Genomic DNA, 115,343 nt, shown 5'->3' on the forward strand with positions numbered 1-115,343 from the left:
AGGCTACTTCCGAAGAAGTATCCTATTTCATTATTTCTTGTGAACATTTGATATTTTAAGTTAGACGCCAATCCTAAGATTGGCGCTGCACTTGCATCAAATGCCCACACTTATCGACTGTTAATTGTTAAAGAACTGTATTCGGTGCTACTTTCGCGCTATCGACAAAGCGTTGTGTTTGTCAGCTGCGAAGAAGGAAGAGTATGAAGCATTTGCAGCATTTCGTCAACCTTCTTTTTCACCCTGCTTCACTCGGCATTTGCATGCGTCGTTCAGCGAGGGGGCGAATTATAGCCCTGCACCGCGCGCGCCGCAAGCGCTATTTTGCCGCCCTCACCGCCCAGCAAGCCTGGTCTTCACTTCAAGCGCCTTTTTGTGCAGCCTGTCGCAATCGGCTGGCGTAGTGCGTGGTCTTTAGGCACAGTGGCAACATCAGACTCTGACGCTACTCAACAAGGGTTAAACTTGCCCGCTGCGTCGATTAACTCTTGTACTTGAAAGTGCCCCCCATGCTTCCGATTTCCAACCTGCCCCAATTGTTGAAAACCATCCTCGCTTGGTTGCAACGGGCATTCGATGCGACGACGACTTGGGTCACCCAACTGTCCTGGTGGAAATTTTTCCTGTTCGCTGCGCTGGCCCTGATCGCCGGCTCCATTTTGCAAGATGAACTGTTCTCGTCCAGCCCGGACGAGGAAGTTGTCATCAAGTCGCATAAACGCAGCAACAAGGGTTCGGGTGAAACCAATATCCTGATCGACGATACAGGCATCCATTTCAATCCCCGCAACAGCAAAAACCGGCGTAGCAGCGCCGCCGATGCGACCAGCGAGCCGGCCGAGGCCGCCGAGGCGGACGCCCAAGCCAGCGCCGTGCCACCAGTGCCACCCGCGCCACCCGCCACCCCCGCCAAGCCCAGCTACCCGGTGACCACGAATGCCTCGGGGGAAGAAGTGCATATCGAATTGCCGCCGCAAATCGGTGAAGAGTTGTCGAATGCCATCGAGGAAGCGGTCGATGATGCTGCAGAACAAAAAGTGTCGCGCTACCACCAGCAAGCCTCGACCTGGTTCAAGAGCTTTGTCTCCTTGCTGGTATTGGCCCTGTTCGCCATGAAAGCCCTGGTGGGCGGCAAGAAACGCGCGGAAGCGGAAACCGTCACGGCGAATGAGGCAGCCGAACGGGAATCCATGCAGCGCCAGCTCAGCGAAGCGAAGATGCAGATGATGCAGGCGCAAGTCGAGCCGCACTTCCTGTTCAACACGCTGGCCTCCGTCGAGCACCTGATCCAGGTCGATCCGCCGCGTGCCGCCAAGATGCAGCGCAGCCTGATCCAGTATCTGCGCGCCGTGTTGCCGCAAATGCGCGACAACGCCCTGATCACCAACCTGGGACGTGAAGCGGACATGGTGCAAGCGTACTTGAACCTGCTGAAAATGCGCATGGAAGAACGCCTGACCGTCGACTTCCAGATTCCCGACGGCCTGCGCAGCGCCGCCTTCCCGCCCATGATGCTGCAATCGATGGTGGAAAATGCCATCAAGCACGGCCTGGAAGTCAAGCCGGAAGGAGGCACCCTGCGCATCGTCGCCGAAGTGGCGCACAGCAAGCTGCGCGTCACCGTCACCGATGACGGCCTGGGCTTTGGCGTGGTGCCCAGCGATGGCACGGGACTGGGCTTGCCCACTATCCGGGAGCGCCTGAAGCTGCTGCATGGCGATCAGGGCAGCCTGACCATTACGCCAAATCAACCGTCCGGCGTGTGCGCCGTGATCGAAGTGCCATATCAATTGTCCAAATAAGACAGAGTAGTTGATAAAAACGCTAAATCATTGAATAATCAATCTTCACCTGTTCACACTTGAGACCTATGCCTACCGCTATTATTGCCGACGACGAAAGACTGATGCGCGACCAGTTGCGCCTGCGCCTGGGCCAGGCCTGGCCCGAACTGGAAATCATCGGCGAAGCCAAGAATGGCGACGAAGCGATCGAACTGGTGGAACAACTCAAACCCGATTTTGCTTTCCTCGATATCCGCATGCCGGGCAAGACGGGCATGGAAGCGGCGCAAGTGATAGGCGGCAAGACGCATATCGTCTTCGTCACGGCCTATGATACGCACGCCGTCGAAGCCTTCGAACGGGGCGCCGTCGACTACGTGCTCAAGCCGCCCGAGCATGAACGCTTGCTGGTCACGGTGGAGCGCCTGAAAACGCACTTGAACAAGCCGGCCCTGGACGTCAACAGCAGCGTCACGGCCATGCTGTCGCAGCTGGCGGAAAAAATCACGGCCAAGCCCACTTACCTGCAATGGATACAGGCCAGCATCGGCCAGGACTTGCGCATGATCCCCGTGGAAGAAATCCTGTTCTTCCGTTCTGACGAGAAATACACCTGCGTACAGACCGCCAAGTATGAGGCGCTGATCCGCAAGCCCGTGCGCGACCTGGCCGAAGAACTCGATCCTTCGCTGTTCTGGCAAATCCACCGCGCCACCCTGGTCAACGTGAATGCCATCGAAGGCGTGACGCGCGACATCCGCGGCCGCCACCTGGTACTCATCAAAGGCAAGTCCGACAAGCTCGAAGTGAGCCGCAGCTTCTTGCACCTGTTCAAGCAAATGTAAGCGGCTCGCCGCCGCCCGGCCCAGGCCGGCGCGGCGCCCCCCCCCCCTCTTCTTTCCCCTTCCTGCGCCACATCAAGCCATGCCGCGCCAACAGGCATAGGCTATGACAAGTCCTGTCCGCCATTCCTGTCTTGCCTGCCTTCGTTCATGTTCGCAAGGAGAACCCCATGCCTGACCGAGGCAGTTCGACACTGCTGCGCATCCTGCCGCTGGGCATGGCGGCGGCGCTTTTGCTGTGCTTGTTTCCTCCACTTAAAGCCCGCCGGCAACGACAGGCGCGCGGCCAGGCCATCATCGACAGCGCCAGCGACGCCATCATCAGCATCGACAGCGGGCAAATCATCCTGCATGCGAACGCGGCGGCAGCCAGATTGTTCGACGATACGCCGGCCGGCATGCGCGGCATGCGCCTGGGCCACTACATCCTGCGCGACTTGCGCACCTTGGGCGGCTTGGGCAAGCACGCTGGCGATCCGCCCTTTGGCGACATCAGCCAGGAGCTGCGCCTGACGGGCCGGCGCGCCACCGATTACACCTTGACGGGACGGCGCAGCGACGGCGCCATGTTTCCGCTCGAAGGTTCGCTCTCGGCCATGCAGGAAGACGGCCACAGCGTGTTTACCATCATCGTGCGCGACATCACTGCGCGCCAGCAGATGCATGAGCAGTTGGCCCGTTCCTTTTCGCAACTGCGCGAATTGTCGAGCGCGCTGCAAACCATCCGCGAAGAAGAACGCAAGCATATCGCGCGCGAACTGCATGATGACCTAGGGCAATTGCTTGCCACCTTGCGCGTCGACCTGACTCTGGTGCGCCAGCACACGGACACCACCGCGCCCCTGCAAGCGCTGCTGCACAGCATGGACGGCTTGCTGGTGACGGCCATCACCTCGCTGCGGCGCATCGCCAGCAACCTGCGCCCGCGCGCGCTCGATGAAGGGGGATTGTATTTTGCCCTACAAAAACTACGCCACGACTTCCTGCTGCGCCGCGCCATCCATTTCGACTTGCTGGCCGACGAAGCCGACCTCGTGCTCGACGATGCGCGCAGCACGGCCATCTACCGCATCGTGCAGGAAGCGCTGACGAATATCTCGCGCCATGCCGAGGCCAGCCACATCACCATTGCCCTGCACCGCATCGACTCCTCACTGGCGATCACCATCCAGGATGACGGCCGCGGCATCGCCGAACAGGACCTGGAAAAAGCCACGGCCCTGGGCTTGCTGGGCATGCGCGAGCGGGTCTGGGGCTTGAATGGCAGCATCCATATCGGCGCCGATAGCGACCTGGGCGGCACGCGCATCGACATCTCGCTACCCATGCATGCCGAGAAGGCGGCAGCGGCGATGCAATAAAAAAAAGGCGCCCGCAGGCGCCTTCCACTTCGTCACATCACATGATGCTTAGAATTTGTGTGCCAGGCCGATCTGGTACGAGGTCAGCGACTTGACGCGCTCGCGGCCAGCATAAGCGTACACATCGGTGCGCTTCGACAGGTGGTAGTCGTAACCGACGCCAAATTCCTTGATGGTGTCCCGATCCTTGAACTTGTTGTTGCTTTGCTCTTGTTTGCCATACGACACTTTGGCATCGCCGCCGCCAACCGTGTAGTTCAGGCCGATCAGGTAGGATTTGTATTCACCGGTGCTTGCCACCTTGGTGTCGCCTTTCGAGTAGGCGGCCGTGATCTTGGCCGGGCCGAATTTATAGCCGCCACCGATGGACCACAGGTCAGGCTTGGCGGCCGTTGCCGTTGCTTGCACGGCTTTTTCGTAGCCGGCGTGCAAGCTGATCGGGCCGTTGTCGTAGGTTGCCAGGCCGATCACGCCCGCGTCAGCGCTGTTGACTTCGCTCAGCACGTATTGCAGGCTGCCCACGAAACCTTCAAAGCTTGGGCTGTTGTAGGTCACGGCATTGTTGACGCGCGACGTGCCGACGCCCGAACGCAGCAGGGTTTCATTGTTCTTGCCGACCACGCCGTAGGTATTGAAGGGATCGACGCGGGCGATGGTGCCATCGACCAGGTTCTTGGTGCGGCCCAGGATGGCGGTACCAAACGCGCCTTTCAAGCCCACGTAGGCTTGACGGTCGAACAACACGCCTTTTTGCGCGCCGGTGTCAGCCAGGAATTCACTTTCCAGGTTGAAAATTGCGGACAGGCCGCCACCCAGATCTTCCGTCCCCTTGAAACCGAGGCGCGACGCATTGTTTTCGCGTTGTACCGTCGGCTGGCCAGTGGTCTTGGCGATACCAAGGTCAACCAGGCCATACACGGTGACGTTCGATTGTGCTTGCGCCGTGGCCGCTGCGAAGGTAGCGATGATCAATGCTGCCAGAGTAATTTTTTTCACTTGAGATTCTCTACTTTAGGTTGGACAAGATGTGGTGCTGCTTAGCTGCTGAACCGAATCATGCCCACCAAATACTTCAACAATATGACATCGACAAGATGTTGTTTTTTAGCACAACATCTTGTCAGATAAAAACAACAGGCGAAAAAAAACCGCCCGCAGGCGGTTTGTCTTGCCGTGCCAGCCTTACTTCAGGCGGCAGCTCAGCAGCCAGTAGTATTCGAGGCGCTTCATGCGGATTTCTCGGGCCGAGTGGGCAAACTTCTTGCGCAGGTGGCTATCCGATGGGAAATTTTTCAGCACTTCATAGCGCTCCCCGCCATCCGTCGTGCGGAACTGGTGGGTATTGCCTTCCAGGTCGGTGCGCGCGATAACCGTGCTGCTGCCATCGACATAGGAATTATCGATCAACACCAGCAGGATGTCCTTGCCCAGCTTGCTACGCAATTGCTTCAGGTATTTGTCCTGGTCTTCGCGCTTGACGTGCGACCACCAGAAACCGGCGAACACGGCCGTGAACTTGCCCAGCAAGTCATCGGGCAAATTGAACGCATCCAACTTGGCGAAGCTGACATTGTCGGGCAAGCCGCGTGCCTGGGCCAGCGCCAGCATTTCATCGTTGATGTCGGTGGCCAGCACGGACTCGGCCGACTCGGCGACCACTTCCGTCCAATAACCGGTGCCGCAAGCCAGTTCCAGCACGGTATGGCCTTCCAGCACGTCGGCGACCTTGTCGCGCAACACTTCCAGGTCCTCCTGGCGTTCGGGCTTGTCATAGACGCGCTCGTACTGCTGCGCGATGGTGGCGTAATACTTGGCAAGCTGATCGGTAATCATTGTTTCTTCTCTTCTTAAATAATCTTGGCCAGGCACCTCGCCCGGCCGACTTCATGCATTGTTATAGTTCGTAGTGCTCTTTATCACCACTCATCGCCTGCTCGATGAGCTTGCGGTTCAGGGTTGGCGTCAGCAACTCGATAAAGGTATAGATATAGCTGCGCAAATATGCGCCTTGCTTGACGGCCACGCGCGACACATTCATGCCGAACAGGTGGCCGGCAGGGATGGCGCGCAAGCCTTTGTCGCGCTCGGCATCGAAGGCCATACCCGCTATGATACCAATCCCCATGCCCAACTCGACATAAGTCTTGATGACGTCCGCATCGATGGCTTCCAGCAAGATGTCCGGCTTCAGGCCGCGCAGCACGAAAGCATGGTCGATCTTGTTGCGTCCGGCGAACGCGCTGTCATAGGTAATCAGGGGGAAAGCGGCGATCTCTTCCAGGGTCACGGACTTCGACTTGAGCAGCGGATGGTCGACCGGTACCACCACCACATGCTCCCATTGATAGCAGGGCAAGGTAATCAGGCCGTCGATGGCGGCGATCGATTCCGTGGCGATGGCCAGGTCGGCCTGGTCGCGCTGCACCATCTCGGCGATCTGGCGCGGATTGCCTTGCAATAAAGATAATCTTACCTTCGGGAACTTCAGCATGAACGCCTGCACCACCTTGGGCAAGGTGTAGCGCGCCTGCGTATGCGTGGTGGCAATGGTAAAGCTGCCGCTGTCCTGCGCCGCGAACTCCTTGCCGATGCGCTTCATGCTGTCGATTTCCTGCATGATCAGCTCGACGGACTCCAGCACCAGACGGCCCGGCTCCGTCAAGCCACGGATACGCTTGCCGTGGCGTGTAAAAATATCCACGCCCAGCTCTTCCTCCAGCTCGATGATGGCTTTCGATACGCCCGGTTGCGACGTAAACAAGGCCTTGGCGGCGTCCGTCAGGTTGTAATTCTGCCGGACCGCTTCGCGCACGAAGCGCAGTTGATGGAGATTCATTGCTGGTTTGCCCTAGATTGCCGTGATTTACCGAGTTTCCGCCCCACCCATGATTTTGCGTTCATGCATATACGCATATCGCATATAAGCAAATGCGTACTAAGTAGTTTGGAATAAACACTAAGTTTATTACTATTGCGAGTACTTTGGGGGTGCAAGCATGACTTTGTCTTATATAGTCTCAGGATTTGCCGTAGGATTACTCGTAGGAATGACCGGCGTGGGCGGCGGCTCGCTGATGACGCCGCTGTTAACCTTGCTGTTTGGCGTGCCGCCCTCCGTGGCGGTGGGCACCGACCTGGCCTTCGCCTCGATCACCAAGAGCGCCGGCACCCTGACGCACCGCCTGCGCGGCACCATCCGCTGGGATATCGTCAAGCGCCTGTGCATCGGCGCCCTGCCGGCCGCCGTCATCGCGACCCTGGCGCTGAAATCGTTCGGCACCCTGTCGCCGGAAATCGGCCAGATCATCCGTTACTCGATCGCCGGCTCCGTGCTGCTGACCGTCGTGGCCCTGATCTTCAAGGCGCGCATGCTGGCCTGGATCAACGCGCACCCGGAGAAACAATTACACGGCAACAAGCTTGCCGCCGCCACCATCATCGCCGGCGCCGTGCTGGGCGTGCTGGTGACGGTGTCGTCCATCGGCGCCGGCGCCATCGGCGCGACCCTGCTGGTGATGCTGTATCCACGCATGAGCTCGGCCGAAGTGGCGGGCACCGACATCGCCTACGCCGTGCCCCTGACGGCCATCGCCGCCCTGGGCCACTGGTGGCTCGGCTCCATCCACTGGGAATTGCTGGCCTCCTTGCTGGTCGGCTCCCTGCCCGGCATCACGCTCGGTTCCTGGGTCGCCCGCTCCGTGCCGGAAAAGTTTTTAAGAGTACTGCTGGCGATGACCTTGACCGGCGTGGCAGTAAAGCTAATCTACTAAATAACACGAGCAGCATCAAGAACATCATCCCAGGCAGTCTTCCAGCATCCCGGCTTTTTTAGGAATTGATATGTACCATTACGATCAGTACGACCACCTCATCATCAAAGAACGCATCGCCCAGTACCGAGACCAGGTTGCGCGCCGTATCGCCAATGAACTGACGGAAGAGGAATTCATTCCACTGCGCCTGCAAAACGGCCTGTACATGCAACGCCACGCCTACATGCTGCGCATCGCCGTGCCCTACGGCTTGCTGTCGTCCAAGCAGATGCGCATGTTCGCACACATCGCGCGCAAGTATGACCGCGGCTATGGCCACTTCACGACGCGCCAGAACATCCAGTTCAACTGGATCGAACTGGAGCAGACACCCGACATCCTGACGGACCTGGCTTCCGTGGAAATGCACGCCATCCAGACTTCCGGCAACTGTATCCGTAATACAACATCGGACCCGTTCGCCGGCGTCGCCGCCGATGAAATCATCGATCCGCGCCCGTACGCGGAAGTGTTGCGCCAGTGGAGCACCTTCCACCCCGAGTTCATCGCCCTGCCGCGTAAATTCAAGGTCGCCATCAATGGCGCCGAGGAAGACCGCGCCGCCATCGCCGTGCACGACATCGGCTTGACGGCCGTGCGCAATGCCGCTGGCGAAGTGGGCTTCAAGGTGATGGCGGGCGGCGGCATGGGCCGCACGCCGATCCTGGGCAGCGTCGTGCGCGACTTCCTGCCATGGCAGCACTTGCTCACCTATATCCAGGCCATCATGCGTGTGTACAACCTGCACGGCCGCCGCGACAACAAATACAAGGCGCGCATCAAGATCTTGCTGAAAGCCATCGGCGTGGAAGAATTCACGCGCCAGGTGGAAGCGGAATGGGTCGACCTGAAGGACGGTCCGGAAACCTTGACCGTCGAGGAAATGCAGCGCGTGGCGGACTTCTTCAATCCGCCCGCCTACCTGGCCCTGCCGGAATTCGATTACCAGGCCGAACACGCGGACAACAAGGCCTATGTGAACTGGCTGGCGCGCAACGTCAAGCCGCACCAGCGCCCCGGCTACGTGGCCGTGGTGCTGTCCCTGAAGAAAACGGGCGTGCCGCCGGGCGACGCGACGGCCGAGCAGATCGACTTCGTGGCCGACCTGGCCGACCGCTACAGCTTTGGCGAACTGCGCGTGACGCATGAGCAAAACCTGGTGCTGGCCGACGTGGAACAGTCGAAACTGTTCAAACTGTGGCAGGAAGCCAAGGCGCACGGCCTGGCCACGCCGAACATCGGCTTGCTGACGGACATGATCTGCTGCCCCGGCGGCGACTTCTGCTCGCTGGCCAACGCCAAGTCGCTGCCGATCGCGGCCGCCATCGCGGAACGCTTCGACAGCATCGACTTCCAGCACGACATCGGCGAGATCGAACTGAATATTTCCGGTTGCATCAATGCCTGCGGCCACCATCACGTGGGCAGCATCGGCATCCTCGGCGTCGACAAGGATGGCAGCGAATGGTATCAAGTGTCGATCGGCGGCGCGCAGGGCAACAACGCGGCCATCGGCAAGATCATCGGACCATCGTTCTCTTCCCTGCAAATGCCTGAAGTCATCGGCCGCCTGCTGCACGTCTACGTGCGCGACCGCATTGACGGCGAGCGCTTCGTCGACACGGCGCAGCGCCTGGGCCTGGCGCCGTTCAAGGAACACGTATATGCAACGCCGATCACGGTCGGCAACCTGGTGGGAGAAGACGAATATGTTTGAAGTACGCGAAGAAATCATCAAGAACGCCGCCGTGGTGCCAAATACCTGGGGCTTGCTGCGCCTCGATGACAACGACACGCCGGAAACGGTGATCGTTCCCGCCGGCAAGGTCATCGTGCCCCTGCCCGTATGGCAAGCCCAGCGCGAAACGCTGCTGGCGCGCCTGCCCGACATCGGCGTCTGGCTGGCCAGCGACGAGCGCCCGGAAGAACTGGCCGCCGACGTGGCGCAACTGCCCGTCATCGGCGTGGATTTCCCGAAATTCACCGATGGCCGCGGCTATTCCATCGCCTTCAACCTGCGCGCCCGCCTGGGTTTCCAGGGTGAATTGCGCGCCATCGGCGACGTGCTGCGCGACCAGCTGTTTTCCATGCACAGGGTCGGCTTCGACGCGTATGCGACGCGTCCGGACCGCAGCATCCATGACGCCCTGAAAGGCTTGTCCGTCTTTTCGGAAACCTACCAGGCGTCGTGGGATCAGAAGTCGCCGCTGTTCCGCCGCCACCACCGCGAAGGCCAGAATCCCGACCTCGACAACGCGGCCGGCATCTGAGGACCCATCATGAGCGATCTGACTTCTTTGATACACGCCACCGAGCAAACGCTGACACGCGTCGCCGCGGAGTTTTCGCCGGCCGTGTTCGCGTCCAGCCTGGCAGCCGAAGACATGGTGCTGACCGACATGATTCTCAAGGCGAAGCTGCCCATCGGCATCTTTTCCCTGGAAACTGGCCGGCTGCACCAGGAAACCCTGGCCGTGCTCGACAAGGTCAAGGCCCGCTACGACCACGACATCACCCTGTACCGCCCGCAGCCGGAAGCGGTGGCTGCCTACGTGGAACAAAACGGTCTGAACGCGTTCTACAATAGTGTCGAGATGCGCCGCGAGTGCTGCCGCATCCGCAAGGTCGAACCGCTGGGCCGCGCCCTGGCCGGCAACAAGGCGTGGGTGACGGGACAACGCCGCGCCCAATCCACCACGCGCGCCGAACTGCACGTGCAGGAAGAGGACGCCGCGCATGGCATGACGAAATTCAATCCGCTGGCCGACTGGTCGGAAGACGACGTGTGGGCGTACATCCGCGCCAACGACGTGCCCTACAATGCGCTGCACGACCAGGGCTACCCGTCGATCGGCTGCGAACCGTGTACGCGGGCCGTCCAGCCGGGCGAAGATGTACGGGCCGGGCGTTGGTGGTGGGAAAATCCGGACTCCAAGGAATGCGGCCTGCACATGGTGGACGGCAAGTTAATCCGCATCAAGTCCGTGGCAGCCTGAACAGAAACAATAGACTCAGCAGAACAAGAAAGCACCCATATGAGCAATATTTTGAACCAGCGTCACCTCGACAGCCTTGAATCGGAAGCCATTCACATCATGCGCGAAGTGGCGGCCGAATCGGCCAACCCTGCGCTGCTGTTTTCCGGCGGCAAGGATTCCGTCGTCCTGCTGCGCCTGGCCGAGAAAGCCTTCCGTCCAGGCAAGTTCCCCTTTCCCCTCGTGCACATCGACACGGGCCACAACTTCCCGGAAGTCATCACTTTCCGCGACAAGAAAGTGGCCGAACTGGGCGAACGCCTGATCGTCGGCTCCGTGGAAGATTCCATCAAGCGGGGCACGGTGCGCCTGCGCAACCCGGCCACGGATTCGCGCAATGCGGCGCAAGCCGTGACCTTGCTGGAAACCATCGCCGAACATCAATTTGACGCCTGCATCGGCGGCGCGCGCCGCGACGAGGAAAAAGCCCGCGCCAAGGAACGCATCTTTTCCTTCCGCGACGAATTCGGCGCCTGGGACCCGAAGGCCCAGCGTCCCGAGCTGTGGGACCTGTATAACACGCGCGTGCATCCGGGCGAAAACATGCGCGTCTTCCCCATCTCGAACTGGACGGAGCTGGATGTGTGGCAATACATCGCCCGCGAGCAACTGGAATTGCCGCCGATCTACTTCGCCCACGAGCGCCAGGTGATCCCGCGCAATGGGCTGCTGGTGCCGCTGACGGATCTGACGCCGCCGCGCGAAGGCGAAACGGTGGAAACGCAAGTCGTGCGCTTCCGCACGGTGGGCGATATCTCGTGCACCTGCCCTGTCTCGTCAGACGCGGCGACGGTCGACGCCATCATCGCCGAGACGGCAATCACGCAAATCACGGAACGGGGCGCCACCCGCATGGATGACCAGACGTCCGAAGCCTCGATGGAAAAACGCAAGAAAGCAGGGTATTTCTAATGAACGCAGCAATCTCCAACACCACACCAACCGACAGCCTGGAACGCGGCATGTTGCGCTTCATCACGGCCGGTTCCGTCGATGACGGCAAGAGCACGCTGATCGGCCGTTTGCTGTTCGACAGCAAGGGCATCTTCGCCGACCAGCTCGACGCCATGTCGCGCTCCAAGCACAAGCGCACGGTGGGCGACACGGTCGACCTGTCCTTGCTGACGGACGGCCTGGAAGCGGAACGCGAGCAAGGCATCACCATCGACGTGGCCTACCGTTACTTTGCCACGCCGAAACGCAAATTCATCATCGCCGACACGCCGGGCCACGAGCAATACACGCGCAACATGGTGACCGGTGCATCGACCGCCGACGCCGTCATCATCCTGATCGACGTGTCGAAAGTCAAACTCGGTGACGATGGCAGCGTGGAATTGCTGATCCAGACCAAGCGCCATTCCACAATCGCGCACTTGCTGCAGATCGAACACGTGGTCGTGGCCGTCAACAAGATGGACCTCGTCGACTACGATGAAACCGTGTACAAGCGCATCGTCGCCGCCTACCGCACATTCGCCCAGTCGCTGGGCTTGAAGGACATCACGCCGATCCCGCTGTCGGCCCTCACCGGCGACAACGTCGTCGAGCGCGGCGACAAGCTGGGCTGGTACACGGGCCCGACCCTGATCGAGCTGCTCGAATCCTTGTCCGTCTACGACGAATCGCACGACACGCCCTTCCGCTTCCCGGTGCAGCTGGTGGCGCGCCACAACGGCCACGAAGCGAACGACTTCCGTGGCTACATGGGCCGCATCGAAGCGGGCAAGGTCAGCATCGGCGACACCCTGGTGGTGCAGCCCTCGGGCCAGACGGCAACAGTGAAAGATATCGTCACCCTGGACGGCTCGCTGCCGACGGCCGTGGTGGGCCAGTCCGTCACCCTGCTGCTCAATGAATACCTCGATATCTCGCGCGGCGACTTGCTGGCCAGCAGCGAGCGCCCTGCCACCCTGCTGAAAACAGTGGTGGCCGACGTGTGCTGGCTGTCGGAAGACGCGCTGGACTTGCGCCGCAAGTACTGGATCAAGCATGGCACGAAACAGACGGCGGCCAAGGTGACGGCGATCGACTCGATCCTCGACATCAATACGCAGCAGCGCCATCCGGCCGACGGCTTGAAGCTGAACGACATCGCCCGCATCAGCCTGAACGTGCAGCAGGCGCTGGCGGCCGACGCGTATGCCGATATCCGCGCCACCGGTGCATTTATCCTGATCGATGAAGTGACCCACCAGACCGTCGCGGCGGGAATGATTCGTCTCGACTAAGGAAAGCAAATACCATGAACAACTCCGCATCTCTTCCCGGCAAGGTCTACCTGATCGGCGCCGGCCCCGGCGCGCAAGACCTGATGACCTTGCGCGGCGCGCGCCTGCTGGCGCAAGCGGACGTCGTGCTGCACGACGCGCTGGTCACCGAGGAGATGCTGGAGCTGTGCCCCCAGGCGCACAAGATTCTGGTCGGCAAGCGCTGCGGCCAGTTGTCGACGGCGCAGGCCTTCATCAACAAGCAACTGGTCGACCATGCGCGCAAGCACGCCGTCGTCGTGCGCCTGAAAGGGGGCGACCCCATGCTGTTCGGCCGCGCCGACGAGGAATTGCGCGCGCTGGAAGAGGCGGGCATCGCCGTCGAAGTGGTGCCCGGCATTACCACGGCCCTGGCGGCCGCCGCCGCCACGCAGCAGCCGCTGACCAAGCGCGGCGTGTCGCGCAGCGTGGCTTTTTTCACGTCCAGCACGGCGCCGGGCGAGCCGGACCAGACGCGCATTCCCGACTGCGACACCCTGGTGCAATACATGGGCGGGCGCGAAGCCATCGCCACGGCCCAGCGCCTGCTGGCGCAAGGCCGCCGTGCCGACACGCCCGTGGTGGTGATTGAAAACTGCAGCCGCCCAGACCAGCGCATCGTGCGCCTGACGCTGAGCGCGCTGGCGCATGGCCTGGGCGACACCCACGGCCCCGTGCTGGTGATGCTGGGCGACGCCATGGCCGTGCGCGCGCACCAGGCCACCGCCGCAGCGGCCACCGTTCTGGCGCGCCATGCCTGAATAAACACACCGTATTTTACCGACTTTAAAGTCAGTAACCGACGTCTTCCGGGGAAACATGATACGATGCACCCGCATCTTTTCTCGAGAAGTTGTTGCGTGATAGCAATAAATTCACGCTTCGCCCCGCCATAGTGCTTGCCATGCGGTCTCCCTGCTGACGGACCGCCAGGCAATCTCCCCGAAAAAAGCTGCGCCGCAGGCTGCAATACCGCGCCGCGCAACTTGATCCGCTACACCCCATACATGAATTTCACTTCCATGCGCGAAGCCCTGACTTCGCTCAGCCGCAGCAATGCCGGCGTCGCCAGCGCCGTGCTCCTCAGCATGCTCGCCTCCATCGCACTGTGGACGGTGTTCCCGAATATCGACGATGAAAACCATTTGCTGGAATGGCTGCAGGCGCTGTTCCTGGCCCTCGCCTGCAGCGTGCATGGCGTGCGCGCCTGGCAGGAGACCGACCGCCAGTCCTTGCGCTTCCTGATGCATGCCGGCTTGTCCGCCCTGCTGTTCGGCTTCCTGCTGCGCGAACTCGATATCGACCAGTTCGGCACGGCGCCCGCCTGGGCGCAGCTGGAAAAAGCCCTGCGCGTGGTGGAATTGCTGATCCTGATACGCGTGCTGATCTTTTTCGCGCCGCGCGCCCGCAAGGTGTTTGCCCTTGCGCCGCGGATTTTCAGCATGCGCATCACCATCCTGACGGCCATCGGCGGCTTGCTGATGGTCGCCGGCTGGCCTTTCGACAAGAAAGTCTTCCATGGCATGCCGGACGCCTACGCGCTGCTGGGCGAGGAAGTCTTCGAGCTGGGCGCCTATCTGCTGCTGTTCCTCGCTTCGCTGTCCGACAGTTCGGCCGCCGCGCGCATCAGCCTGGCGCCGAAGAAGGCCTAGGCATCTTCGAATGATGACGGCAACGGCAGCAGCCGCTGCAAGGTAGCGGCCACGCGCAGCAGGCGCGGGTCGTCGTCCTCGGCCTCGTCGCAGGTATCGTTGATACAGAAAAACGGCAAGCTGCCGAAACGCGCCGCCAGCTCCTCGAGCTGCCGCGGCGCCTGCGCATCGCCGCTGGCGATATGCAGCGGATCGAGTACATGCGAACGCGCCAGTCCCTGATGCACCATCCAGCGCGGCACCAGGTCGGGCAGCAATGCCGGCACCTGCCAGGAACGGAACACCGTCGCGCGCACCCCGGCAAACAAGGCGGGCGCCAGCGCCTCGAGCGTGTGCAGCGCGCTTTTCAGCATGGGCCGCGGCGCATGCGCATACAGGCGCGCTTCATGCCGGTAATCGGCGTACTGCGCCGTCAGCCATTGCCGCGACAAGGTCGCGCAATTGACGGGCGCCGCCACGTCGGCGCGCAAGCCCTGCACCTCATCGTGCAGCGCGCTCTCCGTAAACACCCTCAAACGCCGGTCGTCCTCCCCGCCGAACCAGAACGCGGGTTCGAACGGCGCGCCGAAAAATACGTCGTCGTTCAAATACAGGAAGCGCTCGGACAGGCCCGGAATATGGTGCAGGTACGATTCGATATGGCCGGAGTCGAACACCGGCAGGGATGCATCGGGCATCAGGCTGGCATGCTCGATCACCGTCAGGCCCTTTGATGCGCGCAGCCAGCGGGGCACTTGCCGGTCCGTCAGCAGGTAGACGTGGCCGTGGGAGGGAAAGAAACGTTCGAGCGCGCGCAGGTTGTAGCGCAGTTCGCCGTTGTCGCGGTAGCGCCCCGCCACGTTGCCGTGCAGGGCCAGCTGGCCGGGATGCGCCTGCGCCCAGGCGGCATACGCCTGCTGCCGGCGCGCGCACCAAGCGGGATCGGCGCCGTCCACCCACAGGTAGACGATGTCGATTGCGCTCAAGGGGGAGTGCTGGCACCTGGCGCAGCCACGCAGTAATCGGCGATGGCGGCCAGCACGCTGGCGTTCTCGCCCACCGCCTCGACCACCTTCAGGCGCAGTACCGGATGCTGCTGGCGCAGCTCTTCCAGCAGCAGCGGCAAGTCGCGCAGCACATGCCCGCCCTGTCCCAGGAACACGGGCACCACGGTGACATCCAGCGTGGCGCCGGCGGGCAGTTCGCCCACCAGGGTCGCCACCAGCTCGGGCAGGCGTGGCGTCATCAGTTCCAGGAAGGCCAGGTGCACGCTGGCGCCGGGCATGCGCGCCTGGGTCAGGTCGCGCAGTCGCTCGAAGGGCGCGGCCCACGATGCGGCGCGCGCGCCATGGGCAAACAAGATCAGTGCCTGTTTCACGTTCGTCTCCATCAGTGCCGCTCCACCCACCACAGGGCGCCCAGCGCCAGCAGCAGGTACAGGGCGCTCGGCGCCACGGCCGTCAGGAAGGCCGGCCAGGTGCTGAGCAGTCCAAGATGCGAAAACAGGGTATTGACCAGCATGAAGCTCACGCCGATCATGATGCCGATGAAGATCTTCAGGCTGATGCCGCCGCTGCGCGTATGCATGTAGGCGAACGGCAGCGCCAGCGCCATCAGCACGAAAATGGCCAGCGGATCGATCAACTTTTTCCAGAAGGCGATGCGGAAACGCTCGGTCTCCTGCTTGTTCTCGGCCAGGTGGCGCGTGTACACGGCCAGTTCGCTGGCCGACATGCGCTCGGGATCGGACGCCGACACCGTCAGGATCTTCGGCGTCACTTCCGACATCATGTCCTTGCTGGCGCTTTGCACCGTGCGCACCAGGCTCGTTTCCTGCCCGTAGTAGTTCGCCAGCTTCGGCTCGAAGCCGGGTGAAGTCGCCGCGCTGTTCGAGAACGAGGTTTCCGTCACATCGGTCAGGCGCCAGATATTGTTGCCCTGGTAGGTCGCGCCCTTGGCCACGGTCAGGGTGCGCAAACGCATATCGGTGTCGAATTCATACAGCTTGACGTTTTTCAGCTGGCCGTCCGGACGCGCTTCGCCGACATTGAAAAAACGCGAGCCGGTGACGGCGCCCGTCAGTCCGTCGCTCTTGACCATGTCCTTGGTCCACAGGCCCGAGCGAAACTCGCTCGACACGGCCGCGCCGCGCGAGGTCAGCTTGAGGCGTTCGGCCAGCGGCTCCGTGCGCGGCGTGATCAACTCGCCAAAGATGAAGGTGATGACGACGAAGACGATACCGATGCGGAACAGGAAACCGGCCGCCATCGCCGTCGACATGCTCGATGCGCGCATGATGGTAAATTCGGAGCTGGCGGCAAACTGCGCCATCGTATAAATGGTGCCGATCAGCGCCGCGATCGGCATCACTTCGTACACGTGTCCCGGCACCAGCACCAGCACGTACAGGAAGGCATACTGGATGGTGTAGCCGTTGCGGCCCACCTTGGGCAGCTCGCCCGTCAGGTCGATGAAGGCTTGCAGTGCCAGGAAGGCCAGCAGCACGAACAGCACCGCCTGGAATATCGAGACCGCAAAATAGCGCTGTAAAATCTTCATTTCGATGCCGCTTTACTTGTATGGCCGGCGCGGCGCGCGCGCTTGAAGGCCGCCAGCAGGACCAACGGATGGTAGCGGTGGTTCACATTCAGGCGCCACGCAAACAGCGCCACCACGGCCAGCGCCGCCAGCAGGTGCAGCGGCCACCAGGCCAGCCCGAAGGTCAGGCGGCCCTGTTTCACGCTCGCCTCGACGACCTTGATCAGATTGCTGTACGTAAAGAAAATCAGCAAGGCGATGATCAGGTTGGTCGAACTGCCGGCGCGCGGGTTGACGAAGCCCAGCGGAATGGCCAGCAGGATCAGCATCAGGCCGATCAGGGGCGCGCTGACCCGCCACAGCAATTCGGCCATGGTGTAGGGATTCGGATTGGCGACCAGCGCCATGGTGCTCATGGCGCGCACGCCCAGTTCCGCGCCCAGCTCCTGCTGTTTGCTCTCGATGCGCATGATGTACTGTTCGAATTCCATGGTCTGGAAGTCCGCTTGCGTCGGCACGCCCTGGTAGCGGCGGCCGCTCTTGAGCACCAGGAAGCGTTCGCCCTTGGCGTCGGTATTGATCACGCCTTCCTTGGCGACGACGACGACGGCGCTGCCTTTTTCATCGACGGTATTGACGAAGACGTTTTGCACCACGGTCTTCTCGCCGCTGACGCCCTCGACGAAGAAGATGCGGTTGCTGCCGGCCGATTCGCGGAACTGGCCAGGCGTGACTTTCTGCAGGTCTTCGCGCTTCTCGAAGCGCGCCACGTATTCATCGCTTTTCTTTTGCGCCCACGGCGTGGCGTACAGGCTCAGGATGCCGGTGGCCAGCACCAGCGGCAGGCCGAAGCTGAGCACGGGCCAGATCCAGCGCGACAGGCTCAGGCCGGAGGCGAACCACACCACCATCTCCGACTCCTTGTAGCTGCGGGTGACGACCATCAGCACCGAGATGAAACCGGTGAGAATGAGGATGGTAGGCAGCTGCATCAGGGCGGAAAAAACCATCAGCGACATGACGTCGGACGACGCGATCTTGCCGCCCGCCGCCTTGCCGAGAATACCGATCAGCATCCAGGTGAGTAGGATGCTGAACAAAACAGTGAAGGTGGCCCCGGCGGCACTAGCCAATTCACGTCGAAGGGCGCGTTGAAAGATCATTCGGAGTTTATAATTCGGGTCAGTTAGTTGAGTAACACGTTACTAGTAAATGAAAACGGAGAACCAAATGGACTTTAGCATAAAAGCATTCGATACCAAGAGCACCCTCGGCACGGCCAAAAGCGGATGCATCGCGGTTGCGGTATTCGAAAACAAAAAACTGTCGCCAGCGGCAAAATCGCTGGACAGCAAGGGTGCGATTTCGGCTGCGCTGAAGTCCGGCGACATCAGCGGCAAGCCTGGCAGCACCTTGCTGCTGCGCGCAGTCGATGGCGTCGCCGCCGAACGTGTTCTGCTGGTAGGCATGGGCAGCGATGACATTGTCAGCGAAAAAAGCTTCACGACCGGCGTACAAGCCGCACTGAAGGCCTTCGGCTCGCTGGGCGCTGCGGACGCCATTATCGCATTACCGCTGGCGGAAGTGAAAGAGCGCGACGTAAATTGGGCAATCCGTTGCGTGGTGCAAGCGGCCCATGACAGCGAATACCGCTGCGACTCGCAAAAAAGCAAAAAAGATCCGGCGCCGGCAGGCGTGCGCAAGATCGTCCTGGCGGCACCGGCTACGGCAGCGACGCGCGGCGCGCTGGCGCAAGCCATCGCCATCGCCAACGGCTCCGACCTGACGCGCAAGCTGGGCGACCTGCCGGCGAACATCGCCAATCCGACCTACCTGGCCAACACCGCCAAGCAGCTGGCCAAGGATTACAAGTTCGAAGTCGAAGTACTGGACCGCAAACAGCTCGAAGCGCTGAAAATGGGCAGCTTCCTGTCCGTCACCAACGGCAGCGAGCAGCCGCCGAAGTTCATCGTCCTGAAACACATGGGCGGCAAGGCCAAGGATGCGCCGGTGGTCCTGGTCGGCAAGGGCATCACCTTCGACACGGGCGGCATTTCGATCAAGGCCGGTCCTGGCATGGATGAAATGAAGTACGACATGTGCGGCGCCGCCTCGGTGCTGGGCACCTTCCGCGCCATCGGCGAAATGAACCTGAAGCTGAACGTCATCGGCGTCATCGCCGCATGTGAAAACATGCCGTCGGGCCGCGCCACCAAGCCGGGCGACATCGTCACCTCCATGAACGGCCTGACCATCGAAGTGCTGAACACGGACGCCGAGGGCCGTTTGGTGCTGTGCGACGCGCTGACCTACGCCGAACGCTTCAAGCCGGCCGCCGTGGTCGATATCGCCACCCTGACGGGCGCTTGCGTCGTCGCCCTGGGCCACCACAACAGCGGCCTGTTTACGCGCAGCGACGCGGCGCATGACCAGCTGGCCAATGAGCTGCTGGCAGCGGGCAAGCAATCGAGCGACACGGCATGGCGCATGCCGATCGAAGAGGCGTACAACGAGCAGCTGAAGTCGAACTTCGCCGACCTGGCCAACATCGGCACGCCGGGCGGCGGCTCGGTCACGGCAGCGGCCTTCCTGGAAAACTTCACCAAGAAGTACACCTGGGCGCATCTGGACATCGCCGGCACGGCATGGAAATCGGGCGGATCGAAGGGTGCGACCGGCCGTCCGGTTCCTCTGCTGACGACGTTCCTGATCAACCGCGTGTAAGAGAACGCCAGACCAAACCTGCTGCGCGGGGCTATTGGCGGCCGGCGATGCTCGCTGTACATAGAGTACAGCTGCGCTTCTCGGCCGCCACTAGCTCCCGCTCGCGACGGTTTTGTCAGGCGTCGTGACACCGTAAAAAAAAACCGCCAGGTCTAGCGACCATGGCGGTTTTTTTATGCGCAGCGCATGAATCAGTAGACGACGGGATCGGGAATCGGCAGCGGCGCCACCTTCGGCTGCACCACCGTTTCAGGCACGGCGGCCGCTGGCGGCGGCGCGGGCATGGGCGCAGGCGGCGCCAGGCGCGCGGGATCCTGCATGACGATGGTCAGGATGGACGGGTAGTCGAAGCCGGCGCCCGTGTTGCGGTCGACGAAATAGCCGACGCCCAGGGTCAGGATGACGTTGCCCCAGACGCTGCCATTGAGCTTGGGGTCGATATGATCGTCCGTCGCGACGGCGGGCGAGCCGTGCTTGCGGCAGTCGACTTTCAGCGGTTCCTGGCTCTTGCGGATGGTGATGCGTCCGGGCGTGGTGACGAACCACTTGCCCACGTCGTTACTGAGGATGCAGCCAGCGCCCGTCAATTCGCGGTTGTCCTGGATGGTTTGCACCAGCACCATCTGCTCGGTGTTGCCCGTCAGCGTGGCGCAGCCGCCCAGGCCAAACAGCAGCAGCGTCCTGGCGGCAAAGGCGGCACGGGGAGCAGACAGCGGCAAGCGCATGGGAAGCTCGCTTAACGGACGGGAATCGGCTGGTCGCCTGGCACGGCGACGGCGGTGACGCTGTTTTTCGGACTGCCCTCGATCAGGCGGTCGGAATACACGAGGTAGACCAGCGCATTGCGCTTGCTGTCGACCATGCGCACGACGCGCACATGCTTGAAGAAGATCGAGGCACGCTCGGTAAACACTTCTTCCTGGCGCGGCAGCTTGCCCTTGAATTGCAGCGGCCCCACCTGGCGGCAAGCGACGGCCGCATCGGCCTTGTCTTCGGCCAGGCCGACGGCGCCCTTGATGCCGCCCGTCTTGGCGCGCGACAGATAGCAGCTGACGCCAGCGACGCGCGGGTCGTCATACGCTTCGACGACGATCTTGTGGTCAGGGCCGATCAGTTTGAACACCGTGTCGACCGAACCGATGGTTTCGGCCTGCGCCGCGGCGCAGGCAAAGCCCAGCACCAAGGCGGCTGGCAGCAATTTACGCATGAAAGAATCCCGGGCACGCACGCAGGCGGCCATCAGTTGATGGGAGCGAATCGCTGGACCATGACGCCTTCGACTTCGATCAGTTGAAAGAACACGTCTTTCGGCCGGGTCCAGATGGAACCGTCGGCGGCGCGATACACGATCATCGGCGTCAGATCCGCTTCCAGCGTGGCTTCGCACACCAGTTCATAAATGCCGCCCTTATAGTGCCGATAACGCATCGCCGTCCCCTCAAGCCGTTGAATCTTCGCTCTTGTCGTCGGCCAGTGCCTTCTGCTTCATCTTCAGGCCCTGGATCACTTTCAGTATGCCTTCCATGCCGGCCGCGCCATCGGCGCCGCTGAAGGCGTCGAGCACCTCATTGAGCACCTTGTTGCGCACCGTCGCTTCGTCGGAGGACATTTCCAGCGCGCGCTGGGCTTTCGCCGCCTTTTCGGCCGCGCTCACGCGCGGCTTGGCAGCCGTCTTGCCATGCGTCAGAGCAGCCTGCCAGATAACCCAGCGGCGCTGGGTCTCGAAAATCAGGTACTCGTCCGGTTTGTCTTCTCTTCGCCGCACAATGTGGCCGTCACGCTGCGCCCACGCTTCAAATGCAGTTCGCATTTTCTTCCTTTGCAAATGCTACGCGCAAGTCTCACTATTAAAACTGCAACATTTCAAAATAGTACCATCTATTGATGTCGCAAAACAGTCTCATAGATATAGTACTGCAATTTATATAACAAGTCTGGCGGCGCCAGGGACGGAATTGACGCTCCGTCCCCGGCACAGTGGTCATGTAATCGGAATAGCAATTACAACGAATTACAACTGCTTCCTGTTCGGTTCTAACTTGGCTGTAACAAAGCCGTATGACACAGTTGTTACACGGTGCCATTTTAGTAGTTTTTATCGCGTTTTAGCGAGAAACTTTACACCTTTGTCGCGTTAAACGGCGGGACGCAGCCTGCCGCACCAGCCACTTATGCCAAATCAAACAAAGGGATTGATCAATCATACACAAAAACATAATATTCATGCGCCACGATTGGTTAAATGCAAATACTTTATTACCACCCCTTTTGCCTTCCAGTAAAAAAGCACCGCCCCGGCAAGCGGCGCAGGACGCCGTCGACACGCATGCGGTAAGATTCGCGCCTATCGACACCTATTCAAGCAAGGATTTTTCCCATGAAACTCGCCACCTGGAACGTCAACTCGCTCAAAGTGCGCCTGCCGCAAGTGCTGCAGTGGCTGACAGACAACCCGGTCGACATACTCTGCCTGCAAGAGACCAAGCTCACGGATGACAAGTTCCCCGTCGCCGAGATCGAGGCGGCCGGCTACCAGGTGGTCTTCAGCGGCCAGAAGACCTACAACGGCGTGGCCATCCTGTCGAAGCTGCCGATCACCGACGTGGTAAAGAACAACCCGCGCTATGAAGATGCGCAGCAGCGCATCCTGGCCGCCACCATCGGTGGCGTGCGCATCGTCTGCGCCTACGTGCCGAACGGCCAGAGCGTCGACTCGGACAAGTACGAATACAAACTGGGCTGGCTGGCCGCCCTGCACGACTGGCTGGCCGAGGAAGCGCGGCAGCATCCGCAACTGGCCGTCGTCGGCGACTACAATATCGCGCCCGACGACCGCGACGTGCACGACCCCGTCGCCTGGGCCGGCCAGGTGCTGGTCTCGGACAAGGAACGCGCCGCCCTGCAGCGCCTGTTCGACATCGGCCTGACGGACGCCTTCCGCCTGTTCGAGCAGGCGGAAAAATCGTTCAGCTGGTGGGATTACCGCCAGTTGGGCTTCCGCCTGAACAAGGGCCTGCGCATCGACCATATCCTGCTCTCGCCCGCCCTCGCCGCCCGCTGCACGGCCTGCGTGATCGACCGCGTGCCCCGCAAGTGGGAACAGCCTTCCGATCACGCGCCGGTGGTGGCGACGATTGATTAACTAACGGCGATCCGCTCCAACAGGGCCTGCGCATTGACCGCCGGGACCGGCGCGGAAAACAGATAGCCCTGCGCATAGCGGCAGCCGTTCGCCTGCAGCAGGGCGAACTGTTCTTCCGTTTCCACGCCCTCGGCCACGGCCGACAATTGCAGGCTGTCGGCCAGCGCGATGATGGCCGACACGATGGCGCGGTCTTCCGCGCTGTGCTCGAGGTCCTTGATGAAGGCGCGGTCGATCTTGACCTTCTTCACGGGGAAGCGCTTCAGGTAGGCCAGGCTCGAATAGCCGGTGCCGAAATCGTCGATCGACAGGCGCAAGCCCATGCCATTGATCTGCCGCAGAATCTCCAGCGTATGCTCGCCGTGCTGCATCAGCGCCGTCTCGGTGATCTCGAATTCCAGCAGCGCCGGATCGACGCCCGTTTCCCGCACCACGGCGCCGATGGCCGCCACCAGCCCCTTGTGCATGAACTGGCGCGGCGACAGATTCACCGCCAGCGGCACCGGCTGCAAGCCCTGGCGCCGCCAGGCCATGCTTTGCTCGCAGGCCTGGCGCATCACCCATTCGCCCACCGGCACGATCAAGCCGTTTTCCTCCATGATGGGAATGAAGCGGTCCGGCAGCACCAGGCCGTGGCCCGGGCGGCGCCAGCGCAACAGCACTTCCATGCCATGCAGGCGGCGCGTGGCGATATCGATGACGGGCTGGTAAAACAGTTCGAACTGCTGCAGCGCCAGCGCCGTGCGCAAGCTGCTTTCCAGGTCGAAGTGCAGGGCCGCCGCCTGGTTCATCGTCTGCGTGAAGAACTGGTAGTTGTTGCGGCCATTGCCCTTGGCGTGGTACATGGCCGCATCGGCGTGGCGCATCAGGGCGTCGACGTCGCCGCCGTCGTCCGGATACAGGCAGATGCCGATCGACGGCGTCACGTGCAGCACATGGCCGTCGAGCGGAAAGGCGGGCGTCAGCGCCTCGATGATCTTCTCGGCCACGCGGGCCGCTTCGTCGCCGCCGCGGATGCCCGGCACCAGCACGACGAATTCGTCGCCGCCCAGGCGCGCCACCGTGTCGCTGGCGCGCACCGCGCCGCACAGCCGGGCGGCCACTTCCTTGAGCAGCGCGTCGCCCGTCATGTGGCCCAGCGAATCGTTGATGGTCTTGAATCGATCCAGGTCGATGAACATCACGGCCAGCTTGCGCCCGGAGCGCTGCGCGGCCAGCATGGCCCGTTCCAGCCGGTCCGACAGCAGCGCGCGGTTCGGCAAGCCCGTCAGGTTGTCGTGGTAAGCCATGTGGTGCACACGCGCCTCGGCCTGGCGCCGCTCGACGATCTCGCCCTGCAGCAGCAGGTTGGCGCCGGCCAGTTCGGCCGTGCGTTCCTGCACGCGCAATTCCAGCTCATCGCGCGCGCGGCGCACCGCCTCGGCCGCCTCGCGGCGCGCCGTCACGTCGTCGACCAGCCACACGGAGCGGCCATGCGCATGCGCCAGGTCGAACGGCCGGCCGGACAGGCGCGCCCAGAAGCGGCTGCCGTCCTTGCGCACCAGCTGGTATTCCGACATGTGCACCCTGCCCGCTTCGAAATCGCGCGCCGTCTCGCCGCGCGCCGCCCTCCACGCGGCCACGTCCGGATACAGCGCCTGCACCGACAGGCCGTTGATCTCGCCGGGCGCATAACCGAACAGCTCCTCCATCTTGCTGTTGGCGCGCAAATTGTGGCCGCCCTCCACCACCGAGATGCCCAGCACGGCGCTGTCGAGGATGGCCTGGTTTTCCAGCAGCGCGTTGCGCAGCGATTCTTCGGCGCGCTTGGCTTCCGTGCGGTCCTCGATGATCCAGATGGTGCCGGCGGCCGGATCGTCCGGATTGACGACATAGGCGATCAGCTGCGCCCACAAGGTCGTGCCGTCGCGGCGCATCATCTCCACTTCCGTCTGGAAGGGCTTGGCCACCGACAGGAAGGGGAAGGCCGCCGCGCCCAGCAAGTCGTACGATTGCTGCGACACGTACAGCGCGCGCCCGGGCAAGCCCAGTGCCTCGTCGCCGCTGTAGCCGAACATCGCGGCAAAGCCCAGGTTGTAGCGCGTGATCTGGCGGTTCTTGGTGTACAGGATGCTCACCGAGGCATTCGTCATGATGGCCGCCACCTCCATCTGCGCCTGGCGGCTGGCGGTGACGTCCTCGAGGATCCAGATGGCGCCCTGCTCGCTGTGCGCCTGGTCGACGGCCTTGGCGCGGATGCGGCACCAGAACAGGCTGCCGTCGCGGCGGCGGAACTGCGATTCGTCCTGCTCGTACGGCAAGCCCTGTCCCAGCAGCGGCGTGGCTTGCACGCCAAACGCCTCGTAGGCGGCGGGCGAAGGAAACAGCTCGGCGGCGGGCAAACCCGTCATCGCCTCCTGCGCGTAGCCGAACATTTCGGCGAAGCGGGGATTGCAGCGCAGGATCAGGCGCGAACGGGAAAACAGGATGCCGACGGAGGCATTGTCCAGGATGGCCTGCTGCTCGAGCATCAGCTGGCGCGTCGCCTCCTCGGCCGCCTTCTGCGCGCTGCGGTCGTCGAACAGCCAGATCGTGTCGCGTAAACCGCGCTCAGTCTGGCTTTCCGGGTTCAGGACATAGCCATACGCCAGCGCCCAGAACGTGGAACCGTCGCGGCGGCGCATCTCCATCTCGCCCTGGAACGGCAGGCCGCGCCGCAGCAGCGGCGCGGCCTGCCGCACGACGTTATCGTAGGCCGCGCGCGACGGGTACAGGTCGGCGACGGCCAGGCCCACGCCGCTGTCGCCGTCAAAGCCGAAGCATTCGGCAAAGCGCCGGTTGTAGCGCAGCACACCCTTGTCGCGCTGAAAACCGATGGCCAGCGGCGCGTTGTCCATCACGGCCTGCATTTCCAGCATGGCGCGGCGCAGCTGGTCCTCATCGCGCCGGTGGTCGCTGATATCTTCGATGATCCAGACCGTGCCGTCACGCGTATTGAGGGGATCGACGGCGCGCCCGTGCAAGCGGCTCCAGAACAGGGTGCCATCCTGGCGCCGCAATTCCAGTTCGGTGCGGTATGGCTTGCCCTTCGAGAGCAGCGGCGCCGCTTCCAGTCCGAGTGCGCGGCAATGCTCGGCGGAGCGGTACAGCACCGCGCCCGGCATGCCCGTCAGCTGGTGGCGCGCATAGCCGAACATTTCGGCGGCGCGGATATTGCACTCTTCGATGAAGCCGCCCTTGGAAAAGACGATGCCGACGGCCGCGCTTTCCAGGATGGCCTGCTGCTCGAGCAAGGTCTTGCGCAAGGCTTGCTGGTCGCGCTGCTGCACGCGGATATCGGCAAACACCAGGGTCGCCCCGGGCAAGCCATCGTCCACCTGCAAGGGCCTGGACCAGACCTGCACGGCGATGGCGCCCGCCTCCCCTTCCAGGCTGCTGTCCCAGTGCCGCTCGCGCCCGGCCGCACCGAGCGCGCCGCGCAGCATGCTGGTGCTCGACGCGCGGTAGGCATCCGTAAAACAGTCCGCCAGCAGCCGGCCCGACACGTCCCGCCCCAGCAAGGCTTGCAAGGCGCCGTTCGCCGCCACCACCATGCCGCAGGCATCGCAGGCGCAGGCCGGCAAGGCGATCAGTTGCAAGGCATCGGCGATGAAATCGGGACTGGTCGGTACGCGGCTCATGGACACCATGGGATGGTTAAGAACAAGATAGACATGCGCCTGGGAAAAAGATTCTTACAAGCATCATGGTGCTGCCAGATCATAAACCAGTTTCCGGCGGTTTTTTCATATTCCTTATTGGCAATATCTGAAACGCCACAGACCAGCTGCAACACGCCCGTTGCAACGTCGTTGCATGGCAAAAAATTGAAACAAATCGTTTAGAATAAAGCATGCGCCGCCCTCCCCAACCTCCGCTCGACCACCGCGACAAACCCGTCATCTGGACCGTCTCCGTCTCGCGGCTGTTCGACCTGTTCCGCGACATCACGCTCGAATACGACGACCTGGCGACGATCGAACCGATCAACCTGGGTTTCGACGACGCCGTGCGCCACATCCGCGAACGCATGGCCACCGAGCGCTGCGACGCGGTCATCGCGGCCGGCTCGAACGGCGCCTACCTGAAGGGACGCCTGTCGGTGCCCGTCATCATCGCCAAGGCCAGCGGCTACGACGTGATGCAGGCGCTGGCGCGCGCGCGGCGCATCTCGCCGCACATCGGCGTCGTCACCTACCAGGACCCGATGCCGGAACTGGCCGAATTCGCCGCCACCTTCGGCTTCCAGATCGCGCAGCGCACCTACGCCACGGAGGAAGACGCGCGCGCGCAGATCAATGAACTGAAGGCGGCCGGCGTCAAGGCCGTCGTCGGCGCGGGGCTCGTCACCGACCTGGCCGAGGAAGCGGGACTGGCCGCCGTCTTCGTCTATTCGGCCACGGCCATCCGGCGCGCCTTCGACGACGCGCTGGAACTGGCGCGCCTGACCCAGCTCGAATCAGGCAAGGGACGGCGCGCGGTGGTGGCCGACACCCTGCGCGCGCGCCACGGCCTGCACGACCTGCGCGGCGAATCGGAAGCGATGGAAGCGCTGCGCCAGTCGGTGGTGCTGTTCGCCCGTTCGCCGGCGACGGTGCTGATCCAGGGCGAGACGGGCAGCGGCAAGGAACTGGTGGCGCAGGCCATCCACCGCGAAAGTCCGCGCAGCCTGGGCGCGAACCGGCCCTTCATCGCCATCAATTGCGGCGCCATCGCCGAGTCCTTGCTGGAATCGGAACTGTTCGGCCATGAGGATGGCGCCTTCACGGGCGCGCGCCGCGGGGGCCATGCGGGCCTGTTCGAGGCGGCCAACCACGGCACCCTGTTCCTCGACGAAATCGGCGAAATGCCGCTGGCACTGCAAACGCGATTGCTGCGCGTGCTGGAAGAGCGCGAAGTGGTGCGCGTGGGCGGCACGCGCCCCATCGCCATCAATGTGCGCATCGTCAGCGCCACCCACTGCGACCTGGAACAACGCATCCGCGAAGGACGCTTCCGCGCCGACCTGTTCTACCGCCTGGCCGTGCTGCGCCTGCATTTGCCCGCCTTGCGCGAACGCGCCGGCGACATTCCCGGCCTGGCCGAATGGTCGCTGAAAAACGCCCTGGCCGCGCTGGGCGCCCGTCCGCACCCCAACCTGCACGCCGAGATCCAGGCTTGCGCGCCGCTGCTGCGCCGCTACGCCTGGCCCGGCAACGTGCGCGAGCTGCGCAACCTGGCCGAGCGCCTGGCGCTGTTCCTGGCCGCCGAACCGCTGCAGGCGCTCACTCCCGCCTTCGTGCTGGGCGTGGCGCCGGAACTGGGCAACGCCGCCGGCACGGCGGCGCTGCCGCCTGCGCCGGCCGCCGCCATCGCGCCGCGCCTGGAAGATGAAAGCGCCAGCGCCGTGCTGGCGCGCTTCGGCGGGCGCCGCGACGCCGCCGCCCAATACCTTGGCGTCAGCCGCACCACCCTGTGGCGCCGTCTGCGCGCCGGCTGATTTTTTCAACCCTACCCAAAACACCATGGACGACTGGCCTCACCTGCACGATTTATGGCAACGCTGCACGGGACACGGCGGCGCGCGCGGCAACCAGGGACTGGCGCGCGACCACAGCGACATCAAGGCGCTGTACGCACGCGGCATTTCGATGGAAGACGCACTGCACTTCCTGTACCAGCAGCGGCCCGGCCTGGACGCCTACATCGCCTGGATCGCCGCGCGCACGCGGCCCCGCCCGGACCATGCCCGCAGCCCGCACCAGGACGTGTTGTCCGCCGCCCAGCTGCGCCATTTCGAGGAACACGGCTACCTGGTGCTGCGCGGCGCCGTGCCGCGCGCGCAGTGCGACGCCGCCCGGACGGCCATCTGGGACTACCTGGGCGCCAGTCCCGATGACGCGGCATCGTGGTACCAGGCGCACCCGGGCAAGCGCGGCCTGATGCTGCAATTTTCCGACCATCCGGCCCTTGAGGAAAACCGCCACAACGCATACATACGCCACGCCTATCAGCAGCTGTACGGCGCCGGCGCCGGCATCTACGCCAGCATCGACAAGGTGAGTTTCAATCCCCCTGAAACGCCGCGGTACCGCTTCCTCGGCAGCGCCCTGCACTGGGACGTCAGCCTGCAACAGCCGGTTCCCTTCAAGCTGCAAGGCATGCTGTACCTGAGCGACTGTGCCGCGCAGCACGGCGCCTTCCACTGCGTGCCCGGCTTCCAGCACCGCCTGGCCGGCTGGCTGCGGCAAGTGCCGGCGGGGCGCCAGCCGCGCGAATGGGCCGTCGAGGATTTGCGGCCCGTGCCCGTCGACGGCATGGCCGGCGATTTCATCATCTGGCACCAGGCCCTGCCCCATTGCGCCACGCCCAACCGCGGCCCGGCGCCGCGCATGGTGCAGTACCTGACCTACCTTCCGGACCACTGCCAGGATCAGGATGTGTGGATCTGAACCGCTCATCCGGCCCTGGCGCCGTTAGCCGGACTACTTCAGCGCAGGGATGGGCTGCGCCCGGAAGGCGGGGAGCGGCTGCTCCCTGAGCTTTTTCGCCAGCATGTCGAGCGCCACTTCCAGCTGGCGGTCGGCGCCATCGAAGGTGGCGTGCGGCGGGTTCTCCACCTCCACGTCCGGCACCACGCCCACGCCTTCGATCAACCACTGGCCGTCGATGCCGAACTGGCCGTTCTCCGCCACGCGCGCCATGCCATTGTCGGCCAGGCGCGTATTGTCGCTGAGCCAGACCCCGGCGCCGGCCGTGCGCTTGCCCACCAGCGGCGCCAGGCCCAGGGCCTTGATGCCGGCGGCGAAGGTCTCGCCGTCCGAATACGTGAGTTCATCGACCAGCACGACCAGGTGGCCGCGGAAGGTGTTCTGCATGTTCGACGACGGCTGCACGCCCGGCGGCGCCCAGTAGGCCCAGGCCTTGCGCAGCAGTTTTTCGATGATCCAGCTGTCGATATTGCCGCCGTTATTGCGCCGCACGTCGATGATCAAGCCTTCGCGGTTGATGTTGGCGTAAAAATCGCGCGCGAACGAGGCGATGTCGTTGGGCCCCATGGCGCGCAGGTGCAGATAGCCGATGCGTCCCTGCGAAGCGGCCGCCACCTGCTCGGCGCGGCTCAGTTCCCAATCGCCATAGCGCAGCGCCGTCTGTTTCGCCATGTTGACGGGCGTGACGATGACGGCGCGCGGCGCCCCCTTGCCACGCTTGACCTGCAACAGCACCTGCTTGTCGGCCTGGTTCAGCAGCAGGTCGCTGATGTCGCGCGCGCCCAAGACGTCCTTGCCGTTGACGGCCGTGATCACGTCGCCCGCCATCACGTCCACCTCGGGCCGCGACAGCGGTGCGCGCGCCGAGGGCAGCTCCGCTTCGCTGCGGTAGACATGCTCGACCAGGTAACCCTCGTTTGTCCGCGCCAGCACGGCGCCCAGGCCGGCCGGCGTGCCTTCCTGTTCCGTGCGGCGCAATTCGCCGGGACGGATCTGCGAATGCAGGGCGCCCACTTCGGCCACCATCATGCCCAGCACGTCATTGAGTTCGGCGCGGTCCGTGACCCGCTCGACCAGCGGCGCATATTTGTCGCGCGCCGCCTTCCAGTCCACGCCGCGCATCTTCGCGTCGTACAGGAAATCGCGGTGCAAGCGCCAGGCGTCGTTGAACATCTGCTTCCATTCCAGGCGCGGGTTCGACACGAACGTCCAGTCGTCGACCTTGACCTTGGCCTTCGACAGGTCGGACGGCAGCTTGGCGCCCGCCTCGATCACCAGCATCTCGCCCGGGCCGGTGGCCGCCGCGGTGCGGTAGTACAGGTGCTTCTTGTCCTGCGCCAGGTCGAATTCGCGCACATTGGCCACCAGCAGTTCCGGCTTGGAGCCGGTATTGCCAATCGCCAGTGTCTTCAGGCTGGACTTGTTCTCGCCGCTGTCGCGCTCGAGGAAATACAGGCGCTTGTCGTCCATGGCCAGCGCGCTGTAGTTGCCCGCCGCCAGCGGCACCTCATACAGGCGTTCGGCCAGGCCCTGGCTGACGATGGCCGGCAAGGCGGCTGGCGCCTTTTTCACGGCAGCCTTGCCGCCCGCCTTCTCCAGCGCTTTTTCCGCCGCCAGTTCGGCCGCCTTTTCATCGTCCGTCTCGGCCGGCTTCACGCCAGGGCGGCTCAGCTCATCGTCGGGCTGGAACGGAAAACGGTTGCCCGGCTGCAGCGCCAGCGCATATACGCCGATGCGCTTGTCGAACACGGGCCCCATGTTGCGGTCGCCCCATGGCGACCCGTTGGCCAGCTGGAAATTGCGCGCCGACAGGAAATACAGCCAGCGCCCGTCCGGCGAAAACACGGGCGAACCGGACGTGTAGCGGTCGCTCGTGACGAATTGCAGCTGTTTCGACGCCAGGTTGTACAGGCCGATCTGCTCGCGCTGCTCGTTGCTGGCCACGCGCACGATGGCGAGGTTGCCGCTGTCGGGCGACCATTGCACTTCGTCGTGCTTGTCCACGCCCGCCTTGCCCGCGTCGTCGATCAATTGATTGCCCCTGGTCGCCAGGTCCAGCAGCCAGAAACGGCCCTTCTTGTCCGTATGCGCCAGCCAGCGCCCATCCGGCGACGGGTACAGCTTCCAGCGGTGATTATCGCCCTGCGTCGTCAGCTGCTCGCCCTTGCCCGAGCCATCGGCGGCGTACTTCCAGATTTCGTTCTCGCCGCTCGTGTCGACGATGGCGTACACGGATTTCTCGTCGCTGCTGAAAACAGCATCGCGCGCCCTTGCCCCTTCCGGTATGGCGATGTCGACGCGGCGCAGGCTGCCCGTGCCGGCGATGCTGACGCGCCCGCGGGCGGTGAGGATGATGCGCTCATCCTTGCCCGACAGCTGCACATTGGAGAGGGTGTCCAGCGGCGAGCGGATCTGGCGCGCGCGCTGCTGGTCGAAATCGGACACGAGGCTGATGGCCAGCGCCTGCGACTCGCTGGCGCCGGGCGCGTTCAGGTCGAGCACGTACAAATCGGCGCCCAGCTGGTAGACGATCTTGCCATCGCCCAGCGAAGCGTTGCGCACGTCCCACTGCGTGTGGCTGGTCAATGCGCGGCGGTCCGAGCCGTCGGGCAGCATGCTCCACAGATTGTCGCTGCCGCCTTCATCGCTGATGTAGTAGACGCGGCCCTGCCACCACATGGGGCGCTTGTTGTTGCCAGCCAGCACGGCAGCTTCCGCGTGCATGCGCACGGCCTCGCCCTTGCCGTCCAGCGCGTAACGCCACAGGGTGGCATGCGCGCCACCCCGGTAATTGCGCACGTTGTCGTTGGTCATGGCCAGGCCGAAACGCGTGAAGAACAAGGTCTTGCCCGCATCGTCGAGCACGGCGTCGTTGGCGTCGGCCACGGGAAACACGCGGCGCGTCTGTTTCACGGGATCGATGGCGGCGACGATGCGGCGCGATGCGGGTCCGTCCGTATTTTGCGTGCTGACCAGCACCTCGCCCTGCGCCGTCCAGCCCAGCACCAGCACGCCGCCATTGTCGAAGGAAATGCGGCGCGGCAAGCCGCCCGCCAGCGGCATCACATACGCTTCCTGCGCCCCCTCATAGGCGGCGGAAAAGGCCAGCCACTGGCCGTCGCGCGATATCGCCGCGTTCGTTTCATAGCCGGGATGCGTGGTCAGGCGCTGCGCGGCGCCGCCGCGCACGCTGCTTTTCCACAGGTCGCCTTCGGCGGTAAACACGACGGTATCGCCGCGCACGGCGGGGAAGCGGAAATAGCTGCCGGCCGGCGCGGCGGCGGCGCTACCCAGCAAGCCGGCGGACAACAGGAGCAAGGTAAGATTGTGGGAAATTTTCATGAGAGCATCCAGATAGCGGTCAAGTGGCATGGACACGATGTCGATACCGGACAGCAATTCTGGCATAACTGCGACCAAAGAAAATCTTCTTAAAACCTTCTTTATTGCCCACAAAAACGTAAAAAAACCCGCGCCACTTGCGTGGGCGGGTTTCTTGATCGCACGTGGCGATGGAGTCGATTACTCCACTTCCACCGTTTCCGGCGCAGCCGTCGGCGCCGCGTCTGGCGGTTCCGGGAATTCCAGCAATACCTGATCCTTGTCGTCGAGGTCGACCGTGACCCGTCCGCCGGTGACCAGGCGGCCGAACAGCAGTTCGTCGGCCAGCGCCTTGCGGATCATATCCTGGATCAGGCGCGCCATCGGCCGCGCGCCCATCAGCGGATCGAAGCCTTTCTTGCCGAGGAAAGCGCGCAGCTTCTCGGTAAACACGGCTTCGACCTTTTTCTCGTGCAACTGCTCTTCCAGCTGCATGAGGAACTTGTCGACCACGCGCAGGATGATTTCCTGGTCCAGCGCGCGGAAGCTGATGGTCGCGTCGATGCGGTTGCGGAACTCCGGCGTGAACATGCGCTTGATGTCGGCCATCTCGTCGCCCGCCTGCTTCGAGTTGGTGAAGCCGATCGACGTCTTTTGCAAGCTTTCCGCGCCCGCATTGGTCGTCATGATGATGATCACGTTGCGGAAATCGGCTTTGCGGCCATTGTTGTCCGTCAAGGTACCGTGATCCATCACTTGCAGCAGGATATTGAAAATGTCCGGATGGGCTTTTTCAATTTCATCGAGCAGCAAGACCGCGTGCGGCTTCTTGGTGATCGCTTCCGTCAACAAACCGCCCTGGTCGAAGCCGACATAGCCCGGCGGCGCGCCGATCAGACGGCTGACGGCGTGGCGTTCCATATATTCCGACATGTCGAAACGGATCAGCTCGATACCGAGGATGAACGCCAGTTGCTTGGCCACCTCGGTCTTGCCGACACCGGTCGGACCGGAGAACAGGAAGGAGCCGATCGGCTTGTCCGTCTTGCCCAGGCCGGCACGCGCCATCTTGATGGCCGAGGCCAGCGCGTCGATGGCAGGATCTTGCCCGAACACGACATTGCGCAAGTCGCGGTCGATCGTCTGCAGCTTGCTGCGGTCGTCCTGGTTGACCGTTTGCGGCGGAATGCGCGCGATCTTGGCGATGATGTCCTCGATCTCGGCCTTGCCGATGGTTTTCTTTTGCTTCGACTTCGGCAAGATGCGCTGCGCCGCGCCCGCTTCATCGATGACGTCGATCGCCTTGTCGGGCAGATGGCGGTCGTTGATGAAGCGCGCCGCCAGTTCGGCCGCCGTCGACAGGGCCGAGGCCGAGTATTTCACGCCATGGTGCTCTTCGAAGCGCGATTTCAAGCCGCGCAGGATTTGCACGGTTTGCTCGACGGTTGGCTCGTTGACGTCCACTTTCTGGAAGCGGCGCGACAAGGCATGGTCTTTTTCGAACACGCCGCGGAATTCCGTGTACGTGGTCGCGCCGATGCATTTCAATTGGCCGTTGGCCAGGGCCGGTTTCAGCAGGTTCGACGCGTCCAGCGTGCCGCCCGACGCCGAGCCGGCGCCGATGATGGTGTGGATCTCGTCGATGAACAGGATGCCGTTCGGATTGTCCTTCAACTGTTTCAACACGGCTTTCAGGCGCTGTTCGAAGTCGCCGCGGTATTTGGTACCGGCCAGCAAGGCGCCCATGTCGAGCGAATACACGACGGCATTCTGCAGGATTTCCGGCACGTCGCTTTGCGTGATGCGGTAGGCCAGGCCTTCGGCGATGGCCGTCTTGCCCACGCCCGCCTCGCCGACCAGCAGCGGATTGTTCTTGCGGCGGCGGCACAGGATCTGGATCACGCGGTCGACCTCTTCCTCGCGGCCGATCAGCGGATCGATCCTGCCTTCGGCAGCGGCCTTGTTCAGGTTTTGCGTGAACTGGTCGAGCGGGCTTTCCTTCGGCTGGCCGTCGACGGGCGCTTCTTCCACGCCTTCGGAGGCTTTCGCGCTTTCCGTCGACTGGTCCTTGCGCACGCCGTGCGAGATGAAATTGACCACGTCCAGGCGCGTCACGCCCTGCTGGTGCAGGTAGTAGACCGCATGCGAATCCTTTTCGCCGAAGATGGCCACCAGCACATTGGCGCCCGTGACTTCCTTCTTGCCGTTCGAGGCGGACTGGACGTGCATGATGGCGCGCTGGATCACGCGCTGGAAACCAAGCGTCGGCTGGGTGTCGACTTCGCCCGTGCCAGGCACGGTCGGCGTGTTATCGCCGATGAAATTGGTGAGGGTCTTGCGCAGGTCTTCAATATTGACCGCGCAGGCACGCAACACCTCGGCAGCGGAGGGGTTGTCCAGCAGTGCCAGCAGTAAATGCTCAACCGTGATGAATTCGTGCCGTGCCTGCCGAGCTTCGACAAACGCCATGTGCAAACTTACTTCTAATTCCTGCGCAATCATACTTCCTCCATCACGCACTGCAGGGGATGCCCCGCCTTGCGCGCATGCGTTAAAACGAACTCCACTTTGGTACACGCTATATCTTTAGAGAACACGCCGCACACTCCTTTGCCGTAGCGATGAACACTGAGCATGATTTGCGTCGCCGTTTCACGGTCCTTGTTGAAATACTCCTGAATGATGGCCACCACAAATTCCATCGGGGTGTAGTCGTCATTGAGCAAGGCTACCTGATAGAGCGGCGGCGGCTTCAGCACTTGCCGCTCCAGCAGGGTTTCTGAGTCGTGCTTGGTTGCCATACGCTTATTCTAATGCTTTCACAGTGGTTGTCATGCGCAATATCTACGCCTTTCCAATTGTTCTCAATCTTACGCGTTTTCTTAATAGTGCGCAGATGGCGACCTTGCTGTCAAAATCAAGAGTTGCTTTTTTGGTCGCCGTGAAGAATTTGGCAATATCGATGGAAAAGCGCTTGACTTCATTATTTATTCCGCCAACAATGCTGTATCGACTGTTGCAGTAATGTACAGCTTGATAAGAAGTGAGACGTCGAGGAGGGGGCAAGAAGCTTCTTGCTTTTATGGCTCGTGTGATTTGTTTTAATTTTGAAAGTTCTTTTTATGGCAACAGGTACAGTTAAGTGGTTCAATGATTCCAAAGGTTTTGGCTTCATCACCCCAGATGACGGCGGCGAAGATTTGTTTGCTCACTTCTCCGCAATCAACATGAACGGTTTCAAGACCCTCAAAGAAGGTCAAAAAGTTCAATTCGAAGTCACGCAAGGCCCTAAAGGCAAGCAAGCTTCCAACATCCAGGCAGCCTAAGCATCGCCGGCCCTCAGATGTGAAAAACCCCGTTGTCAAACGGGGTTTTTTTTCGTCCGCGGGGTGCGCGGCACCCCGCCCCGCCCTCGTGTCACATGTGTTCGATCATCACCTGGCCGAAACCGGAGCACGACACTTGCGTCGCGCCCTCCATCAGACGGGCGAAATCATAGGTGACGCGCTTCGAGGCGATCGATTTTTGCATCGAAGCAATCACCAGGTCGGCCGCTTCCAGCCAGCCCATGTGGCGCAACATCATTTCCGCTGACAAAATCAGCGAACCGGGATTGACGTAATCCTTGCCCGCGTACTTAGGCGCCGTGCCATGCGTCGCTTCGAACATGGCGACGGAATCGGACAGGTTGGCGCCCGGCGCGATGCCGATGCCGCCCACTTGCGCCGCCAGCGCGTCGGAAATATAGTCGCCATTCAAATTCAGGGTGGCGATGACGCTGTATTCGGCCGGACGCAGCAAAATCTGTTGCAGGAACGCGTCAGCGATGGAATCCTTGACGATGATGTCGCGGCCCGTCTTCGGATTCTTGAACTTGCACCACGGACCGCCGTCGATCAGTTCGGCGCCGAATTCCTTTTGCGCCAGCGCATACGCCCAGTCGCGGAAGCCGCCTTCCGTGTACTTCATGATATTGCCTTTGTGCACGATCGTCACGGATGGCTTGTCATTGTCGATCGCATACTGGATGGCCTTGCGCACCAGGCGCTCGGTGCCTTCGATGGAGACGGGCTTGATGCCCAGGCCGGACGTGGCCGGGAAGCGGATCTTCGTCACGCCCATTTCATTGATGAGGAAATCCATCAGTTTCTTGGCGTCGGCCGAGCCTTGCTGGTATTCGATGCCGGCGTAGATGTCTTCCGAGTTTTCGCGGAAAATCACCATGTCGGTCTTTTCCGGCTCTTTCACGGGCGATGGCACGCCCGTGAAATAGCGCACGGGACGCAGGCAGACATACAGATCGAGCTGCTGGCGCAGGGCCACGTTCAGCGAGCGGATGCCGCCGCCGACGGGCGTGGTCAGCGGGCCCTTGATGGAGACCACGTAGTCTTTCAGCACTTGCAAGGTTTCTTCCGGCAGCCACACGTCGGGGCCATACACATTCGTCGATTTTTCGCCCGCATAGATTTCCATCCAGCTGATCTTGCGCGCACCGCCGTAGGCCTTGGCCACGGCGGCGTCGATCACCTTGATCATGACCGGGCTGATATCGATGCCCGTGCCATCGCCTTCAATGAAGGGAACGATGGGATTATCTGGTACATTCAGCGAAAAATCGGCGTTGACGGTGATTTTTTGGCCGTCAGCAGGTACAGTGATATGTTGATACATCGTGATCTCCGAAGTGGGACACACCGCTGGCGGCAACACAGGCCGGCGACGCGCTCTGCGGTTGCAGAGTTTACAAAAACAAGTCCGAACAGGGCGGCAACGAGGCACTTTAGCAGGGAAAGTACAGCGGGACCATCCACGGGGCCAAAGAACATTCGCCACACCGCACAAGTCTTCTATAAGACATAAGACTATAATTTCACATTATGCACCAGTATCTTACAGGGCGCCACGCTTTTGCGGCGCCGACCAGCAGCCACCATCGTTTGCCTCAATTCCACTACCAGCATGCCACTCATCCTCTTCAATAAACCATTCCAGGTCCTGTGCCAGTTTTCGCCGCAGGAAGGCCGCGCCACCCTGGCCGACCATTTGACCATCCCCGGCATCTACCCGGCCGGCCGGCTCGACGCCGACAGCGAAGGCTTGCTGCTGCTGACGGACGACGGCCGCCTGCAGCACGAGATCAGCCACCCGGACCGCAAGGAAGCGAAAACCTATCTGGTGCAGGTCGACGGCGTGCCCGATGCGGCCAGCCTGGCGCGCCTGCAGGCGCCGCTGGACCTGGGCGACTTCGTCACCAAGCCGTGCAAGGCCGTGCGCATTGCCGAGCCGGACTGGCTGTGGCCGCGCAATCCGCCCATCCGCGCGCGCGCCGACAAACCGACCGCATGGCTGGCGATCACTTTGAAAGAAGGAAAGAACCGGCAAGTGCGGCGCATGACGGCGGCCGTCGGCCTGCCCACCCTGCGCCTGGTGCGCAGCGCCATCGGCCCGTTCTCGCTGGCCAGCCACCCCTTGCTGCCTGGCGAATGGTGCGAAGTGCCGGCCGAGAACATCGGAAAAACGTGAACCGCACAAGAAAAATGGATTTCCTTGCAGAAATTTTCCAAAATGCACTATTTATTTTTAGATAATGCATTAAAATCATCTGACCTTAACATGACTGAAAAGGAAAGATGATGACAAAAGTAATACTGGCCCTGGCCGCCTCCCTGCTTGCTGGCGCCGCCTTGGCGCAATCGGGCGCCACGGTGCACGCTTCCGCCGCTACCGATGCCGTCAAACCACCACCCGCATCGGCGGCCAGCCATGCCTCGGCCGCCACCGACGCCGTCAAGCCCGTGCCGCCGGCGTCGGCCACCGTCAACGCTTCGGCCGCGACGGATGCGGCACGGTCCGGCGCATCGTCCAAGGCCTCGGCCGCCACCGATGCGCCGCGCCTGATTCCCCAGGCGCGCAAGACCAGGCAGCCGGCCACCGAGGCAGGCAAGCCCGTGAAGTAAGTGTCGTTCCCGGGGTTACGGCGGCAAGCCTGTTGCTGTAACCCCACGCTTTCGGCGCGGCCGGGCGGCACGCTTGACCAGGCAGGCGCCAGCATGGCTTAATCGCCGCTTCGCAGCCATGATCCCGCCCCATGAAAAATTCCCTGCGCCGTCTCAGCCTGTCCATCGCCCTGCTGTCTTGCGCCAGCATGGCCCAGGCGCAAACCAAGAGCTTGCAACTGTCGGCTGGCATGCATTTGATCCAGGCGGAAGTGGCCGCCACGGAAGAGCAGCGCGAACAGGGGTTGATGTACCGTGAAAAGATGCCGGCCAATGCGGGCATGCTGTTCGTCTTTGGCAAGCCATCGACGCAATGCATGTGGATGAAGAACACGCCGCTGCCCCTGTCGGTGGCCTTTATCGACGCCAGCGGCAAGATCGTCAACATCGAAGACATGCAGCCGCACACGCTCGACAGCCATTGCTCGACCAGGACCGTGCCCGTGCGCTATGCGCTGGAAATGCACCTGGGCTGGTTCAAGCAAAGGAACATCAAGCCGGGCATGAGCATCGGCAATCTGCCGGCGGCGCGCTAGGCCCTGGCCGCCGTCCGCTGCGGACACGGCCGCAAAAACGCGAAAAGAACGCGAAAAAACCCGCCAGAATGAATCTGCGGGTTTTTGCTTTTCAACCAGTGCCAGCGTACCGGCACAGGCAAGGCCACCGTGGCGGCTTGCCTGCTGGCGAATATTAAGCGGACAGTGCTTTCAAAGCAGCTGCCAGACGGCTCTTATGGCGAGCTGCCTTGTTTTTGTGGATGATCTTCTTGTCAGCGATACGGTCGATGGTCGACACGGATGCCTGGAAGATTGCAGCAGCAGCTGCCTTGTCGCCGCCCTGGATCGCTTTGCGAGCAGCTTTGATAGCCGTGCGCAAGGTCGAACGTTGGGACGAATTGTGTGCGTTTTGCTTAACTGCTTGACGAGCGCGTTTGCGCGCTTGTGCGGTATTTGCCATGGAATTTCCTAAAACAGGGTCAAAGTGCGTTTGCAAACATTAGTGTTTGCCAACCGGTGCGTTCTGTGCGTCTGCCGAACCATGTGTGCCAAACCAGTGCCTGTCAAACATTAGTGTCTGCGTAACAGAATTCTGTACAGCCTTCGATTATAGCGATATTTTCAAGCGGGAGCAAATCAAAAAACCGTGTGTGATGCCAAAAACACCTGAAAATGGGGCTGGCAAGGGCGAATCGGCCGCGCTTGTTACCCGCTTGTTACCATATTTTAAGCGTTTAACGGTAGCGCGCCCGGCTATAATCTGCCCCCATGAACTTGCTTAAAACCCTCGCCGCCATTTCCAGCATGACCATGCTGTCCCGTGTAACCGGATTATTGCGCGAAAGCCTGTTCGCGCGCGCCTTTGGCGCCGGCGCCTACACGGACGCCTTCATTGTTGCCTTCCGCATCCCCAATCTGCTGCGCCGATTGTTTGCCGAGGGTGCGTTCTCGCAAGCCTTCGTGCCGATCTTGTCTGAATACAAGAACCAGCATGGCCAGGAAGCGAGCAAGCAATTGGCCGACCATGTGGCCACCACCCTCGTCTGGGCCACTTTGCTCGTGTCCGCCATCGGCATCCTCGGCGCGCCCTGGTTCGTGTATGCGATCGCCACGGGCCTGTCCAAGGACCCGGGCGCTTTTGACGCGGCCGTGTGGATGACGCGCTTGATGTTCCCTTATATTACTTGCATGTCCTTCGTGGCTCTGGCCGGCGGCATCTTGAATACCTGGCGCGAATTCAAGATTCCCGCGTTCACGCCAGTGCTGCTGAACCTGTCGTTCATCGCCGCCTCGCTCTTCCTCGCGCCCTACTTGAAGCAGCCGATCTACGCCATGGCCATCGCCGTGTTCGCCGGCGGCCTGCTGCAGGTGGCGATCCAGATTCCCGCGCTGATCAAGATCGGCATGCTGCCGCGCCTGTCGATCAATCCCGCCATCGGCCTGTCCGACGGCGGCGTGCGCCGCGTGCTGAAGAAGATGGGACCGGCCGTGTTCGCCGTCTCGGCCGCCCAGATCAGCTTGATGATCAATACCAGCATCGCCTCGCGCCTGGCCGAAGGCAGCATATCCTGGCTGTCGTATGCGGACCGACTGATGGAGTTCCCCACCGCCATGCTGGGCGTGGCCCTGGGCACCATTTTGCTGCCCAGCCTGTCGAAAGCGAACGTGGATGGCGACAAGACGGAATACTCGGCCTTGCTCGACTGGGGCTTGCGTCTGACTTTCCTGCTGGCCTTGCCCGCCGCCGTCGGCATGGCGACCCTGGCCACGCCGCTGATCGCCACCCTCTTCCATTATGGCAAGTTCACGGCCGAATCCGTCACCATGTCGACGCAGCCGCTGGTGGCCTACAGCCTGGGCCTGATCGGCATCATTCTGGTGAAAACCCTGGCGCCCGCCTTCTATGCGCGCCAGGACATCCGCACGCCCGTGAAAATCGCCATCGGCGTGCTGATCGCCACGCAGCTGATGAATCTGCTGTTCGTGCCGTACATCGCCGTGGCCGGCCTGGCCCTGTCGATCGGCCTGGGCGCCTGCCTGAACGCCAGCTTCCTGTACTGGGGCTTGCGCAAGCGCGGCATCTACCAGCCGAAACCGGGCTGGGCCAAGTTCTTCCTGCGCCTGCTGCCGGCGCTCATCGTGATGGGTGGCGTGGCCTGTCTTGGCGCCATGCGCATCGACTGGATCGCTATGCAAGCCCATCCGCTGTTGCGGGCCGGCGCGCTGGCCCTGGTGGTGGCCGTGTGCGGCGTGGCGTATTTTGCGACCTTATTTGCGGTTGGCTTCCGCTTGCGCGACTTCAAGCGCCACGCTTGACAAGCTGTGCAGGACGTTGTTGCCGGCGTCTCGCCGTACTGGCGTACTGTCTTCGACTTGGCGCCTAGTCCTGCGCAGCTTGTCCGGATTGTGCCGGACCGTGCTGCCGGCGTCTCGCCGTACTGGCGAAAGACGAAAAAAAACCCGCCGAAGCGGGTTTTTTTTCGTTGCGGCACAAGCTTAGGCAGCTTTTTGGGCGCGACGACGGGCGGCGAAACCGACCAGCGCCAGGCCGCCGAGCAGCATGCCATAGGTTTCTGGCTCTGGCACTGGCAAGGCCGAGACGGAACCCAGGTAAGCGGCGTTTTTCAGACCCGTCAGGCCCGTGACGTGCACGGTATACGAACCGGCGGCCAGTTGGCCATCCCAGCTCAGGCTCTGGATGCCAGAAGCCGCAGTGTAGGTCAGGTTGCCGTAACCCAGCAAGGTGGCCGAGAAGTCCTTGATCGCGCCTTCGACGACGGAGAACGTTTGCAGTGCGCCAAACGAGGTCGACGATGGCGTGATCAGCTTGAACGTCCAGAAGTCATCAACCACGCTGTTCGCGGCAAACTTGGTGGTGATGGCCGACAGGGTATCGGAACCCGTTGGGTCCAGGATACCCAGGTCGTACGTCGCTGCCGATGCGCTGAACGATGCTGCTGCCAGAATGCCTGCAGCGATAAATTTCAATTTCATAGTTGATCCTCAAAAGTAATTTATGGCTGCAATACGCAGGCCACCAATAGTTTTAAGTAATCCTCGGGAAATTATTGTGAATTTATGAAGAACAGAACCGGATGCTGTGCAAGGCGGCTGCAGCGACGCAGTGCGAGCACTGCTAGCTGCGGGCAACACCGCACAGCGCCGGTTGTGGAAGTCAGAAAGCGCAATAATTTATTGGGGGTTACTTAGTACCGGAAGTACTGATGAGGATGGTAGCATAATTACATTAATTTTATTATAAATATTTTATCTTAGTTTCGCCTGTGATAACTATTTTTGAGGTGCAATAGTTACCTGCGCCGAGTACTTTCCCGGCAAAAACAGTTCACATGGGATCGATGGCTTTTTACCTTACTTTTCAGGAGAAACTGCCTGTTCCGGGGCTGGCGCGGGCAATTCGGCCTCTTCCGGCGCAGGCACAGGCTCGGTTTCTTGCGTAGGTGAAATAGGACGAGAAAACAACGCCGGCATCGGCATGTCCGGCGCGGCGGACGCACCATCGCTGCCAGGCGCCTGTGCCGCACTGGATGGCGGTGCTGGCTGGGCAGGCAACATGAACTGCCACTCCGACAGGTGCGCCTTGCCTTCAAAACCGGCGAAGCGGGCCTCGAAGTTGCCAACCTTTAATGGCGCCGCCTGCGACAGGCTGTGCACGCCAATGATGCCCTGGCTGCCCGGCTGGTACAGCAAACCCCACTCGGCACGCCCCGTGACGGGGTCGACAAACAGCTTGCGCAAATGGCGGCGCACTTGCGGGAAGCGGGGATCGCGCAGCAAGGCGGCCAGGGTCGGCGGCTGTTGCGGCTGGCCCGGCGGCGTGGCGGCCGCATAGCTGTACAAGGCGTCGGAAAACTGCGCGCCGATATCGAGCAATTCCTGCTCGGCCGCCTGGCGCTGCAGCAGGGAGCCCATCTTCAGCCCGGCCGCCCCCACCAGGCCCAGGATGGCCACCAGGATGATCAGGCCCAGATAGGTAACACCGCGCTGGCGGCGCGCAGGACGGTGCATGGCCGCTACCAGTCGGCGAACGGCGTGCCGCTGCGGTCCTTGCCGGGCGCGCCGCTTTTCACGTCATACACCTGGCCCGGCGTGTCGTCGGGCGGCGGCACGGTGATCCAGCTGGCGTCGCTATCGGTGATGGGATCGATGGGCATGGCGCGCAGGTATTTCTTTTCCACCAGTTGTTCCAGAGAGTCGGGATAGCGTCCCGTATCGCCGTGGAACTGGTCGATGGTCGCGCGCAGGTTGCGCAAGTTATCCGCCAACACGGTTTCCTTCGCCTTGTCGAGGCTGGGAAAATAGCGGGGCACGGCCAGGGTCAGCAGCAGCGCCACGATGCCCAGCACCACCAGCAATTCGATCAGGGTGAAGCCGCGCTCGCGGGCAGGAAGGAGGTCAGCAGCCATGGTTCACCATAGACGGTAAGGCACGTTGTTCAAGCCGGTCTTGCTGGAAGTCGAGTACACGTCGTACACGTCGTCGCCTTCGCGCGGCTCGGTCGCTTCGCTGGCATAGCTGCGCTTGCCCCACGTTTGCGCATCGCCCAGGCCCGCGTCCGCATTGAACGGGTCGCGCGGCACGCGGCGCAGGAAAAACAGCTTGCTGCGCTTCGGGTTGCGCTGGTCCGGCACGCCCTCGACCAGCAGTTCCAGGCTTTTCGGGTAGCCGCTGGCGTCGGGCGCGCGCAGGATGCGGCCCTCGTCGCCGGCCCGTTTATAGGCGTCGAGCCCCTGGCGGATCTCGCGCAGCGCGCGCCGCAATTCCTGCTCCTGGCGCCGCTGCACCGTCACCTGCGTGACGGGGATCACCAGGGTCGCCAGCACGCCCAGGATGGCCAGGGTCACCAGCAACTCGATCAGGGTGAAGCCCCCCTGCGCATGCGCCAGTCTCATTTGGCGGGCGGCGGCGCCACCGGCACCGGCTGGCTCGACGACAGCGGCAAGGGCGCCGCCTGCAGCGGCACGGGCTGGCCCGCCGATATCGGCAAGGGCGAGGCGGGCGGTTCGGGCGACGGCGCCACTGCCGGCGCGGGCACGCTTTGCGGCAAGGCCGACGGCACCTGGGCCGGCTCCATCAGCGGCTGCGCCGGCGCCGGCTGCATGCCGACGGCGGACGGACCGGAGCGCACGATCACCGTGCCCGGCATCTGCGTGGGCGCCTTGGCCGCCATGTCGGGACGGCGGCGGAAGCTGCCTTCCGTTCCCGCCGAGAATTCCGATTCCTTCGCTTCCGGGCGCTGCACCGTGCGCACCAGGTGCGGCGTGACCGACAGCACGATTTCCGTCTTCTGGCTGTCGTCCTTGCTGCTGCCGAACAGACGTCCCAGCACGGGGATGTCGCCCAGGCCCGGCACCTTGTTGCCCGAGCTGCGCTCCTCATTGTTGATCAGGCCCGCCAGCACCTGGTTTTCGCCATCCTTCAGCTGCAGCATGGTCGACGCCTGGCGCGTGCCGATCTGGTACAGCGTCGAGCCGCTCCGGGTGGTGGTGGCCGCGCCCAGGTTGCTCACTTCGAGCGAGATGCGGATGCCCACTTCATTGTTCAAATAGATGGTCGGCTCGGCGTTCACCGTCAGGCCCACGTCCAGGTAGCTGATCGACTCGGAAGCGAAGCCGCCCGTGCCCGGCGAAATGGTGGTGGTCACCACGGGCACCCTGTCGCCGATGACGAACTTCGCCTTTTCCCGGTTGCGCACGCGGATGCGCGGATTGGCCAGGATATTCGCGTCGCCGTCCGTCTTGTTGGCGTTCGCCGTCACGGCCAGGTTGCTCACGCCGATAGTCCGCTGGTTCAGATTATTCAGGTCGTTGACGGTCAGCCCGATCCCGCCCGAGGTGGAAAGCGGCGTCAGGGTCAGGCTCGATGGCCAGGCCACGCCCAGCTCCAGCAGGCGGCTGCGCTTGACTTCGAGGATTTCCAGCTCCAGCACCACTTCCGCCTCCGGCACGTCCTGCAGCGCGATCAGGCGCTCGGCCAGGCGGATCGCCTCGGGCGTGTCGCGCACGATGACGAGATTGAGCTTTTCATCGGCCACCACGTCGCGCGTCTTCAAGATGGTCTTGAGCGTGTTGGCCACCTGCTTGGCGTCCGCGTTCGCCAGGAAGAAGGTTTTCACCAGCACTTCCTGGTACTCCTTCAGTTTCGCCGCCACGTTGGGATAGATCAAAATGGTGTTCGCATCCATCACCTGCTGTTCCAGCTGGTTGGTCACCAGCAGGAAGTACACGGCCGACTCCACCGTGCTGTTTTTCAGGAAGATCGACGTCTTCGCGTCCGCCTTGACGTCCTTGTCGAAGACGAAATTGAGGCCGGAGCGGCGGGCGATCAGCTCGAACACCTGCTTTAACGGCGCGTCACGAAACTCGATCGTGATCGGCTGCTTGTACGATTTCGCCAGGCCCGATTCGACGAGCGGCGGCGCCGTCTTTTCATCGACGTCGCGCAGCAGCGCGCGTGCGCCGGCGTGACCTGGCTGCTCCGTCAGGATGGCGTTCAGGCGCTGGCGCGCCGGGTCGTATTGTTTGGCATCGAACGCCGTGCGCGCATCGGCCAGCAATTTCCCCTGGCGCTGCTCGCGTTCGAGCGCGCGCAAGCCGCTGTTGGCGCGCTCGTTCTGCGCGTCGATTTCCAGCACGCCCAGAAAGCCCGCGCGCGCAAGCTCGCCCTGCCCCGCTTGCGCCTGGCGCTCGGCCTGCTGCAGACGGCTGCCGGTGGCCCGTTCGCGCGCCTGCAGATACGCGCTGCGGTATTGCGCGTTGCCGGGGTCTTGCCGCAGCGCTTGCTGCAGCTTTTGCAGGCCGGCCGGCACCTGGTCTTGCGCAATCAGCTCGCGCCCCTCGCGGTAGGCTTGCTGCCCTGCACAGCCGGACAGCAGCACCAGCAGCGCCAGCAACGGCGCCGGTGAATAGGAACGGGACATCAGTCGAGTACTCCAATGTTGAGCTGCTGAACCTGGTTCAACGGCAGATAAGTGAGCGTCATGACGGGCGGCGCGATCGTCACGACCTTGTAGGCGCCGTCGATGACGGTATTGGCGCGCACGATATACGTCTTGTCGGCGCGCGACAGGAACACTTCCCACGCGCCGTCGGCGGCCGCCTTGCCCAGGTAGACGAAGGGCAGCGGCGGCGCCGTCGGCGCGGGTGGCGGCGGCGCGGCCGCGACCACCGTTTTCGGCGGCGGGGTCCAGTCCTGGCTCTGGAAGACGCCATCGGCGCCGCCAAAGGTCTCGCCTTCCTCGCCCGCCACTTCGCTGCGCGGCAGCAGCGCCAGGATGGCCGGCTGCGCCCCCTCCGCCTTGCCGGCAGGCTGACGCGCGGGCGCGACGGCCCGCTCGACGGCTTCGGCCACGTCGGCCACGGGCTGGCGCTCGCCGAACAGCAGCAAGGCGCCCGCGCCCAGCACGCCGGCCAGCAGCAGATAGTGACGCGGCGTCACGGCGACGCTCCCGCGCTGTCAGTTAAATAAAACGTCAGGCGCAGGCGCGCTTCGAGTTGCGTGTCGGCGATCTGCTCGCGGCGAAAACTCAGTTCGTCGAGCGAGGCGAAGGGCATGGCGCGCAGGGCCTGCAGCGCGAACTGCCACACGGCCGCGTAACTGCCCTTCAGCGGCAAGGTCACCTGGTACGTGGCGACCCCGCTGGCCTTGTCGTAAGCGCTCCTGTATTCGCCTTGCGCCAGCAGCAAACCGTTTTTCGCGGCCAGGTCGAACAGTTGCTTGACCTGCTGCTCCGCGTGGCGCTGCTGCCCCAGGGCGGCATAATAGCGCGCCAGGTTCTCGCTGGCCGTCGCCGGCGGCGCCAAGGCAGCCACGGCCAGCGACGGCTGCGGCAAGGCCCGCGCTTCCAGCCGCGCCGCCACGCTCCGCTGCTGCCAGGCCCAGATCCAGGCGGCCGCGCCCAGCGCGAGCAGGGCCACGGCCAGGCAGGCGGGCGCGCCCAGGCGGCGCAACAGCAGTTGCGCGCGCAGGCGCAAGAGCGCGAGGTCGATGGCCATCATGGCGTGCCCCAGCGCGCTTCAAGCTGGAAGCGCAAGGGTTTGTTCGGATCGAGCACGTTGATTTCATGACGCAGCAGCTGCACGCGGGCGCCGAACAATTCCTGCTGCTTCAATTGCGCGATGTAGGCGACCATGGCGTCGCTGCCGGTCGTTTCGGCCGTGATCTTCAGCACGCGCTTGCGCGCATCCGGTTCCAGCGCCAGCAGCGCGATGGCGGGCGGCGTGGCGCTGGCCAGCGCATCCTGCAGGTCGCGCCACGGCAGGTTCAATTGCAGGATGGCCGCATTCACGGCCGCCGCCTGCGCCGGCGCGATCAGCACTTGCGGGGCCGGCGCCGGCCCCCGCGTGGCGGCCATCACGCGCTGCTGCGCCCGATGCCAGCGTGCCTCGCTTGCCTGCTGGCGCTGCAGCGCGGCGCAGCCAGCCCACGCCGCCGTGACGCTCAGCGCCACGCCCAGCGCGCCGGTGCACCACGCCCACGCGGGCACGCGGTGCAGGCTGCGGCGCCAGTTTGGCGGCGCGAAATCGATATCGAGGCGCGTCATGCCACGCCTCCGCTGCGCGCCAGCCGGGCGGCCGGCGAACAGGCGCCTTCCCCCTCTGGCGTGGCAAAGAGCTGGCAGTGGAACGCTTGCGCCGGCGCCAGCCAGAGCGACGGCGGCGCGCCGCACAGCTGCAGCAGCGCCGGTACGGGCACGCCTTGCAGCAGCGCTTCGCGCATCAGCGTCTGTTCCAGCCAGCCATGGCCGGCGTCCGCTGGGACGGGCAGCGCGCGCACGGCGCGCAGGCGTCCATCGTGCCGCACGCCCAGGGTCAGGGTGTTCTCCTGCAGCTGGCCAAACCAGGCGCCCGGTTGCAGCGCCCCATGCCAGCGGTTCCAGTGGCGCGCAAATTGCGGCGTAATGAAGATCAGGGCCAGCTTGCGTGCGGCCGCCACGCGCGTCAGCTGCGCCAGCAGCGCACGCGGCACGGCGCAGAAAAACGGCGCGCGCGCATCCCAGGCGCTGCTGCTGTGCCACAAGCCGGGAGGATCGCCATACAGCGACTGGAAGCGCAGCGCGGCGGCCGCCTCGATGTCGGCCAGGCGCGTGGCGCCTTGCGGCAGGTCCACCTGCCACAGGCGCGCCAAGCCATCGTCGAGCACCACGGACAGGGGCCAGCCCGCGTATTGGCCCTCCGGCAGCAACTGCGCCAGCGCCTGGCCCAGCGCGGCAAAATCGCCATGCAGCGTGTCATCGGGCACATACGCCGCTTCGCCCAGCAAGGTCCAGGCGGGGGCGCGCCAGCGGCTGCTGCGCCACAGGCTCACCTTGCCCGCCGCCACGCCCAGGCGCAGTCCTAGTCCGTAAGCTCTACGCATGCAGGGTGACCCTCTTGATTTCCGTGATAGTGGTGGCGCCCCGCTTGACCAGTTCCAGCGCCGCCAGGCGCAGGCTGCGCGTGCCGTTCGCATACGCGGCCGCCTTGATCTGGCGGATCGGCTTCTTGTCGACGATCAGTTCGCGGATTTCATCGGTCAGCACGAGAATCTCGGCGATCGAGCGGCGCCCCTTGTAGCCGGTGCCACGGCAGTCGCCGCAGCCCTTGCCCTGCTTGAATGCATAGCCTGCCACATCGGCGCGCGCCAGGCCCACGCTGGCCAGTTCACCATCGTCGGGCGTGTATCCGGTGGCGCAATGGGGGCAGTTGGTGCGGATCAGCCGCTGCGCCCAGATGCCGTTCAGGGCCGAGACGAACGCATACGGATCGATGCCCATGTGGGTGAAACGGCCGAACACGTCGAAGACATTATTCGCGTGCACGGTGGTGAGCACCAGGTGGCCCGTGAGGGCCGACTGCACGGCGATTTCCGCCGTCTCGCGGTCGCGGATCTCGCCCACCATGATTTTATCCGGGTCGTGGCGCAGGATCGAGCGCAAGCCCTTGGCGAAGGTCAGCCCCTTCTTTTCATTCACGGGGATTTGCAGAATGCCGGGCAGCTGGTATTCGACGGGGTCCTCGATGGTGATGATCTTTTCGCGCCCGTTATGGATTTCCGTCAGCGCCGCATACAGCGTCGTCGTCTTGCCCGAGCCCGTGGGGCCCGTCACGAGCAGCATGCCGTAGGCTTCCTGCGCCAGCGCGCGCAAGGCTTCCAGCGAGGGCGCGTCGAAGCCCAGCGCTTCGAGGGTCAGGGCGCCGTACGCCTCGATCATGGCGCGCTTGTCGAGGATGCGGATGACGGCGTCCTCGCCATGGATGCTGGGCATGATGGAGACGCGCAAATCGATTTCGCGCCCGCCCGATTCGACGCGGAAGCTGCCGTCCTGCGGCACGCGGCGCTCGGCGATATCGAGTTCGGCCAGCACCTTCAGGCGCGAGATGATGTGCTCGGCCACTTCGATACCGTTGACGGCCGTGGCGTGATCGAGCACGCCGTCGACGCGGTACTTGACGGCCAGGCCGCCGGCCGTGCTTTCCAGGTGGATGTCGGAAGCGCCCGCCTTCAGCGCGTCGTACAGGGTCGAGTTGACCAGCTTGACGGCGGGGCTGGCCGCTTCCGAGACGCTGGCGAACGACAGCACGGCCGCCGTCTTGCCGTCGCGCCGCGCGTCGGTCGCGGCGCCGGGCAGCAGGCTGTCGACGGCGCGCGCCGACTCTTCCTGCTTCGACAGGTAGGCGCCGATGTCGGCCTGCAGCGCCAGGCGGATGCTCAAGGCGCCCTGCCCGGCGCGCGCACCGAGCCAGGTTTGCAGGTCGAGGTCGAAGGGGTCGGCGATCACGCCCAGCAGCTGGCCATCGGCGGCGCGCAGCAGCACGCTCTGGCGCGCCAGCGCCTGCGACAGGGGCAGCACGTCGAAGGCGGGAGCATACGCCAGCATGTCGGCCGTTTCCAGCACCTCCAGGCCGAACGGGCGCGCCAGGTCGCGCACCACGGCGCGCGCCTCGATGCCGCTCAGCTGCTGCAATTCCTCGACCAGGCCGCGCTTCGATTGCCGGCTCAGGATGCGCGCGCGCTGCAGCAGCGCAGGGTCGATGGCCACGCCGGCCACGCTGGATTCGGTGTGCATCATGAAATGTCGCCGGCAAGGTCAAAGATCGGCATGTACAGCAGGATCACGATGGCGCCCACGACCAGGCCGATGGCGGCCATCAGCAAGGGTTCGAAGGTGCGCGTGAAGCGGTCGATCCAGCGGCTGATTTCGCCGTCATAAAAGGCGGCCGACTGCGTCAGCATGGGCCCCATGTCGCCCGTGCGCTCGCCCACACGCAGCATGCGCAGGGAAATGGGCGTCGTCAATTGATGCTGCTCGAACGCCGACGACAGCGGCTGGCCCGCCTCGATGGCGCCGCGCGCCTGTTGCAAGGACGCCTGCATGCCGGGCGACACCATCGCCTGCACGGTGGCGATCGCCTGGACGATGGTGATGCCGCCCTCGGCCAGCATGCCCAGGGTCAGGTACAGGCGCGACAGTTCATAGATGCGCACGCGCTCGCCGATGCCGGGCAGCTTCGCCAGCAGGCGCGCCACGCCGCCGTTGCGCAGCACGCGCCGCACGGCCGTGAACACCACACTGCCGGTAATCAGCAGCCCGAGCAACAGCAGCACGCCATGTTCGGTGACGAACTGGCCCCAGCCGAGCATGACTTGCGACATCCACGGCAGCTTGCGCCCCGCGCCCTGGTAGACCTCGGCAAAACGGGGCACGACATAACTGATCAGGAAGGCGCTGACGCCGCCGCCCACGGCCAGCAAAATAGTGGGATAGATGGCGGCGCTGACGATCTTCGCGCGCACCGTATCGATGCGCTGCTGGTAGTCGATGTAGCGCGACAAGGCGCGCGGCAAGTCGCTCGTGCCTTCGGCCGCCTTGACGATGCCGATATACAAGGGGGGAAACAGTTCGGCCTGCTCCGCCAGGGCGGCGGAAAAGCGCTTGCCTTCGCGCAAGCCCTCCAGCAGGCGCGTGAGCACGCTGCGCGTGGCCGGCGACGCTTCCTTTTCCAGCAAGGCTTCCAGCGCTTCGACGATGCCCAGGCCCGCTTGCAGCAGCGCCAGCAATTCCTGGCTGAACAGCAGCAGAGGCAAGGCCCGCGCGCGCTGGCGTCCGGCCGCGCTGAACGGCGTGGCCCGCAGCGGACGGATGGCGCTGACGAACAGGCCGCGCGCCTCGGCCTGGCGGCGCGCGTCGGCTTCGTCGCGGCCGTCGATCACGCAGGTGTGCAAGGTAGCGACCGCCTGGTCCGTGGAAAGCGCACGTACTTCAAACTGCATGATGGCGTATCCGTAACGAAAGAGTGGGCGCGCTGGCCTTATTGCGAGCTGATGTCGGCATTCTCGCCGCTGCCGCCCGGCTGGCCATCCTTGCCCATCGAGACGATGTCATATTCGCCCTTGCTGCCCGGTGCGCGGTATTGATAGGCATGGCCCCACGGGTCGAGCGGCACGGCCTTTTTCAGGTAGGGGCCGTTCCAGCGCGTGCCGGCGGCGGGCGGCGCGACCAGCAGCGCGGCCAGGCCTTCTTCCGTAGTGGGATAACGCCCCACGTCGAGGCGGTAGGTGTCGAGCGATTTTTCAAACGCCTCGATCTGCGCCTTGGCCACCGTCACTTCGGATTTGCCCAGCTGGGCGAAATACTTGGGGCCGACATAAGCGGCCAGCAAGCCGATGATCACGATCACGACCAACAGTTCGAGCAAGGTAAAGCCACGCGCATGGCGCGTTGCCGCAAGGTTCTGCCTGTGTGCTGCATGCATCCGGTCACTCCTTATTGCCTACCTTCAATACATTGCGTCGCCGCGCGCAGCGGATGGCCACGCACGGGCGACACGCGCTTGCCTGATGCTTACCAGCCTACCATGCCGGTTATGGTTAATACAATCTTTTATTTGTACTGTGAACAACAAATCGCCGAGGAAACGATCTGGCGCAATAAAGGAACGGTATGCGCTTGCAATCTTCGCGCATGTGTCAGAAATCAACTATTTTCGCGTAGGAAACTTGTAACTATCGGTATTCAAATCATAGTATTGCATGAACTTTATTCATTCATTATTTGTAACTTTCAAATTAAATTTGAAAGAATATCGAACAATGGAATTGCCTATTTTGCTATAGTAAAAATCAATTTTCTGCGCATTGGTCTTATCCGGCCGCGCGGGAAAGAACCGCCAAGACGCAAAACATATTGCATCCGACATAATCATCAAGGGAAAATTCATGACTCGTATCGTGCATTCGAAGGCAGCTTCCGCAGCAAGTCCCTTCTCCGCCAAGCGCTTGACCGGCGCCGCCATCCTGGCCCTGTCCGCCGCCTGCGCCCCCGCCGCCATGGCGGACGTGATCAACTTCGATAATCTGGATAGCCAGTTCGTCGGTCATGGCGATGCCCTGGAAATCGGCAAATTCCTGCTGACGGGCGCCTCGAACGTGGCCGGCGCCAATTATGGCGACCTGGTCGGCGCCGTGTTCGACGGCACGGACCCGGCCGCCTGCGGCATGGCGTGCCCGACCAACAATACGAGCAATTACTATGCATCGCTCAACGATGGCATCGTCTACCTCGATCCGCTGAACCCGGGCGGCAGCGTCAGCCTGCAAGGCTTCGACGCCAGCTTCATCGGCTATGCCCAGGGCGTCACCTATCCGGCGGTGGCCGGCCTGCTGCGCGTGCAGGGCTTTTACGCCAACGGCACGTCCATCTATGAAACCTACCAGCTGGGCGGCCCCGTCGGTGGTAACTTCCAGTTCCAACGCTACAACACCAGCGCCAGCTTCGGCAGCCAGCAATTCGCCTCGCTGGCCTTCTTCGGCTTCACGTGCAACACGGCCGGCAGTTGCAACGCCTTCAGCACCAACAAGGGCCAGTTTGCGCTCGACAATATCGTCGCCTCGGTACCGGAGCCATCGACCTACGCGATGCTGCTGCTGGGCCTGGCAAGCATCGGTTTCGCGGCGCGTCGCCGCCAGCAAGTCTGATCGCCCCTTTCGATTCCCGCTACCGTCACCAGGAAACCCGACATGACATTTCGTCCCACCTTGCGTCCCATTTCGCTCGCCGTGCTGAGCCTGTTTGCCAGCCTCAGCTTCCAGGCCCACGCCGACGACCTGCGCCGTCCCTACATCGTGCAGCTGACCGATAAACCGATCGCCTCCTACACCGGCTCGGTGGAAGGCCTGGGCGCCACCCAGCCTGCCGCCGGCGGCCGCCTCGACCTGGCCAGCGCGCAAGTGCAGCTGTACGGCGACTACCTCGAACAGAAACAGGCCCGCGTGCAGGCGCTCGTCGCCGCCGCGCCCGTGCAATACCAGTACAAGATCGTCCTCAACGGTTTCTCCGCCCTGCTGACGGACGCCGAGGTGCGCCAGCTGCAAGCGAGCGGCGAGGTGGCCAGCATCGCCCCCGACGAGCCGCGCGCCCTGCAAACGAACTACACGCCCACCTTCCTGGGCCTGGACCAGCCGGGCGGCCTGTGGAGCCAGCTGGGCGGCAAGCAGCATGCGGGCGAAGACATCATCATCGGCATCGTCGATGGCGGCGTGTGGCCGGAAAACCTGTCGTATGCGGACAGGGTCGACGCCAACGGCGCCCCGACCTTCGACCCGAACGCCACCCTGGCATACGGCGCCGCGCCGGCCGCCTGGAAGGGCAGCTGCCAGACGGGCGAAGGCTTCACGCAAGAGCACTGCAACAATAAGCTGCTCGGCGCGCAATACTTCAACGCCGTGCGCCTGACCGAGACGGACAAGATCCAGCACTGGAGCGAATTCACCTCGCCGCGCGATTCCATCGGCGACCCGAATGGCGAAGGCGGCCACGGCACGCACACCTCGTCCACCGCGGGTGGCAATGCGGGCGTGCCCGTCACCGCGAACGGCACGCCGCTGGGCGCCATTTCCGGCGTGGCGCCGCGCGCCCGCCTGTCCGTCTACAAGGTGTGCTGGTCCTACAACCTGGCCACCCAGCCGACCGGTGCGAAGAACGGCTGCTACGGCGGCGACAGCGTGGCGGCGATCGAAAAAGCCGTGCAGGACGGCGTGCACGTGATCAATTACTCGATCAGCGGCGGCAGCAGCGTCAACGATCCGGTCGAGCAAGCCTTCCTGCACGCGTCGAACGCGGGCGTCTTCGTTGCCGCATCCGCCGGCAATGCGGGACCGGCCAACACCGTGGCCCACGTCAGCCCATGGATCACCACCGTGGCCGCCTCGACGCACAACCGCGCCAACCAGGCCACCGTGACCTTGGGCAATGGCGCCAAGTACACGGGCGCCTCGCTCAACTACACCCCGCTGCCGGCCACCACCCTGATCCGCGCCCAGGATGCGGGCCTGCCCGGCGCCGATGCGCAAAAACTGGCGCTGTGCTACCGCGCCGGCGACAACGGCGGCGTGGCCCTGCTGGACCCGGCCAAGGTGGCCGGCAAGGTCGTCAGCTGCCTGCGCGGCACCACGGCGCGCACCGACAAGGGCGTCGCCGTGCTCGAAGCCGGTGGCGCCGGCATGGTGCTGGTCGACACGGGCGTCGGCCTGGTATCCGACCCGCACGTGCTGCCGGCCGTGCACGTGAGCGCCGCCGATGGCGCGCTGATCAACGCCCAGGCGCAAACGGGCGCGGCCACGGCCGCCATCTCGCGCTTCGTCACCAATGGCAACGGCCCCGCCGCGCCCGTGGTGGCCGACTTCTCGTCGCGCGGCCCGAACCTGTACGACGCCAACCTGCTCAAGCCCGACGTCACGGCGCCTGGCGTGGACATCCTGGCCGGCGGCACGCCTGCCCTGTCGCGCGCCCAGCGCGACGCCGTGCAGGATGGCAGCCTGGTGCCGCCGCAAGCCTATATCTTCCTGCAAGGCACCTCGATGGCCAGCCCGCACGTGGCCGGCCTGGCCGCCCTGCTGCGCCAGCAGCATCCGGACTGGAGCCCGGCCGCCATCAAGTCGGCCCTGATGACGACCGGCAGCGCCACCCTGCCCGACGTCCAGGCGGGCGACGCGCGCGGCATCCTGCCATGGGGCCAGGGCGCTGGCCACGTGACGCCGAACAAGGCGACCGATCCCGGCCTCGTGTATGACGCCAGCCTGGCCGACTACAAGAAATACATGTGCGGCGTCGGCATGACGGCCGAATGCGCGGGCGGCACCCTGGCCGGCTACAACCTGAACATGCCGTCGATCACCATCGGCAACGTGCTGGGCACGCAAACGGTGACGCGCCGCGTCACCAACGTGGGCAGCAGCAGCGCCACCTACACGGCCAGCGCCTCGCTCAGCGGCTACAGCGTGGCGGTGGCGCCTGCCACCCTGCTGCTCGCGCCCGGCGAAACCAAGTCCTTCACCGTGACCTTGACGCGCACCACGGCGCCGGACAACGCCTGGCAGTATGGCGCCCTCGTGTGGAGCGACGGCGTGCACACGGTGCGCAGCCCCGTCACGGCCCGCTCGGGCCGCGCGGTGCAGTCGCCGGCATTGCTGCAGGCCGACAAGGTCAGCGGCCTGCGTTCGCTGACCCTGTCCACCGGCTTTGCCGGCAAGGTGGGCGCGGCGACGGGCGGCCTGAAGGAAGTGGCGCGCAGCGAGCACACCATCAGCCAGGCCGCGCCGGGCAGCGTGGACACGCTGGCGCAGATGGCTGCCGCATGCAAGGCGGGCGGCAGCGGCGTGCGCGTGGTCAATGTCAGCATTCCCGCCAGCACCGTCGTGGCGCGCTTCGAAACGTTTGACCGCGACACCGGCGAAGGCGCCGGCAATGACCTCGACTTGCTGCTGCTCAACAGCGCCGGCGCGACGGTCGCCACCTCGGCCACGGCCGGCTCGAACGAGGCGATCAGCGTGACCACCCCTGCGGCGGGCAGCTACAAGGTGTGCGTGATCGGCTACGAGCTGGCGAATGGCGCCTCGACCGGCTTCGGCCTGTCGTCGGCCGTCGTCACGACAGCCGACAAGGGCGGCAACCTGAAAGCCACCCTGCCCGGCAAGGTGTACGTGGGTGGCAGCGCCACGGCCGGCGTCAGCTGGTCGGGGCTGGAAACGGGCAAGCGCTACCTGGGCGGCGTAGTCTTCCTTGATGGCAATAACGCGGCGGCGTCCACCACCGTGCTGTCGGTGGAAACCAACAACCCGTTGCCGCTGGCCGTCCCCAGCCAGCGCAACGTGAGGGCGGACGCCAAGCTGTAAGGCGCTCGCTCCAGGCGGTCACACGGCGCGCCCTGCGGGGCGCGTTTTTCATGCGCGACGCGCGTACAATCGGCGCATGAAAGACTGGCCGTCCGCCACGCGCCAAGGGAGCTTGCATGTCTGTATTTCGCCTCAGCATGGCCATCCTGGCCGCCATCGCCAGCATCCATGCGCTGCCTGTCGCGGCGCAGGCCGCCGCGCCGCGACTCCCCTATCTGGTGCAATTGCGCGCCCCGCCGCTGGCCTCGCTGGCGGACGGCGTGCATGGGCTCGATACCAACAGCGACGCCGCGCGGCGCCACACGGCCCGGCTGGAAGCGCAGCAAGGCGCCGTGCTGGCGCTGGTGCCGGACGCTACCGTGCAGTACCGCTACACGGTGACCTTCAACGGCTTCGCCGCCATGCTGACACGCGACGAAGTGGCGCGCCTGCAGGCGAGCCCGGACGTGCTCAAGGTGTCGCCCGGCAGCGTCGAACACACGCAGGATGGCGGCGGCAATGGCAAGAATAAAATACAGGACCAGCGCTAATGGCTGAGCAGGCGCAGCGCGATGCCGCGCGACACGGCCTGCATGCGGTTGCTCACGCCAAGTAATTTGTAGATGCGCTGCAAATGGCTTTTCACGGTGGCGCCGCTGATGCCGAGGATTTGTCCCACCTCGTCATTGCTCTTCCCCTCGCGCACCCAATGCAGCACTTCCAGTTCGCGCGCACTGGCCGCGCGCGTGGCGCCCGGACCGGCCAGCGGCGCACGCTCGCTGCCCTGCAGCGCCAGCCAGCGCAGGTGCAGATACGGCAGCAGCAATTCCAGCGCGTAGGCCTGGCGCGCCGCATCGATGCTCCCCGTGGCGAACAGGGCAAAAAAGCTGCCGCCGGCCTCCCCCACGCTGCCATGCACCAGCACGCCATCGATGACGCCCGCCCTTTGGCCGCCCGCGCGCCAGGCCAGCGCCAGGCGCGCCAGCTGGCCGTGGCGCTCGTGCAGCTGCGCGTGGTCGGGCACGATGCTGTGCCAGGCTTGGCTGCGCAGCACGGCCCCGTCGGCGCCCAGCTGCGCGCACATCAAGATGTCATGCGGCAGCAGCGTTTGCAGCGGCCCCTGGCTCCACAGGAAGAAGTCGCCTGGCACGGCGATGCCATGCGCGCCGAGGATGGCGTGCAGCAGGTATTCCTGTTCCCGTCCCGTCAGCAGCATCATGCGCACGCGGCGGTATCAAACGCCAGATAGCGGTAGCCGCTGCCGCGCACGGTCTCGATGCGGTGGCCGCAGCCGCCTGGCAGCAAAGCCTGCCGCAAGCGTCCCACGTGGGCGTCGACCGTGCGCTCGTCCAGATACACGGCATGGCCCCACACCTGGTCCAGCAGGTGCGCGCGGCTATGCACCGTGCCCGGGTGATCCATGAGGAAATGCAGCAGCTTGAATTCCACGCGGCCCAGGCTGACGGGCACGCTGCCGGCCGTCACGCGCAAGGTGCGCGGATCGAGGCGCAGCACGGTGGCGTCGGCCGCGCCTGCGCCTGCGCGCAAGGCCGATGGCGCGCGCCGGCGCAGCAACGCGTGCACGCGGGCCAGCATCTCGCGCGGACCGAAGGGCTTGCACAGGTAATCGTCGGCGCCGCTTTCCAGCGCCAGCACCTTGTCCTGTTCGCCGTCGCGCGCGCTGACCATGATGATGGGCAAGTCGCACAGCGCGCCATCCTGGCGCACCTGGCGCAGCAGCGCGATGCCGGACGCGTCCGGCAATTCCCATTCCAGCAGCAGCACGTCGGGCGGATCGGCCGCCAGCAGCGCCAGCGCGCCGCGCGCATCCAGGGCGCAGCTGACCCGGTAGCCGGCGCCCGTCAGGTTATGCGCCAGCAGCGCTTGCATGGCGGGCGCAGGGTCCAGCACCAGGATATGGCCAGGCATCGATGCATCTCCCGAAAAAAGTTGGCGGCCCCCTTGAGAAACTAGACGGCTCGACAAGTTTTTTACTATGCATCAAGCGTAAAACGGTGACCAATACAATTTAGTTTCCTGATTTATAGCTATTTCAAATAAATAAACAAAAAACACAGCGGCCCGCAGGCGCGCTGTGTCCAGGCTGGAACGGCTATGCGCGTGCGACAGGCTGGCGGCGGCGCAAGGCAAAACCGATCAGCGCCAGGCCGCCCGTCAGCATCATCCATTCCGACGCTTCCGGCACGGCCGAGATCGAGGCGATGCTGGCATAGGTGCTGCCGGCGATGCTGGCGGGCACGCCGCCGTTGAGCGGGGTCAGTTCGAATTGCAGCAGGTTGCCGTTCGCGTTGCCCAGGTATGCCATGCCGGTGTAATCGAGCAAGCCCACGCCAAACGTCGTGCCCGCGTTGCCGGCCGTGTTCAGGAAGTCGCCGCCGAAGACGACGTTGAAACCGAACTTGCCGCCCAGGGTCACGTTGTGAAACCAGTCGTTGTAGGCGCCGCCATTGCCGAAGGTTAAGGTGCCGGGCACGCTGCCGCTGACGTTGCCTTCCTGCGACGCCAGCGCGCCGAACGCGCCAGAGAAATTGCTGAGCACGGCGCTGGCGCCCGGCGCCGGACTGTTACCGGCGATAAAGGCGAAATCGAGGAAACCGGCGCCCGAAAACTGGCTCGTGTCGATTTCCACGCGGTAAGCGAGCGGATCGGCCAAGGCCAGGCTGGAACCGCCAGCGAGCAAGGCGGCCAGCACGGCGCGGCGCAGGGTGAGGTTGAATGTCGGTGCAAACATGGTCATGTCCTTAGAAGTTGCCGGCAAAAATGCTGGCCGAGTAGGTGATCGTCACTTTCGACGGATTGGTGAAACTGACGGCGAACGAGGCCGTCGCGCCTGGCGCCAGGCTGGCCGCGTTGACGGTAACAAAGGCCGCGCCCGCATGGCTGCCCGTGGCGTTCGCCAGGGTCACGCCGGCCGGCAAGCCGCCGAACGCCACCTGGAACGGGCCGTTGATGGCCGTCGTGCTCGTGTTGGTGAACGAGAACGTCCCCGTGTATTTCTGCGTCGCGCGGTTGAATCTCAGGCCCGAGCTGGCCTGCGCCACTGCGGCCGTGATGTCGCGGTAGGCGGGCTGCAAGTCCAGGCTGACGACGACGGGGTCGTGGTCGGAGGCGCGGTAAGGCAAGGCGTTGTACAAGTCTTGCGGCTTGACCGAGTCGATGTTGTAGTCGATCACTTCCGGCTCGTCCGCATTCACATGCCATTCGGCCACGCCGGCCACTTGCGGGCTCAGGCTGGCGCTGGCCAGCGCATGGTCGAGGTAGCCGCTCTGGCCGCCGAACACGTACGAATACGGCATGCCGGATGGCCGCACGAAGCGCTCGAGCTCATTGACGAAGCCGGCGCCCGTGATGACCTGGATCGGGTCTTCCGCGCCATACGAATTCAAGTCGCCGATGACCAGCACGTCCGCGTCGCCGGCGGCGGCGGCCACCTGCGGCACGAAGCTGCCCACCAGGCGCTGGGCCTGCTGCACGCGGGTGGCGTTCCAGCAGCTCTGGCTATCGTTCTGGTCAGCGTCCAGCCCGCTCGACGGGCAGCTGCCCTTCGACTTCAGGTGGTTGACGACCAGCGAGAATTTCTCGCCATTGGCGGCCTTGAACGTTTGCGCCATCGGCGGGCGGTTGTTGATGGCGTTGGCGTCCGACAAGGCGCCGCCCACCAGGCCCAGCCTGGCTGGCTTGTAGATCATGGCCACGCGGATGGCGTCCGTGCCCGTGGCGGCCGGCTTCGGCACCACGGCATACGTGACGCCGCCGATGGCGGCGTTCAACTGCTCGACCAGGTAAGTGACGGCTATTTCGCCATTGTTCTGGATTTCCATCAGGCCCACCACGTCCGCATCGATGGCTTTCAGCTCGGCCACGATCTTGTCGCGCTGGCGCACGAATTCGGCCAGGTTGTCGGCGCCGCGGCAATTGCTCTTGCTGTTGCCGCTGCCCAAGGTGCAGCCCTGCCCCGTCTGGCCAAAGACGTTGCTGCCATTCGTAAAGGTTGTAAAGAAATTCAGCACATTCGCGCTGGCCACCTTGACGTTACCGGATGGCAGTTCCGGGCTGCCCATGCGCGGATTGTCGCGCGAGAACTGCGGCGTCTGCGTCGGCTGCAATTTGTAGGCGGCGCCGCCACCGCCGATGGCGCCGAAATCCACCACGCCCGTCAGGTCGGCCACCGTGTCGCCGCTGCGCACGGTGCCATCCTGGCCGATGTACGGTATGGTGGGCGGCGTGACGAAAATGCCATCATCGAGCACGATCAGGTTGTTCGCATTGGCGGCGATCAAGGCTTGCGCCTCGGCGGAGCCGGCCGGATGGCGGTTGGTCGGCACTTCGCGCCTGCCCGCCGACAGAGTCAGCTCGCCGCGCGCGCCAAGATACGCGTTTTGCGACACGGTCAAGGGCTGCGTGAAGCGCACCAGCATGCCTTCGACGGCGGCCAGGTTGTCGTTCGGCAAGGTCACGTTGGTCGGCACGATGCCGTGGCCCGCGCTTTGCGTGAGGATGGCCGTCACGTCCTTGAATTCCGTGTAGGAATTTTTCGCGCCCGTCGGCGTGTATTCGACCACCGTGCCCGTCACGCGCACCAGTTCGCCCGGCTGCACGGTGGTGGCCGTCGCGCCCGTGTACACGAAGATGCCGTCCGAGGTCGACGGGTCGCCATCGCCGGCCGCGTCCTGGATAAAGAAGCCGGTGCCCACTTTCAGGGTCACCACGCCTTCGGTCGTCTGCACGGAATTGGCGTACGGGCTGGCCGCGCCGCTGCCCTGGATGTGCGGGATCGTGTGGCTGACGGCGGCCAGGCCTTGCACGGCCACGTCGATCTTGCAGCTGGCGCTTTGCTGCTGGTCGTTGCTGAACTGGACGACGACAGGGTAATTGCCCACCGGCACGCCAGCGGCCACCAGCAGGCTCACGCTGGCGCTCTCGCCCGCCACGCCGGCGGCGCTGAAATTGGCCAGGCTGATGCCGGCCACGGCTGGCGAGCTCAAGATAGCGGCGTTCACGACGCCATCCACGTCGGACGCGCGCAGCACGGCGTTGCCGCCATTGCCCACGGCCAAGGCCAGGCTGGCGGGGCAGCTTGTCATGATCTGGTGCACGACGGGGCCGCCGCAAGCATGCAGCGGCGAAGCCGTATTGCGCGGCGTCACGCTGCCGGCGGCGAAGTCCACGCTGTTGTCGTCCGTGTCGGCGCAGCCGCCATCCGCGCGCGCAATCGACAGGGTATTCGACGGTGCGGGCGCCACGGCGCCTTCGAAGCCGTTGGCCGTGCCGAAACCGACCAGGTCGATGACGGCGGCGCCCGTGGGGCTGGTGCCCGTTTGCGCCGTCTTGCTATTGCTCAGCAATACCTTGCCCGCCGTGCCCGACATGGCCAAGCTGCCCGAGGCGTCCGGCGCGGGCAAGTCCTGCGTGCCGCCCGTGCCCTTGGCTTGCTGGACCAGCAGATACTGGCCCGGTTGCAGATCGATAGCCGGCAAGGCCGTCACGGCCCAGCTCGAACCGGCGGCGGACGCGTATTGCACGCTCCAGTTACCCAGGTTGACGGGGCTGGCGCCGCGGTTGAACAACTCGATGAAATCGTTGCGGTACAGCGCGCCCGTATTGCCGCCACCGCCATACACCTGGCTGATGACGACATCGGAAGCGGCCAGGACCGGCAGGGACAAGCTGGCCAGCAAGGTGGCCATGACGGTCAGGCGCAGCGGCCTGCGCAAGGGGGAAAACGAGGTGTGCATGAGGGTCCCGGTCGGTAAATAAAGGACGCCGGTCCCGCATGATCGGCCGGCGCGCCACAATTAACAAAAGTATTTCAGACTTGTTATTTGCATATTAAAGGCCGGGCATGACGACTTGATGACATTTGATTAAGCCGAACGGAGTAAGATGGCGCCGATAAAAGTGGCGACCAAGCAACAAATATAATTCTGCAGAACATCGCCTCTGCAGCGACAGGCAAAATATGATATATTTCCTACAAATAAGTTTAATTACTTGCAACGATTTAAATGTTGCTAGCGCCCATACTCCAGGTGCCAGCAATGCAGTCGAAAACGTATCGGGCCCAACTCATGCCTGTTTTTCAGCTGTGCACGGCAACAGCGATGTACCGCATTGGCCCAACGAAGACAGCACACGCTGTCAGCAATAACTCCGCGAGATCAAACATGACCACACCGATCAGTTTCAAATTATCATTCTTATTCGTCACGCTGCTGACCCTGACACACGCGACAGTTAACGCGCAGAATGCCCGCGCGCAAACAGCGCCGGAACAACAGAAGCGGTGCGAGGCTGCCGGTGGCAATAGCGCCGGTGGCAAGGCGAACAAAAATGATGATATGGATAGCACTTATAGTTCGTGCCGCCTGATCGATGGCTATATTGGCATTGATGTGCGCAGCAACGACGGTGTCGGCGAGACAAAGCAATATGACAACAATGAAGCTACTCCCGACCTGAGCAAATCAGCTCAGTCCGGACGCACGCACTCGCTTGGCCTGCTCGACGATGCTGGTTTGAGTGGCATGAATGGCGGCCAGGGTGGCAAAAGCTTAAAGAACCGCAACTCTGGCAGTAATATCGACCAGTTCACTTATGTGGCCACTGCGGACGAGTTTCCCAGCTGGGATGGCTACCACGCGCCCTCGCTCGTGCGTCAGAACGTGCCGGAAGACGTTACGCAATTGCTGAGTTCGACCTCAAGCAGCGGCAATAGCTTGCCAGCGGGCGGTGGCGTTGGTGGTGGCGGCAGCGGCGGCGGTATCGATACGGGCCGCAATACTGTACCTGTGCCATTAGTCCCTCCGATTCCTGCCGTTCCTGAGCCACAAACCTGGGCCATGCTGATGGCTGGGCTGGCCTTACTGGGCTTCGCCGCACGCCGCAAGGCATAGCAAAAAAGGCTCGCACGAGCCTTTTTTCCTCCATCAATACCATCTCAACGTCGGAACTTGGCATACGGCGCCGCCAGCGGATCGCCGATGAACAAGCCTTGCGCCGGCCAGGCCACACTTCCCCAGTACGCTTCCAGCGCTGTCATTCCCGTCAGGTAACGTCGCAGCAGGACGGTTGGATTCGGAAATTTCTGCCAGTGGTTGCACGGTTCGCTGACAGTGCCATAACTGGCCGTCGCGCCCGCCTCCAGCCAGCGCTGGCTGCTCATTTGCGCCGTCCCCTGCAGATCGCCACCGAACGACGTCAGGTGATCCGCCAAGGCACCCGGCAGGAAGCGCAAGGTGTCGAGCTTGGCGACCTTGGCCATGCCGGTCTGGTACACCATGATGTCCTGCGCGCCATCGAGCACATCGGCCTTCAGGTTCTTGACCGTCAGCTTGCGCTGGCGCACGATCCCGGCCGGCGGGAAAAAGGCGGCACGGCTGTTGCGCGCCTTTTCGCTGGTGGTCAGATAATACGCGCTGGCGGCGGGCACGGAAAAACCGCTGACCGTCCCGCGATCCACCACGGCCTTGGCCTCCTCCACATAGTCGACGGGCAGCAGCATGGACAGGCGCATGCCCATCTGCGTGAATGGTTGCGGCACATTGCTGTTGAAATACGTACTGGGCTTGCCGGCGTCACACGTCTTCGCACATTGCTCCGCATCGTAGCCCAGAGTATAGGCGGACGTGATGGAATTGCATTCGACCGCATACGGCGCGCTCCACACCATCAGCACGGCCTGGATATGGGGCTTCAATTGCGCATCGATACGCTCCTTCAACTGCGCGAACTGATCCATGCTGAGCTTGCGCGGGCGATTCGGGATATGCACGTGCACCACGTTTTCAGGAGGAATGCCATGCGCCTGGCGGTAATACTCTCCCACGGCGATGCTGTTCGGTTCGGCATCATTGATCACGACCGCCAATTGCAGCGCATTCAATCCTGGCGGGGATGGCGCATCGGCATGGGCGATGCCGGCAGCCAGCGCCAGCGAAAGGAAGAGAGATTTATGCAAGGTCAATATTGTCATTGAGGAAGATTGAAGCAGCCATGCCGCAGCCACCCACTGTGCGTGACGATTATAGCCCCACGCCGGACGGCGGCAAAAAAAAACGGAGGCCGCGGCCTCCGTTTCATGTCCAGAATTTTTTATCTTCAGGCTTGCTGCTTGCGGCGGCGGGCCATGAAGCCGACCAAACCCAGGCCCGCCAGCAGCATGCCGTAGGTTTCCGGTTCCGGCACTGGCGTGACGGCCAGGATGCCGCTATAGCTGCCGCCCGTTGGCGAAGCCACATAACCGTCAATTTGCAGGAAGTAATTGCCAGCAGCCAAAGGTGTGGAACCGGACTGCAGCGACCATGCCTGGTCTTGCGCCGTGAAGTTGATCAGGTCGAGGGCGCCATGAAACAGGATGCCGCTCGCATTGCCCAGGCTGAAACCGGTCAGGGTCAGGCCCGAGTTGGCGCTCGGCTTGAGCGACGTCGCCAGTGCGCTCAGGTCGTTAAAGCCGGTCACGCTGAACGTGAATTTGTCGCTGAAGAAGTTATTGCCCGCGCCAGCCAACTGGCCGGATGCCAGCGAAAACGAGCCCAGCAGGTCACTGCTGGAATAATCGAGCAAGTCTTGCGTCAGATCCACCGTGGCGTGGCTGATGTCAACCGGCGCCGCGTGGGCGGCCAGGCTGCTGCCGGCAAACATGGCGGCCACGAACAGGGATGTCAGGAATTTTTTCATACTTTTCACCAAGATAACTGCAACCGGCTCAGGCCAGTTGCGGGATGGAAACGCAAACGAGGATGCCTATCAGCCAGGCTGGGCTCAAGCCGCGTTCTGGCGACGGCGTGCCATGAAGCCCAGCAGACCCAGGCCCGCCAGCAACATCGCATACGTACCTGGCTCAGGCACGGCCGACACCAGGCTGCCGTTCGCGCTGAAAGCCGCGCCCGTGTTCGAGACCACGTTGCCGCTGACTTTCAGGTAATAGGAACCGGCAGCCAGATTGGCATACGACAGGGTCCACTTGTCATTAATGCCGGTCAACAACTGTTCGCCGCCCAGCAACAAGGTATTGCCAACGCTGCTGTACAAGCCGAATCCCGTCAGGTTCAAGCCATTCGCGGCGCTGCTGCTGCGCGAGTTCAGTACCACGCTCAGGTCGCTGGCCTGCGCCACATTGAACGTGAACAGGTCATTGAAAAAATTACTCTTTTGATTGTTTTTGAACTTGTCGCCAAAGGTCAGCGAACCGCCCGCTGCCAGATTGACGGCGCCAGGCGTGGAGCTGATGTCGACGGGCGCGGCAAAGGCTGCCGGAGCGAACAAAGCTGAACCGGCAAAGGCCAGCGCGGCCAGCATCGAATACGTATTTTTCTTCATGCGATTCCACTGAACGTGAATGCGGACGCGCCAGCGCGTCCGCATGAGTTATTTGATCAAACCAGGCAGAATCATAGCATAAAGCAATTTTTTGTGTTAACTATTGTTTAATGATAAGTTACTTTATAGCATCGTTCTTTAAGGCAATAGTTTCACGACGCAGATATCTTCAATAAACCGCATCAGGCGCGCTGGTAGACATCCTCCAGGCGCACGATGTCGTCTTCACCCAGATAGCTGCCCGACTGCACTTCGATCAGGTGCAGCGGCAACTTGCCCGGGTTTTCCAGACGGTGCGTCATGCCGATGGGAATATACGTCGATTCGTTTTCCGTCAACAAGGTCACTTTCTCGCCGCACGTGACTTGCGCCGTGCCGCTGACCACCACCCAGTGTTCGGCCCGGTGATGGTGCATCTGCAGGGACAGCTTGCCGCCCGGATTGACCGTGATGCGCTTGACCTGGAAGCGCTCGCCGATATCGATGCCTTCATAACTGCCCCACGGGCGGTACACCTTGCGGTGCTGCACGTGTTCGCTGCGCCCCGCCTGCGTCAAGTGATCGACCACCTGCTTCACGCGCTGCACCTGGTCCTTGTGCGCGACCAGCACCGCATCGTCCGTTTCCACCACGATCAGGTCCTGCACGCCCAGCACGGCCACCATGCGGCGCTCGGCGCGCACCAGACAATTGCGCACGCCATCGAGATACACGTCGCCGCGCACCACGTTGCCGTTGGCGTCCCCCTGCTGCACTTCCCACAGGGCCGACCAGGAACCGACATCGCTCCAGCCGATGGCGGCCGGCAGCACCACCGCATGCGCCGTATGTTCCATGACGGCATAGTCGATCGAATCGGACGGGCAGGCGGCGAAGGCCTGCTCTTCCAGGCGGCAGAAATCGAGGTCGCGGTAGCCGTCGCGCACGGCCGTTTCGCAGGCGGCCAGCATGGCAGGCTGGAATTGCCCCAGTTCGCCCAGATAGCGTTCGGCGCGGAACATGAACATGCCGCTGTTCCAGAGATAGTTGCCGGTGGCCAGGAACGACTGCGCCGTGGCCAGGTCCGGCTTTTCCACGAAACGCTCGACCTTGCAGCCGCCGACGCCCGGGGCCACGGGCGCGCCGCTGCGGATATAGCCATAGCCCGTTTCCGGCGCCGTCGGCACGATGCCGAAGGTGGCCAGCGCGCCGTCGGCCGCCAGCAGCGCCGCCTCGGCAATGGCCTGGTGAAACGCGGCCACGTCGGTGATGACATGGTCAGCCGGCAAGACCAGCATCAGCGCCTGCGGGTCGATGGCCAGCAGATATTGCGCGGCCACGGCCACGGCCGGCGCCGTATTGCGCCCCACCGGTTCGAGCAGGATGCCCAGCGGCGGCAAGCCGATCTCGCGCAGCTGCTCGGCCACCATGAAGCGGTGCTCATTGCCGCACACCACCAGCGGCGGCATGACCTCGAAACCGGCCAGTCCGTTATCGCCGGCACGGCGGTTGGGCAGGCTCTGCACGCGCAACGCCGTTTCCTGCAACATGGTGTTGTTCGTTACCAGCGGCAACAGTTGCTTGGGCAGCACGGCGCGCGACAGCGGCCATAAACGGGTGCCCGAACCACCGGACAGGATGACTGGATAAATTTTCATGGCTTCATTTCGCAAACAGTTTATTGAGGAGCACGCATGCTCGACACTATAATCCTTCAGGCGATCAACATGCCACCCAGCACGCCGCGCACCGAGCACCGCGCTTTTGTCCGGCGCTATCAGCGGCCATCCTTGCTCAGGGTCACGGGAGCGGCAGGCGCGGCGGCGGGAAACAGGCGCGCATACGCGGCCAGCAGCTTGGGCGCTTCATATTCCCATTCCAGTTCATTGATCACGCGATGGCGGCCAAACGCGCCCATCTGCTCGCGGCGGGCCGGGTCGTCCAGCAATTCGACGATCTTGCGCGCCATGTCGACGGGGTCGTTCTTCAAGGCGTACAGCGACGCCTGCTGCGCCGACACCTTGCCCTCAACCAGGTCGAACTGCACGATCGGCTTGCCCAGAGCCATGTATTCCATGATCTTGTTCATGGTCGACTTGTCGTTCATGTCGTTGGCCACGTCCGGGTTCACGCACACATCGGACGTGTTGAGCATTTCCAGCAGTTGCTGGTCCGGCACGCGTCCCGTAAACGTCACGTAGTCGGCGATGCCCAGCTCCCGCGCCATCTGCCGCATCTGTTCCAGCGAAGTGCCGCCGCCGACCAGGCCGAACTGCACATCCTCGCGCTTCAGGGTCTGCACGATGTATTGCGCCGCCTGCAGCAGCAGATCGATGCCTTCCTGCGCGCCCATCACGCCCACGTAACCGACCAGGTAGGCGCGGCCTTTTTTCAATTCCGGCACGGGCGGCAGCACGCGCAGGCGGTCCAGCTTGGGTCCGCTGCGCACCACGTAGACATCCTCGGGCTTCATGCCGCCCCGCTCGATGGCGATCTTCTTGTACGACTCGTTGGTGGCGATCGACACATCGGCGCTCTGGAACGACCAGCGCTCGAACAGCACCATCAGCTTGTAAAAGAAATCGCGCCGGCCGAACTTGGCTTCATACAGTTCCGGATTGATGTCGTGGTGGTCGAACAGGAAGCGCTTGCCCATCGTCAACTTGAAAAAGCCGCCGATGAGGAACAGCAGGTCGGGCGGATTGCAGGCGTGGATGACGTCGAAACCGCGCGCGAAATGCACCTTCCACGCCAGGCGGAAAGTATGGAACAGCGCCAGCGAATACTCGACCAGGTAGCCCTTCGCTCCTTCCGCTTCCAGCGGCAGGTGGTAGCGGTAGATATGGATGCCGTCGATGGCTTCGTAGCGCGACTCGTAGCCCTTGCCCGTCGGGCAGATGATCGACACTTCATAGCCGTTCGCATGCAGGGTCGTCGCTTCCTGCCACACGCGCCGGTCGAACGGCGACGGCAGGTTTTCCACCAGGATCAGCACCCGGCGCGGTTGGCCGGCCACGGCGTTACCAGCAGATGCCGTCATATTGCTCTCCACTTTGTTCCTTGCTGATGCGCACCAGGTCGACGATGTGCTGGTGCGGCTTCAAGCTGGCTGGCACGGTCTTGAATTCGGCCGCGCCGTTGCCGATGACGATGGTGTCGGCGAAATCGAGCACGTCCTGCATGTGCGTCACCATCAGCTTGGAAATATGCGGAATGTGATTGAGGATGTAGTCCTGGTTGGCGCCCGTCAGGGCCGCCAGGTTGACGTTCTTGTCGTACAGTTTCAGTTCGTAGCCCTTGCCCAGCAGGTATTCGATGACGTCGACCAGCGGCGACTCGCGCAAGTCGTCCGTGCCCGCCTTGAACGAAAAGCCCAGGATGCCCACCTTGCGCGCGCCCTTGTCGACGATCATCTTGATGCCCTTTTCCACTTGCCGCTGGTTCGAGGGCAGGATGGAGTTCAGCAAGGGCAAATCGAGGTCCAGGCTGCGCGCCTTGTAGGTCAGCGCGCGCACGTCTTTCGGCAAGCAGGAGCCGCCAAAGGCGAAGCCCGGCTTCATGTAGTACGGCGACAGGTTCAGCTTGGTGTCCTGGCAAAAGATTTCCATCACCTTGTGGCCATCGATGCCGACGGCCTTGCAGATGTTGCCGATTTCATTCGCGAACGCCACTTTGACGGCGTGCCAGGTGTTGTCCGTGTACTTGACCATCTCGGCCGTTTCCACGTCCGTGCGCACCAGCGGCGCATCCATCTTTTCATACAGCTGCACCAGCAGCGCGCCGGCCTTTTCGTCGGATTCGCCAATCACCGTCTTCGGCGGATTGTAGTAGTCGTAGACGGCCGTGCCTTCACGCAGGAATTCCGGGTTGTTGCACACGCCGAAATCGACGCCGGCCACCTTGCCCGACGCCGCTTCCAGGGTCGGGATGACGAGCGAACGCATGGAGCCGGGCAACATGGTCGAGCGCGCCACGACGACGTGGAAAGTATCCTTTTCACGGATGGCGGCGCCGATCTCCTGGCATACCTTGCGCACGTGGCTCAGGTCCAGGTTGCCATTCAGTTGCGACGGCGTGCCCACGCAGATGAGCGACATGTCCGAACCAAAGACGGCGTCGCGCACATCGAAGGTGGCGCGCAAGTGGCCGCTTTTGACGGTGGCGGCGATCATCTCGCCGATGTCTTTTTCGATGATGGGCGTGGTGCCCTGGTTGATCAGCTCCACCTTGGTCTTGTTCGGATCGACGCCGATCACTTCGTGCCCATCCGTTGCCAGGCAACCAGCCGAGACGGCACCCACATAACCCAAACCAAATATGCTAATTTTCATGTTTTCCTCGTATTTTCTGACAGATCAGAGTTAGCCAAACTCAGGTGAAACTCCGTGCGCAAGGTGGCTGCGCCTTGCAGCCGCCCACGCCAGACCAACACAGGCGCAGCCTGTTTTTCATCGAAGCGGTGCGAAATCCAGCCCAACGGCGGATGGTCGCTGCCGCATACCAGTTGCACGGAAGCATCCGGCAACGGCGGTAAATGCATCTCCAGCGCGAAGGCGTCGCCCGCCACACGCAACACCTGGCCGTCCAGCTGCACGCGGCAGCGGGGATCGACGTGCCAGAACAACTCCACCTCATGCGCACCCTGGCATTCGAGCATGTCATCGACCACGATCAGCGCGGCGCCGGGCGCGACGCGTACGTCGCGCCGGTGCAGCACGCCATCTTTCAAGCCCAGGTAGCCGTCATGGCTGGCGCTCCAGAATTGCCCATCGTCATCATCGCGCCACGCCAGGCACGCTGCCCTGGCCTTGCGCAGCCACAGGAAGTTGCCGCCCGACTGGGACTGGTCGCGGCCATCGATGCGTACGGTGTTGTGCGCGCTGGTGCCGCGGAAATAATCGCGCCACTGCTTTTGCGTATGGTAGGCATAGGTGCCCGGATCGACCAGCACCATCTGGCCCGCCACGGACAAGGTCAGCGCCAGCGCATCGGCGTGGCCGTGCGCGGCGATGCCCAGGTAGCCCAGCGGGCCGGCATCGGCAATCAGGCGCACTTCGTCGGGCGTGCCAAAGCCGGCGCCCATCACGTAATAGCCGCCATCGGGGAAGGCGCGCGGCAAGGTATCGGGCGCAAGGTCCGGCAAGGCGCCAAACGCCTTGCGCCCCGCCTCGCCCAGCAGCCAGGCGCTTTTCTCGTCGAAGGCGCGCGCCTTGGCCTTGAAGTCGGCGCGGCCGAACAGGGCCGCGCCGCTGGCCAGCAGCGAGGTGTAGGGATTCGCGCCCGGCGCCTTGTCCCAGTGCGCCAGCAGGGCATCGTCGGCGTCGCCGATCATCGGCACCTCGCCCGCCACGTTCGTCATGGCGGCGATAAAGTCCAGCATGGCTTCCAGGCGCTGCAGGAAAGCGGCCGAGCGGGGGCGGCCATTCGCGCGGCCCGCCAGCACGCACAGCAGCATCTCGTCGGCCACCGTGTGCTGATAATAAATGGCTTGCTCGCGGTTCACCCCATCCGGGCCGTTTTGCTTGAGCGCCTGCGCTTCCAGCTCGCATTCCGTCTGCGCCAGCCAGCCAGCACTTTCCGGCCAGCAAGGCCATGTGAGTGCCGCGATATGCAAGCCCGTCAATTCGCCAAACAGGTGGTTGTTGGCCGACGAGTGGCGCGAAAAATGGCCCGCGATGAAATGGCAATGCTGGTAGATGCTGTCGAGCCAGCGCCGCAAAAAGGCTTGCCCCTGCGCACCCTCGAACAAAGGGCTGTGGATGCCGCCGAGTAAGTGCCACGCATGCGACCAGCTGACCAGTCGCAAGGCCAGTTCCAGCGCGCTGCTCCAGTTCGGCCCCAGCGGATACGGACACTGCTGCCACCACGATTCCAGCAAGGCTTGCGCGCCGTTCGCATGGCGCAAGTCGCCGCCGAGGCGGTACGCCATCGCCAGGTCAACCACGGCCAGGTGGCGGTTCGGTTCCCACAGGCATTTGATGTCGCCCACCACGGCTTCATCGCGGTAATTGAGCGTCTTGCCGAAGTCCAATGGCACCACCGTGCCCGTCTTCGGATCACGGTTCCATTGGGGCGGGAAACCCAGGTCCGCATCGCGCAGGGCAAAGACGTCGAAGCGGCCCGCCAGGATGCGTTCGGCCGCCGCCAGGTGCGGTGCCGCGGCCATGGGCAAGCCCAGCCATGGCGTACCGAAACGCTGGCGCGCGGCGGGCGGCGGCACATGCGCCAGGCCATAGCCGCGCGCCTGCAGCCGCTGCTGCACGGCATCGCGCACACGGTGCGCCACCTCGGGCGCCCCCATGGCGCGCAGGCGGTTCAGTTTCCAGGACAGGTTACTCAGCATGGACATCTCACAGATACTGGCGGTGCCATATTTCCAGCGTGAGCAAACTCCACAGCAGCTTTTCGTGGTTTTGCCGCCCGGCCACATGCTCGGCCAGCACCTGTTGCAGCGCAGCAGCATGATAATAGTGGCGCGTACGCGACTCGGCAGCCGTCAAGTGTTCGTACAGGTAATCCTTCATGGGGCCGCGGAACCATTCGTTGACGGGCACGCGGAAGCCTACCTTCGGCCGTTCCAGGATGGCTTGCGGCAGCAGCTGCTTCATGGCTTCGCGCAATATCCACTTGGTAGTGCGACCGCGCACGCGGTAGTCGTCAGGCAGGCTCGACACGTAGGCCGCCAGCTCGTGGTCCATGAAGGGCATGCGCGCTTCCAGCGACGCGGCCATGGTCATGCGGTCGCCCCGCTCCAGCAGATTGTCGGGCAGCCAGCTCAGCTGGTCGAAGCACAGGATGCGGCGCAAGGCGCTGTTGCCGGTACTACCGCAGCCCAGCGACGGATCGCGCTGGCGCGCTGGCGCCGGCATGGCCACCAGGCGCGCGCGTTCCTGGTCGGACATCATGCCGAACCAGCGCGGCATGCGTTCGTGGAACGCTTCCAGGCCCAGGTTCACGATGGCCGTCTTGGCGCGGCGGAAACGGTACGGCAAGGCGCCGATGGCCGGCTCGATCAAGCCCCGGCGCAGCAGGCCCGGCAGCATCTGGTAGTTGCCCGCATAGCGCTCGTACACGTGCTTGGGATAACCGCCGAGGATTTCATCGGAGCCTTCGCCCGTCAAGACCATTTTCACCGTCTTGCGCGATTCCTTCGCCAGCAGATAGATGGGGATGTCGGACGGCTCGGCCACGGGGGCGTCGCGGAAACGCACGAGATCAGGCAGCAGTGCGATGACCTGGTCGACGGACACTTCCAGCTCATGGTGCTCCGTGGAAAATTGCCGCGCGATATCGGCCGCATACGCCAGCTCGCTGAAGCCGCCCTCCTTGAAACCGACGGAAAAGGTCTTCACGGGCACGCCCGCATGGCGCGACATCAGCGCCACCACGGCCGACGAGTCGATGCCGCCGGACAGGAAGGCGCCGAAGGGCACGTCGGAAATCATGCGGATGCGCACGGATTCATCGAGCTTGTCGAGGAAGGTGGCGACGGGGTCGGCAGGCAGCGGTGCCGCCACGCGCGGCCGGCTGTCGGCGGGCGTGAAATACACCGGTTCGCGCAATGCGCCATTTTCCCATGTCAGGGTGGAACCAGGCGCCAGTTTTCGAATTCCCTGGAACAGGGTCGCTGGACCCGGTACATAGCGGTAGGCAAAATAATCCCAGATGGCAACCTCGTCAGCCTGCGCGGCGACACCAGGAACGGCCAGCAAAGACTTGATTTCCGAAGCAAACAGCAAGCCGCCAGCGTGTTCGCACAGGAACAGCGGTTTCTTGCCGAACGGATCGCGTGCAATAAACAGGCGGTCGTGGCGCGCATCCCAGATGGCGAAGGCAAACATACCGCGGAAATGCCGCACGCACTCTTCGCCCCATTGCACATACGCGTGCACGATGGTTTCCGTGTCGGATGCGGTTTTGAACGTATGTCCCAGTGCAATCAGTTGCTCGCGCAGGGGCTGGAAATTATAGATTTCGCCGTTAAAAATCACTTGCACCGAACCATCGGCATTACCCAGTGGCTGGTGGCCGGTGGCCAGATCGATGATCGACAGGCGCCGGTGTACCAGGCCGACACGATACTGTGCATCGTCCGTGGCGACATCGAGCATGCCGGTATCGTCGGGGCCACGATGAGCAATCGCCGTCCCCATCGCGGTCATGATGTCACGCTGTCCAGGAACAGATGCGGGGAGAATGAAGCCAGCAATACCACACATGAATAACAGCCTCTTGAAAAGTAATCTTATCGACGCAGTGCGCCATAGGTGTCACGGAAGTCCTGCGCCAGGCGCTCCAGCGAATACTGGCTCTCGATGCGCAATCGGCAGGCCTGGCCCATACTTTGCAGCAACGCACGGTCCCCATCGAGCCGTAAAATAGCCTGGGCCAGAGCCTGTGGATCGCGCAATGCCACGAAAAGGCCGTGCACGCCATCCTGCATCACATCAGGAATGGCGCCCACCGGACACACCAGTGCTGGCGTACGGGCTGCCATACTCTCCAGCAATGCATAAGGCAGGCCCTCATGATGCGTGGGAAACCCAAATACATCCGCACATTTCCACAACTGGTCCTTCTCCTTGCCAAACACTGGCCCGAGGAAACTTACGGCGTCTTGCAAGCCCAATTCGACGGCCCGCGCCCGCAATGAGACCTCGGCTGGACCACTACCGGCGATCTTCAATGTCACCGTGACGCCGGCAGAGCGAACCCGGGCCAGGGCCGCCAGCAGTTCGAATAGGCCCTTGCTTTCCGCAAGCCTTCCCACGTAGACCAGAAGCAACGGCCGAGCATGCATTCGTTTGTCTTGCGGATCGTCGGCGATATCGATGGCATTCGGTATCACCGCCAACGGCAGCGCTTCGTCAAAATGCCGATAGGCGCGCAATTCCGCTTGCGCCAGCAACACAACCTTGTCGGCAGAACGCAGCACCTTGCGCAATAGTCCCGTCAGCAACGGCCGGTTGCCAAAAAAATCCTCTGGTAGCGCGCCGCCATGCACCTGATAGACGACTTGTTTGCCCATCAGTTTGGCGATAAATACGTACACGATATCGCGCCAGTAACTCTTTTGCTCCATCGACGTATTCACATGGACAATATCGGGACGTTTCCGCAACAACGATACGGCAAATTGAAACGGGCTGGTCAAAAGACGCACCACTTTTCCTGGCGCGGACTCCCCACGCCCTTCGCTGCCCACCTGGAAATGTACAAGATGAAAATCTCGCGACAAGCTGGAACGGTACATTTGATTCAGATGGGTACTGACCCCACTGACCGCATCAAGAGACGGCCCAAGCAACATCACAGTAATCATTTTCATATTATAAATTATTTTTTTGCAATCTAGTTAATCATATAACCAGTGTGCAAGCGACATCGCTTTGCGCCACAAAAAAACGGGCGAGACCGCAAAGGACTTGCCTTGCAGAAATGGTGTTCAGTCCTGTATGCCGGCGGCATGGAGAAAAGCCTCGAAGGACGCGAACTGCGCCTTGTGATTCGCCACATACCGTGGATAGGCGCGGTCCAGTTGGCGCTTCACCGGCACGCGGTCGTCCAGCTGATCGCCGTCCATGAACAACGGAAATTCTTCCCAGAAATCCTCCACGACAGGACGCCGCCCCAGCCGCTCTTGGATGCTGCGCGCATACTCAAAGGCTTCGGCCACACATTTGACTTTGCGTTTTTCATAATATTGCTCAACATTTCCGACAATCCGCGCCGGATTGCCCGCTACGATCGCGCCAGAAGGTACGTCCCTGGTAACAACGGCGCCATAGCCGATCACGCAGTTATCGCCAATAGTCACGCCCTTGAGCACGGTGCAATTGCGGGCAAAATACACATTTCGGCCGATCACCACCTTCCCCGAAGAATTAACGAAGTCGCCATGCAAATCCAGGAACAGGTTGGTGACGAAATCATGCGTCAGAATCTCTGTGCCAGAGTTGATCGTCGTTCCCGCGCCAATTTCCAGCAAGGTTGGGCGTGTGACATCGATACTGATCGTCTTCAAATTTCCCCAACGAATGTTTTCGCCAAGCGCAACGCCGCGTCTGCGAAGCATCTGCTCAAAACGACGTACCCGCCGTGCAGCAAGCACTTTTTTTATAGAAGCAAGCATACCGATTATCCCAAGTCATTAATAACAGAACCATCCACGCGATGCGGGACAGTCGTGCAACTTACAAAATATAGCGCAGGCGCCGCGCCAGCAGCATCAGCGGCAGGCTGGCAAGCAGCGACAGGAACAGCCCTGCCAAGGTCAGGCTTCCCCAGTCTTGCCATCCCCAATAGACGCCCAAGGTCAGGCAAGCAGGATGAATAAAATAGACTGCGGATGACATTCTGGAGGCCAGCATGCTGCCGTGCGAAGGTGCGTGCAGTGCCACCATGAAGCATGCTGGTGCGGCCAGGGCCAGGGCAAACAGCATGTCGAAACTTTTCTTGGTTGCGCCTTGCAAGAGATAGTTCGCATGCGATTCCAGCAGCACAAGAAGCAATGTGGCAGCCGCAACGCTCGCCATCGCCGTCAGGCCATGCGGACGCCAGGCCTGTCTGGCAATCAAAAAGCCCGCACACAGGAAAGGGAAGCCAAAAAACAAAAAATTACGGGATATCCAGTTCAGCGCCACGATATTTTGTAGCAGAGGCGACGAGAAATTGTGATAAACACGACAATATTGCAAACATACGCCCATGACAAACAAAATCATGGCCATTGCAGCAAGACGAAGGCTCGTCTGCTCACGCAAGCAATATAGCAAGATCCCTGCACAGAGCAGGCCCGACATATACCAGAGGTGGTGATAACCCATCACCACCGTGGCAAACAGCATGACCCAGGCAGTCGTGCCGGAGAGTGTCTGCGGATGCAGATAGCATGGCGAATACAGCACCATCCAGAAGACATAAATGGCTGCGGCCCTTTTCAACCAGGAAAGAAAAGTGGCTCCGCTCGTGCATGCCTTGCTGAAATAATAGCCATTCATGATGAAAAACACGGGTACCGCTATACGGAACAGGCCATTCACCGTCAAATAGGCCCCCTCTCCCACCGCTTCGCTTCCGGCATGCAAAGCCAGTACCATGACAGCCAGCACCATGCGAAATCCATCGAGCACCCCATCACGCGGCGGGGTGCTATTTGCTGGTGACAAAGTTCCCATCTATTGATCTCCTTTGCCTTCGATACATAGCGAAAGCCTAGGCGGCTGCGATATGGCGATATTGCTGAGCAACTTGCGCAGCAATGATGGCATAGCTGCGCGCGCTGGCAATATATGCCGGCCCACGGCTGGCGCGCAAACGTGCGCGGTCCCGATTGGCGAGCACGTCGGCCATGGCGCCGGCCATGGCGGCCGGCTCGCTAGCCGTCAGCCAGCCAGCCTGACTGGTCTCCAGCACCTGCACCTGGTCGGGGCTGTCATTGCCGATGGTGGGCATTGCCAGCGCCAGGTATTCCAGTAATTTGGTAGGCGAACTGACATCGTAGCGGACTCCGCGCGGAATATAGGACAATGCCAGATCGGCGCCCTGCAGCAATTCCCAGGCCTGCGCCGAAGGCAACCACCCGGTAATGCGCACGGCGTCGGACAGGCCGGCACGCGCCGCGTACTGCAGCAAATCCTGCTCGTCTTGTGCATAGGGCGAACCGCCGATCAATAATAGGCAGGCACGCGGGACCGTTACGCGCAACAACTGGAGCGCCTCGATCATGCGTTCGACATTGCGTGATTTGTCCAAGGTACCCAGGTAGGCGAGCAACGGGACGTCCTGCCAGCCTTCCGGACGCCGGCTCGATCGAGGAGTACCGTCCATGAGTTCCATATCCACGCCCATCGGCACGCCACTCAGGCGCTCGGCGGGAATTCCTTTTGCAATCATATAGTCGCGCATGGCATCGCTTTGCACGAAAACGTGCTTGGCGCCCGGCAAGACAAGACGGTATAAAAGTTGCGCCTCTAATAATCCTTTGAGCAACACCAGCCGCTGACGCAGGCTGGGCTGCCGCGCCAGTTGATGGCGCGCGTTTTCTATGCGGCCTTCGCACATCAGGTACGAGACCCAATAGGTAAATGGAATTTTCTTGAAACGGGCAATACACATTCCCAGCAGGCCGATCGACACCATGTCGCGTACCTGGATAATATGGCAATCGCCACGCCGGGCCGACAACAGGCTGCGCAGGCTCAGTTTGATGAACGACCATTCGCGCCGCAGGCGGCTGGCGTGATAGGAGGCGCGCTGCGCCGAGGCAAAGCCCTGTTGCTGGAATGGCGCACTGTCCGCCATCCCCACCAGATCACAGACGACTTGATGGCGGGGCAAGTACTTACCGAACAGGACAGCCACATCCGGGCGAAAAGTCGGCAATGCCTCAGGCACAAGCTGTAATATTTTGAGAAACATGTATGAATAGTCGCAGAGGCAAGGTGAATTAATCGTCCAGGACGAAAAATATTATCATAAATAACATATAATTATTATAATTATACCATCCGTATCAGAGAGCAATGTCAGTTACACCATATCTTCAGCAAGAGGCCTCATACTGCAGAACAAAGTGTACAGGGCAACAGGCCGTACATCCGATATTTCATTGCAATTTCACCAGCTATCCGGTTACGCTGCCGTCTACCGTCGCCACGCCGCACATACATCGCCAACTTGAAAAGGGCCGCGCTACCCATGCTTAGTATATTTCGCCTGTCTGCCTGGCTACAACGTCATCGCATCCCGTTCTTGCCAAGAATGCTATATGCGCTCAACCGCATGCTCTTTGCCGTGGTGCTACCGCCAGGCGTAACAATGGGCAGCGATGTATTGCTGGCGTACAGCGGGCTGGGTATCGTGGTGCATGCACGTGCCGTCATAGGCGACCGCGTCAAGATATCGCAGAACGTCACCATCGGTGGACGCGCTGGACTGCTGGAGGTGCCGGTGATCGAAGACGATGTGGAAATTGGTGCGGGCGCCTGTGTCCTGGGGCCTATTACGATAGGCCGCGGCGCGAAGATAGGCGCCAATGCGGTAGTGCTGCACGACGTGCCGGCTGGCGCCACTGCGGTCGGCATCCCGGCGCGCGCCGTCTCTGAGAACCGCAACCGAACTTGAAACAATGCCGGCATGGCGCCGGCATTGTCATCAAGTTTACATCAAGGCAAGACGATAGTCTGCGTGCCCACGGTGAGTTGTCGCCCTGTCGCCGTTTGCGTCAGCTGCGATTTGATGCCCTTGCACCCCACATCGAGCACCACCAGAAACTCGCCTTTCAATGCCGCAGTCGGTTTGACGAAGGCCGCGTGGTCTTCTATCGTACCGGCCTTCGATGGCGGACTCAAACGCTTGGCCAGCGCAGTGCCGTCAGTCGACAATGACTGCAGACACAGGCTGCGATCAACGTTGACGATCTTCGCCGCATTGGTAGCGGTAAAAGTAATGGGCGCGGCCGCATGCAGGTTCCATTCGAAAATACGCGGTGTCGCGGAAGCGAGCGTATCCAGCACAACGACCATATCCTGCCCGCGCAAATACCAGACCTTGCGCAATGCCGTCGTCAACAACCCGTTGTAAGCGGGCAAGGCATCGCCTTCGGCATAGTCCAGCGTCGGCGACGTGCGGAAGGCAGTAATGCGCCCCTTACGATCAAGCAACTCCAGCGTACCGGCGACTGGCTGACCCAGCCCGCCATCGACCGTCACCGCATTGTGCGCCTTGGTCGTGCGATACCAGCTCATCGCTTGCGGCGACGCAAAATAATCCTGATAACCCGCTTCCGTCAGCAGTTTGCGGCCGCCGCTGTTGATCACGATGCTATTTTGGTCCCCATGACTATGATTATAGGAGCCATACGGGCTGGACTTGAAGAAAACGGAAGTGCGCGCCCGGTCGGCCATGCTGCTATGCATGGCCACCCAGCCGATACTTGGGAACAGCATCGCGTTCGGTGGCGGCGCCGCGGTTGTCACTGCCGCCACTGGCAGGGGGTACGGTGCCTGCAGCAAGGTAATCGGATTCTCCTCCCCCACCGTGTTGCTGACAAACCACGCCGCAGCGGGCGTTTTCTGGCGCGAGATGAACGCCTTCATCAATGCCTGATCAGGCACGCCTTCATGTACGTCGCCAAACACATGGCTAGGGGTGCCAGGCGGAGTGAACTGCATGAAGTAACTGGCAAAGCCTGCTGCCCACGGTTTTTCGAACAGGTTAATGCCGGTTGCCTGGGCCAGTGGTTGCCACACCTGCATCTGCATGTCGATCGTGTATTGCGCATACGCCGTGCCATTTGAATAGCCCCCTTCGGCGCCACTCCAGACATGGATCAAGTGCGCATATGAGCGCACTGCGAAATCGAGCCAGACCTTCGCTTCAGGCGATTCGCCCAGTGCCAGGACAGAAATCAGGCTCAGGTAGCCAAGTGCCTCGATACCGTGCGAGTCCAGCGGTGTCTGGTCGAGCCGGCCATTTGCCACCGCCAGATTATTGTAGATGGGGCGCGCGCGCAGAACCGCCATGTCCATCCAGGCCTTGCGCCGTGGCGCGTCCAGCTCATTCCAGAGCAAGTCGGCCCCCTTGGCCAGCACCAGCGACATCATGCGCGCCACCTGGTCTTGCGACGCAAAACTGGTTGCCCCCTCGGGATCGAGCGAAGCGATCTGGTCGCCTCGCGCAATGGCTTCTTGCAGATACTTCTTGTCGAGGGTGAGCCGATACATGAGCGCTGCGGCTTCAAGCTGCCGTATCACGCCACCCATCGTATTCGACACCAGCGCATATTGCGCGGAAACCGCCGCAGCGCCTGCCGTCGCTGACAAGGTCGGGAAGGTCGCATTGGATACCGGCGCCAGTGAAATCATGCGCGTATTCACCTCGGTAGTGAGCTTGGCAAGGGCACCGCCGCGGTCTGCGCGCATGGCAGCGGACCAGGTGCTTGCCGGCTGGAAGCTAGTCGCCAGTTGCCGCGGACGTGGGTGGGCAAGTATCGCCGTGCCGATATTCCCATTCTCGGGCACGACAAATTGCTTGGAAGTAGCATCAATTATGAAACCACGCCAATCCGACCAGTCGATGACCGTGCTAAGAGGACGCACCCGCCACGCATACTGGCCAGCCTCCAGGGGCTGCGCGAGCAGGATGAAATTGCGGCTGACGGTATAGGACGTCGTCGTCCCGCCCTTACGTTGGATTTCAACGACATATTGTGCCGGATAAGTCCGATGACGCGCCCATGTGATGGAAGGGGGATTTTGCGGCTGCGTCTGTAATTGATCTGGCGCAGGGCGTACGATGCCTGGCGTGGCCGACATGACCCAGTCTGCGCGACTGGGCAAACAAGTCACCAGCAGGCTGGCCAGCAGCAAGCCCGAACTGGACACTATTCTTGTAGGCATTTGATATCTCCTGATATAGAGGTGAAGGGCATGATAAGCGCCTCCCAGACTGCAGTCAGGCTTGCCGGTGTCAACTCACCAGTGAACATATCGGACTCAAGGGGGAACTTCTTCAATTAAAACGGCAACAGGGAATAACGGCAGCGCCAGAAAAACCTGATTAATGTTGCATTCAGCCGTCACTATACACCAAGGAATTGTAAATAACTGTCGCTTGGAGACAACCACCCCACAAAAAATATATACGCGCAGATCCGCATGGAATGCGACTTAAGCAACCATTTGCGAAAATGAAATGTGAAATATGGATAAATATAGCGCTTTAATCATGACTAACCAACAAGCAAACAAATATCAAATAATTAATTCCAATTCCCTGGAAAAGGATTGAAGGAAATTTGCCATTTACGGCGAATAGCAAGTTTTGCCAAGGCACGCGATAGCAGCCGCTGCACGCGCCCATCGGCCCAGGAACCATGTAATCCATAGTGATGTACGCCATAAGTTTCCGCCGTCACATCCGCATACATGAATTGCCGGGGATTGCGCGCGATATCAGGATCATACGGATTAAACGGATAAAACGACTTGGGTGTCAGAATCCTGCTATGTTCCTCTCCTGCCAGGGCGACCGCACGTTTGAGGATATGCGGCGAAGTGGCAAACATCTGGCGCTTGCTTAGCTCATCAGCGATAAGACTGCGCGCATGCTGCATCGTCAAATCACCAGCCTGACAGGCGATAAATGCGGTGGCGATTGAGCGCTTGCTTTCGCGTGCCAGCAGGCAATCCACGCCAGTTAATAACTCATCAATCGGACGGATCAATTCAAGATCGGTATCCAGATAAATTCCGCCATACGTCACCAGTGCGTCAAAACGAACCCAATCAGCGACAAATGCCCATTTTTTTTGCCTGATCGCCGCGCGACAATAGGCATTATCCAGATTGGAATTACTCTCATTCCACAGCTTGATTTCATAATCTGGACAATATTTTCTCCATGATGCCACGCACCGCTCGTGCAAGCCATTCATTTGTCCATCGCCGAACCAGCAATAATGTATTAGCTTAGGGATCATATTTATTGAGGCATCAAACGCCGTAGTAAGAATATTTTTAATATAGCCACAAGAGAAACATGTACGAGAAAAGCGCTGACACTGCCAAGCAGACCGTAGTGCGAGGTCAGCAACCATAGCATCAACAGGTAAAAGACATTCGAACCTACCGCGATAATGGTCGTCTGCCGCAACTTTCCAAGCGACCAATATAAGGCATGCGTCGTTACAAAAGTTCCCGCCAGCATGGCGCTGGCTAGCACCACAGCGAACTCCCATGGATAACTCTGCAGGCCCGAAAATATCAACGGCATCCATAACTTTTGGCTGGCAAAACACAGTGCGCCTGCGATCAACGAAACGCCGGAAAGCACGCGCAGCGTTTTCAGCCAGAGCGTAAAAGCACCGCGCACGTCGCCCGCATTCACGCGTGAAGCAAATTCGGGGATGGACGCCGAATAGAACGGGGCACTGGCCATATTCACCAAGGCATAAATCCGCTTCAGGATGCTGAATACGCCGAGGTACTCTCCCGACAGGGAAAAGCCCAATATCACGCGGTCCAGCTGAGCCACGGGCAAGTCACAGATCGCCTGGAAAGTACTCCAGCGTCCAGCTCTCACTATCCGCCCTTGATCCACTGTGCTGGCCTCAAGGCTGCCATCGAGTCCTTTCCTGGCCAAGTGAATATATAAAAAAAGGCCCGCACAACGCAGCGCTTCCGGCACAAAATAGGCCAACACCAGCATAAATGCACTTGGCGAAAAATGCGCTGCCAAAAATAGCAACAGCAGGCGTAACAGACTGCTCAGCAAACCAGCCAGCATCAACACCTGATATTTGTTAATCAGGCGAAAATAAGCCGTGGGGGTGCCCACAATGGGAAAGACGGCCGCCAAGGCCAGCAGTATCAGCTGAGACAAAGAAAAGGAACTTAGCTGGCTCAGCTGAAACAGCTTCAGTATCAGCATCACGGCCATGACGCCGCACACCGCGAGCAATTCGAAACGCGCGCTTTTCCAGACAGCTGCACTGAGTGCCTGCGGCAACAGGCGGCGACCGGGCAACTCAATCAGCAATCCCTGCCAGTACTGAAAATTGCACACGGTGAACACGGCCAGCGCAATTGACTGCACCAACACAAGGTGACCGAATGCGGCGATACCGATAATTTTCAAGCTGAGTGGAATGGCAAGTACGCTGACGCCTGCCGAAGCTATGTTCAGCAGAAACATCATCGAACTGTTTTTGAGCAAATTATTAAAACTGCTGCGCGAATGGCTCATCGTCCCGGCAGTGCCCCGGCACCCGCCGTGCGCGGTTTCTGAAGCGGCTGAGCAGCAGCAGCAGCAGCGTCCGCATGACGATAGCGGCAGAAATGCACAATACAGCCCAGACTGAAAAACATCAGCAATTGCAAGGTAGACTCATCAAGCAAGGCCCGATTGTAGATCACGGTCGTACTGAGCATGATCATTGTGACCGTACTGACATCCACTATGGCCAGGCGCTCCGGATCTGCCCCCGAAAATTTCACGTAACGCAGGCCCGCCACGATACCCGTCAGTGGAATGGCAAGGAAGGCAAGCAAGCCGAGGATCCCGACATCCCATAGCAACGCGGAAATGGCCGTCGCGTTGATGGCCAGGCGACGATAACGCACCGCAACAATACCCTGTCCTGTACCTGCATTAGTGGCGCTGGCGCCCGGCCCGTAACCAACCAGGCGCTCCACCAAGGTCGGCATCGGGTCGCGATACCATAGATACATGGATGCACCGCGCCCCACCTCGCCAGTGGTGTAGTTGACACTGCGCGGATCAAAGAAATACCCGCCCGTCCGATCGAGCTTTTCTTCCACCGTCTTGCCACCACCGATCACGTCCCCCCAGTACAGCGCCTTATAGGCACCATATGTGCCAGCCATAAACAGGCCAATAAATAAGCCAAAGGTAACAAAAGCAAAAATGTTTTTCAGCACGCGCCGGCGCAGGATCAAAAAGAGAGTCAAAGGCAACCAGACAAAAACTGCCTTGACTTCGCCCAAGATACTAATTGCCAGAACCACCGCCAGCATGGCAGCCGGCAACAACGGGCCGCTCAGCCCGCGTACCCAGCGCGCCACTACATACAGCAAGCCGCTCGTGCTAAACAAGACCAAAGTGGCGCTCATGCCCAGTCCGAAAGTGCCAACGACACCATCCCAACCCAGGCTGCCTATCATGAAGAAATGCTGGTAAATTACAATTGGCAACTGTGTCACTGTGATTATGGCGATCAGTTTCCAAAGCGTCTGGATTCGGTTCAACGGCCATTCAAACCAGTACAGCGCAAACAGCACACCGAACATGGGCACGCAAAAGCGAAAGGCGGAAATCATCTTGGGTAAACTCAAGTGCCCAATGGCCATGCCGAAGAAAAAGAAGGACAGGTAGAGAAATGAGGCGACAATGACGGCGCTGGCGCCAAAAGCGGGCTTCGGCGCGCGCTCGCGGCGCCCATTGAAGGAACTTAATTCAAGAACGGCCCGGGCGAAAAACAGGGCGCCGAGGCCACTGCCTAGCCATGCCGCCAAACGCAGGTTGAACGCATACTGTGCCATCCCCTGCACCAGGAAAGTAAACACAAATAGGACCGGCAGCAAATTTTTCGTGTTGACCACCGCGACTACCGGCACGATCAACATGATACCAGCGAGAATGAGGGTCAATTGATTCGAACCGAGCGCCACCACGGCACCGAGCAGCAGTGCCAAGAAGGCCACGGCAAGCGCAATAAATACGGTGGAAGCGCCCGGCATGCGCAAGCCCGCGTTTTTGCGGCGAGGTGAATTCGTTTGCGGCACACCTGCCGGGCTCAGCTTAGTTCGAAAAAAACTCATCTTGATTCCAAATTGGGCGCAGGCTTGCACCACATTGATTGTTTGGGCGGCAAACCAGCAACCTCGCCTGGCCGGCGTTAACTGCCCTGGCCCGAGAAATGACGACGATGCGCAGGTGTCATGGAGGACAGCATCTGATTGACAAACTCCTCGGCTAAAGTGAAGCCGCGCGCATTATCCTGCGTAATCGTCGACACACGCATCAGGGTAGCGTCCGGAATGCGGCCATCAAGCGCGTAGGCAAGCTTGACCTTTTTCATCTGCCAGATGTCGTTAACCGCCTTCTCGCCAACCACGACCCAATAAATGATCGGCTCATTGCGATTATTTAAAGTTGCCACCAGGCGCGAGGCAGGGATGCTGCCAGCGACCGTCTCCAGTGGTTCATGCGTGGTGGCGCCCACCGCAAAGCCCTGGCCACCATAACAGCCTTCGGGGAAGTGAATCGACAAATTGTCGCTCTGATCAGTTCCATAGGCAATCGATAGCATGATGCGTTCGCCTTCGCGATTGACATACGTGCGCGTCAGGGTCTGGTTATAAATCTTGTTGATTTCCGCTAGCGCCGTAGGATTGACAACAGCGGAAATCTGCGCACGGTCTTCCTCCCAGTCGCCGAACTCGGCAGGAATCGCCGTTTCCAGCATAATTTTCGGCCGGCTGTCAGCGATGCGGATCGTGGGAGTTGCACGCTGCCCGAGCCATAACGCGAACAACATGCACAGGCCCAGTATCACGCCGCTGATCCAGGATTTGCTCACTTGCGTATGCGTATTCATGACTGGCCTCCCTGGCTGCGTTTACTATTGCCGCGGCGCACTATCCATTGCAGCAAGGTGTCGAGACTAATAATCAGTATCAAGGCGCTGATGAAGAGCACCATGCCGGCAAAACCATGCAGAAAACCTTGACCTGCGGCATCACCAAAATAATACGTGATGAGCGTGAGCGTCACGACGCGTATCACATTGGCGGTAAAGGAAATCGGGATGATCAGCGTCGCCAGGACGATATTGCGGAACGGTGAAGTATGGCGCACCAGATTCAGATAGAACAAGCCCAGCGCCTCAAGCGTCAACAATGTCTGCAAACCGGCACAGGCATCGGCAACCAGCAACTGATATTGTCCGATCTGCAGAATCACGCCACTGCGTGCGACCGGATAGCCGGCCCAGAACAGCAAGTGTTCCGTGACATAGGAAACGGCGACCTTCATTGGCAGCGTCAATGCCGAGACGATAGCGCTAGGCAATGGAATCATGAAAAACATGAAGAAAAACGGGAACCACACGGCGCGCAGCGATGCCGCGCCAAACTTGAAGCAGACAATCGACATCGTGACGATAACAAAGGAGCCTATCTCAAACGCCAATATCTGTTGCGAGACGCCTGCGACATACAGCAGCAGGCCAAATACGAACATGAACGAGCCCAGCACAGGAGAGCCGCGTGGATCGGCACGGTCCAGAAGCTTGGCGCGCTGGTGATACAGCAGCCACACGGACAGCGCCAAAATGATCGGCCCATGCGCCTGATCTTCTGTTGCCCAAATGCCATGAAAAAGCGAGTAAAACGATGGCAGGTACAGCGCCAGGAAGCCAATAATGATCGGCATCCATTCCAGAACGATCGCGCGCGATGGCAACTTGTCGCGCACTGATGCAGGATGGCTCAGCGTACTCATCAAAAATCTACCAGCACGGAACCGACGACCTCGACGCCGCTTTGCACCATTTGCTCCGTCATCGCATGGATATCGTGCAACAGCGTGTAATTCTTCCGCGCCACCAGCAGCACGCCACCAGCACGGGTTGCGGTGATCAAGGCATCGGAACCAACGGAAAAAGCGGAGGTATCGTACAGCACGACATCATAGCGGGACTCCAGCTGCGCATTGAGTCCGCTAAACGGCGAACGGCTCAGCATTTCCTGCGGATTCGGAGGAAGCGTACCGGCTCCCAGCACGGACAGATCGACAAAGGAGTCAATTTTAGTGATGGCGTCCTGATCAGCACGGCCGGCCAGCATGTCCGACAGTCCCTGCCGACCTTTCAAATCAAAGATCTCATGCTGACGCGGCGTACGCAAGTTGGCATCAACCAGCAGGGTGTGCTCCCCAAGCTGTGAAAATACCACGGCAAGGTTGGCAGCGAACAGGCTCGCCCCTTCCCCAGGGTTAACAGACATCACTACCAGCGCCTTGTGGCCGCGCGCAAACCAGCGCAACATCAATTGGCTGCGCACAGCGCGCAACGTTTCCACTTGGGGACTGAATGGCTGATAGGCAGCCACCAGCTTATCGGAAAAATCACCTTGCCCCGCTTGCAGATAGGGGTAGTCGAACTGGCGCGCCAGCACTTGCTGGATGTCGGCTTCCGTCACAAGCCCAAGGCGCTGCGCGGCTTCACCAAAACGAATGCCCAGTTCTTTTTGCATGCGCAATACGCGCTCGGCATTTTCAGGCGAAATCTTGCCCGATTCAAGCAGCAAGCTGCCAATGCTCGAGTCGCCGCCACGCGGCAGGGTTGGGGTGGTCTGAACAGAATGTGGGACTGGATTCATGATGCTTTCCAAGAAAAATTAATTTGCGCGCAAAGAACGCGGCAACAGCGACCAGAAACGGTTCCCCCGAGAACGGGCTGGCGCATTCCAGGCAATGCTGCCAAGCATGGGCAACTGCAAGGCATCGGAAAGATCATTTTCAGAACGCACGCGACGATCCAGCATTTCAGCCAGCAAGGCCACACCGATACCGAACATTGTGCCAAGGAACAGGGCTAGTACCGTATTCAACAAGACCTTGGGTCCCGCCGGCTGGCTGGGCGGCACTGCCGGATTCAACAGCGAAATATCGGACTGCTCAGATTGCCCTTCCAGGCGCGTTTGCGACAGGCGCTGCGACGTCGCCTCGAACGCGCGCTGGGCGCTCTCCACATCTTTTTGCAACACGCCCATCTCGTCGCGGGTACGGTTCAACTCCAGCACTTTCGCCTTTTGCGCGGCAAGCGCGGCGCGAATGGCACCTTCGCGCTGCGACATGATCTGCGCATTATTGCCGACGCTATTTGATGTAACGCGCAGGCTTTCCTTCAGGTCACTGCGCAATTTATCGACTTCGGCCTTTGCGGATTGATACTGCGGGTGATTGGTGCCCAGTCGCTGTCCAATCTCGGCAAGCTTGGATTCGGCGCTACCCAGTCCCACCTTCAGGCTCTGAATCAGCGGATTGGCCGCCACGTCGGGCGATTCGGCAAAGGCACCACCCTGTGCCATGCGCTGGCGCGACGTCGCTTCCATTGCCAACCCTTGTGCTGCGACCAATTGCGCCGACAGGTCGTTGAGGCGGTTCGACTCGACATCGAGGCGATTATCAAGGCTCACGATGCCATTTTTTTGTTGATACTCGGACAGACGGCTTTGCGCGCTCTCCAGGGAATCACGCAATAGCTTCGTCTGTTCCGTGAAGTACGTCGATGCCTTTCTCATGGGATCGACTTTAAGTTGAATACTGGTCTTCTGATATTCATCCGCAAAGGCATTGGCTACTGCTGCAACAAATTGCGGATCGCTGCCCTTGAAACTGATATCGACCACGCTACTTTCGTGCGATGGAACAATTTCCAACTTCGCCAGCAGTAACTCGGCAAGCCAGTCACGCACATTGCCTACACCCTTCGAGGCTTCATTAAACTGCGCAATCACCGCAGGACTTTCCGCCAGGTGCAATTGATCGACCACACGCAGTGCAACATTCTTGCTGCTGATAATATCAATCTGCGTTGCCATGTAGCCGGGCAACAACTGCCCAGGCATCGCCATGCCGGTGACGGGATCAATCCCCTTGTAGTTCATCAGTACCGAGGCCGATGCCTTGTATGTTTTTGGCAACAGCGCACTAACGATGACGGTCGCACCTACCGTAATCAGCAAGGTAATGATCAATATCCATTTGCGCGCACGCAGGATAAGTAAAAATTGTGAAAAATTCATGGTACAGCTCTCATATCAGAGAAATCGATTCAGACAAATTATCCGGACGTGCGCGACATAAACTAAAACAGGCTTTCCCTGACATAAACGACGTCGTCTGTCTGCAGCAGATCATCGTGCTTCGCCTCAATCGTTTCCAATTTACCTGCTGCGTCACGGCGCTTGATGCGCATGCTGCGCTCCGTGCCACGCTGCGTCAGGCCGCCACCGACAGACAGCGCCTGCAGTACGGTCATTCCCCGTTCGAGGCGGAAGGTTCCGGGTCGCTGTACCTCTCCATAGATATAGAAACGCGGGGTGCGTTCTACGTAAATCACGTCATTGCCAGTCAGATCGACATCACGCTCCAGTGAACCGGCGCGCACCATTTCGATAATGTCGATAATTTCCTTGCTGGTCTTGCCATCACGCTTGCGGATCAGATTGATGGTGTCGCCAGCATCGGCAGTAAAGCCGCCAGCCATTGCCAGCACATCCATCAGGCTGCGCTTGCCTTCGAGCGGATAACGTCCAGGACGATTTACCTGCCCCAGCACGGATACCTGCTGGCTCTGCAGCGAAGTTACGATGATATTGACCTGTGCCTTGCGCAGAAAACCGCCGCCTTCGAGCAGGTTGCCAATTTTCTTTTCTGCAGCGGCAACGGAAAGCCCGCCGATGGGCACGGCGCCAACCAGAGGAAACGTGATCTCACCTGCTTCGCTGACGCGCGTTTCCAGACCGAGATCCGGGCTACCGTACACGGAAATCTTCAGCACATCGCCTGCACCGAGCAACACATCGGCGGCGCCGGCAACACCAGCGGTCAGCGCAAAAAAGGCTGCCATCATCCACATTGCAAGTCGTTTCATGATTTGCCTGCTTCCATAAAAATTTGCGTTCATCTTATACCGGGCATCACTTCAGCCCAGCTGCTCCACGTTCATTCATTTCGTTCGACACTGCTGTCGGCGCGGCAGGCGCTGACGCCGGCGCGGCAGCCGAAGCCGGGGCAGCTGTCGAGGCTGCGTCCTTGCCCGCTGCAGGCTTGTTCAGATATTCGATCTTTGCCGTTGCGCGCAAACGCTTGAGCTCAGCATCGGCCACTTCCTTGGTTTTCTTATTGGCGAGAAACTGTTCGATTTGCGCCGCCGCCTGGGCCAGGGTCACCGGACTATCCTTGATATCGACCAGCGAAATCAGCAAGGTACGGTCGCCTTCGCGAATGATGAATAACTGTCCTTTTGGCATGGTCAGCAGCTTCCCGCTCAACTCCGGCGCCAGATCGGCGCTCGAACGGGACAATTGCGTACGACCATACTTGACCTGATGCGTGTCGAGCCAGGCGGCCACCTCATCGAGCGACTTGGCTGCGTCCATTGCGGCCTTCAGCGCATCATTCATATCGGCGCTGGCAATAATCAACTCGCGCATATCGAACTGCTTGCGCTGGCTGAAATACTGTGGATTCTTTTCAAAATACGCTTCCACCTCGGCCTTGCCCGGACGGGGCAGCGCACCGATCTTTTTCTGCATATAGGCCTGTGCAATGATCAAAGACTTCGCGCGCTCGACCGCCTGCACTACCTTGGGGTCCCGGTCCATCTTTTCCTTGACCGCTTCGTTCAACAGCAATTGGCGATCGATCAGCGATTCCAGCAGTTGCTTGCTCGCGGCTTCTTGCTGCACAGCCTGTACATTGGCACGCTGCATTTCCTCATTGAGCTGAAGAACAGTAATTTCCTCGCCATTCACACTTGCCAGTGCCTGCCCGGCCTTTTTTTCCTTGTTGCCACACGCGGCCATCCCTACTGCAGTCAGCAAGACCAAGGCCGAACACAGCATACGAGCGTTCAGTTCCGGCACGCGCACACTCCAACGTTGTTTATGCAAGAGGTTCAAAATTACTCCTTTAGTTCAGAAAAGAAATCGCTCACGGCAATTTAATAACAAAAACATAACCGTGCTATCAAAAAATATTGCCAAAATAACAGATTTCTTATGGAATTATGGTACTTGACCACACAATTGTCAATATTATAAATATGATACACAATGTACAAGAGCAGCCGGGAAATATTTGCTTAAAAATCCATTAAAAAGTTTTAAAAACAACTGTTTCCAAGAAAACTTACAGCCAGACCATTTCATTATTTATCTGCGCGAGGCTTAATAAAATAGCATTTCTTGTGCTTGGCACGAATGTATTTTCCCTGCGGACACGCTGTCGTGACGCGTTCCTGCACAGGATCGGCGAGGATGGGGCCGTAGTCTGAGGCGCAGCATGGACCAACGCCGGCGAGTGAGGGGGCGAAGCGGTGCGAACCAGGCTGGTTGCCGGCAAGACAACCGAAGCAATACGCGTCGCCACCTGCCGTCACATGATGCTGTCGCGCCTTTCTCATATTGTTCTTTGCATGACACCTGATTTGCTGGTACGGACCATGGTCCATACTTCGAATGCTTGCTTCATTTTAACGCGTATTGATCTGACGCAAAACAAATTCCATGCAGTGTTGCAGGGTCACTTCATTCAATGGGCATTGTCCCGCTTGAGCACAACTTTCACCGTGCGCATGATGATCCACAGGTCCAGCCAGAGTGACCAGTTGCGCAGGTAGTCGAGATCAAAATGAATGCGTGCTTCCATCTTGTCCAGGGTTTCTGTCTCGCCACGCAGGCCATTCACCTGCGCCCAACCCGTGATGCCGGGCTTGACCTTATGGCGCAACATATAGCCCTTGATCAATTTACGGTACTGCTCGTTATGCGCCACCGCATGCGGACGGGGCCCGACGATACTCATACGCCCCTGCAACACATTGATAAATTGCGGCAACTCGTCGAGTGAACTGCGACGCAGGAAACCGCCAATGCGCGTGACGCGCTGGTCGTTCTTCGTGGCCTGCACTACCTTGTCACCATCCTCGCTGACCGTCATTGAGCGGAATTTATACACAATGATTTCCTCACCATACAGGCCGTAGCGGCGCTGGCGAAAAATCACAGGACCTTTAGAGGTCATCTTCACGGCGATGGCGATGACCAGCATCACAGGCAACAACATGATCTGGATCAGCAGACCCAGCACGATATCGCTGCCGCGCTTGACCATGCTGTTAAAGCCGGTAAACGGCGACTCACGGATGGCGATCACCGGCATGCCGCCCACGTTGTCGAAACGTGCCTGCATCAGGTCGAAGATATAGATATCGGGCAAGAAATACACGGATGCCGTCGTATCCTGCAGTTCATCAAGCATCTTGCGGATGCGCGGCTGGGCCGAAATGGGCTGGCTGATGAATATCATCTTGATATTGTGTTCGCGCACGTAGGCAGCGATATCGGCCATCTTGCCCAGCATGGGCTCGCGCATCTTCTCGGGCCAGCGGTCATCTGTGCGGTCGTCGAAAAAGCCGCGTACGCTCATGAACAGGTTCGGGTTGCGCTCGACGGTGGCGGCAAACTTCAGGCTGGCGTCATTGGCGCCGATGATGACGACCGAGCGCACCTCGCTGTCGCGGCCGGGATCGGCCACCATGCGCCGCGCGGCCAGATGGCTGAGCAGCAATATGAACGGCGTCAGCAGAAACCAGGCCAGCACCAATTCGCGGTCGAAATGAAACGCCAGTCCTGTTGCCGAGCCGAGGAAGATCAGGATCAGGGCCGTGATGCCCCAGCTGACGAAGACATCGCGCGCATACGCCAGCATGCGGCCGCTGCGCCAGGTGCGGTAGGGGTCGACATACTGGAATACGGATGAGGAAATAAAGAACGCAAGGATCATCAATACCAGCGAGTAGCCGGTAAAGGGAGAACCTGACAAGGCGGACAGCAGATACAGCGTACCCATGATGATCAATGGATCGAGGATGCGCTGGAAAAACGAAATCAGGGGTATATCATTGACCGTCATAATACTCATCAGAACTGGATGCTGGCGTTAAAGGAAGCGCCTTTGGCACGGTAACTACCTGTGTTGATAATAGGAGCGCCTCTGCGCGTATCGCGGAATGCGCTGACGCCCAATTGAATATTTGGCCGCGGCGAATACGTCAGACCGATACTGGCCGTCTTCGTGATGTCGTCGACATCGACGGGCAGCACCAGGCCGCTCGCTGCGGAAAAATCGCGTTTCTCGCGCCGCAGTTGCGCGTCCATGCGCACTTTGGCCGAGATATCCCAGGCAGCGGCCAGGCTGGCGCCATTGTTCAAGCTACTGGTAATCAAGGAATTTTCCACTGCAGCAAATTCATGCCACAGGCTCCCCGTAAAACGCACCTTGCCGAGCGGAGCCCAGTTCACGGTGATGCGCCCATTGGCGCCGCTGGAATCGCGGCCGGAAAATAGCTCGTTCTTGCGTTTCACCCAACCGCCAAGCAGTTGCACTTGCGTCACGCCACTGAGACGCCAATAGATATTCGCCTTCACTTCGTCCTGTTCATACCCTTGTTCAATACCGAACGCAGCCAGGTTTGCCCGGTTTGGATAGGTCCCTTTCAAATGACGCAGCTGTATGCCGATCCGGCTTCCGCTGGCCGGCAAATAATCGAAACCCAGCTCAATGGCATCCTCTTTCCTATCGGAAAATTTTTGCGCGATCGAGTCATAACTATATCTATCGCGCGAGAGCCCCCCACGCACGCGCCAGCTAGGATGAAAGCGCCAGCCACCATTCGCATACTCGCGGCGTATCGTGCGCAGGTTACGTTCCGAACTGCGCAAATCGCTGAATGGTGTCAGTGTCTGCGAATAACTGCCGCCCACGTGGCCTTCGAGGTGATTGGCAATATGCCACTCAAGATCAGCCAAATAGTCCTTGCCCGTATAGTCGAGCTGGTCAAAATGATCAAAGTAGACGCGTGACCACTTTACCTGCCCCGTCAGCAATTGCCGACCGATGGGACGATTGATCATGAATCCCGCTTGCACCTGACGCGAGGTGTCGGAACGCTGCCCATCAAAACCGGGCACATTGTCATCGACCCGGAATAAATTATCGTCATACGAGTACGATGTCGCGATAAAAGGCGAAATCGTATCGCTGATGGCGGCGCCAGCCGGCAAACTGCATGCCGCCCCACCGGCCACCAACAGCGTAGCTGGCAATATGCGAGCCAGAGCCGAGGCCAAACGGTTGCGCTGCAATCCTGACTGCCCGATATGGGCCTGGCAATAGTACGGTGAGTTCAACATGGGCATTGTCTTTGAAAGAGCAAACAGTTGGTTAGCAATATTACCAGTAAGTCCAGTGCCCACCGGAAACAATCCAGAGGCCCAGCACACCATTCGTCATGCCGTGCGCCAGGATGGGCGACCACAGGTTCTGGCTGCGCATGTACAGCAAGCTATAGGCGGCGCCGGCAACGATGCCGGCCAGCCACAAATTGTGTTCGAAGCCAAACAGCACCACGCTGACAACAAACGCCTTGGCGCTGGCCAGGCGGGGCTGACCTTTCAGAAAATCAGGGGCGTCGATCCAGCGCAGCAGGAAGGAGCGCCAGAACAGCTCTTCCATCACGGGCACCACCAGGGCGGCGCCGGCGATGCGCAAGACCACCAGGCTCCACTCGATCTGGCCATCATCGCGCGGATCGAAGCCATCGGCACTGCCGATCGTCATCCAGCCTGCGTCCAGGTTAATCCACAACAAAAAAACAACAAGCCCGGTGGCCAGCGCCACGGCCAGGGCGCGCGCGCGCAGCGGCGTCCACCGCAATTCCGTGTAACTGCGGCGCCAGTACAACAACATGCCCAGTACGACGCCGATCTTGACGGCATACAGCCAGCGCAAGTCCTGCGCGGCAAAGCCCGCCCGGCCCAGCATGTCGGCGATAAAGATAAAGGAGAGATAGGCCAGGAATGGCGCTACCCGGGGCAAGGCGGCGCGATCAAACATGATGCGCACCGGAGGTGGAACCACGCGCCGGACGCCGTGGTCCGGAGCGCGTGTTTTTGATAACAAACATGCATCCTCCGATGTAATAAATATAATTATATAATTATATCAAGCTGAACCGTTGCCGTGGCAAGTAATCCTAACTTAATTACAACAGAAGAGGCAGAAAACAATCAACCGTTGGCGCGCGCCTCGATCTGTTCCCACTTTTCCAGCGCTTCCAGCAGTTCGCCTTCGATCTCGGCCACGCGCGCGTTCAGGCGCTTGCCTTCGGCCGGCGTCTTCTTGTAGAAGTCAGGGTGCGACAGCTCGGCGGCCAGTACCGATTGCTCGTCTTCCAGCTTGGCGATCAGTTTCGGCAACTCTTCCAGCTCGCGCTGTTCCTTGTAGCTGAGCTTTTTCTGCTTGGCGGCCGGAGCGGCTGCCTCGACCTTGACGGCCGGCTTGCTGGCTGGCGCCGTGGCGATCGGCAAGGTGCGCACGCGCTCCCAGTCCGTGTAGCCGCCTACGAATTCGCGCCACTTGCCCTCGCCTTCGGCGACGATCACCTGGGTGACGACGTTGTCGAGGAAGGTGCGGTCATGGCTGACGAGGAACACGGTGCCGGTGTATTCTTCCAGCAACTCTTCCAGCAGCTCCAGCGTGTCGATATCGAGGTCATTGGTCGGCTCATCGAGCACCAGCACGTTGGCCGGCTTGGCGAACAAACGCGCCAGCAGCAAACGGTTGCGCTCGCCGCCGGACAGCGACTTGACGGGCGAACGGGCGCGTTCCGGCGCGAACAGGAAATCGTTCAAATACGTCATCACGTGACGGCGCTGGCCATTGATCTCGACCCAGTCGCTGCCCGGCGCGATGGTTTCCATCAGGTTCGCCTCTTCGTTCAGCTGCGTGCGCATCTGGTCGAAGTACGCCACCTGCAGTTTCGTGCCCAGGCGGATGGTGCCCGTGTCCGACTGTTCTTCGCCGAGGATCATCTTCAGCAAGGTGGTCTTGCCGGCGCCGTTGGCGCCGATCAGGCCGACCTTGTCGCCACGCAAGATGGTGGCGCTGAAATCCTTGACGATGACCTTGTCGCCGTAAATCTTCGAGACGTTTTCCAGGTCCGCCACGATCTTGCCCGAGCGTTCGCCGGCCGATACGTCCAGCTTGACCTGTCCCTGCTGTTCGCGGCGCGCATTGCGCACCAGGCGCAGCGCTTCCAGGCGGCGCACGCGGCCTTCGTCGCGCACGCGGCGGGCCTTGACGCCCTTGCGTATCCACACTTCTTCCTGCGCCAGGAACTTGTCGAACTTGGCGTTTTCCACTTCCTCGATTTCCAGCTGCTCCGCCTTGCGCGTCTGGTAAGCCGTGAAGTTGCCCGGATACGACAGCAAACGGCCGCGGTCGAGTTCGATGATGCGCGTGGCAACGTTGTCGAGGAAGGAGCGGTCATGGGTAATGAACAGCACGCTGCCCTTGAAGTCGCGCAACAAGCCTTCCAGCCACAAGATGGAGCTGAAGTCCAGATGGTTGGTCGGTTCATCGAGCAGCAGCACGTCAGGCGCCGACACCAGCGCGCGCGCCAGCGCCACGCGCTTTTGCATGCCGCCCGACAGGGTCTTCATCGCCATGTCGCCCGTCAGGTTCAAACGGTCGAGCACGGTTTCCACCTTGTTCGGCAAGCTCCACGCATCGGCCGCATCGAGTTTGACCTGGATGTCGTGCATGCGTTCCATCAGTTCGTCGTCATTGCCCTGGCCAAACTGGCCCGTCAGCGCATCGTATTCCTTCAGCCACGCCTGCGACTCGCCCATGCCGGAAGCGACGGCGTCGAACACGGACATCTCCGGGTCGAATTGCGGCTCCTGCTCCACATAAGCGATCTTGATGCCTTGCTGCATGACCAACAAGCCATCGTCGAGCTTGAACTTGCCCGAAATAACCTTCAACAGCGAGGATTTGCCCGTGCCGTTGCGGCCGATCAAGCCGACCCGCTCCGAGGTTTCCAGTGAAAATTCCGCGTGATCGAGCAGCGCGACGTGACCGAACGCAAGTTGCGCCGATGAAAGAGAAATGACAGCCATAATGAGTAAAGGTGTACGGGCGCCGCCTCGCGCGCACCGCATGGTGCGCCAAACAGCTGCCGATTGGATGAATGAAGCACGCATTGTACCGACAACTCGGCACCACCAGTACATTGCGGCCAGCATGAACTCAGGCCACCGGCGCGCGTTGCGTGGAATGTGGTGTCGCCAGCAGGAATCGAACCTGCATTTAAGTCTTAGGAGGACCTTGTACTATCCATTGTACGATGGCGACACGCGCAGCGGCATTATACAGGGAAGCGCTTGCCATTAACAGCCTGGCAAGCGGCGAGATTCATGCATGTTCAGGCCAGGACGGCCAGACGTTTATTGCGCCGTAGCGCGACCAGCATCCCCAGGCCCGCCAGCAGCAAGCCATACGTGGCCGGCTCCGGCACCGCACTGATGGTGAAAACCTGTATCGCGCCAAAGGTCACATTGTTGCCGTGCCAAATGGAACCGTCGAGCAGGCTGACGCCGTTCGATGGCTGTCCCAGATAATTATACGTGTACAGATAAGAGCTGCCGCCATTCGTCAGATCCTCGGGAACGTAGAGGTCATGGCCGACGCCGAACGTAGGCCCCGCCTTGGCACTATTGAAGGTCTGATCCTTGCCCACGCCATCCCCGTTGAAATACTGCTTCAATTGCGGCAGCATGAAGCCGCTGGTCAGATTGAACAGGAAGGCCGTGCGGTCACTGTCTGCCATAGTCACGTGCATGCCGTCGGTGGAACTCCAGCTTTGCGGATTATAGCCACCCACGAGCCAGGTTTGCCCCGAGGCATTGGTCGCTTCCATGATGGAAAAGGTCCGTCCCTTGCCATCGGACGCCTTGTGAAAATCGAGCGAAGTATCGCCCGCCGCCTTGGTATAAATATTCGTCAGCGACAGGCGGCCTTCGCCGAGCCAGGTTTCCAGTTGCGTCTTGTAGCCGGGAGAGAGTAGCGAGGGAGCGGACTCGGCCTGCGCCCCCAGGCTAACAACCATGCCGGCCATCGCCAGCGCCACGCTTCTTGCCGCTCTCAAATTATTGCGCATCCTCTACCTCGACTGTCAGTATTTAAAACCGGCGTATTTCCCGGTTGCCAAATATAACACGATAGATATTGTTTTTATATTTATTATTTAGATGCCAATATGCAATATTTCGTAGCAGAAATTCAGCCGGGCAGCACCGCCGTCACTTCGATCTCGACCTTCGCTCTGTCCTCGATCAGTCCGGCCACCTGCACCGCCGTCATGGCAGGAAAATGCTTGCCGATCAGCTCGCGGTAGGCTATGCCGATTTGTGGATATGCCGCCACATATTCCTTCTTGTCCAGCACATACCAGTTCATGCGCACGATGTGCTCGGGCAAGGCGCCCGCCTCGGCCAGCACGGCGACGACGTTCTGCAGCGCCTGGCGCACCTGTCCCGCGAAGTCGTCCGTATGAAACTGGCCCTGCGCATCCCAGCCGATCATGCCGCTGACGTACACCGTGCGCCCGCTGGCGGCCACGCCGTTCGCATAGCCGCGCGGCCTGGCCCATCCCGCTGGTTGCAGCACTTGCATCGTGTTCTCCTTGTTGTTGCCGTTCATGCGTGTCCCGCCTCGCGCAGCAGTTCGCGCGCGATGATCAATTGCTGTACTTCGCTGGCGCCCTCGTAGATGCGCAAGGCGCGAATTTCGCGGTACAGGCGCTCGACCGGATGGTCGCTCACCACGCCCATGCCGCCGAACAGCTGCACGGCCGCGTCGATGACCTGCTGCGCCGTTTCCGTGGCCGTCAGCTTGGCCATGGCCGCTTCCTTCGTCACCTTGCGGCCCTGGTCGCGCTGCCAGGCGGCGCGGTAAGTCAGCAAGGCAGCCGCGTCGATGCCGGTGGCCATCTGCGCCAGCTTCGCTTGCGTCAACTGGAAGTCGGCCAGGGTCTGGCCGAACATCTGGCGCTGTGTCGCGTGGCGCAGCGCTTCGTCGAAGGCGCGCCGCGCAAAGCCCAGCGCGGCGGCGGCCACCGAGGTGCGGAACACGTCGAGTGTCGCCATCGCCACCTTGAACCCCTGTCCCGCCTCGCCCAGGCGCTGCGACGCGGGCACGCGGCACTGGCTGAAGCGCAGGCGCGCCAGTGGATGGGGCGCGATGACGGCGATGCGCTCGGCGATTTCCAGCCCGGGATTGTCGGCGTCGACGATGAAGGCGCTGATGCCGCGCGCGCCGGGCGCCTCGCCCGTGCGGGCGAACACCACATAAAAGTCGGCGATGCCGCCGTTCGATATCCACGTCTTTTCGCCGTCGAGCACATACTCGTCGCCGTCGCGCCGCGCCGCGCACGCCATGGCCGCCACGTCGGAGCCGGCCTGCGGCTCGGACAGGGCAAAGGCGGCGATGCGCTTGCCGCTGGCCACGTCGGGCAGATAGCGCGCCTTGTTCTGCGCACTGCCGAACAGGCCGATGGCGCCGGAGCCGAGTCCCTGCATGGCAAAGGCGAAATCGGCCAGGCCGTTGTGGCGCGCCAGGGTTTCGCGCATCAGGCAAATGGCGCGCGTGTCGATCCTGCCATCGGTACCGGTGGCGTATGTCAGCCAGCCGCCCTGCCCCAGTTGCGCCACCAGCGCGCGGCAGGCCGCGTCGACGTCGGCGCCATGGCCGTCGTCCAGATGCAGCGTCGCCCAGGCGTCGAGCTCCCGTTCAAGTTCGGCATGGCGCGCGTCGAAAAACGGCCAGTCCAGATAGCTCGTATCACGCATGTCAATTACCCTCAAATTGTGGTTTTTCCTTTGCCACGAAGGCGTGATAGGCGCGGTGGAAATCGTTGGTGGCCATGCAGATGGCCTGCGCCTGCGCTTCCGCTTCGATGGCTTCATCGACGCCCATGTTCCACTCCTGCTGCAGCATTTTTTTCGTCATGCCATGCGCGAACGTGGGGCCGCCGGCCAGGCCGGCGGCGAACAGCTGCGCCGCTTGCGCCAGCTCTTCCGGCTCGACCAGGCGGTTGAGCCAGCCCCAGCGCTCGGCCTCCGCTCCAGGCAAGGAGCGCCCCGTGTACAGCAGTTCGGCGGCGCGGCCCTGGCCGATCACGCGCGGCAGCAAGGCGCAGGCGCCCATGTCGCAGCCGGCCAGGCCCACGCGGGTAAACAGGAAGGCCGTCTTGCTGCGCGCCGTGCCGATGCGGATGTCGGAAGCCAGCGCCAGCATGGCGCCGGCGCCCGCGCAAATGCCGTCGATGGCGGCGATGATCGGTTGCGGGCAGGCGCGCATGGCTTTCACCACGTCGCCCGTCATGCGGGTAAACGCCAGCAGGCCGGGCATGTCGAGCCGCGTCAGCGGGCCGATGATGTCGTGCACGTCGCCGCCCGAGCAGAAATTGCCGCCGCTGCCAGTGATCACCACGGCCTTGACGTCGTCCGCATGCGCCAGCGCGCGAAACAGCTCGCGCAATTCCGCATACGAGTCGAAGGTGAGCGGATTCTTGCGCTCGGGCCGGTGCAGGGTCAAGGTGGCGACGCCGCCTTCGACGGAAAACAGGAAATGCCGCGCCGCGTAGCCGGCCAGGCTGGCGCGGTTGCCTGGCAGGTCTTGCGGCTGGCCGGGTAGATGGCGCATGCTCAGTCCTTGAGGGTAGTGTTATTCAATTGCTGCTTCATGTGCGACAGCAGGTCGATCAATTGGGTTTTGTCATCCGGCGTCACGCCCTGCAGCAGTTCGGCGATCCAACCTTCGTGCACGCGCGCCATCTCGTCGAAGGCGCGCCGGCCGGCCGGCGTCAGCTTGACGCTGTAGGAGCGGCGGTCCTTCGGATCGACCACGCGCACCACCAGTTTTTCCTGTTCCAGCTGGTCGGTGATGCCCGTGATATTGCCACCCGTGACCATCATGCGCCTGGACAGTTCGCCCATGCGTAAACCTTCGGGAAAGCGTTCCAGCTGCGCCATCAAGTCGAAGCGGGGCAAGGTGATGCCAAAGGTGGCGCGCAAGCGCGTGCGCACCTCGTTCTCGATTTTTACCGTGCACGAGAGCATGCGCAGCCACAGCTTGAGCGACTGGTGGTGGTCCTGCGTCAGCCGGCTCGCCAGGTCCAGCACGGGTTCGTATTGCACGTTCTCGGTTTCTTTATCCATGGTCTTCATTCGGTTACATGACTTCGCCGCCGGCGACGGCGATCGATTGTCCATTCATGGCAGCCGACGCGGGCAGGCAGAGCCAGGCCACCGCATCGGCCACTTCGCGCGCCTGCACCAGCCGCTGCTGCGGATTGGCGGCCGCCAGTTCCGCGCGCGCCGCGTCTTCACCGCGCCCCGTCTTGCGCACGATGTTCTGCACGGCCTGCGCCACCATCTCCGTTTCCGTGTAGCCGGGGCAGACGGCGTTGACGGTGACGCCGCGCGGCGCCACTTCCAGCGCCAGCGCGCGCGTCAGGCCGATCACACCGTGCTTGGCGGCGACATAGGCGCTGACGTAACGATAGCCCTTCAGGCCCGCCGTCGACGCCACGTTGACGATGCGCCCCCAGCCCGCTTCCAGCATGGCCGGCATGGCGGCATGGCAGCAGTGGAACACGCCCGTCAGGTTCACGGCCAGCATCCGCTGCCAGATGGCGGCGTCCGTCTTGCCGAACGGCGCCGCATGCGCCTGGCCCGCGTTATTGATCAATATATCGATGCGGCCGAAATGCGCGGCGGCCTGCGCGAAGCCCGCCTGCACCGCCGCTTCCACGGCCACGTCGAGCACGCAGATGGCCACCCTGCCCGCATGGCCCGCCTCTTCCAGCTGCATGCGCGCGCGCGCCAGCCGCGCGCCGTCGCGCCCGGCCAGGGTGACGCGGGCGCCCGCGTCCAGCAAGGCGCCCGCGCAGGCGAAGCCGATGCCGCTGCCGGCGCCCGTCACCAGCGCGTGTTTGCCGGCCAATGCGCCGTCCAGCCGTTCCTTGTTCATGTCATCCTTCCAGCAGCCGCGCGGCCACCTGTTGCGGGGTGAGGCCCGTATTGCTGGCGGCCAGCTGGCGCTCGCGCTGCAGATTGCGCTCCAGCTGCTGCTGGCCCGGCCGGTACTGTTTTGGCCAGGTTGCGCCGGCGCCGCTGTAGCCGATGCGCGCCATTTCCGTCAGGGTCCAGGCCGGGTTGGCCAGGTGCGGGCGGCCCACGGCGCACAGGTCGGCGCGCCCGGCGGCGATGATGCTGTTGGCGTGGTCGGCTTCAAAGATCGAGCCGACGGCCATGCTGGCGATGCCCGCCTCATTGCGCACGCGGTCGGCGAACGGTGCCTGGAACATGCGTCCGTACACGGGTTGTTCAAGTTTGCTGACCTGGCCCGAGGAACAGTCGATCAGGTCCGCGCCCGCCTGCTTGAACAGGCGCGCGATGACGACCGCATCGTCGGGCGTGATGCCGCCTTCGACCCAGTCGTGGGCCGAGATGCGCACGCTCATCGGCTTATCCTGCGGCCAGGCGGCGCGCATGGCGCGGAACACGCGCAGCGGATAGCGGCAGCGGTTTTCCAGGCTGCCGCCATATTCGTCCGCGCGGCGGTTGGTCAGCGGCGAGATAAAACTCGACAGCAGATAGCCGTGCGCGCAATGCAGTTCCAGCCAGTCGAAACCGGCGACGGCCGCGGCCAGCGTGGCGCGCACGAAGTCCTGCTCGATGCGCGCCAGGTCGTCTTCCCGCGCCGCGCGCGCCACCTGCGACACGCCGGCCAGGTATTGCTGTTCCGAAGCCGAGATCAGCGGCCAGTTGCCTTCCCTGAGCGGCTGGTCGATGCCGTCCCACATGGGGCGCGTCGAGCCTTTCGCCCCCGCATGGCCCAGCTGCAGGGCGATCTTCGCGTCGCTGTTGGCATGCACGAAATCGACGATGCGGCGCCAGGCCTGCGTGTGCGCTTCGCTGTACATGCCGGGGCAGGCGGGCGTGATGCGCGCATCGGCCGACACGCAGGTCATCTCGGCAAACACGAGACCCGCGCCGCCCATGGCGCGCGCGCCCAGGTGCATCAGATGGTAGTCGCCGGCCACGCCATCGACGGCGCTGTACTGCGCCATCGGCGAGACGGCGATGCGGTTTTTCAGCAGCACGCCGCGCAGCCGGAACGGCGTGAGCATGGGCGGCACGGGCGCATCGGGCAGCGGCACGCCGGCCTGCCCGGCAGCGCGGCGCGCCAGCCACCGCTCGTAATCGGCCACGTAGGCGGGATCGCGCAGGCGCAGGTTTTCATGCGAGATGCGCTGGCTGCGCGTGAGCATGGAATAGGCGAACTGCGGCGCTTCCATGGCGCTGTAGCGCTCGACGTTCTCGAACCACTCCATGGAATTGCGCGCCGCGCTCTGGATCTTCAGCACCTCGACGGCGCGCAGCTGCTGGTAGGCGGCCAGCGCCGCATCCGTACCGGCATCGGCGTCGGCATGCTGGCCGAAACAGCGCGCCAGTTCGATCGCGTCTTCCAGCGCCAGCTTGGTGCCCGAGCCGATCGAGTAATGCGCCGTGTGGGCGGCGTCGCCCATCAGCACGACGGGCACGCCATCCTGCCTGTGCACCCATTGCCGGCAGACGATGCGCGGAAAGGTGATCCACTGCGCCGAGCCGCGCAAGTGCGGCGAATTGCTCAGCAACTCATGGCCATCGAGCTCCTCGGCGAACAGCGCCGCGCAAAAGGCGATGCCCTCTTCCTGGCGCATGGCGTCCAGGCCCGCCGCGCGCCACACGTGTTCGGGCGTTTCGACGATGAAGGTCGACGTGTCGCCGTCATATTGATAGATATGCGCCTGGAACCAGCCGTATGGCGTCTGGCGGAAGGCAAACGTGAATGCCTCGAATTTCTTGCGCGTGCCCAGCCAGACGAAGCGGCAATGGCGCTGCTCGATCTCGGGCTGGTAGCTGGCCGCATAGCGCGTGCGGATGCGGCTGTTCAAGCCATCGCTGGCGATCACCAGGTCGGCGCCGTACTGGCGCGCGATGGCCTGGTCGTCCTGCACTTCCGTCTCGAACACCAGCTGCACGCCGAGTTCCTCGCAGCGCGCCTGCAGGATGTTGAGCAGGCGCTTGCGGCCGATGCCGCAAAAGCCATGGCCGCCCGAGCGCACGGTCTGGCCCTTGAAGTGGATCTCGATATCGTCCCAGTGGTTGAACGCCTGCAGGATGGCGCGCGCCGTCGGCTCGTCCGCGTTGGCGAGGTTGCCCAGGGTCTGGTCGGAAAACACCACGCCCCAGCCAAACGTGTCGTACGGGCGGTTGCGCTCGATGACGGTGATGCGGTGCGCGGGGTCCTGCTTTTTCATGAGCAGGCTGAAATACAGGCCGGCGGGGCCGCCGCCGATGCAGACAATATTCATGCGGTGTCCGTGCGAAGTTTGAAGCGCTGCAGCTTGCCCGTTTCCGTGCGCGGCAAAGAAGGCAGGAAGCGGATGGCGCGCGGGTATTTGTACGGGGCGATCTGCTGGCGCACGAACTCCTGCAGTGCGGCCGCCAGCAGGTCGCCGGGCAGGAAACCGTCCTTCAGCACCACGTGCGCCTCGACGATCTGGCCACGTTCGGCATCGGCGCGCCCGACCACGCCGCATTCGGCCACGGCCGGGTGGCGCAGCAGCGCCTCCTCCACTTCCGGGCCGGCGATGTTGTAGCCGGCCGAGACGATCATGTCGTCGCTGCGCGAACGGTAGTAGAAATAGCCGTCGGCATCCATCTCGAAGGTGTCGCCCGTCAGGTTCCAGCCGTTCTGCACGTATTCGCGCTGGCGCGGGTCGGACAGGTAGCGGCAGCCGGTGGGGCCTTTCACGGCCAGGCGGCCCGTCACGCCGGGCGGCTGCAGCACGCCCGCGTCGTCGACGATGCACGCCTGGTAGCCGGGGATGGCCTTGCCGATGGCACCGCGGCGTATACCCTCGCCCGTGGCGGAAATGAAGATGTGCAGCATCTCGGTGGCGCCGATGCCGTCCGTCATGGACAGGCCCGTCGCCGCCTGCCAGGCGTCGCGCGTGGCCAGCGGCAGCGCTTCGCCGGCCGACACGCACAGGCGCAGGCTGCGCACGTCGTGGCTGGCGGCCAGCGGCGCCATCTGGCGGTAAAAGGTGGGCGCGGTGAAGCAGATGGTGGCGTGATAGGCCTCGATGGCGCGCAGCAGGCCGTCGGGCGTGAGTTTTTCCAGCAGCACGGCGCAAGCGCCGAAGCGCAGGGGGAACAGCAGCAAGCCACCGAGGCCGAAGGTGAACGCCAGCGGCGGCGTGCCGATGAAGATATCGTCGGCGCGCACCTGCAGCATGGAGCGGGGAAAGCAGTCGCAGATGGCCAGCAGGTCGCGGTGCATGTGCATGGTGCCTTTGGGGACGCCCGTCGTGCCCGAGGTAAAGCTGACCAGGCACACGTCGTCGGCCGCCGTGTCGCATGCGGCAAAGGGCGCATCGTGGGCGGCCATGCGCCGTTCCAGTTCCGCGCCGTCGGCGCCAAAGCACAGCATGGCAGGCAAGCCGGGCACGCCATCGAGCTCTTCGCGCAAGCCCTGCGCGCACAGCACGGCGTTCACTTGCGCCTTGGCGAGGATGGTGGACAGTTCGCGCGCGCGCAGCAGCGGCATGGTGGGCACGGCGATGCAGCCCGCCTTCAGCACGGCCAGCAGGCAGGCGGCCATCATCGGGGTATTCGCGCCGCGCAGCAGCACGCGGTTGCCGGGGATCAGGCGCAGGTCGCCGCGCAGCACGTGGGCGATGCGGTCGACTTGCCGCGCCAGTTCGGCGTACGTCCAGCGCTGGCCGTCGGCCAGGATGGCGGTGCGCCCGCCGCCGCCGCTGGCCACGGCCGCATCGAGCAGCGCGGCGACGCAGTTCAGGCGCGCCGGATACCGCAGTTCGGGCAAATCAAGGCACAGCTGCGGCCAGAGCGCGCGCGGCGGCAAATGCGTGCGCGCAAAGTCGTCCTGGGGAGATGCGGTGGTAGGCGATGGGTCGCTGCTCATGCTCATCCTGGCGGGTGGCGGGCGCGTGCACATGGCCCGGAAGCAGATACTTTAAACCTAAAGTATTTTCCCGGCAAGCAAAAAACAGCAAATTCAATACACCTAACAAAACCGTAGCGAGCGGGATGAGTTGTGGCTGAGAAGCGGAGCTGTGCTTTAGCACAGTGAGCATCGGAGGCCGCAAATCGCGACGCGCAGTAGGTTTTGTTATGGTGTTTCAGTCGATCCCGTCCTGCTGACGCAGCAGTCGCGCCTGCTGCGCCACGCTGCGCGCCAGCGTGGCCAGGGCCGCCTGTATCTGGTCGCCGTCGAGCACCGATGCCTGCAGCAGGACCATCATGCCAGCTTCCGCGCCATGCAAGCCGAGGGTGCGGCAACCGAGGTGCAGCCGTTCGAGCTGCTGGCGCGCCTGGGCCGGTTCGCCGCGCGCCAGCAAGGCGTCGACCTGTGCGCCGGCGGCGACTATCTGCCCCTGGAAGCCCGTCAGATACGCCAGCAGGCGTTCGCTGTCGATACCCAGCCGCTGCAAGGTGTCGCGCGGCGCCTCGGCCGGCAAGGCCGACACGTCGAAGCAGGCGTCGATATGCTGGCGCACCTGCTCCGGCTGGAAGGGCTTGACGATGTAGCCGGCGGCGCCGGCCTGCACGGCGTCGCGCACCGTGTCCTGGTCATTGGCCGACGATACCAGTACCAGCGGCATGGCGTCGAGCGCGCTGTCGGAGCGGATTTTCTGCAGCAGCTCCATGCCGGACAGGCGCGGCATGCGCAAGTCGCAAAAGCACAGCGAGGGGCGCAAGCCGCCTTCGAGCTGCTCCCACGCCGCCGCGCCATCCTCGGCTTCCACGATATCGTGCACGCCGCAGCTGTCGATCAGATGCATCAATACCATGCGCGACACGACATCATCGTCAACCACCAGTACTTTCATTGCGTTCTCCATTGGCGGCAGCGTCAGGGCGCCTGCCGTATTCTACCCAGTTTCGCCGCGCGTTCGATGGCCGGCATTGCCTATTTTACATTTCCTTGCCCGAAACGGCTATGTGCGCCAACAGTGCGCGCAATTGCGGCAAATGCAAGGCCACCTGCGTCCAGCGGCCGCCGTCCGCCGCCTCTTCCATCTCCGTGCACAGCATGTGCAGCTGCGTTTCATCGAGATAGGCGGCGCTGCCCTTCAAGCCGTGCAGCAGGCGCCCGGCGTTGTCCCGGTCCTGCGCCGCCAGGGAGGTGTCGAGTTCGCGCAGGCGTCCCTCCAGGTCGGCGACGAAGGCGACGCGGATGCGCCGTTGCAGTTCGCCGCTGCGGATGGATGGCGCAGGCGCCGCGACGGGAGGCGCCGGCGCGATGCCGAACAGGGCATCGAGTTCGGCCTGCCCCCGCGCCGCGCCGCGCGGCGCGTTCGACGGCATGCGCGGCAACATGAAGCCGCGCTGCAGCTGGCGCTCGATGGCGCGCGCCAGCAAGCCATGCAGCGCCGCCTCGTCCACCGGCTTGCTGAGGAAATCATCCATGCCGACGCCAAGATAGCGGCTGCGGTCCTCTTCGCTGGCATTCGCCGTCAGGGCCACGATCATCAGTTCCTGGTCGCGCACGGGCTGGTCCGGCCAGCCGCCCACGCGGATCAGGCGCGTCGCCGTGGCGCCGTCCATTTCCGGCATGCGCCCGTCCATCAGGATCAGGTCATAGCGCGTATGCACGCAGGCCGCCACCGCCAGCACGCCGTTGGCGACCACGTCGACTCGATGACCCAGTTCTTCGAGCATGACGCGGATGATGATCTGGTTGGTGGGGAAGTCTTCCGCGCACAGCACGCGCAACTGGTGGCTGTGCGGCGCCAGCGCCACCTGCGGCACCAGCGGCGGCGCCACGCCATCGGCCAGCGGCAAGGTGAAGGCAAAGATACTGCCCTGCCCCGGCGTGCTGGCCACCTCGATCTCGCCATCCATCAGTTCGACCAGCTGGCGGCAGATGGCCAGGCCCAGTCCCGTGCCGCCGTAGCGGCGCGTGGTGCTGGCGTCGGCCTGCTCGAACTTCTGGAACAGGCGCGCCATCGCATCGGCGTCGATGCCGATGCCGCTGTCGCTGACCGTAAAGCGGATCAGGTTGACCTTGCGTCCGCCGCTGCCGCTGGCCACGCCGGCCCGCTCGACGCTCACGCTGACGCCGCCGCGCTGGGTGAACTTGAAGGCATTGCCGACCAGGTTGACCAGCACCTGGCGCAAGCGGGTCGGGTCGCCCACCACGAAGGGCGGCAGGTCGGGCGCGAAATCGATGGCGAAACCGATGCTGCGCGCGGCCGCCTGCTCCTCGAACAGGCTGACGACGGCCTCGATCGCCGCGCCAAGCGCGAAGTCGATGTTTTCTATACTCAGCTTGCCCGCCTCGATCTTGGAAAAATCGAGCAAGTCATTGATGATCACCAGCAGCGACTGGGCATTGGCCTGGCCGCGCAGGATTTGCTCGCGCGTGGCGTCATGCAGCTGCTCGTCGCGCAGGGCAAAGCCCAGCATGCCGATCACGCCGGCCAGCGGCGTGCGCATCTCGTGGCTCATATTGGCCAGGAATTCCGACTTCTGGCGCGTCGCATCCTCGGCCTTGCGCTTGGCCTGGCGCAGGCTTTCCTCGTTTTTCGTCAGGCTGCTGTTCACTTGCGCCAGCTTCTCGGACTGGGCCAGCACTTCGATTTCCTTGCTCTGCAACTCGGCCGTTCGTTCGCTGACCTGCTTTTCCAGTTCATTCTGCTGATGCCGCAGCGCGCGCACGCGCTGGCGGTACGCGCCATACACGACGCCCAGCAGCAGCACCGCCATCAGGGTGCGGAACCACCAGGTCTTCCAGAATGGCGGCAGGATCGTGATGGCCAGGGTGGCGCCGCTCTCGTTCCACACGCCGTCCTTGTTGGCCGCCTTGACGCGAAACACGTAGTTGCCGGCATCGAGGTTGGTGTAGGTGGCAAAGCGCCGTCCCGCATCCGTCATGACCCAGTCCTGGTCGAAGCCCTCGAGCCGGTAGGCGAACATATTGCGCTGGGGCGCGGCGAAATGCAGGGCCGCGAATTCCAGCGAAAAGACGCTTTCGCGGCTGGTCAGCACCAGCTTGCGCGTATGGTCGATGGCCGCCTTGAGCACGTGCGCGAACTCGCCGCGGCCGATGGCCACCGGCTTGTTGAAGATCTGCAGCTCGGTGATGGCCACCAGCGGCGGCACGCGGTTGTCGTGGATATCCTGCGGCACGAACGCCGTCATGCCGTTGAAGCCGCCGAAATACATGGTGCCATCGGATGCGCGCAGGGCCGCGCCATCGAAGTACGAGCCTTCCACCGTGCCATCGGCGCTGTCGTAGTTGCGAAACAGGCCGCTGCGCATGTCGAGCCGCGTGATGCCGCTGTTGGTGCTCAGCCACAGCTGCTCGTTGTCGTCGCCGAGGATGCTGGCGACGGCATCGTCGGCCATGCCGTCCTTGCGCAGGAAGCGGCGGAAGCGGATCTCGCCCTTGGCGTCGATGTCCATGCGGTTCAAGCCATTCGCCGTGCCCACCCACAGCACGCCGCGCTTGTCCTCGTGCAGGAAATGCACCTCGTCGTGGCTCAGGCTATGCGGGTTTTGCGGATCGTGGCGGAAATGGCGGAAATGGCCGCTGGCGCGGTCCAGCAAGTCCAGGCCGTGGAAGGAGCCTATCCACAGCCGTCCCTTGCCGTCTTCCAGCACGGGCCGCACCATGTTGTCGGACAGGCTGTTCGGATCGGCCGGGTCGTGGCGGTAGGTGGTGAAGCGGCGGCTGGCGGGGTCGAAGCGGTGCACGCCGCCGCGCGTCGAGACCCACAGCATGCCGCTGCGGTCGCTCGCGACGTTGCGGATGGTGTCGCTGTTCGGATCGCCGGCGGCAAAGCGCATGGTGAAGAAGCGCCCCAGCGCGGGATCGAAGCGGTGCAAGCCCGTCGAGCCGCCCACCCACAGGGTGCCGTCCGGCGCCTTGTACAGGGTGGTCACCTGCTCGTCGCGCGACATGCCGGGCGCGCTGCGCAGGTCGAACAGGCGCGAACTGCCGTCGCGCGTGTCGTACAGTTTCAGGCCGCCCTTGGTGGCCAGCCACAGCTTGCCATTGCCCGCGTCGGCCACGGCGCGCACCTTCTTGTCCGCCAGCGCGCCCACGTCGCCGGGCGCGCGCGCCATGCGCGAAAAGCCGCCGCTGCCCAGGTCGACCCGGCTCACGCCGTTGTACCAGGAGCCGACCCAGAAGGTGCCGGCGCGGTCGCGGTACAGCGACGACAGCTGGTTGTCGGCGACGCTGAATTTGTCGCCCGTCTGGTGGCGGTACTGCAGGAAGGTGTCGCTTTCGGGCTGCCAGCGGAACAGGCCATCGGCATTGCTGCCCAGCCAGACGGTGGCGTCGACATCCTGGTACAGGCTGGCGACGCGGATGGCGGAAAAGCCATGCTTCTCGCCGAAGCGCACGCGCGCCTGCGGCGGCTGGCCGGCGCCGCCCAGGCGCCAGCGCTCGGCGCCGGCCATGGTGCCGATCCACAGGTTCTGCTGGCGGTCGATCAGCAGCGACTGGATGACGTTGTACTTTGAGCCCGGTTCCGTATCGACGGCGAAATGCTCGAAGCGCTCGCTGCCCGGCGCCAGCATGTCCAGGCCCGTGACGGTGCCGATCCACAGGCGATGTTGCGCGTCCAGCGCCAGCGCCTTGATTTCATTGTCGCCCAGGCTGTGCGGGTTGCCCTCTTCATGGTGCCAGGTGCGGAAGTGGCCCGTGGCGGGGTCGAAATGCTGCAAGCCGTCCGAGGTGGCGATCCAGAAGCCGCGCGCGCCGTCGTCGAGGATGGCGTGGATATGCCGGTTGCCGTTGCCGCGCTTGCTCTTTTCGGCCGGGACGTAATGGATGAAGGTCTGGCTGGCGGCGTCGAAGCGGTCCAGGCCATTGTCGGTGCCGACCCATAACTGGCCCTGGCTATCGACATGCAGCTCGCCGACCCAGTTGTCGGCCAGGCTGGTCTTGTCGCCCTCGATATTCTTGTAGACGACCATGCGGTAGCCATCGTAGCGGCTCAGGCCAGACTGGCTGCCGAACCACATATAGCCCTGCCGGTCCTGGGCGATGGCCAGCACCGACTCCTGCGCCAGGCCCTGGTCGACGCTGAGCTGGTCGAAACGCAGGGTGGGCGCAGGCGCCGCCGCGACCGGGCCGCCCAGCAGCAGAATTAATAGTAAGGCAACATCGCAAACACGTCGAAATACCAGCACAATCGTCCTGTCAAAAAAAACGCGAAAATCCCGCACGCCGCTCCAGGGGCCGTCTCAGGAACCAAAGAACGCCAGGACATCATCCTTGCGGGCTTGCGTATCGCGCTGTCCAAGACGGATCAACTCGTTAGTATACGTCGATTCGAACAATAAATACGATGCCAGCGCCGCGCCGCGCGCTTCGGCCGCACCGATACCCGACAGCATGGTGCGTATGGGACGCGGCAAGCTGCCGATATGCCGGCTGGCGATGGCGTCGAGCCGCTCGGACGGCGCGATGACCAGCAATTCCACCGGCCGCAGGGCCGTCTTGCCCAGCAACTCGGGCGGCAGCATCGACAAAGTCAGGTTGATGCGGTTCAGGCGTTCGATGTCCACGGCCAGGCCGTCGAGGAAGATCGACGACAGCGCGTGGCCGGCGATCTGCGCCAGGCTCGGGTAGCGCGCCGCTTCGGGCGCGGCGGGCGCCGGTTCCGTCATGCGTCCCGCGCCCACCACCAGCACCTTGTTCGCGCCCAGGTGGATGGCCGGCGAGATCGGCGCCAGCTGGCGCATGGAGCCGTCGCCGCAGTATTCGCGCTGGCCGCCCACGTACAGGGGCACGGCGGGGAAGATGAAGGGGATGGCGGCCGAGGCGAGCAAGTGCTCCACGCCGATCTGGTCCGGCAGGGCCAGGCGCTGCGTGCGCACCCACGGCGCGATATCGCCGGCCGTCTGGTAAAACGTCATGTGGCGGCTGCCCGAATACGACGACGCCGTCACGGCCAGCGCATGCAGCAGGCCGTCGGCCAGGGCCGCGTCCAGGCGCGGCAGGTCGAGCATGCGGTGCAGCAGGCTGACCAGCGGCGTATTGTCGAGCAGGGAATTGGGCGGCGACGCGTGCCACTGGCGCAGCAGCCAGCCGAACGACAGCAGCGACAGCCAGCGCGCGCCCGAGCGGATCACGCCCAGCGAGTCGGCCCGGTACACTTGTTCGACCTCGATGTGCTGCCACACGTCGAGCAGCTTTTGCACGCCTTCGCCGAAGTTGTCCGCGCGGCAAGCCAGCGCCGTGGCGTTGATGGCGCCGGCCGAGGTGCCGCAGATGATGTCGAACGGGTTGCGCGCCGGCGCCCAGCCCGCTTCCCACAGAATCGCCGAAATCGCCTGCAGCACGCCCACCTGGTAGGCGGCACGGGCGCCTCCTCCCGTCAGTATCAAGCCTGTTTTATTTTGCATTCCCATGCCGGCAGATTAGCAGGGTCTGCATACTTTGTGGAAATTTCAGTCGCCCCGCACCATGCCTTCGCGCCGCGGATCCGCCCCGCCAAACCAGAAATCCTTGCCGTGCGCATGCAGGCGCATGATGCCCTGCAAGCCGGAATTCTGTTCGATCACGCGCACCTCGTGGCCCATCGCCTGCAGCGCCTCGACCTGGGCGGCCGGCGCGCGGCCCTTTTCCAGCTCCGTCGGGCCGTTGCGGCTGCCGAAGTTTGGCAGGCTGATCGCTTGCTGCACGTTCAAGCCCCAGTCCATGGTGCCGACCAGCACCTTGGCGACATAATTGATGATGGACGAGCCGCCCGGGGACCCCGTCGCCAGCACCAGCTTGTGCGTGCCCTTCTCGAACACCAGGGTGGGCGACATGGCGCTGCGCGGACGCTTGCCCGCTTCGACCCGGTTGGCGATCGGGCCATCCGCATCGCGCGAATCGAACGAAAAATCCGTCAGCTGGTTATTCAGCAAAAAGCCGTCGACCATCTGGCGCGAACCGAAGGCGTCTTCCACGCTGGTGGTCATCGACAGGCCGCCCCCAAAGGCGTCCACGGCCACCAGGTGCGAGGTCGACGGGCGCTGCAAGGCGTTGTCCATGCCCCACGCCACCTGCATGCCGGGCGGCGTGCCGGGCAAGGCGCGGCCCATGGATTTCTCGCCGATCAGCGAGGCGCGCTGCGCCAGGTAGGTCTTGTCGAGCATCGAGGCAACGCCCTTGCCCGGCAGCGGCACGAAGTCCGTGTCGGCCACGTAGCGGTTGCGGTCCGCGTAGGCCAGGCGCCCCGCTTCCGAGAACAAATGGATGGCTTGCGCGTCGAGCACGCCGTCGACGGGCGGGTACGGGCCGATATCCTTCACTTCCAGCATGCCCAGCATCTGCGCGATGGCGATGCCGCCCGACGATGGCGGCGGCATGCCGCACACGGTCCAGGCCTTGTAATCGCTGCAGACGGGTTCACGCACCTTGGCCCGGTAGCCGGCGATATCCTGCGCCGTCAGCTTGCCCGGATTGGTCGGATGCGCCGCCACCTTGGCGGCGATGTCGCGCGCGATGCGGCCCTGGTAAAAGGCGTCGGCGCCGCCGCGGGCGATCTCGCGCAGGGTGCGCGCCAGCTGCGGGTTCTTCAGCACGTGGCCGACGGGCCAGGCCTTGCCGTCCGGGTCATAGAAATACGCGGCGGCGACGGGGTCGCGCTTCAGGGCCTGGTCCCAGCTCAGCAAACCGTTGAGGCGCTGGCTGACGGGAAAGCCGCCGTGCGCCAGGCGGATGGCGGGAGCGAACAGGGTCGCCCACGGCAGCTTGCCGTGTTCCTTGTGCGCCAGTTCCAGCATGCGCAGCACGCCCGGCGCGCCCACGGAACGCCCGCCCACCACGCCCGTGGCGCGCGAGACGGGACTGCCGTCCGCATTCTGGAACAGGTGTTCGTCGGCGCTGGCGGGCGCCGTTTCGCGTCCGTCGTACGCTTGCACACCCTTGGCCGTGGAATACAGCAAAAAGGCGCCGCCGCCGATGCCCGACGACTGCGGCTCGACCAGGGTCAGCACCAGCTGCGTGGCGATGGCCGCGTCAACGGCGCTGCCGCCCTTTTTCAGCATCTGGTAGCCGGCATCGGCGGCCAGCGGATTGGCGGCGGCGACCATGAATTTCTGCGCCGCCCAGCCACTTTTTTCCGCATACGCGGTGGCGATTTCCGGCGCCTTTTGCGGCACTTCGGCAAATACGGGGCTGGCGGCCAGCGCTCCCAGCAAGGTCAGGCTCAGCGCCAGCGGCTTCAATGCGATCATGGATTCTCCGATAAAAAAAGGGCGCACAGCCAGGCAAGGCTGTACGCCCCATACGGGGGTATCCTACCTCAAATCACGCCGGGCTTATTTGGGTTGCATGCGGATCGCACCATCGAGACGGATGGTTTCGCCATTGAGCATGACGTTTTCCACGATGGCTTTCACCAGTTGCGCGTATTCGCCGGGCTTGCCCAGGCGCGAAGGGAACGGCACCATCTTGCCCAGCGCATCCTGCACTTCGGCCGGCATGCCGAGCAGCATCGGCGTTTCGAAAATGCCGGGCGCCACCGTCATCACGCGGATGCCGTTGCGCGACAGGTCGCGCGCCATCGGCAGGGTCAGCCCCACCACGGCCGCCTTCGACGACGCATACGCGGCCTGGCCGATCTGGCCATCGTAGGCCGCCACGGACGCCGTGTTGATGATGACGCCGCGCTCGCCTTCGGCCGTCGCATCCTGTTTCGCCATGGCGTCGGCCGCCAGGCGGCACATATTGAAGGTGCCGACCAGGTTGATGTTGACGACCTTCTGGAACAGGGCCAGCGGATGCGGGCCATCCTTGCCCACGGTTTTCACGGCCGGCGCCACGCCGGCACAGTTGACCAGGCCGCGCAAGGTGCCGAGCTTGGTTGCCGCCGCCACCACGGCCAGGCCGTCTTCTTCCGACGTCACGTCGCACTGCACGAACACGCCATCGAGTTCAGCGGCCAGCGCCTGGCCCGCCTCCGTCTGCACGTCGGCCAGCACGACCTTGCCGCCGGCCGCCGTCAGCATGCGCGCCGTGGCCGCGCCCAGGCCCGATGCGCCGCCCGTGATGATGAATACATTGTCCTGAATCTGCATGAAATCTCCTGAGTGATAAGGGCCGTGTTCCCGGCGCCTGGTGGTTGCATGGTGTCATGATTACGTTTACGTAAACGTAATGTCGGCGACAATTGTAGCCATTTTTACGCTCACCGAGCGAAAACTTGCGGC

98 protein-coding genes and 1 tRNA gene are annotated in these 115,343 nt (G+C 62.3%); 26 read left to right on the forward strand and 73 right to left on the reverse strand.

The genetic code is table 11. The features are described from left to right. Window positions 1-509 precede the first annotated feature (509 nt). The 3 genes from J0O65_RS23870 to J0O65_RS23880 all read left to right on the forward strand — a co-directional run bounded on the left by J0O65_RS23870 (window position 510) and on the right by J0O65_RS23880 (window position 3,987). Entirely contained in the window at window positions 510-1,802 is a 1,293-nt protein-coding gene (locus tag J0O65_RS23870; protein ID WP_215409674.1) for a sensor histidine kinase, read from the forward strand. Between the two features lie 68 nt (window positions 1,803-1,870). Then, window positions 1,871-2,629, forward strand: a complete 759-nt coding sequence (locus tag J0O65_RS23875; RefSeq protein ID WP_034782231.1) for a LytR/AlgR family response regulator transcription factor — start codon at window positions 1,871-1,873, stop codon at window positions 2,627-2,629. A gap of 167 nt (window positions 2,630-2,796) precedes the next feature. Beyond that, a complete protein-coding gene (locus J0O65_RS23880) occupies window positions 2,797-3,987 on the forward strand; it encodes a PAS domain-containing sensor histidine kinase (RefSeq protein WP_215409675.1) in 1,191 nt (396 codons plus the stop codon). Window positions 3,988-4,035: 48 nt separating this feature from the next. On the opposite strand, the gene J0O65_RS23885 is transcribed toward J0O65_RS23880, so the two are convergent. From J0O65_RS23885 to J0O65_RS23895, 3 genes are all read right to left on the reverse strand, one after another. Next, window positions 4,036-4,983, reverse strand: a complete 948-nt coding sequence (locus J0O65_RS23885; protein ID WP_215409676.1) for a porin — start codon at window positions 4,981-4,983, stop codon at window positions 4,036-4,038. A gap of 186 nt (window positions 4,984-5,169) precedes the next feature. Beyond that, window positions 5,170-5,820 carry a class I SAM-dependent methyltransferase gene (locus J0O65_RS23890; RefSeq protein ID WP_215409677.1) on the reverse strand — a complete coding sequence of 217 codons (651 nt, stop codon included), beginning with the start codon at window positions 5,818-5,820 and terminating at the stop codon, window positions 5,170-5,172. Window positions 5,821-5,881: 61 nt separating this feature from the next. Continuing rightward, complete coding sequence (locus J0O65_RS23895; protein WP_215409678.1) at window positions 5,882-6,823, reverse strand: CysB family HTH-type transcriptional regulator; 942 nt, start codon at window positions 6,821-6,823, stop codon at window positions 5,882-5,884. A 160-nt stretch (window positions 6,824-6,983) separates the two neighbouring features. On the opposite strand from J0O65_RS23895, the gene J0O65_RS23900 reads away from it, so the two are divergent. The 8 genes from J0O65_RS23900 (at window position 6,984) to J0O65_RS23935 (ending at window position 14,735) form a co-directional block, all read left to right on the forward strand. Beyond that, window positions 6,984-7,757, forward strand: a complete 774-nt coding sequence (locus tag J0O65_RS23900; RefSeq protein WP_215409679.1) for a sulfite exporter TauE/SafE family protein — start codon at window positions 6,984-6,986, stop codon at window positions 7,755-7,757. A 70-nt stretch (window positions 7,758-7,827) separates the two neighbouring features. Continuing rightward, window positions 7,828-9,516, forward strand: coding sequence for a nitrite/sulfite reductase (locus J0O65_RS23905; protein ID WP_215409680.1), 1,689 nt, complete (start codon window positions 7,828-7,830; stop codon window positions 9,514-9,516). Continuing rightward, window positions 9,509-10,069, forward strand: coding sequence for a DUF934 domain-containing protein (locus tag J0O65_RS23910; RefSeq protein WP_215409681.1), 561 nt, complete (start codon window positions 9,509-9,511; stop codon window positions 10,067-10,069). The genes J0O65_RS23905 and J0O65_RS23910 overlap by 8 nt, the downstream gene beginning before the upstream one ends. 9 nt (window positions 10,070-10,078) lie before the next feature. After that, the gene (locus J0O65_RS23915; RefSeq protein ID WP_215409682.1) at window positions 10,079-10,795 is read left to right on the forward strand and encodes a phosphoadenylyl-sulfate reductase; all 717 of its coding nucleotides are present in this window, start codon (window positions 10,079-10,081) and stop codon (window positions 10,793-10,795) included. A gap of 9 nt (window positions 10,796-10,804) precedes the next feature. Then, on the forward strand, window positions 10,805-11,746 hold the full coding sequence (gene cysD / locus J0O65_RS23920) for a sulfate adenylyltransferase subunit CysD (RefSeq protein ID WP_353056243.1): 942 nt from the start codon (window positions 10,805-10,807) through the stop codon (window positions 11,744-11,746). Further along, window positions 11,746-13,065 carry a sulfate adenylyltransferase subunit 1 gene (locus tag J0O65_RS23925; RefSeq protein ID WP_215409684.1) on the forward strand — a complete coding sequence of 440 codons (1,320 nt, stop codon included), beginning with the start codon at window positions 11,746-11,748 and terminating at the stop codon, window positions 13,063-13,065. Before cysD ends, J0O65_RS23925 begins: the two co-directional genes overlap by 1 nt. Window positions 13,066-13,079: 14 nt before the next feature. Continuing rightward, window positions 13,080-13,844 carry a uroporphyrinogen-III C-methyltransferase gene (cobA, locus tag J0O65_RS23930; protein ID WP_215409685.1) on the forward strand — a complete coding sequence of 255 codons (765 nt, stop codon included), beginning with the start codon at window positions 13,080-13,082 and terminating at the stop codon, window positions 13,842-13,844. Window positions 13,845-14,090: 246 nt separating this feature from the next. Then, window positions 14,091-14,735 carry a hypothetical protein gene (locus J0O65_RS23935; protein ID WP_215409686.1) on the forward strand — a complete coding sequence of 215 codons (645 nt, stop codon included), beginning with the start codon at window positions 14,091-14,093 and terminating at the stop codon, window positions 14,733-14,735. Here the strand turns inward: J0O65_RS23935 and J0O65_RS23940 are convergent. The 4 genes from J0O65_RS23940 to lptF are packed head-to-tail and all read right to left on the reverse strand — an operon-like array spanning window position 14,732 to window position 18,415. After that, window positions 14,732-15,700 carry a stealth family protein gene (locus tag J0O65_RS23940; RefSeq protein WP_251373952.1) on the reverse strand — a complete coding sequence of 323 codons (969 nt, stop codon included), beginning with the start codon at window positions 15,698-15,700 and terminating at the stop codon, window positions 14,732-14,734. The genes J0O65_RS23935 and J0O65_RS23940 overlap by 4 nt on opposite strands. Further along, window positions 15,697-16,104, reverse strand: a complete 408-nt coding sequence (locus J0O65_RS23945; protein ID WP_215409687.1) for a sirohydrochlorin chelatase — start codon at window positions 16,102-16,104, stop codon at window positions 15,697-15,699. The genes J0O65_RS23940 and J0O65_RS23945 overlap by 4 nt, the downstream gene beginning before the upstream one ends. Continuing rightward, window positions 16,104-17,273, reverse strand: coding sequence for an LPS export ABC transporter permease LptG (lptG, locus tag J0O65_RS23950; RefSeq protein ID WP_215409688.1), 1,170 nt, complete (start codon window positions 17,271-17,273; stop codon window positions 16,104-16,106). The genes J0O65_RS23945 and lptG overlap by 1 nt, the downstream gene beginning before the upstream one ends. Beyond that, window positions 17,270-18,415 carry an LPS export ABC transporter permease LptF gene (lptF, locus tag J0O65_RS23955; protein ID WP_215409689.1) on the reverse strand — a complete coding sequence of 382 codons (1,146 nt, stop codon included), beginning with the start codon at window positions 18,413-18,415 and terminating at the stop codon, window positions 17,270-17,272. The genes lptG and lptF overlap by 4 nt, the downstream gene beginning before the upstream one ends. 67 nt (window positions 18,416-18,482) lie before the next feature. Here lptF and J0O65_RS23960 point away from each other — a divergent pair, with 67 nt between their 5' ends. Continuing rightward, window positions 18,483-19,976: a leucyl aminopeptidase gene (locus J0O65_RS23960; protein ID WP_215409690.1), complete on the forward strand. Its 1,494-nt coding sequence runs from the start codon at window positions 18,483-18,485 to the stop codon at window positions 19,974-19,976. Between the two features lie 191 nt (window positions 19,977-20,167). Here the strand turns inward: J0O65_RS23960 and J0O65_RS23965 are convergent, their stop codons facing one another. From J0O65_RS23965 to J0O65_RS23980, 4 genes are read right to left on the reverse strand one after another with little or no spacing between them, the layout of a single operon-like run. Beyond that, the gene (locus tag J0O65_RS23965; protein WP_251373953.1) at window positions 20,168-20,701 is read right to left on the reverse strand and encodes a hypothetical protein; all 534 of its coding nucleotides are present in this window, start codon (window positions 20,699-20,701) and stop codon (window positions 20,168-20,170) included. Window positions 20,702-20,712: 11 nt separating this feature from the next. After that, window positions 20,713-21,183 carry a CreA family protein gene (locus tag J0O65_RS23970; protein ID WP_215409691.1) on the reverse strand — a complete coding sequence of 157 codons (471 nt, stop codon included), beginning with the start codon at window positions 21,181-21,183 and terminating at the stop codon, window positions 20,713-20,715. Between the two features lie 32 nt (window positions 21,184-21,215). Further along, window positions 21,216-21,404 carry a DUF1653 domain-containing protein gene (locus J0O65_RS23975; RefSeq protein ID WP_034782199.1) on the reverse strand — a complete coding sequence of 63 codons (189 nt, stop codon included), beginning with the start codon at window positions 21,402-21,404 and terminating at the stop codon, window positions 21,216-21,218. 10 nt (window positions 21,405-21,414) lie between these two features. After that, a complete protein-coding gene (locus J0O65_RS23980; RefSeq protein ID WP_096234395.1) occupies window positions 21,415-21,786 on the reverse strand; it encodes a phiTE_015 family protein in 372 nt (123 codons plus the stop codon). A gap of 567 nt (window positions 21,787-22,353) precedes the next feature. Here J0O65_RS23980 and xth point away from each other — a divergent pair. Next, the gene (gene xth / locus J0O65_RS23985) at window positions 22,354-23,118 is read left to right on the forward strand and encodes an exodeoxyribonuclease III (RefSeq protein ID WP_215409692.1); all 765 of its coding nucleotides are present in this window, start codon (window positions 22,354-22,356) and stop codon (window positions 23,116-23,118) included. Here the strand turns inward: xth and J0O65_RS23990 are convergent. Next, the gene (locus J0O65_RS23990) at window positions 23,115-26,777 is read right to left on the reverse strand and encodes a sensor domain-containing protein (RefSeq protein ID WP_215409693.1); all 3,663 of its coding nucleotides are present in this window, start codon (window positions 26,775-26,777) and stop codon (window positions 23,115-23,117) included. The two genes, xth and J0O65_RS23990, sit on opposite strands and share 4 nt — an antisense overlap. A gap of 212 nt (window positions 26,778-26,989) precedes the next feature. Here J0O65_RS23990 and prpR point away from each other — a divergent pair, with 212 nt between their 5' ends. Then, window positions 26,990-28,615 (forward strand): propionate catabolism operon regulatory protein PrpR, encoded by a 1,626-nt coding sequence (gene prpR, locus J0O65_RS23995; protein ID WP_215409694.1) that lies wholly within the window; start codon window positions 26,990-26,992, stop codon window positions 28,613-28,615. A 25-nt stretch (window positions 28,616-28,640) separates the two neighbouring features. Next, window positions 28,641-29,567, forward strand: coding sequence for a phytanoyl-CoA dioxygenase family protein (locus J0O65_RS24000; protein WP_215409695.1), 927 nt, complete (start codon window positions 28,641-28,643; stop codon window positions 29,565-29,567). Between the two features lie 33 nt (window positions 29,568-29,600). Here J0O65_RS24000 and J0O65_RS24005 read toward each other — a convergent pair whose 3' ends face one another. From J0O65_RS24005 to clpS, 3 genes are all read right to left on the reverse strand, one after another. Continuing rightward, window positions 29,601-32,948 carry a S41 family peptidase gene (locus J0O65_RS24005; RefSeq protein WP_251373954.1) on the reverse strand — a complete coding sequence of 1,116 codons (3,348 nt, stop codon included), beginning with the start codon at window positions 32,946-32,948 and terminating at the stop codon, window positions 29,601-29,603. A 180-nt stretch (window positions 32,949-33,128) separates the two neighbouring features. Then, window positions 33,129-35,429: an ATP-dependent Clp protease ATP-binding subunit ClpA gene (gene clpA / locus J0O65_RS24010; protein ID WP_215409696.1), complete on the reverse strand. Its 2,301-nt coding sequence runs from the start codon at window positions 35,427-35,429 to the stop codon at window positions 33,129-33,131. Further along, window positions 35,426-35,728, reverse strand: a complete 303-nt coding sequence (clpS, locus tag J0O65_RS24015; RefSeq protein WP_070221390.1) for an ATP-dependent Clp protease adapter ClpS — start codon at window positions 35,726-35,728, stop codon at window positions 35,426-35,428. Before clpS ends, clpA begins: the two co-directional genes overlap by 4 nt. Window positions 35,729-36,049: 321 nt before the next feature. Here clpS and cspE point away from each other — a divergent pair, with 321 nt between their 5' ends. After that, entirely contained in the window at window positions 36,050-36,253 is a 204-nt protein-coding gene (gene cspE / locus J0O65_RS24020) for a transcription antiterminator/RNA stability regulator CspE (protein ID WP_010395943.1), read from the forward strand. Between the two features lie 91 nt (window positions 36,254-36,344). Here cspE and icd read toward each other — a convergent pair whose 3' ends face one another. Further along, complete coding sequence (icd, locus tag J0O65_RS24025) at window positions 36,345-37,598, reverse strand: NADP-dependent isocitrate dehydrogenase (RefSeq protein WP_215409697.1); 1,254 nt, start codon at window positions 37,596-37,598, stop codon at window positions 36,345-36,347. Between the two features lie 288 nt (window positions 37,599-37,886). On the opposite strand from icd, the gene J0O65_RS24030 reads away from it, so the two are divergent. The 3 genes from J0O65_RS24030 (at window position 37,887) to J0O65_RS24040 (ending at window position 39,459) form a co-directional block, all read left to right on the forward strand. After that, complete coding sequence (locus J0O65_RS24030) at window positions 37,887-38,450, forward strand: pseudouridine synthase (RefSeq protein ID WP_215409698.1); 564 nt, start codon at window positions 37,887-37,889, stop codon at window positions 38,448-38,450. Between the two features lie 110 nt (window positions 38,451-38,560). Beyond that, window positions 38,561-38,884: a hypothetical protein gene (locus J0O65_RS24035; protein ID WP_215409699.1), complete on the forward strand. Its 324-nt coding sequence runs from the start codon at window positions 38,561-38,563 to the stop codon at window positions 38,882-38,884. 131 nt (window positions 38,885-39,015) lie between these two features. Further along, window positions 39,016-39,459, forward strand: a complete 444-nt coding sequence (locus J0O65_RS24040; RefSeq protein WP_215409700.1) for a DUF192 domain-containing protein — start codon at window positions 39,016-39,018, stop codon at window positions 39,457-39,459. A 154-nt stretch (window positions 39,460-39,613) separates the two neighbouring features. Here the strand turns inward: J0O65_RS24040 and rpsT are convergent, their stop codons facing one another. Then, window positions 39,614-39,880, reverse strand: a complete 267-nt coding sequence (gene rpsT, locus J0O65_RS24045; protein WP_010395935.1) for a 30S ribosomal protein S20 — start codon at window positions 39,878-39,880, stop codon at window positions 39,614-39,616. A 308-nt stretch (window positions 39,881-40,188) separates the two neighbouring features. Between rpsT and murJ the strand changes: the two genes are divergently transcribed. Further along, the gene (gene murJ, locus J0O65_RS24050; RefSeq protein ID WP_215409701.1) at window positions 40,189-41,736 is read left to right on the forward strand and encodes a murein biosynthesis integral membrane protein MurJ; all 1,548 of its coding nucleotides are present in this window, start codon (window positions 40,189-40,191) and stop codon (window positions 41,734-41,736) included. A 180-nt stretch (window positions 41,737-41,916) separates the two neighbouring features. Here the strand turns inward: murJ and J0O65_RS24055 are convergent, their stop codons facing one another. The 12 genes from J0O65_RS24055 to gspG all read right to left on the reverse strand — a co-directional run bounded on the left by J0O65_RS24055 (window position 41,917) and on the right by gspG (window position 52,175). Then, complete coding sequence (locus J0O65_RS24055) at window positions 41,917-42,414, reverse strand: FxDxF family PEP-CTERM protein (RefSeq protein WP_215409702.1); 498 nt, start codon at window positions 42,412-42,414, stop codon at window positions 41,917-41,919. A gap of 378 nt (window positions 42,415-42,792) precedes the next feature. Continuing rightward, the gene (locus J0O65_RS24060) at window positions 42,793-43,449 is read right to left on the reverse strand and encodes a type II secretion system protein (RefSeq protein WP_215409703.1); all 657 of its coding nucleotides are present in this window, start codon (window positions 43,447-43,449) and stop codon (window positions 42,793-42,795) included. Between the two features lie 5 nt (window positions 43,450-43,454). Next, window positions 43,455-43,847 (reverse strand): type II secretion system protein, encoded by a 393-nt coding sequence (locus J0O65_RS24065; RefSeq protein WP_215409704.1) that lies wholly within the window; start codon window positions 43,845-43,847, stop codon window positions 43,455-43,457. Between the two features lie 3 nt (window positions 43,848-43,850). Continuing rightward, window positions 43,851-44,333: a type II secretion system protein gene (locus J0O65_RS24070; RefSeq protein WP_215409705.1), complete on the reverse strand. Its 483-nt coding sequence runs from the start codon at window positions 44,331-44,333 to the stop codon at window positions 43,851-43,853. Next, complete coding sequence (locus J0O65_RS24075; protein WP_215409706.1) at window positions 44,330-46,360, reverse strand: secretin GspD/PilQ domain-containing protein; 2,031 nt, start codon at window positions 46,358-46,360, stop codon at window positions 44,330-44,332. The genes J0O65_RS24070 and J0O65_RS24075 overlap by 4 nt, the downstream gene beginning before the upstream one ends. After that, window positions 46,360-46,878 carry a hypothetical protein gene (locus tag J0O65_RS24080; protein ID WP_215409707.1) on the reverse strand — a complete coding sequence of 173 codons (519 nt, stop codon included), beginning with the start codon at window positions 46,876-46,878 and terminating at the stop codon, window positions 46,360-46,362. Before J0O65_RS24080 ends, J0O65_RS24075 begins: the two co-directional genes overlap by 1 nt. Then, window positions 46,875-47,438: a hypothetical protein gene (locus J0O65_RS24085; protein WP_215409708.1), complete on the reverse strand. Its 564-nt coding sequence runs from the start codon at window positions 47,436-47,438 to the stop codon at window positions 46,875-46,877. The genes J0O65_RS24080 and J0O65_RS24085 overlap by 4 nt, the downstream gene beginning before the upstream one ends. Then, window positions 47,435-47,983, reverse strand: coding sequence for a ubiquitin family protein (locus J0O65_RS24090; protein ID WP_215409709.1), 549 nt, complete (start codon window positions 47,981-47,983; stop codon window positions 47,435-47,437). Before J0O65_RS24090 ends, J0O65_RS24085 begins: the two co-directional genes overlap by 4 nt. Then, on the reverse strand, window positions 47,980-48,798 hold the full coding sequence (locus tag J0O65_RS24095; protein WP_215409710.1) for a hypothetical protein: 819 nt from the start codon (window positions 48,796-48,798) through the stop codon (window positions 47,980-47,982). The genes J0O65_RS24090 and J0O65_RS24095 overlap by 4 nt, the downstream gene beginning before the upstream one ends. After that, window positions 48,791-50,488: a GspE/PulE family protein gene (locus J0O65_RS24100; RefSeq protein ID WP_215409869.1), complete on the reverse strand. Its 1,698-nt coding sequence runs from the start codon at window positions 50,486-50,488 to the stop codon at window positions 48,791-48,793. The genes J0O65_RS24095 and J0O65_RS24100 overlap by 8 nt, the downstream gene beginning before the upstream one ends. Further along, window positions 50,488-51,693 carry a type II secretion system F family protein gene (locus tag J0O65_RS24105; protein ID WP_215409711.1) on the reverse strand — a complete coding sequence of 402 codons (1,206 nt, stop codon included), beginning with the start codon at window positions 51,691-51,693 and terminating at the stop codon, window positions 50,488-50,490. The genes J0O65_RS24100 and J0O65_RS24105 overlap by 1 nt, the downstream gene beginning before the upstream one ends. Before the next feature lie 38 nt (window positions 51,694-51,731). Beyond that, entirely contained in the window at window positions 51,732-52,175 is a 444-nt protein-coding gene (gspG, locus tag J0O65_RS24110; RefSeq protein ID WP_034751618.1) for a type II secretion system major pseudopilin GspG, read from the reverse strand. 463 nt (window positions 52,176-52,638) lie between these two features. Between gspG and J0O65_RS24115 the strand changes: the two genes are divergently transcribed. The 3 genes from J0O65_RS24115 (at window position 52,639) to J0O65_RS24125 (ending at window position 57,122) form a co-directional block, all read left to right on the forward strand. Continuing rightward, on the forward strand, window positions 52,639-53,397 hold the full coding sequence (locus tag J0O65_RS24115; RefSeq protein ID WP_215409712.1) for an NF038120 family PEP-CTERM protein: 759 nt from the start codon (window positions 52,639-52,641) through the stop codon (window positions 53,395-53,397). 42 nt (window positions 53,398-53,439) lie between these two features. Further along, complete coding sequence (locus J0O65_RS24120; protein WP_215409713.1) at window positions 53,440-56,592, forward strand: S8 family peptidase; 3,153 nt, start codon at window positions 53,440-53,442, stop codon at window positions 56,590-56,592. 116 nt (window positions 56,593-56,708) lie between these two features. After that, complete coding sequence (locus tag J0O65_RS24125; RefSeq protein WP_215409714.1) at window positions 56,709-57,122, forward strand: protease inhibitor I9 family protein; 414 nt, start codon at window positions 56,709-56,711, stop codon at window positions 57,120-57,122. Here J0O65_RS24125 and J0O65_RS24130 read toward each other — a convergent pair. The 4 genes from J0O65_RS24130 to J0O65_RS24145 form a co-directional block, all read right to left on the reverse strand. Continuing rightward, the gene (locus J0O65_RS24130) at window positions 57,119-57,790 is read right to left on the reverse strand and encodes a LuxR C-terminal-related transcriptional regulator (protein ID WP_215409870.1); all 672 of its coding nucleotides are present in this window, start codon (window positions 57,788-57,790) and stop codon (window positions 57,119-57,121) included. The two genes, J0O65_RS24125 and J0O65_RS24130, sit on opposite strands and share 4 nt — an antisense overlap. Then, entirely contained in the window at window positions 57,787-58,500 is a 714-nt protein-coding gene (locus J0O65_RS24135; protein WP_215409715.1) for a winged helix-turn-helix domain-containing protein, read from the reverse strand. The genes J0O65_RS24130 and J0O65_RS24135 overlap by 4 nt, the downstream gene beginning before the upstream one ends. Window positions 58,501-58,684: 184 nt before the next feature. After that, the gene (locus J0O65_RS24140; protein WP_215409716.1) at window positions 58,685-59,323 is read right to left on the reverse strand and encodes an NF038129 family PEP-CTERM protein; all 639 of its coding nucleotides are present in this window, start codon (window positions 59,321-59,323) and stop codon (window positions 58,685-58,687) included. Window positions 59,324-59,333: 10 nt separating this feature from the next. Continuing rightward, window positions 59,334-62,327 (reverse strand): ExeM/NucH family extracellular endonuclease, encoded by a 2,994-nt coding sequence (locus J0O65_RS24145; protein WP_215409717.1) that lies wholly within the window; start codon window positions 62,325-62,327, stop codon window positions 59,334-59,336. A gap of 429 nt (window positions 62,328-62,756) precedes the next feature. On the opposite strand from J0O65_RS24145, the gene J0O65_RS28025 reads away from it, so the two are divergent. After that, window positions 62,757-63,485, forward strand: coding sequence for a PEPxxWA-CTERM sorting domain-containing protein (locus tag J0O65_RS28025; protein WP_251373955.1), 729 nt, complete (start codon window positions 62,757-62,759; stop codon window positions 63,483-63,485). 44 nt (window positions 63,486-63,529) lie between these two features. On the opposite strand, the gene J0O65_RS24155 is transcribed toward J0O65_RS28025, so the two are convergent. From J0O65_RS24155 to J0O65_RS24210, 12 genes are all read right to left on the reverse strand, one after another. Then, entirely contained in the window at window positions 63,530-64,555 is a 1,026-nt protein-coding gene (locus J0O65_RS24155) for a TIGR03790 family protein (RefSeq protein WP_215409718.1), read from the reverse strand. 134 nt (window positions 64,556-64,689) lie between these two features. Further along, the gene (locus J0O65_RS24160) at window positions 64,690-65,268 is read right to left on the reverse strand and encodes an FxDxF family PEP-CTERM protein (protein ID WP_215409719.1); all 579 of its coding nucleotides are present in this window, start codon (window positions 65,266-65,268) and stop codon (window positions 64,690-64,692) included. 84 nt (window positions 65,269-65,352) lie between these two features. Beyond that, complete coding sequence (locus tag J0O65_RS24165) at window positions 65,353-65,910, reverse strand: FxDxF family PEP-CTERM protein (RefSeq protein ID WP_215409720.1); 558 nt, start codon at window positions 65,908-65,910, stop codon at window positions 65,353-65,355. 182 nt (window positions 65,911-66,092) lie between these two features. Beyond that, window positions 66,093-67,547 (reverse strand): mannose-1-phosphate guanylyltransferase/mannose-6-phosphate isomerase, encoded by a 1,455-nt coding sequence (locus tag J0O65_RS24170; protein WP_215409721.1) that lies wholly within the window; start codon window positions 67,545-67,547, stop codon window positions 66,093-66,095. Window positions 67,548-67,666: 119 nt separating this feature from the next. Then, window positions 67,667-68,929 (reverse strand): glycosyltransferase family 4 protein, encoded by a 1,263-nt coding sequence (locus tag J0O65_RS24175; protein ID WP_215409722.1) that lies wholly within the window; start codon window positions 68,927-68,929, stop codon window positions 67,667-67,669. Next, window positions 68,910-70,220 (reverse strand): nucleotide sugar dehydrogenase, encoded by a 1,311-nt coding sequence (locus J0O65_RS24180; RefSeq protein ID WP_215409723.1) that lies wholly within the window; start codon window positions 70,218-70,220, stop codon window positions 68,910-68,912. The genes J0O65_RS24175 and J0O65_RS24180 overlap by 20 nt, the downstream gene beginning before the upstream one ends. After that, complete coding sequence (locus J0O65_RS24185; protein WP_251373956.1) at window positions 70,217-72,232, reverse strand: heparinase II/III family protein; 2,016 nt, start codon at window positions 72,230-72,232, stop codon at window positions 70,217-70,219. Before J0O65_RS24185 ends, J0O65_RS24180 begins: the two co-directional genes overlap by 4 nt. Before the next feature lie 7 nt (window positions 72,233-72,239). Further along, entirely contained in the window at window positions 72,240-74,108 is a 1,869-nt protein-coding gene (gene asnB, locus J0O65_RS24190) for an asparagine synthase (glutamine-hydrolyzing) (RefSeq protein ID WP_215409724.1), read from the reverse strand. Between the two features lie 26 nt (window positions 74,109-74,134). Then, window positions 74,135-75,217, reverse strand: coding sequence for a glycosyltransferase family 4 protein (locus tag J0O65_RS24195; RefSeq protein WP_215409725.1), 1,083 nt, complete (start codon window positions 75,215-75,217; stop codon window positions 74,135-74,137). Between the two features lie 117 nt (window positions 75,218-75,334). Next, window positions 75,335-76,021: an acyltransferase gene (locus J0O65_RS24200; RefSeq protein WP_215409726.1), complete on the reverse strand. Its 687-nt coding sequence runs from the start codon at window positions 76,019-76,021 to the stop codon at window positions 75,335-75,337. A 61-nt stretch (window positions 76,022-76,082) separates the two neighbouring features. Beyond that, window positions 76,083-77,066 carry an acyltransferase family protein gene (locus J0O65_RS24205; RefSeq protein ID WP_215409727.1) on the reverse strand — a complete coding sequence of 328 codons (984 nt, stop codon included), beginning with the start codon at window positions 77,064-77,066 and terminating at the stop codon, window positions 76,083-76,085. 37 nt (window positions 77,067-77,103) lie between these two features. Then, window positions 77,104-78,309 carry a glycosyltransferase family 4 protein gene (locus J0O65_RS24210; RefSeq protein WP_215409728.1) on the reverse strand — a complete coding sequence of 402 codons (1,206 nt, stop codon included), beginning with the start codon at window positions 78,307-78,309 and terminating at the stop codon, window positions 77,104-77,106. Window positions 78,310-78,708: 399 nt separating this feature from the next. On the opposite strand from J0O65_RS24210, the gene J0O65_RS24215 reads away from it, so the two are divergent. Next, on the forward strand, window positions 78,709-79,014 hold the full coding sequence (locus J0O65_RS24215; RefSeq protein ID WP_251373958.1) for a serine O-acetyltransferase: 306 nt from the start codon (window positions 78,709-78,711) through the stop codon (window positions 79,012-79,014). A gap of 41 nt (window positions 79,015-79,055) precedes the next feature. Here the strand turns inward: J0O65_RS24215 and J0O65_RS24220 are convergent, their stop codons facing one another. The 16 genes from J0O65_RS24220 to J0O65_RS24295 form a co-directional block, all read right to left on the reverse strand. Beyond that, window positions 79,056-81,290: a heparinase II/III domain-containing protein gene (locus tag J0O65_RS24220; RefSeq protein ID WP_251373959.1), complete on the reverse strand. Its 2,235-nt coding sequence runs from the start codon at window positions 81,288-81,290 to the stop codon at window positions 79,056-79,058. Between the two features lie 362 nt (window positions 81,291-81,652). Further along, on the reverse strand, window positions 81,653-82,327 hold the full coding sequence (locus J0O65_RS24225; RefSeq protein WP_215409730.1) for a glycosyltransferase family 32 protein: 675 nt from the start codon (window positions 82,325-82,327) through the stop codon (window positions 81,653-81,655). 47 nt (window positions 82,328-82,374) lie between these two features. After that, window positions 82,375-83,637 (reverse strand): lipopolysaccharide biosynthesis protein, encoded by a 1,263-nt coding sequence (locus J0O65_RS24230; protein ID WP_215409731.1) that lies wholly within the window; start codon window positions 83,635-83,637, stop codon window positions 82,375-82,377. Then, window positions 83,634-85,232 (reverse strand): hypothetical protein, encoded by a 1,599-nt coding sequence (locus J0O65_RS24235; RefSeq protein WP_215409732.1) that lies wholly within the window; start codon window positions 85,230-85,232, stop codon window positions 83,634-83,636. Before J0O65_RS24235 ends, J0O65_RS24230 begins: the two co-directional genes overlap by 4 nt. A gap of 77 nt (window positions 85,233-85,309) precedes the next feature. After that, on the reverse strand, window positions 85,310-86,011 hold the full coding sequence (gene epsI, locus J0O65_RS24240; RefSeq protein WP_215409733.1) for an exosortase-associated protein EpsI, B-type: 702 nt from the start codon (window positions 86,009-86,011) through the stop codon (window positions 85,310-85,312). Then, window positions 86,008-86,916: an exosortase B gene (gene xrtB, locus J0O65_RS24245; protein WP_215409734.1), complete on the reverse strand. Its 909-nt coding sequence runs from the start codon at window positions 86,914-86,916 to the stop codon at window positions 86,008-86,010. The genes epsI and xrtB overlap by 4 nt, the downstream gene beginning before the upstream one ends. Beyond that, a complete protein-coding gene (gene epsG / locus J0O65_RS24250) occupies window positions 86,916-87,794 on the reverse strand; it encodes a chain length determinant protein tyrosine kinase EpsG (RefSeq protein ID WP_215409735.1) in 879 nt (292 codons plus the stop codon). The genes xrtB and epsG overlap by 1 nt, the downstream gene beginning before the upstream one ends. Window positions 87,795-87,812: 18 nt before the next feature. After that, window positions 87,813-89,222 carry a chain length determinant protein EpsF gene (gene epsF, locus J0O65_RS24255; protein ID WP_215409736.1) on the reverse strand — a complete coding sequence of 470 codons (1,410 nt, stop codon included), beginning with the start codon at window positions 89,220-89,222 and terminating at the stop codon, window positions 87,813-87,815. Window positions 89,223-89,284: 62 nt separating this feature from the next. Beyond that, complete coding sequence (gene epsE / locus J0O65_RS24260; RefSeq protein WP_215409737.1) at window positions 89,285-90,073, reverse strand: polysaccharide export protein EpsE; 789 nt, start codon at window positions 90,071-90,073, stop codon at window positions 89,285-89,287. Window positions 90,074-90,119: 46 nt separating this feature from the next. Then, a complete protein-coding gene (locus tag J0O65_RS24265; protein WP_353056240.1) occupies window positions 90,120-91,103 on the reverse strand; it encodes an EpsD family peptidyl-prolyl cis-trans isomerase in 984 nt (327 codons plus the stop codon). Window positions 91,104-91,734: 631 nt separating this feature from the next. Further along, a complete protein-coding gene (locus J0O65_RS24270; RefSeq protein ID WP_215409738.1) occupies window positions 91,735-93,117 on the reverse strand; it encodes an undecaprenyl-phosphate glucose phosphotransferase in 1,383 nt (460 codons plus the stop codon). A gap of 8 nt (window positions 93,118-93,125) precedes the next feature. After that, window positions 93,126-94,397, reverse strand: coding sequence for an XrtB/PEP-CTERM-associated polysaccharide biosynthesis outer membrane protein EpsL (gene epsL / locus J0O65_RS24275; RefSeq protein WP_215409739.1), 1,272 nt, complete (start codon window positions 94,395-94,397; stop codon window positions 93,126-93,128). Between the two features lie 40 nt (window positions 94,398-94,437). Continuing rightward, window positions 94,438-95,100 carry a CAAX prenyl protease-related protein gene (locus tag J0O65_RS24280; protein WP_215409740.1) on the reverse strand — a complete coding sequence of 221 codons (663 nt, stop codon included), beginning with the start codon at window positions 95,098-95,100 and terminating at the stop codon, window positions 94,438-94,440. 173 nt (window positions 95,101-95,273) lie between these two features. Next, entirely contained in the window at window positions 95,274-97,166 is a 1,893-nt protein-coding gene (locus J0O65_RS24285; protein ID WP_215409741.1) for an ATP-binding cassette domain-containing protein, read from the reverse strand. 160 nt (window positions 97,167-97,326) lie between these two features. Beyond that, a tRNA-Arg gene (locus J0O65_RS24290) sits at window positions 97,327-97,401 on the reverse strand. A 70-nt stretch (window positions 97,402-97,471) separates the two neighbouring features. Beyond that, on the reverse strand, window positions 97,472-98,155 hold the full coding sequence (locus tag J0O65_RS24295; RefSeq protein WP_251373960.1) for a PEP_CTERM-anchored TLD domain-containing protein: 684 nt from the start codon (window positions 98,153-98,155) through the stop codon (window positions 97,472-97,474). Between J0O65_RS24295 and J0O65_RS24300 the strand changes: the two genes are divergently transcribed. Beyond that, window positions 98,154-98,297, forward strand: a complete 144-nt coding sequence (locus tag J0O65_RS24300; RefSeq protein ID WP_215409888.1) for a hypothetical protein — start codon at window positions 98,154-98,156, stop codon at window positions 98,295-98,297. The genes J0O65_RS24295 and J0O65_RS24300 overlap by 2 nt on opposite strands. A gap of 31 nt (window positions 98,298-98,328) precedes the next feature. Here the strand turns inward: J0O65_RS24300 and J0O65_RS24305 are convergent, their stop codons facing one another. The 12 genes from J0O65_RS24305 to J0O65_RS24360 all read right to left on the reverse strand — a co-directional run bounded on the left by J0O65_RS24305 (window position 98,329) and on the right by J0O65_RS24360 (window position 115,211). Further along, window positions 98,329-98,721, reverse strand: coding sequence for a RidA family protein (locus J0O65_RS24305; protein WP_215409875.1), 393 nt, complete (start codon window positions 98,719-98,721; stop codon window positions 98,329-98,331). Between the two features lie 23 nt (window positions 98,722-98,744). Then, entirely contained in the window at window positions 98,745-99,896 is a 1,152-nt protein-coding gene (locus J0O65_RS24310) for an acyl-CoA dehydrogenase family protein (RefSeq protein WP_215409743.1), read from the reverse strand. 1 nt (window position 99,897) lies between these two features. Beyond that, window positions 99,898-100,752 (reverse strand): enoyl-CoA hydratase family protein, encoded by an 855-nt coding sequence (locus J0O65_RS24315; protein WP_215409744.1) that lies wholly within the window; start codon window positions 100,750-100,752, stop codon window positions 99,898-99,900. A gap of 2 nt (window positions 100,753-100,754) precedes the next feature. Further along, window positions 100,755-101,267 (reverse strand): MarR family winged helix-turn-helix transcriptional regulator, encoded by a 513-nt coding sequence (locus J0O65_RS24320; protein ID WP_251373961.1) that lies wholly within the window; start codon window positions 101,265-101,267, stop codon window positions 100,755-100,757. Between the two features lie 13 nt (window positions 101,268-101,280). Next, window positions 101,281-102,081, reverse strand: a complete 801-nt coding sequence (locus J0O65_RS24325; RefSeq protein WP_215409746.1) for an SDR family NAD(P)-dependent oxidoreductase — start codon at window positions 102,079-102,081, stop codon at window positions 101,281-101,283. Window position 102,082: 1 nt separating this feature from the next. Beyond that, window positions 102,083-104,470, reverse strand: a complete 2,388-nt coding sequence (locus tag J0O65_RS24330) for a bifunctional salicylyl-CoA 5-hydroxylase/oxidoreductase (protein ID WP_215409747.1) — start codon at window positions 104,468-104,470, stop codon at window positions 102,083-102,085. Beyond that, window positions 104,467-106,086: an AMP-binding protein gene (locus tag J0O65_RS24335; protein ID WP_215409748.1), complete on the reverse strand. Its 1,620-nt coding sequence runs from the start codon at window positions 106,084-106,086 to the stop codon at window positions 104,467-104,469. The genes J0O65_RS24330 and J0O65_RS24335 overlap by 4 nt, the downstream gene beginning before the upstream one ends. A 217-nt stretch (window positions 106,087-106,303) precedes the next feature. Continuing rightward, complete coding sequence (locus tag J0O65_RS24340) at window positions 106,304-107,014, reverse strand: response regulator (RefSeq protein WP_215409749.1); 711 nt, start codon at window positions 107,012-107,014, stop codon at window positions 106,304-106,306. 85 nt (window positions 107,015-107,099) lie between these two features. Further along, complete coding sequence (locus tag J0O65_RS24345) at window positions 107,100-111,329, reverse strand: hybrid sensor histidine kinase/response regulator (protein WP_353056241.1); 4,230 nt, start codon at window positions 111,327-111,329, stop codon at window positions 107,100-107,102. Between the two features lie 54 nt (window positions 111,330-111,383). Then, entirely contained in the window at window positions 111,384-112,553 is a 1,170-nt protein-coding gene (locus tag J0O65_RS24350; RefSeq protein ID WP_215409750.1) for a patatin-like phospholipase family protein, read from the reverse strand. 39 nt (window positions 112,554-112,592) lie between these two features. Then, window positions 112,593-114,368 carry a gamma-glutamyltransferase gene (gene ggt / locus J0O65_RS24355; RefSeq protein WP_215409751.1) on the reverse strand — a complete coding sequence of 592 codons (1,776 nt, stop codon included), beginning with the start codon at window positions 114,366-114,368 and terminating at the stop codon, window positions 112,593-112,595. Between the two features lie 84 nt (window positions 114,369-114,452). Next, complete coding sequence (locus J0O65_RS24360; RefSeq protein WP_152251741.1) at window positions 114,453-115,211, reverse strand: 3-hydroxyacyl-CoA dehydrogenase; 759 nt, start codon at window positions 115,209-115,211, stop codon at window positions 114,453-114,455. Window positions 115,212-115,343: the final 132 nt, after the last annotated feature.

It is taken from the genome of Janthinobacterium sp. JC611 (assembly GCF_018682595.1).
GTDB lineage: Bacteria > Pseudomonadota > Gammaproteobacteria > Burkholderiales > Burkholderiaceae_D > Janthinobacterium.

Excerpts from the sequence above, each read along its gene's own strand:
- xth (WP_215409692.1), top strand. The coding sequence starts at position 22,354 with ATGAAACTCGCCACCTGGAACGTCAACTCGCTCAAAGTGCGCCTGCCG.
- J0O65_RS23935 (WP_215409686.1), top strand. The coding sequence starts at position 14,091 with ATGAATTTCACTTCCATGCGCGAAGCCCTGACTTCGCTCAGCCGCAGC.
- J0O65_RS23925 (WP_215409684.1), top strand. The coding sequence starts at position 11,746 with ATGAACGCAGCAATCTCCAACACCACACCAACCGACAGCCTGGAACGC.
- J0O65_RS24305 (WP_215409875.1), bottom strand. The coding sequence starts at position 98,721 with ATGCAAGTGCTGCAACCAGCGGGATGGGCCAGGCCGCGCGGCTATGCG.
- J0O65_RS24200 (WP_215409726.1), bottom strand. The coding sequence starts at position 76,021 with ATGCTTGCTTCTATAAAAAAAGTGCTTGCTGCACGGCGGGTACGTCGT.
- J0O65_RS24030 (WP_215409698.1), top strand. The coding sequence starts at position 37,887 with ATGCCACTCATCCTCTTCAATAAACCATTCCAGGTCCTGTGCCAGTTT.
- J0O65_RS23875 (WP_034782231.1), top strand. The coding sequence starts at position 1,871 with ATGCCTACCGCTATTATTGCCGACGACGAAAGACTGATGCGCGACCAG.
- J0O65_RS23870 (WP_215409674.1), top strand. The coding sequence starts at position 510 with ATGCTTCCGATTTCCAACCTGCCCCAATTGTTGAAAACCATCCTCGCT.
- J0O65_RS24315 (WP_215409744.1), bottom strand. The coding sequence starts at position 100,752 with ATGCGCCATCTACCCGGCCAGCCGCAAGACCTGCCAGGCAACCGCGCC.
- lptF (WP_215409689.1), bottom strand. The coding sequence starts at position 18,415 with ATGATCTTTCAACGCGCCCTTCGACGTGAATTGGCTAGTGCCGCCGGG.
- epsI (WP_215409733.1), bottom strand. The coding sequence starts at position 86,011 with ATGAATACGCATACGCAAGTGAGCAAATCCTGGATCAGCGGCGTGATA.
- J0O65_RS24175 (WP_215409722.1), bottom strand. The coding sequence starts at position 68,929 with ATGACGGCATCTGCTGGTAACGCCGTGGCCGGCCAACCGCGCCGGGTG.
- J0O65_RS24090 (WP_215409709.1), bottom strand. The coding sequence starts at position 47,983 with ATGACGCGCCTCGATATCGATTTCGCGCCGCCAAACTGGCGCCGCAGC.
- J0O65_RS24270 (WP_215409738.1), bottom strand. The coding sequence starts at position 93,117 with ATGACGGTCAATGATATACCCCTGATTTCGTTTTTCCAGCGCATCCTC.
- J0O65_RS24220 (WP_251373959.1), bottom strand. The coding sequence starts at position 81,290 with ATGCCTACAAGAATAGTGTCCAGTTCGGGCTTGCTGCTGGCCAGCCTG.
- J0O65_RS23900 (WP_215409679.1), top strand. The coding sequence starts at position 6,984 with ATGACTTTGTCTTATATAGTCTCAGGATTTGCCGTAGGATTACTCGTA.
- epsF (WP_215409736.1), bottom strand. The coding sequence starts at position 89,222 with ATGAATTTTTCACAATTTTTACTTATCCTGCGTGCGCGCAAATGGATA.
- J0O65_RS24130 (WP_215409870.1), bottom strand. The coding sequence starts at position 57,790 with ATGATGCTGCTGACGGGACGGGAACAGGAATACCTGCTGCACGCCATC.
- J0O65_RS24185 (WP_251373956.1), bottom strand. The coding sequence starts at position 72,232 with ATGCTGAGTAACCTGTCCTGGAAACTGAACCGCCTGCGCGCCATGGGG.
- ggt (WP_215409751.1), bottom strand. The coding sequence starts at position 114,368 with ATGATCGCATTGAAGCCGCTGGCGCTGAGCCTGACCTTGCTGGGAGCG.
- J0O65_RS24000 (WP_215409695.1), top strand. The coding sequence starts at position 28,641 with ATGGACGACTGGCCTCACCTGCACGATTTATGGCAACGCTGCACGGGA.
- murJ (WP_215409701.1), top strand. The coding sequence starts at position 40,189 with ATGAACTTGCTTAAAACCCTCGCCGCCATTTCCAGCATGACCATGCTG.
- J0O65_RS24350 (WP_215409750.1), bottom strand. The coding sequence starts at position 112,553 with ATGGGAATGCAAAATAAAACAGGCTTGATACTGACGGGAGGAGGCGCC.
- epsL (WP_215409739.1), bottom strand. The coding sequence starts at position 94,397 with ATGTTGAACTCACCGTACTATTGCCAGGCCCATATCGGGCAGTCAGGA.
- J0O65_RS24115 (WP_215409712.1), top strand. The coding sequence starts at position 52,639 with ATGACTCGTATCGTGCATTCGAAGGCAGCTTCCGCAGCAAGTCCCTTC.
- J0O65_RS24135 (WP_215409715.1), bottom strand. The coding sequence starts at position 58,500 with ATGCCTGGCCATATCCTGGTGCTGGACCCTGCGCCCGCCATGCAAGCG.
- J0O65_RS24280 (WP_215409740.1), bottom strand. The coding sequence starts at position 95,100 with ATGTTTGATCGCGCCGCCTTGCCCCGGGTAGCGCCATTCCTGGCCTAT.
- J0O65_RS24105 (WP_215409711.1), bottom strand. The coding sequence starts at position 51,693 with ATGCAGTTTGAAGTACGTGCGCTTTCCACGGACCAGGCGGTCGCTACC.
- J0O65_RS24170 (WP_215409721.1), bottom strand. The coding sequence starts at position 67,547 with ATGAAAATTTATCCAGTCATCCTGTCCGGTGGTTCGGGCACCCGTTTA.
- clpS (WP_070221390.1), bottom strand. The coding sequence starts at position 35,728 with ATGGCAACCAAGCACGACTCAGAAACCCTGCTGGAGCGGCAAGTGCTG.
- J0O65_RS23880 (WP_215409675.1), top strand. The coding sequence starts at position 2,797 with ATGCCTGACCGAGGCAGTTCGACACTGCTGCGCATCCTGCCGCTGGGC.
- J0O65_RS24100 (WP_215409869.1), bottom strand. The coding sequence starts at position 50,488 with ATGCACACCGAATCCAGCGTGGCCGGCGTGGCCATCGACCCTGCGCTG.
- J0O65_RS24310 (WP_215409743.1), bottom strand. The coding sequence starts at position 99,896 with ATGCGTGATACGAGCTATCTGGACTGGCCGTTTTTCGACGCGCGCCAT.
- J0O65_RS24230 (WP_215409731.1), bottom strand. The coding sequence starts at position 83,637 with ATGAGCCATTCGCGCAGCAGTTTTAATAATTTGCTCAAAAACAGTTCG.
- cobA (WP_215409685.1), top strand. The coding sequence starts at position 13,080 with ATGAACAACTCCGCATCTCTTCCCGGCAAGGTCTACCTGATCGGCGCC.
- J0O65_RS23890 (WP_215409677.1), bottom strand. The coding sequence starts at position 5,820 with ATGATTACCGATCAGCTTGCCAAGTATTACGCCACCATCGCGCAGCAG.
- gspG (WP_034751618.1), bottom strand. The coding sequence starts at position 52,175 with ATGCATGCAGCACACAGGCAGAACCTTGCGGCAACGCGCCATGCGCGT.
- J0O65_RS24360 (WP_152251741.1), bottom strand. The coding sequence starts at position 115,211 with ATGCAGATTCAGGACAATGTATTCATCATCACGGGCGGCGCATCGGGC.
- J0O65_RS24060 (WP_215409703.1), bottom strand. The coding sequence starts at position 43,449 with ATGCACCGTCCTGCGCGCCGCCAGCGCGGTGTTACCTATCTGGGCCTG.
- J0O65_RS24285 (WP_215409741.1), bottom strand. The coding sequence starts at position 97,166 with ATGGCTGTCATTTCTCTTTCATCGGCGCAACTTGCGTTCGGTCACGTC.
- J0O65_RS24145 (WP_215409717.1), bottom strand. The coding sequence starts at position 62,327 with ATGCACACCTCGTTTTCCCCCTTGCGCAGGCCGCTGCGCCTGACCGTC.
- J0O65_RS24195 (WP_215409725.1), bottom strand. The coding sequence starts at position 75,217 with ATGAAAATGATTACTGTGATGTTGCTTGGGCCGTCTCTTGATGCGGTC.
- J0O65_RS24125 (WP_215409714.1), top strand. The coding sequence starts at position 56,709 with ATGTCTGTATTTCGCCTCAGCATGGCCATCCTGGCCGCCATCGCCAGC.
- J0O65_RS23970 (WP_215409691.1), bottom strand. The coding sequence starts at position 21,183 with ATGCGTAAATTGCTGCCAGCCGCCTTGGTGCTGGGCTTTGCCTGCGCC.
- cspE (WP_010395943.1), top strand. The coding sequence starts at position 36,050 with ATGGCAACAGGTACAGTTAAGTGGTTCAATGATTCCAAAGGTTTTGGC.
- J0O65_RS23905 (WP_215409680.1), top strand. The coding sequence starts at position 7,828 with ATGTACCATTACGATCAGTACGACCACCTCATCATCAAAGAACGCATC.
- epsE (WP_215409737.1), bottom strand. The coding sequence starts at position 90,073 with ATGAAACGACTTGCAATGTGGATGATGGCAGCCTTTTTTGCGCTGACC.
- lptG (WP_215409688.1), bottom strand. The coding sequence starts at position 17,273 with ATGAAGATTTTACAGCGCTATTTTGCGGTCTCGATATTCCAGGCGGTG.
- epsG (WP_215409735.1), bottom strand. The coding sequence starts at position 87,794 with ATGAATCCAGTCCCACATTCTGTTCAGACCACCCCAACCCTGCCGCGT.
- J0O65_RS24065 (WP_215409704.1), bottom strand. The coding sequence starts at position 43,847 with ATGGCTGCTGACCTCCTTCCTGCCCGCGAGCGCGGCTTCACCCTGATC.
- J0O65_RS23895 (WP_215409678.1), bottom strand. The coding sequence starts at position 6,823 with ATGAATCTCCATCAACTGCGCTTCGTGCGCGAAGCGGTCCGGCAGAAT.
- J0O65_RS24085 (WP_215409708.1), bottom strand. The coding sequence starts at position 47,438 with ATGATGGCCATCGACCTCGCGCTCTTGCGCCTGCGCGCGCAACTGCTG.
- J0O65_RS24140 (WP_215409716.1), bottom strand. The coding sequence starts at position 59,323 with ATGTTTGCACCGACATTCAACCTCACCCTGCGCCGCGCCGTGCTGGCC.
- J0O65_RS24120 (WP_215409713.1), top strand. The coding sequence starts at position 53,440 with ATGACATTTCGTCCCACCTTGCGTCCCATTTCGCTCGCCGTGCTGAGC.
- J0O65_RS24300 (WP_215409888.1), top strand. The coding sequence starts at position 98,154 with ATGCCGGCCATCGCCAGCGCCACGCTTCTTGCCGCTCTCAAATTATTG.
- J0O65_RS23945 (WP_215409687.1), bottom strand. The coding sequence starts at position 16,104 with ATGGAGACGAACGTGAAACAGGCACTGATCTTGTTTGCCCATGGCGCG.
- J0O65_RS24225 (WP_215409730.1), bottom strand. The coding sequence starts at position 82,327 with ATGAATGGCTTGCACGAGCGGTGCGTGGCATCATGGAGAAAATATTGT.
- J0O65_RS23990 (WP_215409693.1), bottom strand. The coding sequence starts at position 26,777 with ATGAGCCGCGTACCGACCAGTCCCGATTTCATCGCCGATGCCTTGCAA.
- J0O65_RS23915 (WP_215409682.1), top strand. The coding sequence starts at position 10,079 with ATGAGCGATCTGACTTCTTTGATACACGCCACCGAGCAAACGCTGACA.
- J0O65_RS24320 (WP_251373961.1), bottom strand. The coding sequence starts at position 101,267 with ATGGATAAAGAAACCGAGAACGTGCAATACGAACCCGTGCTGGACCTG.
- J0O65_RS24160 (WP_215409719.1), bottom strand. The coding sequence starts at position 65,268 with ATGAAAAAATTCCTGACATCCCTGTTCGTGGCCGCCATGTTTGCCGGC.
- J0O65_RS24215 (WP_251373958.1), top strand. The coding sequence starts at position 78,709 with ATGGGCAGCGATGTATTGCTGGCGTACAGCGGGCTGGGTATCGTGGTG.
- J0O65_RS24165 (WP_215409720.1), bottom strand. The coding sequence starts at position 65,910 with ATGAAGAAAAATACGTATTCGATGCTGGCCGCGCTGGCCTTTGCCGGT.
- J0O65_RS23980 (WP_096234395.1), bottom strand. The coding sequence starts at position 21,786 with ATGCGAACTGCATTTGAAGCGTGGGCGCAGCGTGACGGCCACATTGTG.
- J0O65_RS23910 (WP_215409681.1), top strand. The coding sequence starts at position 9,509 with ATGTTTGAAGTACGCGAAGAAATCATCAAGAACGCCGCCGTGGTGCCA.
- J0O65_RS24180 (WP_215409723.1), bottom strand. The coding sequence starts at position 70,220 with ATGAAAATTAGCATATTTGGTTTGGGTTATGTGGGTGCCGTCTCGGCT.
- J0O65_RS24210 (WP_215409728.1), bottom strand. The coding sequence starts at position 78,309 with ATGTTTCTCAAAATATTACAGCTTGTGCCTGAGGCATTGCCGACTTTT.
- clpA (WP_215409696.1), bottom strand. The coding sequence starts at position 35,429 with ATGATTGCGCAGGAATTAGAAGTAAGTTTGCACATGGCGTTTGTCGAA.
- J0O65_RS24205 (WP_215409727.1), bottom strand. The coding sequence starts at position 77,066 with ATGGGAACTTTGTCACCAGCAAATAGCACCCCGCCGCGTGATGGGGTG.
- J0O65_RS24005 (WP_251373954.1), bottom strand. The coding sequence starts at position 32,948 with ATGAAAATTTCCCACAATCTTACCTTGCTCCTGTTGTCCGCCGGCTTG.
- J0O65_RS23975 (WP_034782199.1), bottom strand. The coding sequence starts at position 21,404 with ATGCGTTATCGGCACTATAAGGGCGGCATTTATGAACTGGTGTGCGAA.
- J0O65_RS24325 (WP_215409746.1), bottom strand. The coding sequence starts at position 102,081 with ATGAACAAGGAACGGCTGGACGGCGCATTGGCCGGCAAACACGCGCTG.
- J0O65_RS24295 (WP_251373960.1), bottom strand. The coding sequence starts at position 98,155 with ATGGTTGTTAGCCTGGGGGCGCAGGCCGAGTCCGCTCCCTCGCTACTC.
- J0O65_RS24040 (WP_215409700.1), top strand. The coding sequence starts at position 39,016 with ATGAAAAATTCCCTGCGCCGTCTCAGCCTGTCCATCGCCCTGCTGTCT.
- J0O65_RS24335 (WP_215409748.1), bottom strand. The coding sequence starts at position 106,086 with ATGAGCAGCGACCCATCGCCTACCACCGCATCTCCCCAGGACGACTTT.
- J0O65_RS24235 (WP_215409732.1), bottom strand. The coding sequence starts at position 85,232 with ATGAGTTTTTTTCGAACTAAGCTGAGCCCGGCAGGTGTGCCGCAAACG.
- rpsT (WP_010395935.1), bottom strand. The coding sequence starts at position 39,880 with ATGGCAAATACCGCACAAGCGCGCAAACGCGCTCGTCAAGCAGTTAAG.
- J0O65_RS24330 (WP_215409747.1), bottom strand. The coding sequence starts at position 104,470 with ATGAATATTGTCTGCATCGGCGGCGGCCCCGCCGGCCTGTATTTCAGC.
- icd (WP_215409697.1), bottom strand. The coding sequence starts at position 37,598 with ATGTATCAACATATCACTGTACCTGCTGACGGCCAAAAAATCACCGTC.
- J0O65_RS23965 (WP_251373953.1), bottom strand. The coding sequence starts at position 20,701 with ATGCGCTTGCCGCTGTCTGCTCCCCGTGCCGCCTTTGCCGCCAGGACG.
- J0O65_RS24035 (WP_215409699.1), top strand. The coding sequence starts at position 38,561 with ATGACAAAAGTAATACTGGCCCTGGCCGCCTCCCTGCTTGCTGGCGCC.
- J0O65_RS23960 (WP_215409690.1), top strand. The coding sequence starts at position 18,483 with ATGGACTTTAGCATAAAAGCATTCGATACCAAGAGCACCCTCGGCACG.
- prpR (WP_215409694.1), top strand. The coding sequence starts at position 26,990 with ATGCGCCGCCCTCCCCAACCTCCGCTCGACCACCGCGACAAACCCGTC.
- J0O65_RS28025 (WP_251373955.1), top strand. The coding sequence starts at position 62,757 with ATGACCACACCGATCAGTTTCAAATTATCATTCTTATTCGTCACGCTG.
- J0O65_RS24340 (WP_215409749.1), bottom strand. The coding sequence starts at position 107,014 with ATGAAAGTACTGGTGGTTGACGATGATGTCGTGTCGCGCATGGTATTG.
- asnB (WP_215409724.1), bottom strand. The coding sequence starts at position 74,108 with ATGTGTGGTATTGCTGGCTTCATTCTCCCCGCATCTGTTCCTGGACAG.
- J0O65_RS24055 (WP_215409702.1), bottom strand. The coding sequence starts at position 42,414 with ATGAAATTGAAATTTATCGCTGCAGGCATTCTGGCAGCAGCATCGTTC.
- xrtB (WP_215409734.1), bottom strand. The coding sequence starts at position 86,916 with ATGAGTACGCTGAGCCATCCTGCATCAGTGCGCGACAAGTTGCCATCG.
- J0O65_RS24075 (WP_215409706.1), bottom strand. The coding sequence starts at position 46,360 with ATGTCCCGTTCCTATTCACCGGCGCCGTTGCTGGCGCTGCTGGTGCTG.
- J0O65_RS24070 (WP_215409705.1), bottom strand. The coding sequence starts at position 44,333 with ATGAGACTGGCGCATGCGCAGGGGGGCTTCACCCTGATCGAGTTGCTG.
- J0O65_RS24095 (WP_215409710.1), bottom strand. The coding sequence starts at position 48,798 with ATGCGTAGAGCTTACGGACTAGGACTGCGCCTGGGCGTGGCGGCGGGC.